The organism is Flavobacterium sp. TN-1 (genome assembly GCF_052828645.1).
On record NZ_CM128253.1, the window covers coordinates 1,211,101 to 1,326,443 of the forward strand.

Consider the following 115,343-nt stretch of genomic DNA (forward strand, 5'->3'; position numbering starts at 1 on the left):
AAGGAATGACCTATAAATACCAAGGTCAAGATTATAAAATGAATATGTTTCAAGCCGCTGCATACACGGTTTTATTTGGAAACGGTTTAGCACCAATAAGTATTTTTCATAACGTTAAAAATAATAGCGCATTAATTAACTACATTAATAATAATGTTAATGAAAAACAAAAAGATAGAATCTGGCTTACTTACAAAAACTATTATACCAGTTTTAAAAATAAAATAAAAACTGTTTTTTCAAATATTTATAGCATAAAAAATAAAGGATACAATGGCTATATAGGAAATATTAATAACACAGAAAAATTTAGATATACTTTAAGAAAGTATGCGAAAACATATAATACTATTGCAAAAGAAATAGATGAAAGAAATCCTTTTACACCTTTCTCCGATGCAATAGACAATTTAAAAAAGGTTTATAAAACATCTTATGTAAGTGTTTATCCACAAAATATTTTAGCAATAGACAATTCAGACGTAAGAATTTTTTATAAAGACAAACAAAAACGTTTCATAGATTCAGACTATTTTTATGATTCAGGGGCCAGTGATGATCAAAATTTAGACAACAGCATTACAGCAGCTAATAATAGCCTATACCTAGAAACTAAAAAATGCCCATTACTTTTAGACATGCAGTCGTTTTTAAATGGATTAATTCAAAAAGATTATAATCCAATAGGGAAGTTGCCTACCTATAATACAGAAGAAATTCCTGCCAATACAATAGCTCAACTAACTAATAAATTATATGAAAGCCTAGGAGCAGGAACCCTTATAAAGGATTTAACGTCAATTCCTAAAATAAAAGGCTATATCGTGTCAAATACAGTCTTAGATTTAAAAATTGAAGACGAAAACGCTAGTAATAAAAAAATTAAACTAGAAATAATCAACCCAACCTCCTATATTACTTCTTGTCCAACGGTACGAGGTGCCAGTGCATCAGCCCCAGACTGGTCTATGTACGGCAACCAGTTTTATATAACTGAATTTAAGGACATATATGCAGTTCCTGGAGGAGAAAAGAAAAATTATAAATTTAAAATTATCGCAAAGGCTGATTTTGATCCTGATCCTTTAAAAACATGTTTTGAAGAAATTCTTATTGAAGGAACCACAGAAGCTCCTCTTGATACCTGTACTGAAGACGGAACCATTAATGTAAATGGTCAAGCAACTATTGATGCAACTGCTGGTTGTACCAATAAAATGTATTTTGAAAGAAACCTTTTACAAATAATTAATAAATTAATTTCTGAAAAAACAGTTAATAGTACAACAGGTATCCGTTTAAACACAGGCTATAATTCAACTCAATCGCCACCCGCTTCAGGCATCTATCCTTATGCAAATAATTTTATTCAACAATTTTTAAATGATACTCAATTTGCAGCACAATACAAAAAAACGATAGATGGTTTTCAATTTATATTACCAACTACAGGACAGGTTTTAATCAACGTTACGGATTTACAAGGTAATTTACCAACAGATAGAATCACAAGTATAAAAATTGATAATAGTTATAATATTCAATTTTTCTCTATCAATAATAATGGTATCATCAGTTCTGTTAAAGGAAAACTTGCAACAAAAGATTTTCAATGTATTTGTACAAAAAAGCTATCTATAAAAGAGATAGCAGAAGCTAATCTTTTAAAATTGATTAACCATTTATGGTCAACTCAAAAAAATAATAAAGGACAATTACCTAATAATAACGCATCATATAATCCAAAAGAATGGCAAGAAGTAGACCCTTATATCATTCCTAATGGTTCAACCATTGATAATTTTAAAACAGAATGGATTACTCCTAAAAACTCTCAATTCAGTAGTAAAGTTCAAGGGATGCAATATAATTTTGCTAATTGTGATTTTTCCTTAATACTAAGTTATTTAAATTCAGGAAATTATGAGACACATAGAAATTATTTTAATGCAATTACTCATTTTTCTAATTTTAAGTTAAATACTGATAATAAAACCTTTACAGTTTGGGCTCATAATAATCCTTATGAATCAGTGCCAACGCATTCTTATCAATACAAAGGGACATTAATGGAAATGGAACCGGCTGGTTATAAAATAATAACAGGATCTATTGATTGTTTAGAGTTTTGCAAAGAAAAAATTGATGTAGAAACTAATTTAACTAAATTGTTAAATATTGCTTTAGACGAAAAATATCTATATGAAGAGGGATATAAAAGTCCTGAAAATATAAGCCCTAACTCGTTATTGGCTCTACCTTTAACGCTACCTGTTGAAAATAGAGTCATATCAAATTGGGTATTAAATAGAAATGAATTATCGTTTGCATTTGGTAAAAATTCATCCTGCGGTGTTAATTTAGAAATTATTGATTTATACCTTGATAGTAATTATAGCAATAGATATCTTTATGATCTAATTTTTGATGATGATACCTATACTACTTTTAAAATAAAAATAGGATATATCTATAATTTTCAAAGAATAAAAAAAGAAGCATATTTAGAAAAAAGGTATCTTAGAGGTAAAATTTCTTGTTTAAAATTACCGCCTTCTTGTACAAAAGAAGAAGAAGTTCCTTGTATAAAATGTGTCCCTCAGGAAGTAGAGCCTTTAGCTTGTGGCTCAAAATGGAAAGAGTATGTTGAAGGAATGAAAGCAAAACTACCCAATTATACTTTGCCAGAATATTTAGCAGCCAATGATGAGTATTTTTGTAATGCTAAATTTGCCTATATAACAACTCCGTATTTATATTATTTAAAGAAATTCTTTATTTCGGATGTTACCAATTATAAATACATTAGTATAGCTGAATTTGGGGCTACCAAACTAAACTACGGATATAAAGATCTTATAAGCGCAATAGATAGTTATGCTCTTTACATATCATCAAACGATTATAGTATGTCATGGAATAACTACATTAATAATATATACGTAGTTGAAAACCAAGTGTGTCCACCAGCTCCAATGGTTCCAGATCTAAAATTTACAGTTAATGAAACAAAAACACCTTGCGAAATCTTTCATGAATCTATTACTAAAACCTATACAACAGTCTTAGCAAGTCAGGAAAAAGCCTTAAAAAAAGAAGAATTTGTAACGAACTATATCAAAGAAGCAATTGATCATCTAAAAGAAACTTTTACAAAAGAAGCAAAAGATCAAGAATATCAATACACCTTGTATTATTATGATCAAGCTGGTAATTTAACCCAAACTATACCTCCTAAAGGGGTAAGTAGGCTAGGAATCACTAAAGATAATGATCCATTAAATATCAATATCAACAACTTTAGAGAAAAAAATGATACACCAGAAAACGCATCACAAACAGCTATAGAAGCTAATCATAGTTTTAATACAGAATACAAATACAATTCCTTAAACCAATTAGTATGGCAAAAAACACCTGATGGAGGTGAAACACGTTTTGCTTACGATGCTTTAGGACGAATTATTGCTTCCCAAAATGCTAATCAAAAGAAAAGTATAACATGTTCAAATGGTATTTGTACCGCTTTTAGTTTTACAAAATATGATGGTCTAGGTAGAATTTACCAAGCAGGAGAAATTATTGCTCCTTCTAGTTTTACCATTGATGAAAATGGAAGATTATTAAAATCAGGCATTGCTATTAATAATTTCGAACAAGACAATGAATCATTATATTTAAAACAACAAGTTACCCATACCCTGTATGACGAACAACATCCAGATGCTCTAAAATATATAGGAAAAAGCCATGAAGATAATAACCAAAAAAGAGTTACAGCAGTTCTATATATTGATAAAGCTTCTACCTTAGTAGATATTAACAAATACGACAATGCTATTTTTTATGATTATGATATACACGGCAATGTAAGACAGTTTGTACAAAGAAATACATCAGCAAATCTTATTAATTTACAACAAGACGCTAAAAAAGTAGTTTATGACTATGATCTAATCAGTGGAAAAGTAAATAAAGTTATTTACCAACCAGGACAAAAAGATCAATTCATACACAAATATGCCTATGATGCAGATAATCGTATTGTGGAAGTACAAACCAGTACAGATGATATAATATGGGAAAAAGATGCTAAATATGAATACTACCAGCATGGTCCCCTTGCTCGTACCATAATAGGCGATAAAACAGTGCAAGGTCTAGATTATATCTATACACTTCAAGGTTGGCTCAAAGCTGTAAATTCTGAGCAAATAGGCCATGATATTGGTCATGATGGATCCTTAAATGGTACAAATGCAGTTGGTCAAGATGCCATAGCATTTGCATTAAACTATTATAGCGGTGATTATCTTTCAAGGCAAAACACAAAATCTGTTTTAGACACCAATACTTTTTCTTTATCACAAGGTATGAATCTTCAAACAAATAAGAATTTATACAACGGTAATATTAAAGAAATGGTAACTTCCTTACTTGATGAAAACCAAGTAAAATTAAATTCGCAGTTTAATAAATACACCTATGATCAGCTCAACCGAATTAAAACAATGAACTCCATAGGAATCAATTCCCTAAATCAAACACACGAATCTTTAAGTAGTCAATATCAATACGATTCTAATGGAAACCTATTTACATTAAAACGAACTGCTCCCGTTAAGAAAACAGATAATAATATCACTCAAAAAGATTATAATTTAATGGATGATTTTTCATACCATTATATTCCAGGTACTAATAAATTAGCATACATAGACGATACAGTACCAAACAAAACATTTACAAATGATCCTAATAATCCAAACGATACAACACTAGATCTAGACGATCAAAACCCCGATAATTATAAATACGACGCTATCGGGCAGTTAATCCGTGATGAAAAAGAAGGCATTACCATTGATTGGCGTGTAGATGGAAAAGTAAAAAAAGTATCCAAAGATAACGGTACCATCATTACTTTTGATTACGATGGTTTAGGCAACAGGATAGCAAAAACGATTAGTAGACCAAATGAAAAAAACAATACCACCTACTATCAAAGAGATGCACAAGGAAATGTAATGGCCGTATACGAAGCCAACGAAAAAAATACAATAGTTACAGAACCTGTGGTTCCTAATTTATACCTAAACGATTATATCGTATCCGGTACGGAAATAAAGAAAGCCAGCAAAGGGATTTATGTTTCAAGTAGTAGCAATAGTATATCAACCGTAAAAAGTACCGGAAACCTAACCCTACAAGCCTCAAATGAAATTGTATTGTCTAATGGATTTAGTACCGAAACAAATGCTAAATTTTTAGCAGAAATAAAACCCATAAACACACCAGTAGATACAAAGTCAGGAACTTTTCGTTTGGTAGAACACGATATCTACGGAAGTAGTCGCTTGGGAGTTCAAAACGCAGATCTAGACCTAAGCAGCACTAATCAAACAATAAAAAACAAATTAGCTAAAAAAGAATGGAGTAATTTAGAAAAAACAGCACCTTTCGGATTGGTAACCTCCAAAATAAAAGGAATTGAATTAAAAACAATAAAAGACAGTAAAACTTGGCAAAGTCCTTCTGAATATGGATTAAACTTCTTTCCAGATGCAGGGGTAATAAATGACTCAATTGTTTTAAAAACCAATATAAAAATCAGTCAAAATACACCAGAAAAAGGCCTTTTACTATCGTTACATAATCATCTATCAAAAAGAGATTGGATCGATGCAGGACCTTATTATAGAAGCTCCGCATTTATGTTTATAGAAAAAATACGTAAGTCAACCAACCCAGATGTATTTGTCTATAAACCAGTTGTGAAATTAGTATTACACAAAAGAGATTACGGTGTATATTCAACGCGCTCTGGAGGTAAAAGAAACAAGTTTGATGCTTATGTACAAACAATAGATTATACCATACCAACAGAAATACCAGAAAACCAATGGAATTTAAAAGTAAACATTAATAAAAATGGTAATAATCAATTTGATGTTAAAATAAATGTAAACGGAAACATATATAAAGCAAATAAAGTTGATTCAGGATTAAATTGGTCATTTGGATATGGTAACATAGAACCACATGAGCAACACCTAATTAATTTTCCAACACTACCTAATAATGCTTTAGGAGCTAATTACTTAGCCTTTTATGATCCTAATAATAACTACCAAGATTGGTCGTTAGGTTCTGCCCATGCTGAAATTTGCGATTTTACCTATTCAATAGATGAAATCAAACACCAGTTTAGTTTTGACGAAACCCCGACATCTGTTTCTACCGATATGTTAGATAAAGATAATATTGTAAAACCTTTAACAATAACCAATTTAACATCCAAAGATTATTCGGACACTTATTGTGGACCTCAAGCATTAGATACAGACCAAGATGGAGTACTTGATTTCAAAGAAGACGGAAAACAACGTTTAGACAACTGTCGTTTTACTTTTAATCCCGACCAGAAAGATAGCGATGGAGACGGATACGGTGATGTATGTGATAATTGTCAGAAAAATAATCCTACTCCTAATCCAATCAATCCAGATTATCAGTTAGATACCGATGGTGATGGTGTAGGAGACGACTGTGACAACTGTAAAAATAAATACAATCCTAGGATTGATTATGTAACTATAGATCCTAAAGATCAACAAGCACTTGCTATACGTGATGCTAATCCAACTTATCTATCGTTAACAAATCAATACCAATCAGATAGAGATGAAGACGGATTTGGAGATGGATGTGATAATTGTATCGATACTAAAAACGGTAAATCAGAAGGTCAAACAGACGCTAATGGAAATCAGTTAGATGCAGACCAAGACGGGATAGGCGATATTTGCGAAGGTATTGATCAAGGAAAATCTATATCAGAAATAGAAAGACCAGCAAATGAAGCATATCGTTTAGTAGGCGATAAAAATTATGAATTATCAAATCATTTAGGAAATGTACTTTCAGTTATTACAGATCGTAAATTATTTATTGGAAATTCAGGAAATAATTTTACCTTTATGCCAGACGTTCTTAGTTATAATGACTATTACCCTTTTGGCAGCTTGATTCCAAACCGCCACGGCTCAAGCCAGGCCTACCGTTATGGATTCCAAGGACAGGAGAAAGACGATGAACTTAAAGGAGGAGGGAACTCCTTAAACTATACTTTTAGAATGCATGACCCGAGGGTGGGAAGATTTTTTGCTGTTGACCCTTTGACTTCTAAATACCCATTTTATTCTCCTTATCAGTTTAGCGGTAACAGGCTTATCGATATGATTGAGTTAGAAGGATTGGAACCTACAAATCCAAAAGTTGATGCCAATTCACAGCCAAAAGGGGATTATTGGGAAAAAACAGATACTAACGGAATATATACAAGAGAAGCTTATCCTACAACGCCTTTGGATGAAATTGTTGTTCAAGGTACATATCAAAGGAAAGGGTTTTATGGAGGTCCTTTTGAAAATAAATTTGATGAGAATACGGCTCAATTTTCTGGTGCAAAAATTGGTTTTAGAGCTGGAAATGATGATGATGCTAACCATTTTAATACTGAGTTAAAGTCATTTAATATGGATTTATCAAATAATTCTTCAGAAGTGGCCTACGATGTAAAAGCAGAGATTTCTGGAATTGAAGGTAAGATAAATGGTTCTTTAGGCTATAAGAACTGGTTTGATGTTCAAGGGGGTTTAGATGGTAGTGCATTTAAGGCTTTTGCTAATGCAAAAAATGGTTTTACTTTTGGTGATGGAGGTATTTATGGATATAAACAAGGAATGGGTATTGGTGCACATGCATTAGAAGGAAATGGTAATGCAGGCTTAAGTTTTCTTGGTTTAAATCTTAATGCAGGTATAGGTGGGAGTGCAGGGAGTGCTCATGCAGGTTATAATGGTCACTTCCTTTTGAATACTAATAAGAAAATTATAGAAATGCATTTGGACGCAAATGCTGGATGGATTTTAGGACTTAAAGGAGGTGTTAATGTGAAATTTGATTATGGTATTTACACTGATTTATTTAAAAATTAATTGAATTAAGATATGAGATTAACATTATTAGTTTTTTTTATTTTATTAAAAAATATTATTTTACTTCACTTGTATACGAGAAACAAAAGATTTGATACGGTTTATTTTATAGTGTCTTTTTTTATTCTTTTATTTTTCTTTTACTTAAATAGTTTTTGGGTAAATAATGAGATAACAGAAGCAATTCCAGTAATTGTTTGTATTGATTTTTTCCTATTAATTTTTATAAAATTTCTAAAATTTTATAATAAAATAATTGACAATTTGTTAAAAAAAACTAATAATAAATTAATCAATCCGTTTGTATTTATTTCAAGTTTTAATTTAAATGTGAATATTTTCTATTTATTTATAACTTTTTTAGAAGTTTTATTTCTTTTTATTTGCCTCTAAATCCGACCGCTCGAATATGCGGTAAAAGTTAGCCCCAGATAACTATGGTTTTATTCCGATCGCTCGGATATAACACAAAGTGAGTCTCAACGCAAAGGTTAGCGCGATTTTGTAAATCGTGCCCACAACAGTGATAAAAACAACAAAAGCAACTTTAGAGGTTGCTTTTGTTGTTTATGGTGGTAAAATTTTTCTTTTATGAAAGTCTAAAAGTTTGTTTGGCTTTAGTGTCTCTAATGAAAGCGTCAATTATAGCGTTTATTTTTTCTTTTTCGGCTTCGGGTAATTTTTGTAATTCTTCCATTCTGTAAATTACATCACTATCAAAAACCGTGTCATCTTGAGGCTTGTCATTCATTAGAAAATCTAAAGTTATGCCTAGTATATCAGCAATCTTTTTAGGCTTACTCCGATCGCTCGGATATGCGGTAAACGTTAGCGCAGAAATGTTTTCTGTGCCCACAACAGAGAGTAAAAAACAAAATACGCTTTAGGGCGTGTTTTTTTGTGGGTTAAAGGTTAGAAAGGTTTTGCAGGTTGTCTTTTAGTTTTTTCTTGGCGACAGCCATATCAATAAGTTTTAGTAAAGCTTGTTTTTTTTCATCTTCTAATAAGTCTATAACGAAATGGTTAACTCTTTTCATCCAATAAAATAAAAGTGATAAAATGCTTTTTTTGGAATGAATTTTGTTATTACTTTGTAATTACAAATAAGTTTTAAATCAAATATAATGGAATTATCAGTAATCAACATCGGAAACTCTAAAGGAATTAGATTTTCGAAAACAATTTTGGAGCAGTATAACATTGGTGATAAAGTGGAGTTAATCTTAGAAAAATCACAAATCGTAATCCGTCCAAAAACTCAGACGAGAAAAAATTGGGATAAAGCATTTATGCAAATGAACCAGAACGGAGACGACAGCCTTTTGATTGACGATGTTTTTGAAGAAGAAACTTTTGAATAATGAATATAAAACAGTATGAAATTATCCTTGTAAATCTTGATCCAAGTATAGGAAGTGAAATAAAAAAAATAAGACCGTGTGTAGTGCTTTCACCTGATGAAATGAACAAGTATCTTCAAAATGTAATAATAGCACCAATTACAAACATATCAAAGCCTTATCCAACTCGTTTAGAATTAAATAATAAAGGAATAACGGGGTGGATTGTATTAGACCAAATAAGAACAATAGATAAGGCGAGAATTATTAAATCATTAAGCAAATTATCTACAAAAGAAATAACAATCACAAAACAGATTTTAAAAGAATTTTTGGTAGATTAAAGTTAGTAGTTAAAATTTTTACAATTTTACGGACAATGCAGAATTGTAATATGTAATAGAAAACACGCAAAGCCTGTTTTGTACCTGCCTTGTGTAACCGATTATAAAAACGATCTGAGTTATAGACTTAATATCTGTTTTATGTTTTTTTGATAAATTGGTTTTGTATTTAACATTCTTTCTATAATTTTATGAAAAATACTTGTTTTAAATTGAGAACGGTTTATTCTAAAACAAAACTCATCAAAATAAGCTTGAATATACCATTTGCTAATATGGGTTGGTATTGTTCTAATCCAAGATTTCAATTGCATTATTATAATATGTAATTCGTTGAAATTTCTTCCCTTATTACTTAATTGCTGTTCAACTATTGTAAAGTTTTTTAGAGGTTCATACCCTCTCCATTTATCCGTTACTATCTTTGCCGTTTGACTTATATGTTCTTCAAAAATTGGAGTTAGTGATTTTGAAGAATAGTCGTCAATAGATTTCACATAGACTCTTTTTATCTGATGTTTTTGGTTTAATTCTACTGCTATTACTGCTTTTTTCTTTTTAGAATCATAACTTCTTCCTTGTTTTGCTTCTTCTTTTCCACCCACAGTAAATTCGTCTACATGAACCAATTCTGACAAAGGATATTTCTGACTACTTTGCATTGCTTTGCGCACTTTTTGCATAAAATACCAAGCAGTACCTTGGCGAATACCAAAACGTTTGCCCATTTGAATACTTGATACACTTTTACTACTAGTTGTCATTTCAAACACAATACAAAAAGCTTTATGTAAACCAAATTTAACCTTGTGAAACAACGTATTGACGGTGGCACTTTCAACATGTTGACAATTATAACATTGGTAATTATATCCCGATTTTTCACATCCTTTTGTATGACCACACTTCATACAAATAAAACCATCTTTCCATTTTATTTGTGCTAAATATGCCTTACAAGATTCATCATTTGGCAATTTTTTATAAAGTTTAGTATACTTTATCCTTCAAATACTTCCATAATACATGATTTTAAAGACTTAAAGATACAGAAATTAAATGATTAACTCGAAAAAGTTTTATGTTGAGCTTGAGTGGTTTAGTAGGTTTTTAGACACTTTGCTACCTGCTATGAGAGATGCTGTAAAACCTAATATCATAATTGTTCCAAAAACAATTATGATATTAGTACTTTCTATTTTAACAGGGTAAGGAAGGGATTCAGTTATTGTTATTAAGCTAAATTGATCTTGAATAAAAATTAAAATAAGACCAATCCCAATACCCAATATTCCTCCTATGAAAGTAATTAAACATCCTTGTAGTAAAAAGATTAGTTGAATGTTTTTTATAGTAACCCCTAGGTTTAAAAGTGTTTTTAAATTGTTTTTCTTTTCAAGAATCATCATGATGATGGCGCCAGCCAAAGTGAAAAGAGTCATGATGATTACTAAGGTGAAAATTAGATAAATAGCTGTATTTTCAGTATTTAGCATCTTGTGTAGGCTGTCATTAAGTTGTGTTCTGTTTTTTATGACTACGGTGTTACTAAATATTTTAGTTAAGTTTTTAATTATGAGATCTTCGTTAGCTAGGCTATCTGTTTTTATTTCTATGGCAGATACTTCATTTGTCTTGTATTCTAGTAGATCTTGTGTTAATCGAAGATCAGTATAAACATACTTTGCGTCTAGATCGTCATTGATAGAGTAAATTCCTACTGGTATTAGATTAGATTTGTTGAAGGCTGTTTCTGGGTTTGTAATAGCTCCTTTGCCAGGTCTAGGAACGTAAATCTCAAGAATATTATTTAAATCAAAAAGTCCTAAAGATAATTTGTTAGCAATAACGTTTCCAATGACAACTTGTGGAGTTTCAGGGATCAGCCATTGTCCTTGATAAATAGCCTTTTGGATTCTGTTTACTTGATTAAATTGATTGTCTATACCTTTAATTTCAGCTACATGTTCCTTTCCTTTATAGATAAAAAGTACCTTTTCTTCAATTACATTACTATAGGATTTTATTCCTTTGGCTTTTTTTAATTCCTTAAGTTGAATGGGGTTGATTGTTATTGTTTTTCCTTTTTTTGGAAAAATCTTTAAATCGGGATCAAAATCGTTACTAAAAGATAAGCTGAATTCTTTTAATCCGCTGAAAACAGATAGCACAACAAATAAGGACATAGAGCCAATTACTATTCCAACTGAAGCGATACGGCTAATGATATTTATTGCATTATTCTTACTTGAAGTGCGTAGATATCGTTTTGCTATGTAAAAAGAGAAGTACAATATAGTTAAGATTTCTTTCTTTTATCTAATAAATTAGGATTCTCTATAGGGTTGTCTTTTCCAGATAATGCGTGATCTATCTTTTCGATGTAATCTAAACTGTCATCAATGTAAAAAAGAAGGTTAGGAACTCTGCGTAGCTGTAATTTTACGCGTTGAGCTAAATCATGTTTAATAAGGGGAGTGTTTGATCTTATAGCTTCTAGTATTTCTTTCGCCTTTTCTTGAGGGAAAATACTAAGAAATACTTTTGCAATTGATAAGTCAGTAGTCACACTCACTTTTGAAACAGATATAACAAGATTTGAAATGCCGTTTTTACGTACCTCACCTTGTAAAATATCTACCAAATCTTTTTGTAAAACGATTCCTATTTTTTTTTGTCTATTAGTCTCCATGTTGCAAACATACAATTTTTTGTAATTAGTGTTGCCATTTTGAGTTTATCAAATGATATATTTGTGAAAACAAAAAAATGATGAGAAAAATTGAACACATAGGAATTGCTGTGAAAAATTTAGAAGAATCTAATGAGATTTTTGGATTGCTTTTTGGAAAACCTGCCTATAAAGAAGAATTTGTAGAAAGCGAAGGCGTTAAAACTTCTTTTTTTATGAATGGGCCTAATAAAATAGAGTTACTTGAAGCTACAAATCCAGAAAGTCCTATTGCAAAATTCATCGAAAAGAGGGGAGAAGGTATTCATCATATAGCTTTTGATGTAGAAAATATAGAAGAAGAAATAAAAAGATTAAAAAAAAATGGCTTTGTCATATTGAACGAAATTCCAAAGAAAGGAGCTGATAATAAGTTAGTTGCTTTCTTGCATCCTAAGAGTACCAATGGAGTGTTAATTGAATTGTGTCAAGAAATTTTAAAATAATTTTGTAGAATTAAAAAAATGTCTTAATATTGCAACCGCAAACAGAGAGCAACTCTGAGCAAATAAAGATTTACTAAGTAAATTGGTCCTATAGCTCAGTTGGTTAGAGCACCTGACTCATAATCAGGTGGTCCCTGGTTCGAGCCCAGGTGGGACCACAACTAAAATCAAGCCTTACAGAAATGTAAGGCTTTTTTATTTAAAACACTTTTTATAAAGAATCGAAAAGTTATAGGTATTATAAATAAGCCTCCTTTTCTTAAATAATTTGATTTCTTCCTTTCTAAAATGTATTTTTGAAAATTCTCTTTTTAGATTAAAACCCTGAAATATTAGAAAATAAAGTTATTAAAATTTTGGAATTTTCACATCTATGTATTTAATTTTTGATACCGAAACTACTGGTTTACCACGTAGTTGGTCTGCTCCCATTACTGATACAGATAACTGGCCTCGTTGTATACAAATAGCTTGGCAGTTGCACGATGAAATGGGACAACTTATAGAACATCAGGATTACCTTGTGAAACCTGAAGGGTTCAATATACCTTATGATGCAGAAAGAATTCATGGTATTTCTACTGAATTGGCTATGGAACAAGGTGTTAGTTTACAAGAAGTGTTAGAAAAATTTAATATAGCTCTTTCAAAAGCCACCTATATTGTCGGTCAAAATGTTGGATTTGATGTAAATATTATGGGGTGTGAGTTTTATAGAGGAGGAATTGCTTCTACTTTATCACAAATGCCTATTCTAGATACCTGTACTGAAACAACAGCGGAACTACTTAAGTTGCCAGGAGGACGTGGAGGTAGATATAAATTGCCAACACTTACAGAATTACATCAATTTCTTTTTGGAGAACCCTTCGCAGAAGCTCATAATGCTACTGCTGACGTAGAAGCTACTACACGTTGTTTTCTTGAACTTGTTAAAAGAGAAATTTTTACACAAGAAGAATTAGATGTGCCTGAAGATTATTATATGCGTTTTCGCCAAAATAATCCTCAAGAAATTAAATTAATTGGTTTAAAACATATTAATTTAAAATCTGCTTCAGATGAAATTCGAAAAAGATTAAGTAAAATACAACAAGAAGGAAATACGGTCTCTGAAGAAGCAATTAAAAATCTAGAAGATGCTGTATATGCTCATCTGCATAATCATACCCAATTTTCAGTACTACAATCTACAATTTCTATTCCTGCCATTGTTAATGCAGCAGCTAAAAACAAAATGTCTGCAGTAGCTATGACAGATGTAGGAAATATGATGGGAGCATTTCAGTTTGTAAGTGCTGTTCTAAATCACAATAAGGCAGCTAAAGCAAAAAATGAAGCCAGTATTGAAAAAGGAGAAATGGTTTCAGAAGTTGAAATAAAACCAATTGTTGGAGGAGAATTTTTTGTATGCAATAACCATAAAGATAAATCAGTAAAAGATAATGGTTATCAAGTAGTTTTTTTAGCAAAAAATAAAAAAGGCTACCATAATTTAGCTAAAATGGCTTCTATTGCTTATACAGAAGGTTTTTATTACGTACCACGTATAGATCGAAACATAATAGAACAATATAAAGAAGATATTATAGTATTATCAGGTAATTTGTATGGAGAAATTCCGAGCAAAATACTAAATATTGGTGAAAACCAAGCAGAAGAATCACTCTTATGGTGGAAAGCACAATTTGGAGATGATTTTTATCTCGAAATAATGCGCCACAACCAAGAAGATGAAAATCGTGTAAATCAGACTCTAATACAGTTTGCCCATAAACATCAAGTAAAATTAATAGCAACTAACAATACCTATTATGTAGCTAAAGAAGATGCTAATGCTCACGATATTTTATTATGTGTAAAAGACGGAGAAAAACAAGCTACACCCATAGGACGAGGAAGAGGTTACCGATACGGACTCCCTAATCAAGAATACTATTTCAAAACGCAAGAAGAAATGAAACGTCTTTTTGCAGATCTGCCCGAAGCAATTATTAATATTCAGGAAGTTATAGATAAAATAGAAATCTATTCTCTATATCGCGACGTATTACTACCTAAGTTTGATATCCCAGAAGAATTCCTAGTAGCAGAAGATAATCAAGACGGAGGTAAAAGAGGAGAAAATAAATATTTACGCCATCTTACCTATGAAGGAGCTCGAAAACGATACCCTGAAATTGCTGACGAATCAATAAACCCAGTCAAAACGACCGAAATTAAAGAACGTTTGGACTTTGAGTTGTTAACAATTGAAAAAACAGGGTATCCAGGTTATTTTTTGATTGTTCAAGATTTTATTGCAGCTGCTAGAAATATGGGGGTTTCAGTAGGACCTGGTCGTGGCTCCGCTGCGGGTTCCGCTGTTGCTTACTGCTTAGGAATTACCAATATAGATCCTGTTAAATATGATTTGCTTTTTGAGCGCTTTCTGAATCCTGATCGTGTGTCAATGCCCGATATAGATATTGACTTTGATGATGAAGGACGAGGAGATGTAATGCAATACGTAATTGATAAATATGGAGCTAATCAAGTAGCCCAAATTATTACGTATGGTAAAATGGCAACTAAATCAGCCATACGAGATACCGCAAGAGTATTAGATTTACCCTTATTTGAAGCTGATAAAATAGCCAAACTAATTCCAGCTATGATGCCTTCCAAATGGAACCTCGCTCGATTTTTAAAAGAAGAAGAAGGAGATGTTAAAAAAGCTCTCAAATCTTCTGAGGAATTTGATCGAATAAAAGAACTTATTACCATAGCAAATGAAGGTGATTTGGCGGCCGAAACCATTCAGCAGGCAAAAGTACTTGAAGGATCTATGCGTAATACAGGTATACACGCCTGTGGTGTTATCATTACACCAGATGATATAACAAATTTCGTTCCTGTAACTACTGCTAAAGATTCTGATTTATATGTTACCCAATTTGATAACTCAGTAGCAGAAAGTGCGGGGTTGTTAAAAATGGACTTTTTGGGTCTGAAGACCCTAACTCTAATAAAAGACACCGTTAAACTAGTAAAATACCGTTTAGGAATAGATTTAGATCCAGATAATTTTCCGATAGACGATGTTAAAACTTACGAACTTTTTCAACGAGGAGAAACAGTAGGGGTATTTCAGTACGAATCCCCAGGTATGCAAAAATACATGAAGGATCTAAAACCAACTGTTTTTGCAGACTTAATTGCCATGAATGCCTTGTATCGTCCAGGACCATTAGAGTATATTCCTTCTTTTGTGAGACGAAAAAATGGAGACGAAGAAATAACCTACGATTTAGATGCTTGTGAAGAATATTTAGCAGAAACCTATGGGATTACCGTGTACCAAGAACAAGTAATGCTCCTTTCTCAAAAATTAGCAAACTTTTCTAAAGGTGATGCTGACGTTCTTCGTAAAGCAATGGGTAAAAAACAAAAAGACGTTCTAGATAAAATGAAATCTAAGTTCATAGATCAAGCTATGGCCAATGGTCATGATGCTCAGAAGTTAGATAAAATATGGACTGATTGGGAAGCCTTTGCAAGTTACGCATTTAATAAATCACACTCTACTTGTTATGCTTGGGTAGCTTATCAAACCGCTTACTTAAAAGCGCATTATCCAGCAGAGTATATGGCAGCTGTCCTTTCTAATAATATGAATGATATCAAACAAGTCTCTTTTTTTATGGAAGAATGTAGAAGAATGGGACTTGAAGTTTTAGGACCTGATGTGAATGAATCTTTTTATAAATTTACAGTAAACGAAAATTATGCTATCCGTTTTGGTATGGGAGCAGTTAAAGGAGTTGGAGAAGGAGCTGTAAATACCATTATAGAAAATAGAAAAGAAGGAAAATATAAATCAATATTTGATTTAGCCAAACGAATAGATTTAAGAGCAGCAAATAAAAAAGCATTTGAAAATCTTGCCCTTTCAGGAGGATTTGATTGTTTTGAAAATACACATAGAGCTCAATATTTTCACCATGAAGGAGATAATATTTGGTTTTTAGAAAAAGCCATGAAATATGGAGCTAAGATGCAAGAGAACGAAAATTCTTCTCAAGTAAGTTTATTTGGCGATACTACCGAAGTTCAAATACCAGAACCTACAGTTCCTCCTTGTGAAGAGTGGCACACAATGGAAAAATTAGCACGAGAAAAAGAAGTAGTAGGAATTTATATTTCAGGACATCCACTAGATGATTATAAATATGAAATGAAATACTTTTGTAATACACGTTTAGAACAGTTATCTTATCTAGAGCAATTAGTAGGTAAAAATATTTCCTTAGGTGGTATGGTTAGTAATGTTCAGCATAGAACCGCTAAAAATGGTAAAGGATGGGCTACGTTTAACCTAGAAGGGTATGATGAAACGTATGAATTTAGAATCTTTGATGAAGAGTATTTAAAATTTCGCCATTATTTAGTTCAAAACCAATTTGTCTATTTTAAGCTAAACGTTAAAGAAGGATGGACAAATCGGGAAACAGGTAAAAAATCAGATCCTAGAATCCAATTTATGGATGGGAAAATGCTTGCCGATGTTCTTCCTACCTATGCTAAAAAAATGACTATTCTGTTCTCTATATACGAAATGAAGGAAGAACTTATAAATAATCTATATAGCTTATTTGTTGAAAATAAAGGAGATCATCAGGTAACTTTTGAAGTAATGGAACTAGAAAAAATTAAAAAACAATTACAAATTGAAAGTGCTCCTGTTGAAGATACCCAAAGTGAGGATGTGGAAGATCCTGAAATAGAAGTAGAAATCCCAGAAGAAAAAGAAGAAATCATTATTAAAAACATGCTATCCATGCCAAGTCGTAAAATAAAAATAAAGATTTCTTCAGAATTATTGAAAGAAATGGAAAATATGCAAATAAATTTTAAAATTGCATAGTTAACATTTAATAAGTTCGTATTTTTATAAACACATTATTAGCCGAATATGAAAATAAACTACATCATAACTTCTCTTTTTGTTTCCCTTATATCATTTATATCTAAAGGACAAGATGTTAAAGAAGAAAAGGTAATCAGGTGTTCTGCTATAGAGTATGAAAAATATCTGCAAAAGAAATATCCTGAAAGAGCTAATTTGACTCAGTTTGAAAAATGGTTAAATCCATTGATACAAAAGCAAAGACAAAGTAGATCTGTTTCAAATGGTGTTATAACAATACCTGTGGTTGTACATGTTGTGCATTCAGGACAAGATGTAGGTCAAGCACCTAACATTAATGATGAACAAGTAATTTCGCAAATAGAAGTTTTAAATAACGATTTTAGAAAAAAGATAAATACATCAGGATATAATACACATCCTAATGGTGTTGATTTAGAAATTCAGTTTGCTTTAGCACAAGTTGATCCTCTGGGAAATCCAACAAATGGTATTGACCGCGTTTATTATAATCATTCTAAATGGATTGAAACAGTAGAGCATATAGAAGGAGATATAGACTTAGTTTTAAAACCAGAAACAATATGGGATTCATCTTTATATTTGAATATCTGGGTTGTCGATTTTAAAAAATCAGGATTATTAGGACAAGCCCAGTTTCCTAATAAAGCAAATGTTCCTGGTTTGGATGAAAAAGGAACAGAAGCCACAGATGGAATTGTTGTAAATTACTTAAATTTTGGTTCTAGAGAAATTTATCCAAATGGAATATATAATGGTTTTAACTATGATAAAGGAAGAACCGCTACACATGAAATTGGACATTGGTTAGGATTGCGACATATATGGGGAGACTCATATTGTGGAGATGATTTTTGTGAAGATACCCCACAAGCTCATAGCTCAAATTCAGGTTGTCCCGTACTTCTAAGTTGTGTAGGGACAGAAAATGAAATGGTTCAAAATTATATGGATTATACAGATGATAGCTGTATGAATATATTTACCCAAAATCAAAAAGATAGAGTTAAGGTTGTATTAGCTAATTCACCTAGAAGAAAAACAATTATAAATTCGGATAAAGAAAACCCAATATTACTATTGGTTAATGATGCAGAAATAAAAATTGAAAAGCAATATACTGGTTTTACAAATTTATGTACCAACGAACCTAGAAAAATATCTATAATAAATAGAGGTATTAATGATATTAATAATGTCTTAATAAAATATAAATTCACGAATCAAACTACAAAAGATATTAATTGGAAAGGATTATTAAAACCTAATCAATATGCCCTAATATCTATTCCAGAAATTGGTGTAGAAAATGATATACTAAATGTAGAAATTGTAGAAGTAAACGGAGTCAACGATACAAGAAGTTCAAATAATTTTGCAAAAGTAAAAATAATTAATACAGCTCAACCAGAAACATTCTTTTATGATGAAGTTAATTTTGATTTGCAACTAGACAACAAAGGAGTAGATATTACTTGGGAATTATTAGATAATACAGGTAAAATAATAGATTCTGGAGGTCCTTATAATGATTATGACCCTATTTTTATTCAAAAAAAATGGAAACTAGAGGATAAAGTATGCTATACTTTCAGTATAAAAGATAAAAAAGGAGATGGATTATGCTGCGATAATGGAGAAGGATATTATCAAATAGGATACAAAGATAATATTATCATTCGAGAAGGTAAATTTCCAGAATCAAGTACAAAAGGATTTAGTATAAAATATTTGAGTGATCAAATTATATTAGAGCAAAATCCAGTAGGAGATGAATTGTATTATTTGTTTGGTAGTAAAATAGGAGAAAGAGGGGTAGGTAAAATTTTTGATCTAACAGGTAAACTAGTAAAAGAATTTAAAGTAGAAAAAAATATTACAAAACCTGAAATAGTTAGTCATTTATCATCTGGATTTTATCTATTTCAAGTCATAACCGAAACTAATTCAGATGCCGTAATTTTTATAAAAAAATAGAGAGAGAATACTTCCTCTCTCTATTATTTCATTAAATTTGCTCACCAAAATTACAAAAGGTGAAAGTAATTAGCGATTTATCAAATGTTCAATTCTGTAAAAAGACAATTGTAACTATAGGAACTTTTGATGGAGTACACTTAGGACATCAAAAAATCATCAAAAAACTTCAATCTAGTGCTAATGAATCCAACGAAACCGTTGTAATTACCTTTTCTAATCACCCCAGAACTTTTCTAAGGACAGATTCCACCGTTCAATTATTGAGTACAAACGAAGAGAAAATAGAATTATTAGAAAAACTACAAGTAGATAATTTACTCTTTTTAGAATTTAATCAAACCTTATCAACTCTATCAGGAGAAGAATTCGTTAAAAATATTTTGGTTGATAAATTAAATATTCAAAAAATTATTATAGGGTATGATCATAAATTTGGGAAAAATCGCTCCTCAGATATTCATGATCTAATCCAATTTGGAGAAAAATATAAATTTGAAGTAGAACAAATATCAGCAGAAGAACTAAATGAAATTACTATCAGCTCTACCAAAATAAGACAATTTATAAAAGAAGGATCTATTTCATTAGCAAATCAATATCTTGGAAATCCATACACACTTAGAGGAGAAGTAATCAAAGGAAATCAAATAGGAAGAACCATAGGTTTTCCAACAGCTAATATTAAAATAGAATCTCCATTAAAATTAGTTCCTAAAAAAGGCGTTTATGCGGTAGACGTGTTTTTGAAAAATCAGACTTACAAAGGAATGATGAATATAGGAAATAGACCAACTATAGAGGGACAACATACTACTATAGAAACACATTTGTTTGATTGTAATTTTGAGTTTTATGGAGAATTTATAACTATTATTATACATCATTATCTTAGAGAAGAACAAAAATTTGATTCTTTAGACTCTCTTAAAAAACAACTAGAAGAAGATAAAAGACAGATTTTTCTTAAATAAAATTAAACAATTTTGCTTTTTCGTTAAAATAATCCTTTTAATTCCTTTAAAAATACAATTCTTCACTAGGCGTGATTTTTTACTTGAATTGTATCTTTTATTATGACTACTTTTGCGCCTGTTTTATTAAAGCTACAATATTTAATGTTACAAAAAATATCTTTTGTTAAAATTGGAGATCAGATACCAAAAAAAACGAGGCGTAACCGAAAAGCCAGATGAGTAGGAATTTATATAGTGTTATGAAAAAAAATATAGCAGAATTTATTGGTACATTTTGGCTTGTACTAGGAGGGTGTGGAACGGCAATGTTAGCCGCAAATTTTGGAAATGTAGGAGTTGGATTAACAGGCGTTTCTTTTGCTTTTGGTTTAACCGTTTTAACTATCGCATATTCTTTTGGTCATATTTCTGGAGCTCATTTAAATCCAGCCGTTACAATTGGTCTTTGGGCTGGAGGAAGAATTAGTTCAAAAGAAATTTTACCTTATGTTATTTCTCAAATTGCAGGAGCCATATTTGCTGCAGGTGTTCTTTATGTAATTGTAACAGGAAATGGAGGGGCAATCGGTGATTTTGCGGCTAATGGTTATGGAGAACATTCTCCAGGAAAATATAACATGGTTGCGGCTATAGTAACAGAGTTTGTTATGACTTTTATGTTCTTATTGATTATTCTAGGTGCTACAGATTCAAGAGCTAATACAAGCTTTGCAGGAATAGCAATTGGTTTAGCGTTAACACTTATCCATTTGATAAGCATACCTGTTACCAATACTTCTGTAAACCCAGCAAGAAGCATCAGTCAAGCTATATTTGTAGGTGATTGGGCTATTTCTCAACTTTGGCTTTTTGTTGTAATTCCTGTAATTGCTGCTCTTCTAGCAGGTTCTGTTTACAAATACTTTAAGGAGGATTAATATAAAAAACACGCTAAAAATTATAAGAAAATATAAAACTTAATTGTTGGGATATTTTTAATTTTTAGTGTTTTTTTATAAAATAAAAATAACGACTAAGTGTTTAATGCTGATTTTTTATTAGTAAAATTGATTTCTTAATTTTGAAATATATAGAGACTAATAAAAAATAATTTTCTAAATATTAATAATATATTTTGATTTATATATGATACAAAAAAATACTAGATCAAAACTAATAAAAATATATAGTTTTCTTTTCCTTTTTTCCCCAATATCAAAGGTTTTTTCTCAAAATGATACTGTAAAAAAAATGACAGTTAGTGCTTATGGAGAATTGTATTACAGTTACGATTTTTCAAAGCCTCAAAACCATGAAAAACATAATTTCGTATACAGTCATAAAAGACATAACGAACTTAATTTTAATCTACTTTTATTAAAACTAAATTATAAAGATCAAAACATAAGAGCTAATTTAGGATTAATGGGAGGTAATTATGCAACCTATAATTTAAGTGCAGAACCTACTTGGGCTCAATTTATTTACGAAGCAAATGTTGGTGCAAGACTATCTAAAAAACAAAATCTATGGCTAGATGTAGGAGTTTTGCCTTCACATATAGGTTTTGGAAGTGCTGTAGGAGGTGATTGTTGGACATTAACAAGAAGTTTAATAACAGAAGGCTCACCTTATTATGAAGCAGGAGTTAGATTGTCCTATCAATCTCCAAATGAAAAAATTTATTTAGCTGCTTTATACCTTAATGGTTGGCAAAGAATAAAAAAACCTGATTTTATTCAAAAACCATCTTTTGGAGGACAAGTCACTTTTAAACCTAATAAAAAAATGTTACTTAATTATAGTAATTTTATAGGAACTGATAAACCTGATAGTATAAATGCGGTTAGAACATTTCATAACGTATATATGTAATACGAACCATCTGACAAAATAGGTATAATAGCAGGTTTTGATATAGGGTCAGATAAATATGATAATACAAATTATGGAACTTGGTACGGTCCAATTTTAATGCTGAAAACACAACTTAATAAAAAAATGATTACGGCCTTTAGAGCCGAGTATTATAATGATAAAAATCAAATTATAGTCCCAACAGGAACGCCAAATGGTTTTCAAGTATTAGGATTTTCTTCTAATCTGGATTATGAACTTAGTGAGAAATTAAAATTCCGATTTGAAGCTAAAGCCTTTAATGCAAAAGATCGTATATTTAATAATGATAATAATAACTATTCTGTAACTACAAGTTTAATATTCAGGACGTAACTCTAAACAGCGCTAAATTAATTTATTCATAATCGAGTAAAAGTTAATTTATTGCCCCTTTATATTAAACGAATTGTGTATTTTTGACCCCTAAATAATCTATTTATGAGTATTACAAGACATAATTGGAGTAAAGAAGAAATTATTGAAATATACAATCAGCCATTGATGGACTTGCTTTATCAAGCAGCTACTATTCATAGAGAAAACCACGATCCTAATACGGTGCAAGTTTCAACACTTTTATCCATAAAAACGGGTGGATGTCCAGAGGATTGCGGATATTGTCCGCAGGCAGCACGTTATCATACAGATATTGAAGGAAATGACTTAATGACTGTTAATCAAGTGAAAGCACAAGCTTTAAGAGCAAAAGAATCAGGTTCTTCTAGAGTGTGTATGGGAGCTGCATGGAGAAATGTGAAAGATGGGCCAGAATTTGATCAAGTATTAGAAATGGTTCGTACAATCAATAAATTAGATATGGAAGTTTGCTGTACCCTAGGTATGCTTACCGAAAATCAAGCGCAACGATTAGCAGAAGCAGGCTTGTATGCTTATAATCATAATTTAGATACCTCTGAAGACTATTATAAAGAAGTGATTTCAACAAGAGGATTTGAAGATCGTATCAAAACAATTGAAAATGTACGCAAAACAAATGTAACCGTTTGTAGTGGTGGAATTATAGGAATGGGGGAAAGTATAGAAGATAGAGCAGGAATGCTAGTTGCTTTATCTACTCTTAATCCACAACCTGAATCAGTTCCAATTAATGCTTTGGTAGCGGTAGAAGGGACTCCTATGGAAAATGAAAAACCTGTTGAAATTTGGGAAATGATTAGAATGGTAGCTACAACCAGAATTGTTATGCCTGAAACACAAGTTCGTCTTTCAGCAGGTAGAACTCAAATGTCAAGAGAAGGTCAAGCAATGTGTTTTTTTGCAGGGGCAAACTCAATTTTTGCAGGAGATAAACTATTGACTACCCCTAATCCTGATGTAAATGAAGATATGAAAATGTTTGAATTACTAGGGTTAAACCCTCAAAAACCTTTTATTAAGCTAATGCAGCCTAAAACAGTAGAGGCATGTGATTCTGAATATCAATCTTTAGGAGAAAAACCAAAATGGTCTAGACCTGGACACCAAATAGAACGAAATTTAGCCGTTACAAATAAGAAATAAAAGAAAAGCTCCTAATTAAACTTTAGGAGCTTTTTTTATACTCTTTCTTAAAAAATAAAATGATAATAATATTGCTGAAAGAATTAAAATTAGTAAATGGTCATCTATTGGAAAAGTGCCAGGGGGAAGTGCTCTCTTTATTGGTGGAGGAGGAGCTGGCGCAATAGCAAAAATTGATTTTGTTGCTAATATTATAATCAATAGATAATTGTTGTATTGATTTTTTCTTCTCATATATCGTAAATATATGTAAAAAAAAAATAGTTGCAAATTTTTTTTTGCAACTAAGATAAATTAATTCTCTAAATTTTTAATTAGCTCCTTGATTTTGATTTCTAGCTCCTCTGCTAATTCAGGATTGTCTTTTATTAAAGATTTAACAGAATCTCGACCTTGACCCAGTTTTGTTTCCCCATAACTAAACCAAGATCCTGATTTTTTGATAACTTCAAATTCAACAGCTAAATCTAATATTTCGCCAGTTTTAGAGACACCTTCGCCATACATAATGTCAAATTCTGCCGTTTTAAAAGGAGGTGCTACTTTATTTTTAACTATTTTAACTTTGGTACGGTTACCCAATACGTTTTCTCCATCTTTGATCTGCGAAGAACGACGAATATCTAAGCGTACAGATGCGTAAAATTTTAGAGCATTTCCACCAGTCGTAGTTTCAGGATTTCCAAACATTACACCTATTTTATCGCGAAGCTGGTTGATGAAAAATACAGTACAATTCGTTTTGCTAATAGTTGCTGTTAATTTACGTAGGGCTTGTGACATCAAGCGGGCGTGTAATCCCATCTTAGAATCTCCCATGTCACCTTCAATTTCGCTTTTTGGAGTAAGTGCAGCAACAGAGTCTATTACTACAATATCTACAGCTCCAGATCGAATTAAGCTTTCCGCAATTTCCAAAGCTTGTTCACCATTGTCAGGTTGAGAAATAATAAGGTTGTCAATGTCAATGCCTAGTTTTTCTGCATAGAAGCGATCAAATGCGTGTTCAGCATCTATAAAAGCAGCAATTCCGCCTGCTTTTTGAGCTTCTGCAATTGCGTGTAATGTAAGGGTGGTTTTTCCCGATGATTCAGGTCCAAATATTTCTATAATACGCCCTTTAGGATAACCGCCAACACCTAATGCTAAATCTACTCCTAGAGATCCCGAAGAAATAACTTCTACTTCTTCTATTGCTTTGTCTCCCATTTTCATTACGGTACCTTTACCGTATGCCTTGTCTAATTTATCTAAAGTAAGTTGTAGAGCTTTTAGTTTTGCCTCTTTTTCTGAACTCATTTTTTTTGAATTTACAGGTGTTAAAATTATAATTGATTAACAATAGCTTCAGCAATTATTTTAAACTCTTCATCTGATAGTTTTACTTTATTTGTGAAGCGAGCATCGTCCATCATGTTTAATGGTATTAAATGTACGTGAGCATGTGGAACTTCTAATCCAATTACGGTCATTCCTACCCGTTTACATGGAATTGCTTTTTCAATTGCAATGGCCACTTTTTTCGAAAAGGACATTAAACCTAAATAAAGCTCATCATCCATTTCAAAAATTTTATTGATTTCTTTTTTAGGAATACAAAGGGTATGTCCTTTTGCATTTGGGTTTACATCTAAAAAAGCTAAATAATTTGCATCCTCTGCTATTTTGTAGCAAGGAATTTCACCGTTTATAATTTTTGTAAAAATTGAAGCCATACGAGTTTCTTTTAAATTAATCTCTACTGATTTCTAAAATCTCAAATTTTAAAACTCCATTAGGAACGTTAATTTCGGCAATTTCACCTACTGATTTTCCTAATAAACCTTTTCCTATAGGAGAAGTAACAGAAATTTTATTTTTCTTTAAATCAGCTTCGCTTTCGGCAACTAACTGGTACATTAATTCCATTCCGTTTGCTTGATTTTTAATTTTTACATTAGATAAAACCAGTACTTTAGATAGATCTAATTGTGACTCATCTATTAATCGCGCATTAGCATATAACTCTTCCATCTTAGCAATCTTCATTTCTAAAAGACCTTGTGCTTCCTTGGCTGCATCGTATTCGGCATTTTCTGATAAATCTCCCTTATCACGAGCTTCTGCAATAGCTTCAGACGCTTTTGGACGTTCTACAGATTTTAAATATTCTAATTCTTCTTTTAATTTTTTTAATCCTTCTGCTGTATAATAAGATACTTTACTCATAACATCATCATATTGTATAAATAGAAAAAATCCCATTGTAGCGGGATTTCTCGCAAAGATACTATTTTTTATTCAGTTAGTAATTTAATTGATTGATTCAACGTTATACAAATGTAAATAATTTAAATTTGTTGCGAAAAAAATCAAATAAAAAGCATGAAAAAATATTTTTTAATTATTATTTGCATTTTCGTTTTTGCTTGTGATAAAAATAATTCAGTTAATAATTCAAATCCTTATTTAACAAATAACAGCTTTTCAATTGATCTAAATCTTTTGCTTCCTTCCTATAATAAACTTAATTATCCAGGTGAACCTTTGATGATTACGATTCCTGGAGCTGGAATTCAAGGTGTTATTGTTATGAGAACTAGTGGGACAGGCGATTTTGTAGCTTGGGAAGCAAGTTGTCCTCTTCAGTATCCTACCAATTGTTCAAAACTAAATCTTAAAGGTATAATAGCACAGTGTGCCTGCGATAATAGCGAGTTTAGTTTGTATACAGGAGATGGAGGGAAACAATATCCTTTAAAAAGATATAATGTGGAAAATTTAAACGAAATAGTTAGAATTTATAATTAATTTTTTTTTACCACTTTTTTTTCGAAATTTGTATAATATGAACTCTATATTTGAAGATTTGTTAATTCATTTGAAATTTCTTATAAAAAGAAACCCTGAATGAGTTTGATGTGAGATTAGTTTTGATTATATAAAAGTCTTAATGTAATTTAAAAAAAGTTAAAAAAAATGGTCTAATTAATACATTTTATGCAATGCCTATATATCACAAATTAGGAAAAATTCCCCACAAACGTCATATTCAATTCCGTAAAGAAAATGGCGATTTATATTATGAACAACTTTTTGGGACTATTGGTTTTGATGGTATGTCAACCAATATGTATCATGAGTACAGACCAACAATGGTAAAAGAAATAAAAGAACCGTATTCTGTGGCACCTAAAATTGCAAAAGCCAACAATATACAGTCTTATCGTTTACGTGGTTTTCAAGTAGCCCCTCAAGATGATTTTTTAGAAAGTAGAAAAATTGTTTTAACAAATTCTGATTGTCATATTGTTCTAGCGGCTCCTAGAAAATCTACTACAGACTATTTTTATAAAAATACTGATTCTGATGAGGTTCTCTTTATACATAAAGGGACTGGTAAGTTAAGGACAATGTTAGGTAATCTAGATTTTAAATATGGAGATTATTTAGTCATTCCTAGAGGTACGATTTATAAAATAGATTTTGAAACAGAGGATAATAGATTATTTATTGTAGAATCCCGAAGACCTGTATATACTCCTAAGAGATATAGAAACTGGTTTGGACAACTTTTAGAGCATTCTCCTTTTTGTGAACGTGATATTCGTAAACCAGAAGAATTAGAAAGTTATAATGAAAAGGGAGACTTTTTGATTAAAATTAAAAAAAAGGACGAAATTTTTGATGTAGTTTATGCCTCACATCCATTCGATGTAGTAGGATATGATGGGTATAATTATCCGTATGCTTTTTCAATTCATGATTTTGAACCTATCACAGGACGTATACATTTACCGCCACCTATACATCAAACATTTGAAACAGATGCCTTTGTAATTTGTTCCTTCGTTCCGAGGTTGTATGATTACCATCCAGAATCAATTCCAGCACCCTATAATCATAGTAATATAGATTCTGATGAAGTATTATATTATGTTGATGGAGATTTTATGAGCCGTAATGATATAGAAGCAGGACATATATCGTTGCATCCAGCAGGTATTCCTCATGGTCCTCATCCAGGAGCGGCAGAAAGAAGTATTGGTAAAAAAGATACCTTAGAATTAGCTGTGATGGTTGATACTTTTAAACCTTTGAAAGTCACCGAAGAAGCTATGCAAATTGCAGATGATAAATATTATCAATCCTGGTTAGAATAAAAAAAAGTAAAAATATTCAATAGAAGCGTTATTATTTTATAAATTGTATGAAATTCAACCCTTCTTTTTTTAATAAAAAAATATGACACAAGAATTAAAATCCGTAGAATACGGTTTAGAAAAAATATTTGATGGAGCACAAGATTTTCTTCCTCTTTTAGGTACAGATTATGTAGAATTATATGTTGGAAACGCAAAACAAGCAGCTCATTTTTATAAAACAGCTTTTGGTTTTCAGTCATTAGCTTATGCAGGTTTAGAAACAGGAGTAAAAGACCGTGCATCTTACGTGTTAAAACAAGATAAAATTCGATTAGTATTAACAACAGCCCTTAATAGTGATTCGTCTATTGGAGAACATGTGAAAAAACATGGAGATGGAGTTAAAGTAATTGCTCTTTGGGTAGAAGATGCCCATTCTGCTTTCGAAGAAACTACAAAAAGAGGAGCAAAGGTTTATTTTGAACCAATTGTTGAAAAAGATGAAAATGGAGAAGTTGTAAGAGCAGGAATTTATGGCGCTTATGGGGAAACAGTTTTTGTTTTTGTAGAAAGAAAAAATTACAACGGAGTATTTATGCCAGGATATAATGAGTGGAAATCAGATTACAACCCAGAATCTGTAGGCTTAAAGTATATTGATCACATGGTTGGAAATACAGGTTGGAATCGCATGAATGAGGCAGTAAAATGGTTTGAGGATGTAATGGGATTTGTGAATTTCCTTTCTTTTGATGATAAACAAATTACGACTGAGTATTCCGCATTAATGTCTAAAGTTATGTCAAATGGAAATGGACGAATAAAATTTCCTATCAACGAGCCAGCTAATGGTAAAAAACGTTCCCAAATTGAGGAATATTTAGATTTTTATGAAGGTGAAGGAGTGCAACATATTGCGGTGGCAACGGATGATATAATTAAAACAGTGGCGGATATGCGTGCAAGAGGAGTAGAGTTTCTAACCACACCGCCACAAGCTTATTATGATGCAATACCAGAACGTTTAAAAGATCACATGACTAAGTTTAAAGAAGATATTAATGAGCTTCAAAAATTAGGAATTATGATTGATGCAGATGAAGAAGGGTATTTATTGCAAATATTTACTAGACCAGTTGAAGATCGTCCAACATTATTTTTTGAAATTATTCAAAGAATGGGGGCAAAAGGGTTTGGTGCAGGTAATTTTAAAGCCTTATTTGAATCTATTGAAAGAGAACAAATGCTGAGAGGAACTTTGTAAAAAAAAATAAAATATAATAGAGGCTGTCTAGTTTTTTTTGGCAGCCTCTATTATTATTAAAAATATTATAGAATACCTATCGGAGATGGTTTTTATATATTCGATTATTAGAAAGTGAGTTCAGATTTTAGGACACCTTCTCTATTTTTTAGATTGTTTAAAATGTTAAATTAATTACATCTTTAAATAAAAATCTTCAGTCAATCGAATATAATCCTCAGTGTAATTATGTCTTGAATTTTCGATTATTAATTCGTCTATTAAAGGATCTTGTTTAATACGTGTGAAAGCTATCAAGCTCCTTTTTACTTCAGATTTTGGAGTTCCCTTTACCCTTGTAATTCGTAAAGGATATAATGAGCGTTCTTGGCATAAACTTTTTATTTTATTTTCTTCTGAAAAAGGAACTATAAGAGCAAATATACCTTGGTCTGAAAGAAAAAAATCAGCAGCTTCAATTAATTCTTCAAATGGTAGAGAATCTTCAAAACGAGCTCGATCGCGTGCGTCTTTATTGCTTTTATAATCAGTAGTGTAAAAAGGAGGATTTGATACGATTAAATCGTATTCCTCATCTATTTCGTCTACAAATTCATCTAGCCCAGCATGGTAACAATATAGACGATCATACCAAGGTGATTGTTCAAAATTATCAACGCATTGTTCATAAGCGTTGTCATCAATTTCTATAGCATCTATCTGTTCCGCTTTTGATCTTTGTGCGAGCATAAGAGCTATTAGTCCTGTGCCAGTTCCTATGTCTAAAATAGAATAGGGATTGTTGAAAAGAGGTGTCCAAGCACCTAATAAAACGCCATCTGTGCCTACTTTCATAGCACAGCGATCCTGTTGAATGCTGAATTTTTTAAACTGAAACATAACTAAATATAGTGTAAAAGTGCTTGCTTGGAAAAATTGCAGTCTTGTTATTTCGATTAGAAACAGATTTTGTAATACAATAACTTAATTTTCTTATTACTAAAGTGTAAATTAAGGAGCAAGTTTTTTTTCTTTTAATAAGGTGTCTTTTGAGTAAAATTACTTTAAATAGAGATCAACCAAACCCTCTGGGGTGTTTAAAGTGATGCTTTTTTCATTTCGGTTTAGTGTTACTATGAATTCATCAATCATAGGTATCAAAATTTCAATCCCTTCTTTTTCTATTTCAAAAAGAGGCTGAGCAGCACTATCATTAATAGCTACTATATTGCCAATGTAGCCAAGACGTTGATCTAGAACTTGATATCCTATTACCTCATGATAGTAAAATTTATTACCTTCTAAAGGAGGGAGCATGGATAAAGGGAGATAAACTTCTTTTCCTATTATTTCGTCAGCTTCCTCTTCTGAATTTACATCTTCAAATTTTACCTTTAAAAAAGTACTTTTGTGGAGTTGTGTTTTTTCTATAAAAAAAGGAACCAAGTCTTTGTTGTTTGCAACAAAGACTGACTCCAATTCTTCATACATTTCGGGTTCATCCGTATCTAAATAGATCAAGACTTCTCCCTTGAAACTAAATTTTTTAGCGATTTTACCCAAATAGAAACAATCATCTTTACGCATATATCGCCAATTATAATTAAGCTTCTGTTTCTTCGTTGTTAGTTTCTTCTACAACTGGTGCTTCTTCAGCTGCCGCTGTTTCTTTAGCTGCCTCAGCTTGTGCTGCTATACGTTTTTCGTTAGCCTCTTTTTCAGCTTTTAAAGCATCAGCTTTAGCATCAGCTTTAGATTTAGCTAAGCCATCTTTTTTAGCATTTACTTTAGCTGCTTTTTCTTCTATCCAAGCTGTGAATTTAGCTTCCGCTTGTTCAGGAGTTAAAGCACCTTTACGAACACCACCTTCTAAATGGTGTTTTAATAAAGCACCTTTGTAAGAAAGAATTGCTCTAGCAGTGTCAGTAGGCTGAGCACCATTGAATAACCACGTTACTGCTTTTTCAACATTTAAGTCAATAGTTGCAGGGTTAGTGTTTGGATTGTAAGTTCCTATTTTATCTAAGAATTTACCATCTCTTTTTGAGCGTGAATCCGCCGCTACAATCCAGTAAAAAGGTTTTCCTTTTTTACCATGTCTTTGTAATCTAATTCTAACTGGCATAATTAATTGGATTAAATTGAGGTTCCCGACCTCGGTTATTTGAGGGTGCAAATATACAGATTATTTTGATTTTTAATGATCTAAATGATATTTTGTTTTCTTTTTCAAATAGGAATAATGTATATTGGGGCAATATCTGTTATTTTTGTGTTTTATAAAATTGAAAATGAGAAATATTACATGTCTTTTTTTGGTCTCATTGTTAGGCGTTTCTTGTCAAAATGATGTTACATTTAATAATGAAGCATTTCAGGTTGTTATTGGCAATAGTTTATGGAAAGCTAATAGTAAAAGTGCTAAAATAAATGCTTCAGGAGGGTTAATTCTAGAAGGGAGTTCATCTACTCATAGTTTAAAGATTCAACTTAATGATAGTCAAGTGGGGACTTACCCACTAGGAATAATTAACGGAAGCGGAGTTCTTACTTATAGAGGAATTAATCAAAATTCAGAAAGTTTTTCAACAGTAACGGCTAGAGGACCCGTTAGTGAAATGGAAATTATAAAACGAGGGACTGGCTATCTTAATGCTAAAATAGTAAGTGTTTCGGGTGGATCAGGTACAGGACTAAAGGTGAATGTTAATGTTGATCCACAAGGAATGATTTCTGAAGTTACTTTGGCTAATTCAGGTAAAGATTATAAGGGAGGTGATTTAGTTGTCGTAAATGGAGGTAATAATGATGCTCAACTTAAAATTACTCGCACGGCTAATACCGGAGGTCAAGTTGTTATTACTGAAAATACAGGTACAACTGTTTCTGGAACTTTTGTGTTTACAGCATTTAATTCTGATTCAGGAATCGTTATAGGTGGGAGAGAAGGTGTTTTTTATAAAATACCTATTTCAAAATAAAAAGCTAAATAAATAGATGGACTGTTGGTTTGATTTGTAATGTATTTGATAGTTAGTGTTTTAAAACAAAAATATATTTTTGTTTAGTGTTTTTTTAATGAATTGTTTTTATAAATCGTTTTTTAGAATATATTTGCTGATAAATAACATTTGTTAGTGATTTTTTTTGTAATATCACAACTGATTGTTTTGGGTTTTCCAAAATATATAATTAACCTAATTATTAAAGAAATGATTAAAAAATTTATGTTACTAGGAGCAGTAGCTCTTTCATTAGCAACTAATGCTCAGGATTCAAAAAGAGGGTTTTATTTAAAAGCGGGAGGTTCTTATTTTCTTCAAACTGTTGGAACTGAATTTCCTGTTGTAAGCGGTTTGGCTGCAACAAATGAAACAACGTTAATAACTGTTGGAGGTACTGGTGTTTCATCAAGTTTAGTTTCTAAAGAATCTATAACAGGTTCTTTTGGTGAGGGTTCAAGAACTAATCTTATTGGAGGATTTCGCTTTTCAGAACGTTTTGGAGTTGAAATGGGAGTACATTACTATATGAGTGCTTCTAAAACTATGGCTGAAAGACATGTGTCGATTAAAACACCTGTTTCATCTATTGGTGATTTTGATGCTGTTGTAAGTGGTAAAATTAGAGCGTTAGATTTATCACCTTCGGTTGTGTTGTACTTAGGAGAAGTAAATAAGTTTGAACCTTATACTAAAGTAGGGGTTATCATTCCTGTATTTGGTGATTTAACAATAAAATCTACTACAAAGTCTACTATATCGCCACTTTATGCTTCAAATCCAGCTTTCTCTAAATATAGAAATTCAGAAAGAACAGATGTGGTAAAGCCTAATCCTACGCTTGGTTTTATGGCTTCTCTTGGAACTTCATATAAAATAGCTCCAAAATTATCTGCTTATGCTGAAATTGAATACAGAAATTTTACTGTACATGGAAAAACAAAAGAAACTACAGAATATAGAGTAGAAGGGGTAAATCAATTGCCTAATTTACCTTATTCGGAATCTCATACAAATTACGTTAATCAGTTAAATACAACTTCTAATAGTTTAGAAACAAATCAAACTGGTTTTGATTCCTCAAAACCTAAAGATGAACTAAGTTCGTATGTAGGTATTAGTGGTATTGGTTTGTCATTAGGAATGCGTTATAATTTCTAGTAATCTTATATGTTAGATGCTTAAAGAGGGATAAAAGTTTGAGAACTTGTTTTGATCAAAAGGAAATTCGAGTGAATTATAACAGTTAAAGTAAAATAGCACATACAATATATCTATCCTTTTGATGAAAGGAAAAGTGCTAAATTAGATGTTAATAGATTGCTTTTTATATACCCACTTTATTCTCTATTTGTTTTAGTTATAGAGCTATTTTAATTATTAATATTGAAGTGTATTTGTAATTGAAATAAAGTAGTAAATTTGTCTAACAATTAAAAAGATATAACATGGCATTAGCAATTACAGATGCTACATTTGATGAGGTAGTATTACAATCAGACAAACCTGTTTTAGTGGATTTTTGGGCGGCTTGGTGTGGACCTTGTCGTATGGTAGGTCCCGTTATTGATGAAATTGCAACAGAATATGAAGGAAAAGCAGTAATAGGTAAGGTAGATGTCGATGCCAATCAAGAATTTGCTGCAAAGTACGGTGTTCGCAATATTCCTACTGTTTTGATTTTTCAAAATGGGGAAGTAGTGGGACGTCAGGTAGGTGTAGCTCCTAAAGATACTTATGCTAAAGCAATTGATGCCTTATTGTAATAAAATATAAGAAAAACTTAAAAGGTCTAACATTTGTTAGGCCTTTTTTTATGTCATATTCTGTATATTTGAGTTATGAATTTAGAATCTCAAATTAAAACTATTTCTAGCTTTCAACATCTAGAACTTTTGGCTAATCAAATTGTAGAAGGCTTTATTTCAGGGATGCATAAGTCACCCTTTCATGGTTTTTCAGCTGAATTTGCTGAACACAAAATATATAATTCGGGAGAAAGTACAAAACATATTGATTGGAAATTATATGCTAAAACAGATCGTTTATATACTAAGCGATATGAAGAAGAAACCAATTTGCGTTGTCATCTGATTGTTGATAATTCTTCTTCCATGTATTATCCATTGCTTAAAAAAGAACAAATGTTTTATGAAAATAAGATCGGTTTTTCTGTTTTGGCATCAGCTGTTTTAATGAATTTGTTAAAAAGACAACGAGATGCCGTGGGTTTAAGTATTTATTCAGATCATTACGAATATTATGCGCCAGAAAAAGGAAGTGAACGTCATCACAGGATGTTGTTGAATCAATTAGATAAGCTTTTGAAGGATAAACCTGCTTATAAAAAAACAGACACTATCACATACTTACATCAGATAGCCGAAAAGTTGCATAAGCGTTCTATGGTAATACTTTTTACAGATATGTTTCAGTTAGAAGATGAAGAGCGTTTGTTTAAAGCATTGCAACATTTAAAATATAATAAACATAAAGTAGTGGTTTTTCATGTAGTAGATTATAAAACAGAATTTAATTTACATTTTGATAATCAACCACGCAAATTTGTGGATTTAGAAACTAATGAAGAAGTAAATTTGTTTGGAGACGGATTAAGTAGTCGATATCAGGAAATGATGACTTCTTATTTTGAAAGGATAGCCAATACTTGTTCATTGTATAAAATTAAATATGTGCCCGTTTCAATTGAAGGAAAATTTGAAAAAATAATGACATCTTATCTCATTGAAAAACAAGGTTTTATTTGATTTTGTTTAAAAAAAATAAAAAAAAATATTTTTTTTCCTTGCAAAACAAAAAAACAGTCGTATATTTGCACCGCAATAACGCACAAGGTTTGGTAGTTCAGTTGGTTAGAATACATGCCTGTCACGCATGGGGTCGCGGGTTCGAGTCCCGTCCAGACCGCGAAAATTGGGAAAATTATTAGAAGCGCTCTTCGGAGCGCTTTTTTGCCCAAAAAAAGATTTTAAAATTAGTTGTGTTGTTTAGTTCCGAGTAAAATCGGAATGGTTTAGTAGTTAGACCAATGAAAAGCTTTCCGTTTAGGGGAGCTTTTTTTATTTTCAATGTCTTTGGTTAAGAAGTTAAGAAAACGTTGTGGCGTTTTGAAAACTTTTTAAATTTCTTCGCAACTTTTCGTCTCAATTCAAAATAATGTTAATTTGTAAGTAAAGTAAAAAACAAATTATCTTTTAAAATAGTATTTTTGTATTCAAATTTTATAGAAATGTTTAGAAGTCATACTTGCGGCGAATTAAATACGTCACATATCAATACAGAAGTTACCCTTGCAGGATGGGTTCAGAAATCACGTGATAAAGGTTTTATGATATGGGTTGATTTGCGTGATCGTTACGGAATTACTCAGTTGATTTTTGACGAAAGTCGTACTGATAAAAAAGTAATGGAATTAGCTAAAACTTTAGGTCGTGAATTTGTAGTTCAAGTAAAAGGAACTGTAATAGAACGCGAGTCAAAAAATTCAAATATAGCTACGGGTGATATAGAGATTTTAGTAAAAGAATTAATTGTTTTAAATCAAGCACAATTGCCGCCTTTTACTATTGAGGACGAGACAGACGGAGGAGAAGAATTACGTATGAAATATCGTTATCTAGATATTCGTCGTAATCCAGTAAAAAATAGTTTATTATTCCGTCATCGTGTGGCTATGGAAGTAAGAAATTATCTTTCCAATCAAGGCTTTTGTGAAGTAGAAACACCTTATCTAATAAAGTCAACTCCAGAAGGAGCTAGAGACTTTGTGGTGCCTTCACGTATGAATCCTGGGCAATTTTATGCGTTGCCACAATCACCACAAACATTCAAACAATTGTTGATGGTAGGAGGTATGGATAAATACTTTCAAATTGTAAAATGTTTCCGTGATGAGGATTTGCGTGCTGATCGTCAACCTGAGTTTACTCAAATTGATTGTGAAATGGCGTTTGTTGAACAAGAAGATATTTTAAATATGTTCGAGGGCTTAACACGTCATTTGTTAAAAGAAGTAAAAGGAATAGAAGTAGATAAATTCCCTAGAATTACTTATGATTATGCGATGAAAACCTATGGTAATGATAAACCAGATATTCGTTTTGGGATGAAGTTTGGAGAGTTAAATACGGTGGCGCAACATAAAGAATTTGGTGTTTTTAATTCAGCTGAGTTAGTAGTAGGTATTGCTGTACCAGGTGGTGCTTCCTTTACACGTAAGGAAATTGATGCTTGGATTGAGTGGATAAAACGCCCACAAGTAGGAGCTTCGGGAATGGTATACTGTAAATGCGAAACAGATGGTTCTTTCAAATCATCAGTAGATAAATTTTACGATCAAGAAGACTTAAATAAATGGGCAGAGATAACTAATGCTAATGCAGGAGATATTATCTTTGTTTTATCTGGACCAGCTAATAAAACACGTACACAATTAAGTGCTTTGCGTATGGAGTTAGCTAACCAAATGGGATTACGTAAACCCAATGAGTTTGCTCCGTTATGGGTAGTTGATTTTCCTTTGTTAGAATGGGATGAAGAAAGTGGTCGTTATCATGCAATGCACCATCCGTTTACATCACCAAAACCAGAGGATGTTCATTTAATAGGAATAGAACCAGGAAAAATTAGAGCGAATGCCTATGATATGGTATTAAACGGAAATGAAATCGGAGGAGGTTCAATACGTATTCATGATAAAGATTTGCAAGCAAAAATGTTTGAACTTCTTGGGTTTTCAAAAGAAGAAGCAGAAAATCAATTTGGATTCTTAATGAATGCCTTTCAATATGGCGCACCACCACACGGAGGGTTGGCTTTTGGATTGGATCGCTTAGTGGCTATTTTAGGAGGTCAAGAAATTATTCGTGACTTTATTGCTTTTCCTAAAAATAATTCAGGTAGAGATGTTATGATTGATGCCCCTTCAGTTTTAGATTTGAAACAATTAAACGAACTGTTTATTGCTTCGATAACTGAATAATCATATAATTTTTATAAATTTGATGCAAGAGGGTGTCTGAAAAGGTTGAGATGATATAATGACCTTTTTGGGCAGCCCTTTTTTAATTTTTAAAAGATGAAAATGAGAATAACCTCCCTAGTGGTAGTTTTATTATGTACTGCAAATTCTTTTGCTCAAGATAAAAAAACAATAACTAAAATCACTGAATTTCTAAAAAAACGAGAAATTGAATTAGTGAAAAAATATGGTTCAAGTTCCGAATATGAAAAAGAGCAAAGAGGAAAAAGAAAATTTATTTTGCGTGAAATTGATTTGAATAATGATAAGAAAAAGGATTATTTTGTATTCTTTAATAACTCCTGTGGAAATGGCGGTTGTGATGCCTTAATCTTAGATTCAAACTTAAAAATAAAAGGAGATTTCTCTTTGGTTGAAACGCCTGTAATAGCAAAAGCCAAAATTGTAAATGGATGGAAGGTACTTAATATAAGTTCAACAGGAATGCGTGAAGTAATTTTTAATAAACAAAAGAAAGCTTATCCTCAAGAAGGTATAGCCAATCTTAAATTTATTCGATACAAAAAAGAAAAAGGAGACGAGATAATTATTGAGCAACCTAAAAGTACTTGGAAAGAAATGAAATCTTATTTGTATTAAGATATGAAAAACCTCTTGTTTACACTTTTAAATCAGCACCAGTTGTTTGAAAAAACTTTACTGTTGAAAAGAAACGAATATTTGGTTGTAAATGGGAGTATTGATACTAATATTTATTTTGTGAAAGACGGAAGCCTGAAAATTTCCGTCTTCAATACAGAAGAACAGATTATTCGTTTTGGTTATAAGGGTGATTTTATTACTTGTTTAGATAGTTTTTTTTCTGATAAACCAACTGTTTTTTCGATTCAAGCTATAAAAAAAACTATAGTTCTAAAAGTAAATAAAAATAAATTCAAGGCATTAATGTATGCTAATATAGAAACTTTAAAGGTTTGGAATGAGGTGTTAGAAGACTTAATTTTACAACAGTTAGAACGAGAAATGGATTTACTTACGGTTTCTGCTAAAGAACGATTAGAGCGTATTCAACTACGTAATCCACTAGTGTTTCAGGAAATTCCTCATAAACTTATCGCAAATTATCTTCGTATGTCACCCGAAACATTATCAAGATTGAAAAGTCTTGATATGTATCAAGAAAATTTAAAATAATAAAAAGGAAATTTGTAGTAATTATCATTGCTATGAAAACAACTACACAAATTTTGCTAAGTGAATTAAAGAAACAAGTGCAAACTCATATTGATTATGTAACTACCCTAAAAGAAGAGAACTTAGGTTTTTTACAATACCGAAGTTCATCTACTTCTTGGAATATTTTAGAATGTATAGAACATTTGAATCTTTATGGTGATTATTATTTGCCAGAAATAGAAAAAGTCATTTCTAAAAGTAAATTTAGACCTAAAATTTATTATACATCAGGTTGGTTAGGAGATTATTTTGCAAAGAGCATGCTGTTGGGTGCTAAAACAAGTAAAATGAAAACATTTAAGGATAAAAATCCTCTAAAAATACCTTTGGACAAAACAACAATTGACAGATTTTTAAATCAACAAAAACAATTGCTAGATCTATTAAAGAAAGCGGAAAGTATAGATCTTGAGAAGGAAAAAATAAAGATAAGTATTGCTCGTTGTTTGAGTATACAATTAGGAGATAGCTTTCGTTTTATAATTAATCATGATGAACGCCATATTGTTCAGTGTCAAAAAATAATCCATAAACTTTTGAATATAAGACTTTGATATCTCGACAAAAAGTCTATCTTTGATAATTATTAATTTTTTATTTTTTTAGAATGCTAACAGGCAAAGTGAAATTTTTTGTAGAGTCTAAAGGTTTTGGATTCATTACAAACGACGAAACTGGATCAGACATCTTCGTTCACATTACTGCAACAGGTGGTAAAGAACTTAAAGAAGGACAAAAAGTTTCGTACAACGAAGAAGACGGACGTAAAGGTAAAGTAGCTACTAACGTAGTTGTTATCGAATAATATATATTATTTTAGATTACCGGAATGTTACACCGCTCCTTTTATGGGGCGGTTTTTTATTCCTTTTATGAATGGTTAAATATTTTATCGTTTTTTAGAATTACCTCTTTTTTTTAAAAAAATCTCTGATTAAACGTGTACACTCATCTTTCATGATTCCTGTAACCACTTCAGTTTTAGGGTGTAATTTAGTTCCCATAACTCTGTAACCTCTTTGTTCATCAGATGCACCATATACAATTTTTGAAATCTGACTCCAATATAATGCTCCTGCACACATTTGACAAGGTTCTAGAGTAACGTACAGAGTGCATCCTTTTAAGTATTTTCCGCCTAAAAAATTGGCAGAAGCAGTTATGGCTTGCATTTCAGCATGTGCAGTTACATCATTGAGCATTTCTGTCAAATTGTGGCTTCGAGCTATTACTCGATTATCTATTACAATTATAGCTCCTACAGGAATTTCGCCTTCTTGAAAAGCCATTTCGGCTTCTTGTAAGGCTTTTTTCATAAAATATTCGTCTGTAAAAATGTTTTCCATAAGAGCAAATTTACAATTTTGTAATGATCTCTGTCCGTAATAACCCTTAATTCTGGTTGTTATGTTTGAAATACTCATACCTATAACTACTTTATCTATTTATAATAAAAATTAAAATCTAATAATGCCCTTAAAAACAAGAATCTTTTATCTGTTCTGTATGAAATTAATAATTGATTTTAGGTATAAAAGATACCAGAGATTTAATGTTGCTTCCTTTTAATCATTATCATAAAATTTATGATTATTTTGTGTTAATTGCATGGTTTTAATGATTTTTTATGATTGTCTTAAAAATAAATTAGGTTAGAATTACTAAGAAAAAGTACTTAAGATATAAGAGATGATACTTTATAAAATCTAGAATAATAAATAGTTTTGATTAATTTTGCTTATTATGGAAAGTACAATTTTAGACTCGATAAATTCTCCAAGCGATTTAAGAAAAATAGAAATTCTGCAATTACCTTTATTAGCAAAAGAATTGCGTGATTTTATTATAACAATCATTTCTCAAAAAGAAGGTCATTTAGGGGCAAGTTTAGGCGTAATTGAGTTGACAATTGCTTTGCATTATGTTTTTAATACCCCTAAAGATTTGTTGGTTTGGGATGTAGGACACCAAGCCTATGGACATAAGATTTTAACAGGTAGAAGAGAGGTGTTTCATACAAATCGAGATTTAGGAGGTATTTCAGGATTTCCCAAACGTTCTGAAAGTGAATTCGATGCTTTTGGAGTAGGTCATTCCTCTACATCTATTTCTGCTGTTTTAGGTATGGCAATAGCTTCAAAGCTTATGGGTAATTTAGATAAACACCATATAGCCGTTATAGGAGATGCTTCTATAGCTTCAGGAATGGCTTTTGAAGCGCTTAATCATGCGGGTGATACAGATGCTAATATTTTAGTTATACTTAATGATAATGCCATAGGAATTGATCCAAGTGTAGGTGCTTTAAAAGACTATTTTACATCATTTAAAAACGGAAAACTACATACTGAAAATAATATTTTTAAAGCTTTAAATTTTGATTATTCAGGACCTATTGATGGCCATAATATAGATTTGTTAATTTCTGAATTTAAAAGATTAAAAGAAGTTAAAGGGCCTAAATTTCTTCATATAATTACAACTAAAGGAAAAGGGTTGAAACTAGCAGAAGAAAATCAAGTTAAATATCATGCTCCTGGTAAATTTGATCCAGAAACGGGCAAAATATACCCAAAAGAAGAAGAAAACTTACCATCAAAATTTCAAGATGTTTTCGGTGAAACTTTAGTAGAATTAGCACGAGATAATCATAAAATTGTAGGTGTAACACCCGCAATGCCATCAGGTAGTTCTATGAAATTTATGATGGAAACTTTTCCAGAACGTGCTTTTGATGTGGGAATTGCAGAGCAACATGCTGTAACCTTTTCTGCGGGTATGGCTACACAAGGAATGATTGTTTTTTGTAATATATATTCTACTTTTTTACAAAGAGCCTACGATCAAGTTATTCATGATGTAGCATTACAAAAATTGCCTGTTATTTTTTGTCTTGATAGAGCTGGTTTTGTTGGAGAAGATGGAGCTACTCATCATGGTTTATATGATATTGCTTATTTGAGTTGTATTCCAGAATTAATTGTTGCAGCACCGCTAAACGAAATTGAACTTCGTAATATGATGTATACTTTTCAAGTAGGTCTTAATACTCCTGTAAGTATTCGTTATCCTAGAGGTAGAGGGTTTATTAAAAAAGAAATATTTCCTTTTGAAAAGATAAAAATAGGAAAAGCAAAACGATTACGTAAAGGTAAAAATATAGCTATTTTATCTACAGGAACTATTGGTAATAATATGATGAAGGCTTTAGATGATTTAAAATCAGAACAATTTTCTCATTATCATTTTCCTTTTGTTAAACCTCTAGATGAGGTTGTTCTACATGAAATAGGTCAAAATTACAAACAAATTATTACTATTGAAGAAGGATGTATTAAAGGGGGTTTTGGTACTTTAATAAGTTCCTTTTTTACAGATCACGATTATTTAATTCCGATAAAAAGATTAGGAGTTCCCGATGAATTTATAGAGCAAGGGACTATTAATGAATTGCAAAAAATGTGTGGAATTGATGTGGTAGGATTAACAGTGTTGTTGAAACTATTTATGCTAGATAAAGAAGAAGTTTAAAAATAGGTAAAACTTCAACAAATAAAAAGAAACTGTCTAAGATTAAAGACAAAATCTTTTGTTTTAACCTTTTAGACAGTTCTTTTAGTTTAATAAAAGAAGAGGGATCTTATGATTTTAAATACATTTTTTATGGTTTTAGATTCAATTTATTCTAAAAGTATTTTTTTGCTAAAGTTTATATTTTGATTTTTTAAGGTTAGAATATAAAATCCTTTTTGTAAAGAGTTTAAATCTATTGTTTCTAACTGATTTATTTTATTCATTTCTTCATAATAAACAATTCGTCCGTTAATATCACTAACTTTTAATATTGAATTATTAATAGTTCTATCGAAAGAAATGTTTATTAATCCTTTTGATGGATTTGGATAAATATTAATTAGGTCATTTGAGATGAAATCTTCGTTATTTAGTAGAATGTCAGGAGGTAAGTCTGTGTGTAAAGAAGTTGGATTATCTTTTATACCTGCAACCCCTGTGTTGCTTACTCCTGAAGAAGCACTATTGCCTACACCTCTTCTAGCAAAAACTCTCCATATCAATTCGTAATTTTGACCACCAGTGGCCGCTTTATCTGCAGTTAAAATAGCATCTCTGCCTGTTATAAAACTAGGTGAACAGCCATCTATTTTGATGGCATCTAATACGATTTTCATTATTTTATTGTTTCCGCCTGTACCGTTGTAAATATTATTATCAAAACCATATTTATTAATATAAGCCCATGTTAGATCCCATAAAATTGAAGCCCAAACAGTTCCAATAGCATGAGAGTTAATTTTTTCTGTTTTATCAATTGGGTCTAAATACCACATTTTATTTAGATCTGCGTATGTATAAGGATTAATATTCATATCTGTTGTATAAGGGTATTTTCTGATGCTTTTGCCGTTAATTGGTTGATTACGAGTAAAAGTTCCGAGGCTTTTTTTGTCGCTACCTTTATCTCCTTCCTTTATTTGCATCATTAGCCAAAACCAGTCAGACCAGCCTTCTCCCATTTGTTCTGAGCTATTTAAACAATTGCCTGAAAGTCTTGAAGAAATTCCATGACCGTATTCATGTGCAATAATTCCGTTATCAAAATCGCCGTCAGCATAGATGTAGTTTTTGTTTTCAAGAATTGTGTGAATATTGCTTTCTGTTGTTAATACTCGAATTAATTCATCTCCATCTGCCTTTGATAAACCTATAACAGGAATTTTAACGGCTGTATCACCTCCCCCAAGATCTAGGGAATCCAGAGAGTTGTTTACTACTATTAATGCTTTTGCTCCAGCATTTTGGGCTGCAATTGCTTTTGAAGAAAAACTACAATTGCCTCGTCTGACCACAGCAATTTTATCAGTTATGGTATTGGTTGTGGCTGAGCATCCATCATTTATATCAGGATTTGTTCCATCAGGATTTGCAGTATCGCTAAATAAGACAAGTTCACCAGACATATCATTGGGATTTATAGGTAATTCAATATGTCCTGATGTAAAATCATTATCCATAGCACTGTATATTTTACCTAATAATGATCCGGTGGTTATTTGTACTTTGATAGGAACGGGATGTTGCCATAAATACATTTGCATTTTAGGGTTTTGTCCATCAGAGGGTGTAGAAAAGTTAGCATTGTTGTAATTAGGAGAACTGCTTTGAGAAGCATCTTGTGATTGTGCTAAAACATAATCTCCTTGTAGTCCTCCACGATTGTAATTTTTATCTTGAAAGTTTTTGTTTGTTTCATCAAAACCATATTGATACCATAAATCATGCATGATATTGTTCATGTAAAAAAGATTTGTATTAGCGGCATCTATTTCATTTATAGGAGAAGTTGATAATCCAGAATAAGGATACTCAAAAGTTAAATTTGGATAGGAACCCGAAGATGAATAGGTGTAACTTTTAATAGAGGTGATAGGAGGATCTAAGTTCTTTGTGTCGGAATAAGCAAATACATTATTACCTTTTGTATAGTTAAATGTAGTAGAGTCTGTTGTATTGCCAATAATAGAATTATTATTGTGCCATCCGTTGGGAGAAGCAGCAAGACTAAGTGGGGCTAATGCGGTAGTTGATTCAGGATTTGTAACAATTGTTCTACCTTCTATATTAGTAGGAAAAGCTTCTCTATAATGATTAGGGCTTTCGTAGTTCCAAGGTGTAACTTTGTAGTTTGTGGTATTAGGTGATAATAAGCCTGATTTTGATAAGTTTTCTTTTTTAAATAAAAAGGATTGATTGTTTGTTGTATAATCATGTTCTTTCTGAAAGGTACATTTTAAAGTTTTATTTCTTTTTTCAATAATGTTGCCTGTTTCGGCATCTATAAAAATATTCCATAAATCTTTTTCACCACTATCAGAGTAATATTCAAAGAAGTAAGTGAGTTTTAACTCATTTTTGTCGGTTAAAAAATAGACTAATTCTCCGTTTATATCCTTTTCTTTTTTAATTTTATTTTCTAACCTAAATTTGTTGTTTTCAAGTTTACTAAATATATGTTCTGATATAATATCATTAGTTGATACTAAAGCTTTTGTTAAGGCAGTGTTTACATCTATTTTTTGAACCCTTTTTTTTTCGTTGTCTGGAAATTCTGGAATAGTTTTTAATTTGCCTGAAACTTTTCCTGTGTTATCAATTATAAAATTAGAGTCAATATTATAAATAGGTATACCATTTTGTGTTTGTTTTACGTGACAAACCGTATTATTATTGGTTGTTATAAACTCATCTGATATGATTAAATTATCAATATCATGTTGATTCATTTTGATTTTAGAGGTGTTTCCTTTTAAGTGGTTTTTTATTAGATCAATGTTGTTTTGACTAAATGTAATTATTGTAAATAAGGATAATAAAAAGGAAATTTTTTTTATCATAATTTAATGTATTTGATTAAGCATGAAGTATTTTTTTTGTAACTAAGTTATTTAGTTTTTTGTAGAAATCATTTTATTGTATAGTAGAGCATTTCCATCAGTGAGCATAGAAATGAAATGACAAATATGTAATAGACGTTCATAGAGGCTTTCTTTTTCTATATTGTGTTTTTCGGGTAGAATTTTTAATAGAAGCTTATCAAAATTAGTTTCGTTGCCTTCAAATTTATTGTTATATGCCGTGATGAACTTGTCTAATAAATTATTGATGATTTGATAACCGTTTATTTCTTTTTCAATGACTTCTTTACTTTGGTAAATATTTTTTATGCTAAGATTAATGATGTCATTCATTTGTGCTTTGTATTTTGATTTTTCTGTCAGAGCATAAGGAAATTTGCCTTGAAGAATTAATTCTTCATTTTCAATAAAAACAGTAACAGCATCATTTATTAGACTGCCTATTGCTAGTGCTCTCAAATAGCTGATTCGGTCTTCTTTTGTGGTTAATGCGTTGTATTTTGAAGTGTCTATGGAATCTTTTACTAGTTTAATTAAATATTCTAGAGCATAGTCTTCAGAGACTAGACCTAGGTTGATCCCGTCTTCAAAATCTATGATGGTATAACAAATATCATCGGCAGCTTCAACAAGATATGCCAGAGGATGACGTTCATATTTTATATCACTTTCTAATTTGTTAGGAATTAATCCTAATTCTTCTGCTATTTCTTTAAAAAAGATTTTATCTTGTTGAAAGAAGCCGTACTTTTTATCCGATATATTGGAAGTTGGTCTTTTTGGAAGGCTTTCTTTAGGATATTTCATAAAGGAACCTAAAGTAGCGTAAGTTAGTCTTAACCCGCCTTCTACTCCTGGACGGGAACTCGTTAAGACAGAGAAACCATTTGCATTTCCTTCAAAATCTATTAGATCTTGCCATTCTTTTGAGGTTAGTTGATTTTTGAATTTTTGTCCATTACCAATAGAAAAATATTCGCCGATGGCTTTTTCCCCTGAATGTCCAAAAGGAGGATTTCCTATATCATGGGCTAAAGCTGCTGCTGCTACAATAGCTCCAAAATCATTAGCTTGATACCCATGTATTTCCTGTAGATAAGGGTATTTTTCAAGTATTTTTTTACCGACTAAACGACCCAAGGAACGTCCTACAACCGAAACTTCAAGACTATGAGTTAATCGTGTGTGTACAAAATCAGTTTTGGATAATGGAATAACTTGAGTTTTATCTTGTAAACTTCTAAAGGCTGCCGAAAATATTACGCGATCATAATCAACTTCAAAACCTAGTCTTGTTTCATCTTGTTCTTTGCGTAATCGTTTGCTAGTATCACCTTGTCGTTTTAAAGATAAAAGTTGTTCCCAGTTCATCATTGGAATTTAGATTTTAGAGTGGTCGAATATAGTAAAATTACTTTTTTTAGTATAGTGTTATTTGTTTTTTAATTTTGTTGAATACACCTAAGATTTTTTCATGCAAATACTGTTTTTTATACCTATGTATTGTCCAAAATTTGGTATTGTATAATAGCCTAATTTTTTATACAATGAAATGGCATTTTTAAGCTTAGGAGAGGTTTCTAAAATGAACTTTTGATAACCGTATTCATTTGCCCATTTTTCAATTTCATTTAAAAGAAGTGTGGCTATTCCTTTTTTACGTTGATCTGGATGAACAAACATTCTTTTTATTTCTGCTGTTTCTTGATTGTATTCTTTAAAACCACCACAACCTACTGCTTGTCCATTTTTGTAAATTACTAAAACATGTGCTAAATATTTATTGTTGTAATGAGCAAAAAAATCTTTCTGATCACCATCAATATCTGTTAAATATTCATCAAATAAATGTGTTAAGTATTTGAAATCAAGATTGTCAGATGTTGTACGGATTAGTTTCATTTATTTTAATTGTTTTGTTGAGTATTTAAAATAAATATAAGGATATTATTTGATATCTTTTCTATCTGTAATTTCTTCTTTTTAAAATATAACAGCCATCATTTGATGGCTGTTAAGAATGTGTGTTGTTTAGGTTGAAATTACTGGTTAAGATCCGCACATCTCGCAGTCTTCTGGTTCTGCATTACGAGAGCGTTCAATCATTGCTCTGAACTCTTCTGTTGTCATTTCGACTTCTGGTATTACTAATTCAGTTTCTTTTGGAGATTCTGAGGATTCTGCTTTTTTTTCATTGTTTAAAGTGAACTTAATAGCATCTACTGCTGCTTTAGTTCTTAAGTAGTACATACCTGTTTTTAAACCTGATTTCCATGCGTAAAAGTGCATAGAGGTTAATTTGGCAAAGGTTGCCCCTTCCATAAATAAATTTAATGATTGAGATTGGTCAATAAAATACCCGCGTTGACGAGACATATCAATAATATCTTTCATAGACATTTCCCAAACCGTTTTGTATAAATCTTTTAAATCTTGAGGAATGCGATCAATGTTTTGAACAGAACCGTTATGGCGCATTATTTCTTGTTTTAGTTCCTCATTCCATAGTCCGCATTTTACAAGATCTTCTAATAAATGTTTATTTACTACAATAAATTCACCAGAAAGAACACGACGCGTATAAATATTTGAAGTATAGGGTTCAAAGGCTTCGTTGTTTCCAAGGATCTGAGAGGTAGAGGCAGTAGGCATTGGTGCCATTAATAAAGAATTTCGAACGCCGTGTTTTACTACTTCTTTTCTTAATGTAGCCCAATCCCAACGACCTGATAATTCTTCGTCTTTTATTCCCCAAAGATTATATTGAAATTGTCCTTCAGATATTGGTGAGCCTTTGAAAGTCGAGTAAGATCCTTCTTCTTTTGCCATTTCCATAGAGGTTTCTACGGCAGCAAAATACATTGTTTCAAATATTTCTTGGTTCAATTTTTTAGCTTCATCGCTTGTAAAGGGCATACGTAATAAAATAAAAGCATCAGCTAGACCTTGTACTCCTAATCCTATTGGGCGATGACGCATGTTAGAGTTTTCAGCTTCTTTTACAGGATAATAATTTCTGTCAATTACTTTGTTTAGATTGCGAGTAACTCGTTTTGTTACTTTATATAGTAATTCATGATTGAATTTACCTTCTTCTATAAACATAGGTAATGATAAAGATGCCAAGTTGCATACTGCTATTTCATCCGCAGAAGTGTATTCCATAATTTCTGTACATAGATTTGAAGAACGAATAGTTCCTAAATTCTTTTGATTGGATTTGCGATTGGCAGCATCTTTGTATAACATATATGGGGTTCCAGTTTCAATTTGTGATTCTAGAATCTTTTCCCACAGTTCACGAGCTTTGATTATTTTACGGCCACGACCTTCATTTTCGTACTGAGTATATAAAGTTTCAAATTCTTCTCCATATACATCATATAAACCAGGACATTCGTTAGGGCACATCAATGTCCATTTATCATCATCTTCTACGCGTTTCATGAATAAATCAGAAGTCCACATGGCGTAAAATAGATCACGAGCGCGCATTTCTTCTTTTCCATGATTTTTCTTTAAATCTAAGAAATCCATAATATCGGCATGCCAAGTTTCGATATATATAGCAAAACTTCCTTTGCGTTTTCCTCCTCCTTGGTCTACATAACGAGCAGTGTCGTTAAAAACTCTTAACATGGGCACAATTCCGTTAGAGGTGCCGTTAGTTCCTCTAATGTAGGATCCTGTAGCTCGTACATTGTGGATTGATAGACCAATACCTCCAGCAGATTGTGAGATTTTAGCAGTTTGTTTTAGTGTGTCATAAATACCATCAATACTATCATCTTGCATAGCTAAAAGAAAACAAGAAGACATTTGAGGTTTTGGAGTTCCTGCGTTGAAAAGTGTTGGAGTAGCGTGTGTGAAAAACTTTTTAGACATCAATTCGTATGTTTCTATTACGGATTCTAAGTCGTTTAGATGAATTCCAATTGCTACACGCATTAACATGTGTTGTGGGCGTTCGGCTATTTTGCCATTTATTTTAAGGAGGTAGGAGCGTTCTAATGTTTTAAATCCGAAATAATCGTAGTTGAAATCACGATTGTAGATTACATGTGAATCAAGAAAAGCAGCGTTTTCCATAATTACTTTATGTACTTCATCTGAAATAAGAGGAGCTTCTTTTCTAGTACGTGGACTTACATAGTGAAACATGTCATTCATCGTTTCTGAAAACGATTTTTTGGTGTTTTTGTGTAAGTTAGAAATGGCAATTCTAGCAGCTAGTTGTGCATAATCAGGATGTGTAACAGTCATAGCTGCTGCTGTTTCGGCAGCTAAATTGTCTAATTCAGAAGTGGTTACGCCATCATATAGACCTTCAATTACTCGCATGGCAACTTTTACTGCATCTACCATGTCGTTTAGACCATAACATAGTTTTTTAATTCTATCTGTAATTTTGTCAAACATTACGGGTTCTTTATGCCCATCTCTTTTTACTACGTACATAGTTTTTTTTCTTTTTGAAAACAAAAAATCCCTTCTTTGTTTTCTTGTTAATAATAAAATTTTTTAAAACATCAGTCTCCCGACTTTTACTATGGATGTTTTTTAGATCTGATAGATTTTAGATTTATCAGATGTATTTTAGAAATCTGCGTCTAATGAAAATTTATTTGATTCTTCCTCATTGTTCATTACGCCTGCTTTTTGATATTCTGCAACTCTTTTTTCGAAAAAATTGGTTTTTCCTTGCAAAGAAATCATGTCCATAAAATCAAAAGGATTAGTAGCATTAAAAACTTTAGCGCAGCTGAGCTCAACTAAGAGTCTATCTGCTACAAATTCTAGGTATTGAGTCATTAAGACAGCATTCATTCCTATTAACGAAACAGGAAGTGACTCTGTTATAAATTCGCGTTCTATATTTAAGGCATCTACTATGATTTCGGTAATTCTTTCTTTGGATACTTTATTGATTAAGTGGTGATTATGTAAATGTACAGCAAAATCACAGTGTACACCTTCGTCTCGAGAGATTAATTCATTAGAAAAGGTTAATCCAGGCATTAATCCGCGTTTTTTTAACCAATAAATAGAGCAAAATGCTCCAGAAAAAAAGATACCTTCTACTGCTGCAAACGCTATTAATCTTTCAGCGAATGAATCAGATTCAATCCATCGTAAAGCCCATTGTGCTTTTTTCTTGATAGCAGGAAAAACTTCAATAGCATGAAACAACTGATCTTTTTCTACATCATCTTTTACATAAGTGTCTATTAATAATGAGTAAGTTTCACTATGAATATTCTCCATCATGATCTGAAATCCATAAAAGAATTTAGCTTCAGGATATTGAACTTCGTTTACAAAATTTTCAGCAAGATTTTCGTTTACAATCCCATCAGATGCAGCAAAAAAAGCTAGAATGTGTTTAATGAAGTATTTTTCATCTTCATTTAGTTTGGTATTCCAATCAGTTAAATCTTGATGCAAATCTATTTCTTCTGCTGTCCAGAAGCTTGCTTCCATTTTTTTGTACCACTCCCAAATGTCGTGATGTTTAATTGGGAAGATCACAAAACGGTCTTTATTTTCTTGTAAAATGGGTTCAATAGTAGCCATATCTATATCTGGAATTATAGTTTTAAAATGATTCGAATAATTACATGTAATTGGGGAGTGCAAAGATTTAAATTTAGACTCAAAAAAGAAAGAATAGTTATTCACATTTCAAGTGAGTTTTTAACAAATGATGTAAATGTAAGTTATTCTTTACTAAAAAGTTAAGTAATTGTAAATCAGTTTTTTGTGATTTTGTATATTCGCTAATCCTTGTAAAATAAGGGGTTTTAGGCTTTGAAAATAAGAGTGTTTTTTGAATGAATATTCAGTCGTATATTAGTTGGTAATTTAACAATAGTAATATGCGGATTTAACTACAAAATAAACGTAAAAAAGCTTATTTTGTAGTGTTTGTAGGTAGTGTTAATCTTGTAAACTTGATGTTTTCTGTTTTTTACTATTTATAATATTCTCTTGCTACCGTTTCTAGCTCTTCATACCATTCAGATCCGAATCTTCTTACCAAAGCGTCTTTTACAAATTTATAAATAGGAACCTTAAGTTCTTTTCCTAAAGAACAAGCGTCTGAGCAAATATCCCAACGATCATAATTTACTGCCTGAAAACTTGTGAATTCTTTTATTCTAATAGGGTAAAGATGACAAGAGATAGGTTTTTTCCAATCAACTAATCCTTGGTTATAAGCTTCTTCTATACCGCATAAAGCATTTCCTTCTTTAAAAATGACATAAGCACAATCTTTGTTATCTATTAGAGGTGTTCCAAGTTCTTGGTCTTTATCTTTAACCCATGTGCCTTGGTTATTGATAGCTTCAATGCCTTCTGGTCTTAGGAGGTGTTTTATTTTTGGATAAATGGTTTCTAAAACTGGTAATTCTTCTTCTAGTAAAGGAGCACCGGCATCTCCATCAATACAGCAAGCTCCTTTACAAGAAGTTAAATTGCATACGAATTCTTTTTCTAAAATGTCTTCTGAGACAATCGTTTTGCCAATTTGAAACATGGGATTTTATTTTTTGTGCTGCAAAATTACAAATAAGAAACAATAATTAGGTTTGTAGTTTTGTTAATTGTTTGAAATTAGTATATTTCCAAAATATTTTACAAAACGATACGTTATGAATTTTGATTGGAGAGAAGTGTTGACTGTGGGAATGGTCTTGTTTGCTGTTATTGATATTGTGGGCTCTATACCTATAATTGTAGATTTACGAAATAAGATAGGGCATATTCATGCTGAGCGAGCCAGTTTCGTTTCAGGATTGATTATGATTATGTTTCTTTTTGTGGGAGAAGGAATGTTGAAATTTATTGGAGTAGATGTTAAGTCTTTTGCCGTTGCAGGGGCTATTGTTTTGTTTTTTTTAGCACTTGAAATGATATTAGGTATTAGTATTTATAAAGATGAGGAGCCTAAAACCGCTAGTATTGTTCCTTTAGCATTTCCTTTGATTGCGGGAGCTGGAACCATGACTACTTTATTGTCTTTGCGTTCTGAATATCAGTCAATTAATATAGTGGTAGCTATTTTGTTTAATATAATTATAGTATATACAGTTCTGAAGCTATCAGGTAAAATTGAAAAACTATTAGGGCCAACAGGTTTAGGGGTGGTGCGAAAAGTTTTTGGTGTTGTATTATTAGCAATAGCTGTTAAATTATTTGCTGCTAATGTTAAAGGATTGTTTGTTTAGAGTGAAAAACTGTAGTTTTGTTTTTTAAAAAGAAAGGTGATGAAGATTTTTACGTATATAGTTTTAGTATTGGGAGTTGTGTTGATTAGTGTTAATGTTACAATGCTTAATCTTGAAGATTTGTTTAGCGGAGATAGTTTGGTAGCTTTGATAGGCATATTGTCTGTTTTGTGTGCCATAGTTATTTTATTGATTTTCAATCTTTCAAAATCAATTGAAAATAAATTAAAGAATCATTTGTAATGTTTGATGTGCTAATTGTTGGAGGAGGTGCTTCAGGTGTGTCTTGTGCCATGGTCTTGGGTTCTGCGAAAAATAAAGATTTTGTTAAGGATAAAAGAATAGGGATTTTTACTCATCAAAAAACATCATCATTGCAAGACGCTATTTTTTATAATGCTTATGGTGTGTCCTTTGGTAAGTTAGGGGCTGATTTGTTGATTGAATCATTAGATCAGTTGCAAAATACGTACAAGCATATTGTGCAGATTGCAGACGAAAAAGTGTTAAAAGTATTGCCCATTGAAAACGGTTTTGAGATAACTACTAATAAAAATGTATTTGTAACTCAAGTAGTGGTAGTGGGAGTTGGGGCTTCAAATATGTTTAATATTGAAGGGCTGAATGAATACGTTGAACCACACCAAAAGTCGTTGCCTGAGAAAAATCGTATTCAATTAAAAAATATTGATTACAAAGTAAAAGAAGGAGTGTATGTTTGCGGAACTCTTTCAGGACACAGAAGTCAGTTAGCAATAGCAGCTGGAAGTGGGGCGGCAGTGGCAACAGAAATATTAGTTTTATGGAATAAAGGTATAGAAACACATAGTCATGATACTGTGCGTCAAAAAATAAAATAATTCAATCGTATTTTTTATTTTATTCTGAATCTAAGTTTTCAATTTGTTGTACTACAACTCCTGCTTTTTCTAAAAAAATTAAGCCAGAGTCATCTTTGTATTTTTCATGATAGACTACTCTTTTTATACCTGCTTGATGAATTAGTTTAGAACATTCTCTGCATGGTGAAAGTGTTATGTAAAGAGTAGCTTGATTGCATGATTGTGTTGAATTAGCGACTTTTAATATGGCATTTGCTTCTGCGTGTAAAACATACCAGTGTGTTAGATTGTTTTCGTCTTCACAGCAATTGTCAAATCCAGAAGGAGTACCATTGTACCCGTCTGATATAATCATCCTATCTCTGACTATAATTGCTCCTACTTGTTTCCTTTTGCAGTAAGAAAGCTTGCTCCATTCTCTTGCCAAACGGAGGTAAGCAGTATCATATTTGTTGATTTTTTCTTTCATTTTATCTATGCCATATAGGGCTTTGTATGATTAGTGGAGTTACAACTCCTATTATAAAAGAAGACATAACCAAGGTCCAATCTCTTTTTGAAAAACGAAAAACAGATTGAATTATAAATGAAATTATTAGAACAACGAAAACAACTATTATTTGTGCGCTCTCAATGCCAAGTGCAAATTCTGCGAGAGGTAATACTTTGTCAGATTTGCTTCCTGGTAATAATGTTTTGAAGTAGTTCGAGAATCCTAAGCCATGTATTATTCCGAACAGTAATGTTACAATTGCGATTAAGGTTATGCTTTCTTTCTTTGAACTTTTTCCAGCAGTAAAAAGATTAAAAAGTGCTACAATTAAAATCGTAATTGGGATTAAAAATTCGACTAGATTTTCTTTTATGTAAATTATTCCAAATACAGAAAGAATGAGAGAAATAGAATGACCTAAAGTAAATAAACTTACTAGTGTTAACCATTTTTTCCAGTCATTAAATGAATAAGGAATTGTCATTCCAATTAGGAATAATATATGGTCATAGGCATTTATGTTCAATACGTGTTTTAGGCCGATTTCAAAGTATAACCAAAATTCTTGCATAAAATAAGATTAAAGAGTTTCAAACTTACAAATTTTTTGGTAATGATTTTACTTTGTTGTATGAGATTGTAATGATGTTGTTTTAGGGAGTTTGTTATGTGATTGATTTTTATAGAAATAAAAGTTGAGAATACAGGTGTAAGTGTTGTTTTATGTAGGGTTAAGAATAGATAAATAGTATTAATATTTAGGATACTATGTGTTTAGGTTGAGGGGTGTGTTTTTAGATGATATATGGGGGATATAGTTGTCTTTTTTGATTGGTGTAGATTATGTGTTGTATTTAAACGAAAATAAATTTTGTATTTGTGTTTTGTTTGTGGGAATTACTGATTTTTGAAATTCGAAACTTTATTTGGTTTGCTGTTGTATATTACGGAGATATTAACGTTGTAAAAAAGAGGGTATCCTAAAGTTTGCAATCATGTCATTTCTGTGACAGACGAAATGTTGAGCTACTGTTTTTAGATCCCTCTTTTTTTAGAATCTTATATTTTAAAAGTAATTACAGGTTTTTTAGCGTGATTTACTAGGCTTTCGCTTATGCTTCCATTGAAAAAATGCGCTAATCCTTTTCTCCCGTGTGTACACATTCCAATTAATTCTGCGTTTAGATCATTGGCTATGTTTAATATACCTGTTTCTACATTGACATCATTATATATGTGAGTTTCGTATTTGTTAATATTAAATTGACTGGCAAAATCGTTCATTAAATTTTGTGCATTTTGGGTAGAACGAAAATTGTTAGGTGTATTTATGTTAACAAGATGTAGTGTGGCTTCTAGTTCGTTCGCAAAAAGAGCTACGCTTTCGAATGGTTTTTTGATTTCGTCTGAAAAATCTGAAGCAAATACAAAATGATCCACTTTGAAATCGGTATTTTCTTCTTTGATGACTAGAACAGGAACATTTGAGTTTCGAGCTACTTTTTCAGTGTTTGAGCCTACAAACATTTCTTTAATCCCGCTGGCACCATGAGATCCCATTATAATAAGGTCGAATGAATTGTTTTGCATCGTTTTCATGATTCCTTCAAATGGATGATCTATTTGGATTATTTTAGAAATTTCTATTCCGTCTAAATATTCTTCTTCTAACAAATCATCCATTCTGTTCGTTATGGCATTTTTAAAAAAGATAATTTCAGGAATATCATGACCATGTGTAACGGTGTCATTGCCTTGACCAGGTAATTCTAATAAATGTAATAAATAGATTTCAGCATTGTGTTTTTTTGCAAATTGAGCAGCAACTTTAAGTGCGTATTCTGCATGTTGAGAGAAATCGGTTGGGACTAAAATTCGTTTCATAATGAGGTTATTGTTTAATGGTTTGTTTTTCTAATCTCATATATAAAGGTAAGAAAGTTTTTAATAAAAATCAATCAGTTAGTAAAATAAAAAAAAAAATGTATATTTGTGCCGTTATTTAGAAGTTAAACATTAAATAATGAGGCACGCATCGCGTGCCTCTTTTTATACCAATGACATTTAAAGAAAAAGTAATACAGTTGTTAAATCAAACTTTGGAAGATTTTCCAGATCTTTTTTTAATTGATTTAACTATAACTGATAGTAATAAAATTATCGTAACTTTAGATGGCGATAATGGAGTCCAATTACAAGATTGTGTAAATATAAGTAGAGCTATTGAGAACAATCTTGATAGAGAAGAGCAAGATTACGCATTAGAAGTTGCTTCTGCAGGTGTGTCTGCTCCCTTGAAAATGATTCGTCAGTTTAAGAAAAATGTAGGACGTACAGTTAAGCTGAAAACAGCAGAAAAAACATACGAAGCCCTTTTGTCGGAAGCAGATGATCAAGGAGTTACATTAGAGTGGACTGCACGTGAACCTAAAAAAGTAGGAAAAGGAAAAGAAACCGTTATCCACAATGTAAAAATACAATATGGCAATATTGTGGAGGCAGTAGTTACAATCATATTTTAAAAAAATCAAAGAGTTGTATGGAGAATTTAGCATTAATCGAATCGTTTTCAGAATTTAAAGATAATAAATCTATCGATCGTGTTACATTAATGGCTATTTTAGAAGATGTGTTTAGAAGTGCATTGAAGAAAAAATACGGATCCGATGAAAATTTTGATATTATTATCAATCCTGATAAGGGAGATATGGAAATTTGGAGACGTCGTGTTATTGTAGCAGATGAAGATTTAGATTTCGAAAATGAGGAAATTACGCTGACAGAGGCTCGTAAGATAGAACCAGACTTTGAAATTGGCGAAGAAGTGTCTGAAGAAGTGAAATTAATAGACCTAGGAAGAAGAGCCATTTTGGCTTTACGTCAGAATTTAATTTCTAAAATTCATGAACATGATAGTACTAATTTGTATAAACATTTCAAAGATTTAATTGGAGATATTTATACTGCAGAGGTACATCACGTACGTCCCAAAGCAGTAATATTAGTTGATGATGAAGGAAATGAAATTGTATTACCAAAAGAAAAACAAATACAATCAGACTTCTTTAGAAAAGGAGATAATGTTCGTGGAGTCATAGAAAATGTTGAATTAAAAGGAAACAAACCGCAAATCATCATGTCTAGAACCTCCGAGAAATTCCTAGAAAAATTATTTGAACAAGAAATCCCAGAAGTATTTGATGGTTTAATTACCATTAAGAAAGTGGTTCGCATACCAGGAGAAAAAGCAAAAGTAGCTGTAGACTCTTATGATGATAGAATTGATCCAGTGGGAGCTTGTGTAGGAATGAAGGGTTCTCGTATTCACGGAATAGTACGTGAATTAGGAAATGAAAACATTGATGTAATTAATTATACTAATAATACACAATTATTTATTACTAGAGCATTAAGTCCAGCCAAAATTTCTTCAATCAAAATAGATGAAGAAAAGAAAACAGCTGAGGTGTACCTAAAGTTAGAAGAAGTTTCGAAAGCAATTGGTAGAGGAGGCCATAATATTAAATTGGCAGGTATGTTAACAGGTTATGAATTAGATGTAATTCGAGAAGGTAGTGTACAAGAAAACGAAGATGATGTTGAATTGACGGAATTTGCAGATGAAATTGATGGATGGATCATAGATGAATTTGCAAAAGTAGGTTTAGATACTGCTCGTAGTATTTTAAGTCAAGATCTAGAAGATTTAGTACGTCGTACCGATTTAGAAGAAGAAACTGTTCTTGAGGTAATCAAGATTTTAAAAGAAGAATTTGAAGATTAATCCCTTTTTAATCCACAAAAAAATAAAAAAAACCATAAATAAAATTTATGTCTGAAGGAACAATAAGAATAAACAAAGTATTAAGAGAATTTAATATATCTCTTGAGCGAGCTGTTGATTTTTTAAAGGATAAAGGTTTTACAATAGAATCTAATCCAAATACCAAAATCACAGAGGAGATATATGGTATTCTGTCTAATCAATTTGCTGGAGATAAAGGTAACAAAGATGCTTCTAAGGAAGTAGGCGAAGAAAAACGTAAAGAAAAAGAAGCATTACGTTTAGAACGTGAACACGAATTAGAACAAAAACGCATTGAAGAAGAACGTGCGCGTCAGGAAGTTATCAAAGCAAAAGCAGCGGCTTTATCAGGCCCTAAAAAAGTAGGGAAAATAGATCTAAATCCTAAGCCTGTTTTAAAACCTGAAGCAGAAGCTCCAAAAGTAGAGATAGAACCTGTCAAAGAAGAGATCTCAAAGCCTATAGTAGAAGAAAAGGTGGAAGAAAAGATTGAACCTAAAAAAGAAAAACCAGTAGAGGTTAAGGTTAAACCTGTAGTGCTTCCTCCAGTTGAAAAAAAGGTTGAAAAAGTGGTGGAAAAAATAGTAGAAAAACCACAAGTAAAAGAGGTAAAATCCGTAGTTGAACCAAAAGTAGAAACTAAAGCTAACAAACCTGCAACAAGTCCTTCAGTTGAAGCGGGTCAAGTAGTGGAAGAACGATACGAAACTCAATACCAAAAACTATCAGGAGCCACTTTTACAGGTCAAAAAATTGATTTATCTCAGTTTGAAAAACCTAAAAAGAAAAAAGAAGAATCAAAACCTAACCAAGGTGGAAACAACAACCATCAAGGAGGTGGAGATGCTAACAAGAAAAAACGTAATAGAATTCCTTCTAAGCCTAATAATCAGTCTAATAAACAAGACGGAAATAATAATAATAATAATAATAATAATGGTCAAGGAAATAGAGGGAACCAGGGAGGTAATAACCACCATGGAAATAAAGGAGGAAATAAATTCAATAAAAAAGCTCCTGTTGTAAAGGTTGAACCTACAGAAGAAGAGGTAAAAAATCAAATCAAAGAAACCCTTGAAAGATTACAAGGAAAAGGAAATAAATCAAAAGCAGCTAAATATCGTCGTGATAAACGCGACTCTCATAGAGAACGTAACGAGGCTGAATTAGCAGCACAAGAAGAAGGAAGCAAAATACTTAAAGTTACAGAATTCGTAACAGTAGGTGAAATTGCGACGATGATGGACGTTCCTATTACTAAGGTTATTGGAACCTGTATGTCTTTAGGTATCATGGTAACAATGAATCAGCGTTTAGATGCTGAAACTCTTACAATTGTAGCAGACGAATTTGGTTATGAAATACAATTTACAACTGCAGATATTGAAGAAACCATTGAAATCGTTGAAGATAAACCAGAAGATCTTAAGCAACGCGCACCAATTGTTACCGTAATGGGACACGTAGACCATGGTAAGACATCTTTACTAGATCATATTCGCAAAACTAATGTAATAGCGGGTGAGTCAGGAGGTATTACTCAACATATAGGAGCTTACGGAGTTGAATTAGAAAATGGTCAAGAAATTACATTCCTAGATACACCTGGTCACGAAGCGTTTACAGCGATGCGTGCTCGTGGTGCTCAAGTAACGGATATTGCCATTATTGTAGTAGCAGCTGATGATGATATTATGCCACAAACTAAAGAAGCAATTAGTCACGCACAAGCAGCAGGTGTACCAATTATTTTTGCAATCAACAAAATAGATAAACCAACAGCTAATCCGGATAAAATTAAAGAAAAATTAGCTGCAATGAACTTCCTAGTAGAAGAATGGGGAGGTAAATATCAGTCACATGACATTTCTGCTAAAATGGGTATCGGTGTAAAAGAATTACTCGAAAAAGTATTGCTCGAAGCTGAAATCTTAGAATTAAAAGCAAATCCAGATAAACCAGCAGTAGGTACTGTGGTAGAAGCCTTCTTAGATAAAGGACGTGGTTATGTATCCACAATTTTAGTACAAGCTGGAACCTTGAAAATTGGTGATTACGTATTAGCAGGTAAACATCATGGTAAAATTCGTGCAATGCAAGATGAGCGTGGACATAGTGTAAAAGAAGCAGGACCTTCTACGCCCGTATCTATCTTAGGACTAGATGGAGCTCCTACAGCAGGAGATAAGTTTAATGTATTTGAAGACGAAAGAGAAGCAAAACAAATTGCAGCTAAGCGTACTCAGTTATTACGTGAACAATCTGTACGTACACAACGTCATATTACATTAGATGAAATTGGACGTCGTATTGCATTAGGTCAATTTAAAGAACTTAATATTATCTTAAAAGGAGATGTAGACGGTTCAGTAGAAGCCTTATCAGATTCATTCTCTAAATTATCAACAGAAGAAATTCAAATCAATATCATTCATAAAGGAGTGGGTGCTATTACCGAATCAGATGTAATGTTAGCTTCTGCTTCTGATGCAATTATTATAGGATTTAATGTGCGTCCTCAAGGAAATGCCAAATCATTAGCAGAAAAAGAAGAAATTGATATTCGTCATTACTCTATTATCTACGCTGCAATTGATGATTTACGTGATGCAATGGAAGGTATGTTATCTCCTGAGTTTAAAGAAGAAATTACAGGTACCGCCGAAATACGTGAATTGTTTAAAATTTCAAAAGTAGGTACCATTGCAGGATGTATGGTTACGGATGGTAAAATCATTAGATCTAATAAAATCCGTTTAATTCGTGAAGGCGTTGTAATTTATACAGGCGAATTATTAGCCTTAAAACGTTTTAAAGATGATGTAAAAGAAGTTTCTAAAGGATACGATTGTGGTATGCAAATCAAAGGTTATAACGATATTCAAGAATACGATGTAATTGAAGGATTTACTACCGTAGAAGTTAAAAAGAAATTAAAATAATATAAAATATATATACAACAAAAAACCTCGATTTATCGAGGTTTTTTGTTGTTGTATACCAATAGTTTAATTTCTTGTAGAGATCTTTGTTTTATAGCTAATAATATTATTTCCCTTCTCCTTTTGTTATATAATAAATAGGAATTCCTACTAACATAATTAATACTCCCCATCCACAAGTACTTGTTTTATCTATTAAAAGCATGGTACAAATAGCCAAAGAAACAGTAATATAAAGTGCAGGTAAAATAGGGTAACCAAAAGCTTTATAAGGTCTTTTTAATTCAGGCTTTTTCTTTCTTAAGATAAAAATTCCTAGAATCGTTAAGATATAAAAAATAATAACTATAATCATTACAAAATCTAATAAATCACCGTATTTACCTGTTAAACATAAGAGAGATGCCCAAATACATTGAATCCACAGTCCCCAGCCAGGAACAGCTGCGCTATTTAATTCAGCTGCCTTTTTTAAAAATAAACCATCTTTTGCCATAGTATAATACACTCTTGATCCTGCCATGATTAATCCGTTATTACAACCAAAAGTAGAAATCATGATCATAATTGCAATAATAAAAGTCCCTGTTGTGCCAAAAATATGCTCTGATGCAACCACAGCCACTCGATCTGAAGGAGCAAAAGCAATAGCGTTTAATGGTACAACAGCTAAATACATTACATTTGCCAATATGTAAATTATACTTACAATTAAAGTTCCTAAGAAAAGGCTTAATCCTACATTTCGTTCAGGATTTTTTATCTCACCAGAAATAAAAGTTACACCATTCCAAGCATCACTTGAAAATAAAGAACCTACCATAGAAGCCGCAATAGCAGATAGTAAAGTATATCCGCTCACAATTGTCCAGGTGTTAGTTTCTTTATTAAACGATTGAGCTGTCCAACTAGTATTCCAATTATTATTCCAAATATCACTTTTAGAAGCCAATATGAATCCAAATATGATGAGCCCAAATAACGATGCAATTTTTGTAATAGTAAATATTTTTTGAATTATTTTTCCATTTTTAACCCCTTTGCTATTGATATAAGTAAGAATTATAATGGTAATGATAGAAACAATTTGTGCAGCGCTTAGCGTGAAATTAGGGTGTTTAATAATAAAATTATTTTCGCTAAATGCTGGTACAAGATAAGCTGTGAATTTAGAAAAGGCAACACCTACAGCTGCTATAGTTCCTGTTTGTATAACCGCAAAAAAACTCCATCCATATAAAAAAGCAATCAACTTGTTGTAAGCCTCTTTTAAATAAATATATTGTCCTCCTGCTTGTGGAAACATGGCACTAAGTTCACCATAACTTACCGCAGCTGTCATAGTTATAAGAGCTGAAATAACCCATATAGTTATTAACCATCCAGCACTGCCAATATTACGAGTAATATCAGCACTAACAATAAATATGCCCGAACCAATCATAGAACCTACTACTAGTAGTGTTCCGTCTAGTAAGCCTAATTCTTTTTTAAATTCTTGTGTTTGTTTTTCCATAGTTTTTGGTTTGATTTGCTAATATATGTTTTTTTATTTATTGAGAAGCTAGTGCGTAATTCATGAAACAAACTTTTATCTTTGCAAGATGAATGAAAATTTGAATCCTAATAAAGAACGTTTTACATCACAAGAGATGGATGTTGAACGTGCCTTACGTCCGTTAAGTTTTGATGATTTTACTGGGCAGGATCAGGTATTAGAAAATTTAAAAATATTTGTTAAAGCAGCCAATCTAAGAGGAGATGCGCTAGATCATACTCTTTTTCATGGGCCACCTGGTTTAGGAAAAACAACTTTGGCGAATATACTAGCTAGTGAACTAGGTGTTGGAATTAAGATTACCTCTGGACCTGTTTTAGATAAACCAGGCGATCTGGCAGGCTTGTTGACTAATTTAGAAGAACGTGATATTCTATTTATAGATGAAATACATCGGTTAAGTCCCGTGGTAGAAGAATATTTATATTCTGCTATGGAAGATTATAAAATAGATATTATGATCGAAAGTGGTCCTAATGCACGATCTGTACAAATAGGATTAAATCCTTTTACCTTAGTGGGAGCTACCACTCGTTCAGGATTGCTAACGTCTCCTATGCGAGCCCGTTTTGGTATTCAATCAAGATTACAATATTATAATACAGAATTATTAACTACTATAGTCCAACGTAGTGCTTCCATTCTGGGAACTCCTATTTCTATGGAAGCAGCTATTGAAGTAGCTGGACGTAGTAGAGGAACACCTCGTATTGCAAATGCTTTATTAAGAAGGGTTCGCGATTTTGCTCAAATTAAAGGAAATGGTACCATAGATATAGAAATAGCTAAATATGCTCTGCAAGCTTTAAATGTAGATGCACATGGTTTAGATGAAATGGATAATAAAATTTTAACTACTATTATTGATAAGTTTAAAGGTGGACCAGTAGGAATAAGCACACTGGCAACTGCTGTGTCAGATAGTGGTGAAACAATAGAAGAAGTATATGAACCATTTTTAATTCAAGAGGGATTTATAGTTAGAACACCTAGAGGGCGTGAAGTAACGGAAAAGGCTTACAAACATCTTGGTCGTACTCGTACAGGATCTCAAGGAGAGTTGTTTTAAATAATTCCTTTAAAAATATTAATTTGATTAACAATAAAGAAAAATATACCCAATTGATAAAATCCGAGTCTTTACGACTCGGATTTCTTTCCTGTGGTATTTCTAAAGCTGATTTTCTAGAAACAGAAGCACCTCGTTTAGAAAATTGGTTAAAAAAAGAAATGAATGGTCAGATGGGATATATGAATAATCATTTTGATAAACGATTAGATCCTAGATTATTAGTAGAAGGAGCAAAAAGTGTCATTTCTTTAATACTTAATTATTATCCATCTCAAACTCAAAATCAAGATTCATATAAAATCTCTAAGTATGCTTATGGTCAAGATTATCATTTTATAATAAAAGATAAATTAAAAGATTTACTTCACTTTATTCAAACAGAAATAGGAGAGGTAGATGGACGCGTCTTTGTAGATTCAGCTCCTGTTTTAGACAAAGCATGGGCTGCTAAAAGTGGTTTAGGATGGATAGGGAAAAATAGTAACTTAATTACAAAACAAGTAGGCTCTTTTTATTTTATTGCCGAGATTATTCTGGATTTAGATTTAGAATACGACTTGCCTACAACAGATCATTGTGGGAAATGTACAGCTTGTATAGATGCCTGTCCTACACAAGCTATAATACAACCTTATGTAGTAGATGGTAGCAAATGTATCTCCTATTTTACAATTGAATTAAAAGATCAAATACCACAAGAAATGAAAGGTAAATTTAACGATTGGATGTTTGGTTGTGATGTGTGTCAGGACGTGTGTCCATGGAATCGTTTTGCAAAACCTAATACGATAGATTCTTTTAGCCCTCATCCTGATCTAATAAAATTTACAAAAGAAGATTGGAAAGAAATTACAGAAGATGTGTTTAAAAAAATCTTTAAAAATTCAGCTGTTAAACGAACTAAATTAGAAGGGTTAAAAAGGAATATTCTATTTTTAGAAGATTAATTTCCTTAAAAAATTTCATTCTTTTGCTTCAACACTTATCTTTGCCAGTTCATTAAAAGACAAAAGAATATGTCAGACGATAAAAAAAGAAGAGAAGCTCTATTGTATCATGCAAAACCACAGCCTGGTAAAATTAAAGTTGTTCCTACTAAAAAATATGCTACCCAACGCGATTTGTCTTTAGCGTACTCCCCAGGTGTAGCGGAACCTTGTATTGAAATTTCTAAAGATATAGATAAAGTATATAAATATACAGCAAAAGGCAATTTAGTAGCTGTAATTTCCAATGGTACTGCCGTTTTAGGACTTGGAGATATAGGACCAGAAGCGTCTAAACCAGTTATGGAAGGAAAAGCCTTGTTGTTTAAAATCTTTTCTGATATAGATGTTTTTGATATTGAAGTAGATGCTACTGATATTGATAAATTTGTAGATACAGTAAAAGCCATAGCCCCGACATTTGGAGGGATTAATCTAGAAGATATAAAAGCCCCTGAATCATTTGAAATAGAAAGACGTTTAGTAGAAGAACTCAATATTCCAGTAATGCACGATGATCAACACGGAACCGCCATCATCTCATCAGCAGCATTATTAAACGCCTTAGAACTAGCAGAAAAAGACATTGATAAAATTAAATTAGTAGTGTCAGGTGCTGGGTCAGCAGCATTAGCTTGTGCTAACTTATATGTAGCGTTAGGAGTAAAGGTTGAAAATATCTTTATGTTTGATGTAAATGGTTTGTTAGTATCAAGCAGAAAAGATATTTCTGATCTTCAAAGAAAATACGCTAAAGATATTCCTACTCAAACATTAGGAGAAATCATTGTAGGTGCAGATATGTTTTTAGGACTATCAGCAGGAAATGTGTTAAAACCCGAAATGTTATTAACCATGGCTAAAAATCCAATCGTTTTTGCTATGGCTAATCCAGTACCTGAAATAGATTATAATTTGGCTGTCAGTACACGCGAAGATATCATTATGGCAACAGGACGCTCGGATTATCCCAATCAAGTAAATAACGTTCTAGGATTTCCCTATATTTTTAGAGGAGCACTTGACGTTAGAGCGACCAAAATAAATGAAACTATGAAAATGGCTGCCGTAAAAGCATTGGCATGCTTAGCTAAACAACCTGTTCCTGAACAAGTAAATGTTGCTTACGGAGAAACGAAATTAGTTTTTGGTCGCGACTATATTATTCCAAAACCATTTGATCCTCGATTAATAGCAGAAGTAGCTCCAGCTGTAGCAAAAGCAGCAATAGAAAGTGGGGTAGCTCAACAACCCATAACGGATTGGGACAAATACCGTAATGAATTATTAGATAGACTAGGATCTGATAATAAAATGGTACGTATGTTGGCTAACCGTGCTAAAACAAACCCTAAAAAAGTAGTTTTTGCAGAAGCAGACCATCTAGATGTATTAAAGGCTGCACAAATTGTATTTGAAGAAGGAATAGGGATGCCTATTTTATTAGGAAACAAAGAAATTATCCTAGAGTTAAAAGAAGAATTAGGTTTTGATGCAGAAGTTGAAATTATTGATCCTAAAACCAAAGAAGAAGAAGAGCGTAAAAACAGATTTGCTCAAAAATATTGGGAAACCCGTCGAAGAAGAGGAATTACACTTTTAGATGCTCAAAAATGGATGCGTGAACGTAACTATTTTGCTGCTATGATGATTAACGAAGGAGAAGCAGATGCGCTAGTTACAGGATATTCAAGAAGTTACCCTTCTGTAGTAAAACCCATAATGGAGCTAATAGGAAAAGGAGTAGGGGTAAGTAGAATTGCTACTACGAATTTAATGATGACAGCTAGAGGCCCCATGTTTTTAGCGGACACTGCTATTAATCCCAACCCAACCGCTGAAGACTTAGCTAAAATTGCACTCATGACAGCTCGAACAATCAAATTATTCGGAATGGAACCTGTAATGGCTATGGTGTCATTCTCTAATTTTGGATCTTCAAAAGACGAAAGTGCTTCAAAAGTACGAGAAGCAGTAGCTTATTTACATACTCATCACCCTGATTTAATCGTAGATGGAGAAATTCAAACAGACTTTGCATTAAATCCTGAAATGTTAAAAAGTAAATTCCCTTTTTCTAAATTAGCAGGACAAAAAGTGAATACTCTTGTTTTTCCCAATCTAGAATCAGCTAATATTACCTATAAAATGTTGAAAGAATTATACAAAGTAGAGTCAATTGGGCCTATCATGTTAGGCTTAGACAAACCTGTACATATTTTTCAATTAGGAGCTAGTGTTGAAGAAATGGTAAATATGGCAACGATAGCTGTTATAGATGCTCAAGAAAAAGAAAAAAGACATAGAACTCAAAAATAACCTTTTAGATTTATTGATACACTTAATAGAAATGCTTTCACTCAATAAAATTAGTATATTTGAAAGAATAATAAAAAGAGCATGATTGCACACATACAAGGAAAATTAGTAGAAAAAAACCCTACCGACGTTGTAATTGATTGCAACGGGGTAGGGTACTTAGTTCATATATCTTTACATACATTCGGGTTGTTACCATCAAATGATTTCGTTAAATTATATACTTATTTACAAGTAAAAGAAGATAGTCATTCTCTGTATGGATTTATGGAAAAATCAGAAAGAGAAATTTTTAAATTACTCATTTCTGTATCTGGTATCGGAGCTAATACGGCACGTACTATGCTTTCTTCATTAGAACCCAAACAAATTATTAATGCTTTGGCCTCTGAAAATGTAGCTACTATCCAATCTATTAAAGGAATAGGTGTTAAAACTGCTCAAAGGGCAATAATCGAACTTAAAGATAAAGTGTTAAAAATCTATGAAATAGATGAAGTTTCATTAATTCCAAACAATACAAATAAAGATGAAGCGTTATCTGCTTTAGAAGTGCTTGGTTTTGTTAGAAAATCTGCTGAAAAAGTAGTAGAGAAAATAATTGCTATTACACCGGAAGCTACTGTAGAAAATATTATAAAACAAGCTTTAAAAAATTTATAAACATTGAAAAATAATTTTTTATCCCTATTCAATCTATTATTTAAAAACAGTTTTTATATACTGTTTTTCTTTGTTTTAAATACCGCCTATTCTCAGGAAGTAAAAGATACTTTAAAAGGATATCAAAAAGGAAAAATGGAATTGCCAGATCCTCAAACTATTTTAGAAGCTTATACATACGATCCTGTAACGGATCAGTATATTTATACTAAATCTTTTGAAGGATTTACAATAGATTATCCAATTGTATTAACTCCTGATGAATATCAAAAACTAATAAAAAAAGAAGCCATACGCAAGTACTTCAAAGAAAAAGGAGATGCAATAGCAGGACAAAAGAAAAATTCTGAAGAAAAGAAAAAAGACCTGTTGCCTCGATATTATATTCGCTCAGGACTTTTTGAATCTATTTTTGGAAGTAATACAATAGACATAAAACCAACAGGAAGTGTAGAGATTGACTTAGGGATGCGTTATTCTAAACAAGATAATCCAGCCTTTTCTCCTAGAAATAGAAGTAATTTTAATTTTGATTTTGATCAGCGTATTAGCATGAGTTTAATGGGGCAAGTAGGGACTCGTCTTCGTGTAAATGTCAATTATGATACAGAATCAACCTTTGCTTTTCAAAATTTAATAAAATTAGAATATACCCCTACAGAAGACGATATTCTTCAAAAAATAGAGGTAGGAAATGTTAGTATGCCATTAAGCAATAGCTTAATTAGAGGTGCTCAAAACCTATTTGGATTTAAGACAGAATTAAAGTTTGGAAGAACTACTTTTACAGGAGTGTTTTCCGAACAAAAATCACAAACACGAACGGTAACCGCTCAAGGAGGAGGGTTAATCCAAGATTTTGATATGTTTGCTCTAGACTATGATGCTGATCGACACTTTTTTTTATCACAATTTTTTAGAAATAATTACGATCGAGCACTAGAAACCTATCCAGTAATTAATTCAAGAATACAAATTACCCGTTTAGAAGTTTGGGTTACTAATAGGCAAAATAGAATTAATACTGGAACAGAAGGGAACAATCTTCGAAATATAGTAGCTCTTTCTGACTTAGGAGAAGCTGAAAGTACTAAACTCTTAGAAAATGAAATAGTAGGTTTAAATCCAATTCCTGCTAATTTTTTTAAAGTTTCAGCCGATACACCAGTAGATAATGCAAATAATGCCTTCAATCCAAAAACAATAGGAACTACAGGAAGCTTTTTAAATGAATCTATACGAGACGTTTCAAACGTATCAACAGGTTTTAATGGGGTAAATACCAGAGAAGGAGTAGATTATTCTAAATTAGAAAATGCACGCAAATTAAACTCAAGTGAATATACATACCATCCACAACTTGGATATATTTCATTAAATCAACGCTTAACAAATGATGAAGTGTTGGCCGTTGCCTATCAGTATACAGAAGGAGATAAAGTATATCAAGTTGGAGAATTTGGTAATGATGGCGTTACCTCTTCCACAATAAATACAAATGATATACCTGTTACGAAAGCTTTGATTTTAAAATTGTTAAAACCCAACTTAAATAATGTAGATAAACCTATTTGGAATTTAATGATGAAAAATATTTATCAAATTCCGGGGGCTTATCAACTAGAAAAAACAGACTTTAAATTCAATATACTATATACAGATCCTTCACCTATAAATTACATAACATTAGGAGCCCCTTTACCTTTAAGAGGAGATGTGTCTAATTTACCCCTGTTAAAAGTATTTGATCTAGATAAATTAGATTTTTATAATGATCCTAATGGAGGCGATGGATTTTTTGATTTTTTACCAGGTTTAACAATAGATACCCAAAATGCCCGTATTATATTTACAAAAATAGAACCTTTCGGAAAATCTTTATTTGAAAAACTTAGCTCAAATAGTACTGAAAAATACAACGATGAAAATTCTTACAACTTAAACCAAAAAAAATACGTCTACACAAGTTTATATAAAAAGACACAAGCAGCAGCTTTACAAAATAGTGAGAAAAACAAATTTCAATTAAAGGGTAAGTTTAAGTCTACAGGAGGCGATGGAATTTCATTAGGTGCTGTGAACGTATCAAGAGGATCCGTTGTAGTGAGAGCAGGAGGAAGAGTCTTACAAGAAGGAGTAGATTATACTGTTAATTATCAAGCAGGGCGTGTGCAAATCTTAGACCCCTCATTACAAGCATCGGGTACGCCTATTCAAGTTTCGGTTGAAAATAATTCTATGTTTGGTCAGCAAACTAGACGGTATATGGGTTTTAATATTGAACATAAAATTTCCGATAAATTTCAAATTAACGGAACTTTAATAAATATGTCTGAACGCCCTTTTACACAAAAAACGAATTACGGACAAGAATCTGTTAATAATACAATGTTTGGTCTAAATGGTAACTTTTCAACAGAAGTGCCTTTTTTTACAAGGCTAGTTAATAAATTACCTAATATTGATACAGATGCGCCTTCTAATCTTTCTTTTAGAGGAGAATTTGCATATCTAATGCCAGGAGCTTCTAAAATAGACCGTTTTAATGGAGAGTCTACAGTTTATGTAGATGATTTTGAAGGATCTCAATCAACGATTGATATGCGCTCACCTCAGTCATGGAGTTTAGCCAGTGTTCCAGATGAATTTCAAGATAAATTAAATCCTAGTAATTTGAGTTATGGATTTAATAGAGCTAAATTATCTTGGTACACTATTGATCCTATATTTTATACCAACCAAAGACCTTTAGGAATTAGTGATAACGATGTTTTAGCATACAATACAAGACGAGTTTATATTGATGAGCTATACCCCCAAACCAGTATTGCAGTGGGAGATTCTAGAGTTGTAAATACACTAGATTTAACATATTATCCTAAAGAAAGAGGACCTTATAACTTTAACCCAGCAGCACTAAATAATGAAATGCCTGATCCTGCAAAATCTTTTGCAGGCATTATGCGACCTATTACTACTACTAATTTCGAACAAGCTAATGTTGAATATATACAATTTTGGTTGTTAGATCCTTATTACAAAGATATAAATGGAGTATCTCCTAGTAATACAGGGAAAATTACAATCCATCTAGGAGAAGTATCTGAAGATGTTTTAAAAGATGGTAAAAAAATGTATGAAAATGGATTGCCAGGATTAGGCTCTGAGCAAAAAACATTGTCCTCACAATGGGGTAAAACACCTGCTAACCAGTCTCTTATATATACTTTTGATTCAAATAATAATAATAGGATTCTACAAGATGTTGGTCTTAACGGTTTAAGTGATGCAGAAGAACGAATAAAATTCCCAGATTTTGCTAATCAAGATGATCCCGCAGCAGATAACTATCAATATTATTTAAATACCTCAGGAGGAATTGTTAATAGATATAAAAAATATAATGGAACAGAAATGAATTCACCCGTTGATGTTACAGATAGTAATAGAGGTAATTCTACCATTCCAGATGTGGAGGATATCAATAGAGATAATACAATGAATACAGTAGAAGGGTATTATAAATTTGAAATAGATGTAAAGCCAAATGTAAAACCTGGAGATAGATATGTAGTGAGCGAACGCGTAGATAACGATCGTGATCTGGGTGGAGGACAAAAAACAAGTGTACGTTGGATACAATATAAAATACCAATTACAGAAGGGATAGCTATGGGAGGTATTTCAGATACTCGTTCAATCCGTTTTATGCGTATGTTAGTTAATGGATTCAATAATCAAATCACTTTACGTTTTGGAGCATTAGATCTTGTTAGAGGAGAATGGAGACGCTATGTAGGACAGTTAACCAATGCTACAGATCCTAATACTAATTTTGAAGTTCAAAGTGTCAATATAGAAGAAAATGCGCAAAGAAGTCCAATCCCTTATGTTTTGCCTCCTAATGTAAGAAGAGAGCAAGTTAATAACAATAATACGGTAGTGAATCAAAATGAGCAATCATTGGTTTTAAGAGTAGGTTCTGCAAATGATGATTCAAAAGGTTTAGTAGATGGTGAAGCAAAAGCTGTATTTAAAAATGTGAGTGTAGACATGCGACAATATAAACGTTTGAAAATGTTTTTACATTCAGAATCGTTACTCAAATCAGATGATTTAAAAGATAAAGAATTAAGCGCTTTTATACGTTTTGGAAATGATTTTACTAATAATTTTTATGAAATTGAAGTTCCATTAAAAGTAACTCCTTTTGGACAAGCAATATCAGAAAACGTTTGGCCTCTTGAAAATGAAATTAACCTAGGGCTTTCTGCATTAGGAAAATTAAAGTTAGAAAGTTTTAAAGCAGATCCTCAGTTTATAGATGCTGATGATAAATCTTATGTTAGAGAAGCTACAGTATATGATAGTGGTGCAACTGCTGGTATGAAAATTAGAGTAAAAGGAAATCCAAACATTGGTTATGTACGTACTCTAATGGTAGGACTTAAAAATCCTAAAGGAGGAATAACAACTTCAAAAGTCAGAGGGGAGGTTTGGTTTAATGAATTACGTTTAGCTGAAATGGATGAATCGGGAGGTATGGCTGCAGTTGCAAGCTTAGATACAAATATGGCCGATTTTTTAACACTTTCCGCTACTGGACGCATGGGAACCATTGGTTTTGGCTCTATTGAACAAAAACCCAATGAAAGAAGCCGTGAAGATATGTGGCAGTACGACTTAGTAACAAATGTTAGCCTAGGAAAATTATTACCTAAAAAATGGGGTGTTAATTTACCTTTTAATTATGCCATAGGAGAACAAACAATTACACCAGAATACGATCCTCTTTATCAAGATTTAAAATTAAAAGATGTATTAGCAGTAGCTCAAACTGAGGAAGAAAAAGATGCTATAAGAAAAAGATCTGAAAATTTTACCAAAAGAAGAAGTATTAACTTTATCGGAGTTAAAAAAGAACGATCACCAGAACAAAAACCACATATTTACGATGTTGAAAATCTCACACTTTCTTACTCATACAATGAAATGAAACATCGTGATTTTGAAGTTCAAAATGTTTTAGACCAACAAGTACGTACAACAGCTGATTACGCCTACGCATTTAAAGCTAAAACTGTTGAACCTTTCAAAAAAACTTCTTTTATGAAAAAAAGTACCTATTGGAAACTGTTGAGTGATTTGAATTTTAACTTATTACCATCTAATATTAATTTTAGTTCATCCATTCTTCGTCAATTCAATAGACAACAATTCCGTCAAGTAGATCAAAGTATAGTAGCTGGAGTTGAACCATTATATCGAAGAAATTATCTATTTAACTATAATTATGGTTTTAATTTCAATTTAACACGTTCATTTAAAGTTAACTATACAGCCACTACAGGTAACATTGTGAGAACTAATTTACTTAATAAAAATGACGATTCTCAAAAAACAGAATATACCGTTTGGGACGATTTTTGGAATGTAGGAGAACCCAATCAACACAATCAACAAATTACGGCTAACTATACTTTGCCTATAGAAAAAATCCCCGTTCTCTCTTTTATAAAATCAGACTATACCTATACAGGAAATTATTCTTGGAATAGAGGTTCTGATGCTATGAGGAATTTTTATCCAGACAAATTAGCTAACCCAAATTTAGTTTACGATTTAGGTAATACAATACAAAATGCTAATACACACAAATTGAATACTAGTTTTTCAATGACTAATTTTTATAAGTACATTGGATTAGTTAAATTCTCAGAAAGAAGTAAAAAAGCGGTTAAACCTGTTGCTCCCGTAATGGCTCCTAAACCTGGAGAAAAAATTGTTGCAAAACCAAAAGAAAAAGTAGAAAAACAAAATGTATTTCTAGATGGTCTAATAGGTGTTGCTACCGCACTGAAAAATATACAGGTAAATTATTCAGAAACTAATGGTACCCTATTGCCTGGATATTTGCCATCTATAGGGTTTTTAGGTTCATCAAGACCTTCGCTAGGTTTTGTTTTTGGGATGCAAGATGAGGTTCGTTTTGAAGCCGCTAAGAATGGCTGGCTGACAAATTATGATAAGTTTAATCAAAATTTTACGAAAGCAAATACTAAACAGTTACAAGCCAATGCAAAACTAGAACCATTTACTGATCTAACCATAGATTTAGTAGCAGATCGTACCATATCTAATAATTATAGTGAACAATTTACAGTAACTGACGGAAACTATAATTCGTTATCTCCTTATCAAACAGGTAATTTTTCGATAAGTACACTAATGATAGGGACAGCTTTTGCAACAAGTGATGAAAATGGCTCTAATGCTTTTGAGGCATTCAGAAATGGTAGAAAAGAAATTGCTCAACGTTTAGCCCAAGAGCGTGCCTCTTATGATCCTTTATATGATCCATCCCAAGTAGATTCAGATGGCTTTCCTAAAGGATATAGCAAAAATAGTCAACAAGTATTATTGCCTGCTTTCTTAGCAGCATATACCTCAGATTTTAGAAGTTCATCAAATGTCCCTTTAAAATTTAATAGATTACTACCTTTGCCCAATTGGAATGTAAAATATACAGGACTGATGCGTTATAAATTTTTTAAAGAACGTTTTAGAAGTTTTAGTATACAACATGCTTATAAATCAGCCTACACCTTAAATTCCTATCGTTCGAATTTTGAGTACGATAAAAATCCAAACGGAGTTGATGTATCAGGTAATTATTATAGTTCAACTCTTATTGGAAATGTAAACTTAACAGAACAATTTAGTCCTTTATTACGATTAGATATTCAAATGAAAAACTCACTGAAGTTTATAGCAGAAATGAAAAAAGATCGTACACTCTCTCTAAGCTTTGATAATAATTTACTTACAGAGTTAAAAGGACAAGAATATATATTAGGTATAGGATACCGTATTAAAGATGTAACAATTCGTTCACGATTAGCAGATAACAATACAGGCGTTGTTAAGAGTGATATTAATCTGCGAGGAGATATTTCTTTTAGAAATAATAAAACAATAGTCAGAAATATAGATTATAACAATAATCAATTAGGAGGAGGACAAAATATTGTAACAGCAAAGTTTTCTGGAGATTATAAATTTTCATCTAACTTAACCACATTGTTCTATTTTGATTATAACTTTAATAGAGCAGTTATTTCTACTTCATTTCCTATTACAAACATTAGGGCAGGTTTTACTTTGCGTTATACACTTGGGAATTAATTTTTAGAAATATGATTTTGATATTATTTTAATAATTATACTTTTGTATCATAAATAATAAAAAACAATGAACATACCAACTAATTTAAAGTACACTAAAGATCACGAATGGGTGAGTGTTGATGGTGATATTGCCACAGTAGGAATCACAGATTTTGCTCAAAAAGAGCTTGGTGATATTGTATATGTAGAGGTTGACACTTTAGATCAAACACTAACTAAAGACGAAGTTTTTGGAACAGTAGAAGCAGTAAAAACAGTTTCAGATTTATTTTTACCATTATCTGGTGAAATTATCGAATTCAATGAAGAATTAGAGTCTAATCCTGAATTAGTAAACTCGGATCCTTATGGAGCTGCTTGGATGATTAAAGTAAAAATTTCAGATACATCTGAAATAGAAGGATTATTATCAAGTGAAGATTATAAAAATCTTATTGGAGCCTAAAAAAAAATCTATTTGGTTGGCTTTATGTTGGACTTTCTTAATTCTTTTTTTAAGCTTTAAGGCACCAACACTAAATCCTAAATATACTTTTCCAAATGAAGACAAAGTAGTGCATTTTGTATTCTACTTTGTCTTTGTTTTTTTATGGATTAGATATATAATTGTAAGCGAAGACTTGAATTTAAAAAAGGTAATTGTTTTAACAATTATTGCCATATTAATTAGCATTTTGGTTGAAATAGGTCAAGCTTTTTTAACAATTAATCGTTCGGCTGAAATTCAAGATATCATTGCAAATAGTTTGGGTGCCATAAGCTCGGCTATTCTTTCTTATCGTTTTTTTAAAAAATAAAATGATTAAAAGCAGTTCGTGCTTAATTAAGATTTTTTATTTTTATCAAAAAAATAAAAAATATGAACGTTAGAGAATATCTAGATTCTACCTATTTAAAAAAGGCAGAACAAGCAGGACTTACTAATGAAGAAAACACAAAAAAAGTAATTGAAACTATTGAAGAAGCTATAAAAGAACGCTTTAAATTAGCAATGATTCGTCCTGAATATGTAAGTATAGCTAGAAAAATGATTGATCAACAAAATTCAGAAGTTCTTGTTGGTACCGTTATTGATTTTCCTTTTGGAACAGATTCAGTAGAATCAAAAATTAAAGAAGCCATACAAGCAATTCAAAACGGAGTAGACGAGTTAGATTATGTAATAAATTATGAAGCCTTTAAAAAAGGAGAAATAGAATTAATAAAAGAAGAAATTATCCAGTGTACCCAATTAGGACTTTCAAATAATAAAGTTGTGAAATTTATTATTGAAGTAGCTGCTTTAACAGATGATCATATTATTCAAATTTCTAGTCTAATTCGTAATACCATTGTTGCAAATTTTAATGAATCAGAATATTCTAAAGTTTTTGTAAAATCTTCAACTGGCTTTTATCCAACAACTGATGGAAAACCAAATGGAGCAACAATTCACACCATAAAACTGATGTTAGAAAATTCATCTCCACTTCCTGTAAAAGCCGCTGGAGGAGTTCGTAATATAGAAGAGGCAAATAACATGATCAAATTAGGTGTTAAAAGAATAGGTACTTCCGCCGCTAAAACAATAGTTGAAGGATTATCTACAACAGGTGTTTATTAATCATATTTACGAATGAGAATTTTATTTACTCTTTTGTTAGTAATAACTTCTAGTTTAGCTCAAGAAACTAAACATGAAAAGTTTCCCGTTTTTCCTCAATGTATTCAAAAATCTGAATCAGAATTAGAAAAATGTTTTCATTTTCAATTAGAAGATTTTATATACAATAATTTTAAAATGCCTTTACAATTAACATCTAATAATTCTTCAGGAAAAGTAATTACACTCTTTGAAGTAGATGAAGAAGGACATTTTAAAATAATTTATGTTGATGCTTTATATCCCGAATTAATTGCAGAAACCAAAAGAGTTTTTAATTCTTTGCCTGTTATAACTCCAGCCACCTATAATGGAATCCCAACTTATGCTAGATACACATTTACAATGGTTTACCCTTTTTTAAAAGGGAAACCATTTGAAAAAGCAGAAAACAAAAATATTATTTCTGATGTAGCTAAAGAAAATTTAACAGAACTTGATAATGTAGAAAAAGAATATCAAAAGTTTAATAATCCACAGTTTAAAAGTAATTTAAATATCCCATTTTCACATAGTTATTACGCTAATTTTGATAACTATATGAATCAAGTGGGAACGAATAGTCATACCGCATCCAAGCCGCTAACCTATAAAGAAGTTGATCGTTATTATGATTTTGAAAAAAAGAATCAAAGTATCCTAATCAATAAAAAAAACTGGTGGGGACGTAAAATTTTTAATGAAAATTTAGTAGCTATTCAAGGAAAAGGCTATTGGTTTACCTTAAATCCTATATGGGATTTGCGCATAGGCAAAACATCACCAGAGAAAGCTGGTTACACCTATAATAACACAAGAGCTATACAAATACAAGGAGCTTTAGGAGAAAATTTAACTTTTACTTCTTCTATTTTCGAAAGTCAAGGCTTCTTTGCAGACTATTATAATCGCTTAGCTATTTCCCAAAAACCATCAGGCGGTAATCCAGCCATAATTCCAGGTATAGGAATAGCTAAAGATTTTAGAGGAAATCAGTTTGACTTTCCATCTGCTGATGCTATTATATCCTACACCTCTTCCGATCATTTGAATATTCAATTAGGATACAGTCGTAATTTTATTGGAGATGGATATCGCTCCTTGTTAGAAGGCGATGCCGCTAGTCCGTATCCATTTGTTAAAATAAATACTAGTTTTTGGAAAATTAAGTATACCAATACTTATATGTGGTTAAAAGATGTGCGTCCAGAAGTAACAGCAGAAAAAACTTATGCCACTAAATATATGGCTAACCATTATTTAAGTTGGAATGCTTCTAAACGTTTGAATATTGGATTTTTTGAATCAGTTGTTTGGTCTAATACAAATAATAGAGGTTTTGATTTAAATTTTGTCAATCCAATTATTTTTTATCGTTCAGTAGAATTTACCTCTTCCTCTAAAAGTGGTAATGCAGCAATAGGCTTAACAGCCAAATATAAATGGACTAACCGTTTTAATACTTATGGACAATTATTCATTGATGAATTTGCCGTGAGCGATATTTTTGGAGGAAAAAACAGTTGGCGTAATAAAATAGCCTATCAATTGGGAGGAAAATATTATAATGCTTTTGGCGTTAAAAATTTATATTTACAAGCAGAACTAAATATTGTACGCCCTTATGTGTATTCTCATAGTGAAGTAATTACGAATTATGGACATAATAATCAAAGTATGGGACATAATTGGGGATCAAATCTAAACGAAATAGTAGCCATTGCTCGTTATACAAAAGGGCGATTATTTGCTGAAGCTAAATTTAATTTCGGTTTACGAGGTTTTGATCTTGATTTAGTAACAGATAAAAAAAATTATGGCTCCAATATATATAAGGATTATGATTTAGATCGCTCGGCAGATAATGGAGTAGTTATAGGACAAGGTAATAAAACTAAAATAATAATTGCGGATCTAAATGCTGGGTATTTATTAAATCCAAATACCAATTTAAAGTTGTTTGCTAATTTAGTGTACCGCTCGTTTAAACCAACACTAAATACGAATCAAGCTTTTAATGAAAACACAACTTGGTTTTCTTTAGGTCTACGCTCCGATATATTTAATTGGTATTTTGATTATTAATCTTATAATAAATTTTTAAAATAATAGAACGTCAAAGAAAAAAAGTGGTGTCCTAAAAATATAATTTATCACTTCAGGTAGGAGATAATCTAGGTGATTCTTCTAATTTTTTGTTTTAGACTCCTCTTGATTGAAAATATTTTTTTAAGACACCTTTTTTTATTACATTTTTACAATGATAAATTCGCTTCTTCTATTTTCTTGATGTTGTTCTTCTGTACAAGAAGATTGATTAGTTGGTTCACAACCGCAATTATTTATTAATTGTGATTCTCCATAACCACGACCTGTTAAACGATCTTTTGCAATACCTTTTTTAATGAGCCAAGCCACTGTTTCTTTTGCTCTACGATCTGAAAGTTTTGCATTATAAGCTGCGGTTTGACGACAGTCAGTATGTGATCGAACGTCTACTTTCATGGTGGGGTATTGTTTCATCACTTCTAAAATTTTAGCTAATTCTACTGCTGCATCAGGACGAATAAATGATTTATCTAGATCAAAATAAATAATTTTAATTTCAAATATTTTGGCTAAATCGGATCCTTCTTTTATTTCTTTTACTTTTTTGGCAGTATCTATAGGTAAATTTGTTTTTCCTGTTTTATTTGGAATTTCTACTGGTTTTTCTTTGGTTTCATAATCTTCTTTTTCTGCTCGTACATAATATTTTTTACCCGCAGGAATTTTCTTAAAATCATAAAATCCTTTGTTGTCTGCTAGAACTTTTTCTATTTCTTTAAATTTTTCATCATATAATGTTACGGTTGCTTCTGGAATTGCTTCTCCTGTTTCGGAGTTTGTAACAATGCCTGTTAGTTGGTGTTGGATTTCTAAATTTAATGGGGATTTTTCTATAAAACTATAGATGTCATCTAAACCTTTGCCTTCTGAACGGTTTGAGGAAAAGAAGCCTTTTCCTTTTTCGTCTATGATAAAAGCAAAATCGTCCATGGGACCATTTATTGGGGATCCAACATTGGTTACTAAATTAGTAACCATTCCTTTATCATCTAATTGTGTTGCGTAAATATCTAATCCTCCTAGTCCTTGTTGTCCATCGGTTGCATAATATAATACTCCTTTATCGCTTATAAAAGGAAAGGTTTCTCTGGCTTCTGTATTGATTGTATTTCCTAGGTTAATAGGGGTTCCATAACTGTTTTCTCCTAAAATAGCTACCTTGAATAAGTCGGATTGCCCGTATGTTCCGGGCATATTAGAGGCAAAATATAAGGTTTTTTCGTCAGGGGATAAGGCGGGATGTGCTACACTGTATTGATCACTATTAAATGGTAGTTCTGTTATATTAATCCATTCTCCTTTTGTATTTAAATTAGCTCGATAGATCTTTAAATTGATGACTTTTTTATCGTCTTTTCCTACTTTTCCTTCATTGAAATTATTACGGGTAAAGTAAACTGTTTTTAGATCTTTGGTGAAAACGGGAGAGTCTTCGTGATATTTGGAATTGATTTCTTTTGCAAAACGAGCTGTATTAATAAGATCGTCTCCTGTTTCATTTTTATCAGCAGCATACAGGTTGGTAAATGATTTTCCTGTCCATTTTGCTTTTGTTTTGAAAACTCCAATGGTATCTCTAGTGGATGCAAAAAGTACTTTGTTTCCATAGAATGCTGTACCATAATCGGAAGAACTGCCATTAATGCTTACTGGTTTTATTTCAAAACGTCCAGAATTTTTTGCGATAATATTTTTATAATCTTTTTGATTATTATAAATACTGGCTCTTGTATCTTTGGATGTTAATTGATAAAATTTATCCATATATTCATCGGCTTTTTTGTAATTTTCTACCGATTTGAGGGTTTGTGCATAACGATAGTAATATTCAGGTTCTACTGTTTCACCTAAAGCAAATAATTCAGTATACCATTTATGGGCTTCTGTAAATTTAGCATTGTAGTAATAGGAATCTCCTAAGCGTTGAAATAACTCTTTTGATTTATATCCTTTTTGAGCTACTTTTAAATAGGTGCCAATTGCATCGACGTATGCTAAACCATTATAGTGATTACTTGCTTTTATGATTTTTTTCTCTTGTGCATATATTCCATTCAAAGACAATCCTAATACAGTAAATAAAATTATTCTTTTCATAATAATAGTTTTAGAAGAAACGTGGGGCTACCACTTTTTCTACACGTTTAAACAATTCATAACGTAAAAATATTTCGTGTGAACCAGAGTTAAAATTTCCTAATCTGGTAACATCTCGATCGTAGGCATATCCTACTAACCAAGAATCGTTAATTTGAAATCCTGCCATAGCGCTCCATGCTGCACTCCAACGATAGGCGGCTCCCAATGAAAATTTTTCATTAAACCAAAAATTCCCTGATAAATCGACTTGTAATGGGGCTCCATTTACATATTTAATCATCGTTGTGGGTTTAAATTGTACTTCACTACTTAGGCGAAATACGTGTCCTGCTATTAAATGAGGGTGCATACGTTCACTGGCTACGTATTGAACATCGTTATCATAGTATTTTTGTTCTAATATAAAAGGGATGGATAGTCCTACATAGGTCTTATCTGAATACCAAAATGCTCCTGCTCCTATATTGGGGAAAAAACGATTGTCTACATTTTGTCTTATCAAACCATCTGATACATTATGAATCTTTGTCTTATTAAAATCAACACTAAAAAAATTAGCTGTTCCTTTTATTCCAAAAGACAATTTAGAGTTTTCTGTAGTGTTAATATTATAACTTAGGTCTACTGATATTGCATTTTCATCTGAAGGACCTATTTTATCGTTTATAACGCTTACTCCTAATCCCATCCTATTGTTAAGACCTAAGGGGGTACTCATTGCAACTGTATTTGTCTTTGGGGCTCCTTCTAATCCTACCCATTGGGAGCGGTGCATTACTAAAGCACTAAAACAACCGCGGGTACCTGTGTAACCGGGATTTACATTGGCAGTGTTATACATATATTGTGTATACTGTGCTTCTTGTTGAGCAAAACTAATTCCACTCATTAAAAGTAGTAAATATATAATTTTGTTTTTCATATCATATTCTTTTTTAAATATCCTCCGCCCTAAAGACGGAGGTATATTAATTCTTTATCTATTGATATATAAATAACCTGCTTTTTCTTGGGGCATACCTTTAGTATCTTCGTACTTAAACATATAATAGTATGTTCCTTCTGGCAATTCTTCTAATTGTTTGATCGTAACTCGTCCTGATGATATGCCTCGGAATGATCGATCATTATTATTATATCCTTTTGCCTCATATACTAATACTCCCCATCGGTTGTAAACTTCTACTGAGTTATTAGGAAATTTATCTATTCCGTCTATAAAGAATACATCGTTATTCCCATCTCCATTAGGAGTCATGTGGTTGTAAATAACAAATTCCTCTTTGTTTGATGGTTCTACTCTTACAGTTACTGTAGCGGTATCACAAATACCTGGTTTAATTAGTAAACATGCTTTGTAATCAAAAGTATAGGTTCCAGCTGGTGTACCTGCTGGTACAATTACTCTTCCTGTAGCAGCATCTAAATATGGCACTGGAGATTTTGATGGCACGGTAATTACTGGCTGTGCTAAAGTAATTTGACTTAGCACTACATTATTAATTGTTGCAGAACCTTGACTTAAGTTGTTTATGCTGTCATTAATTAAAACATTTCCTGCTACTAAACCTGATCCTCCATTAGTTGTTACAAATTCATCATTATTTGCGTCAACTTTAGCTGAAACATCTATAACAACTGTTTGTGTAACACAATTTGGAATTAAAGCACCATTTTCACAAACAGTATAAGTAAAGGTATATGTATTATTGTCAACCGTATTATCTACTGTAATTGTTCCATTAGAATTAAGTGTTATTCCTTGTGGTAATCCTGTTATTGTGACTGTTACTTGACCTACTCCTGTTCCTATGGTAGATGATAATGGTTTTCCATTAAATGTGTCATTATTATAAATTGAAATTGTTCCTGTAGTTCCTGACACTATTAATTCTTTATCTGGTCCTCCCAATACTATCGGGTTTTTAACTTCTACTATAGCATTTGCGATGTCACAGTTTGCTGGGTTAGCTCCGTTCTCACATATTTGATACTCTACTTGGTATATACCACTTGGTGTGGTAGCGCCTATTGTAATGGTACCATCGGCATTTAATGTTAAGCCTGCTGGAACGTTTACTCCTGTTAGGCTTACTTGACCTGCTGCTGTACCTATGGTAACGTTTGATCCGTTTAACTTATCGTTTAACGTTACATTGGGTGTATTACTTCCTGAGGTAACGGTTACTTTGGCATCGTCTATAGCGTCAATAGTATTTTTAACTTCTACTATAGCAATTGCTTTATCACAGTTTATTGGATTAGCTCCGTTTTCACAGATTTGATACTCTACTTGGTATGTGCCACTTGGTGTGGTAGCGCCTATTGTAATGGTACCATCGGCATTTAATGTTAAGCCTGCTGGAACGTTTACTCCTGTTAGGCTTACTTGACCTGCTGCTGTACCTATGGTAACGTTTGATCCGTTTAACTTATCGTTTAGCGTTATATTGGGTGTATTACTTCCTGAGGTAACGGTTACTTTGGCATCGTCTATAGCGTCAATAGTATTTTTAACTTCTACTATAGCAATTGCTTTATCACAGTTTACTGGAGTTGCTCCGTTTTCACAGATTTGATACTCTACTTGGTATGTGCCACTTGGTGTGGTAGCGCCTATTGTAATGGTACCATCGGCATTTAATGTTAAGCCTGCTGGAACGTTTACTCCTGTTAGGCTTACTTGACCTGCTGCTGTACCTATGGTAACGTTTGATCCGTTTAACTTATCGTTTAACGTTACATTGGGTGTATTACTTCCTGAGGTAACGGTTACTTTGGCATCGTCTATAGCGTCAATAGTATTTTTAACTTCTACTATAGCAATTGCTTTATCACAGTTTACTGGAGTTGCTCCGTTTTCACAGATTTGATACTCTACTTGGTATGTGCCACTTGGTGTGGTAGCGCCTATTGTAATGGTACCATCGGCATTTAATGTTAAGCCTGCTGGAACGTTTACTCCTGTTAGGCTTACTTGACCTGCTGCTGTACCTATGGTAACGTTTGATCCGTTTAACTTATCGTTTAGCGTTATATTGGGTGTATTACTTCCTGAGGTAACGGTTACTTTGGCATCGTCTATAGCGTCAATAGTATTTTTAACTTCTACTATAGCAATTGCTTTATCACAGTTTATTGGATTAGCTCCGTTTTCACAGATTTGATACTCTACTTGGTATGTGCCACTTGGTGTGGTAGCGCCTATTGTAATGGTACCATCGGCATTTAATGTTAAGCCTGCTGGAACGTTTACTCCTGTTAGGCTTACTTGACCTGCTGCTGTACCTATGGTAACGTTTGATCCGTTTAACTTATCGTTTAACGTTACATTGGGTGTATTACTTCCTGAGGTAACGGTTACTTTGGCATCGTCTATAGCGTCAATAGTATTTTTAACTTCTACTATAGCAATTGCTTTATCACAGTTTACTGGAGTTGCTCCGTTTTCACAGATTTGATACTCTACTTGGTATGTGCCACTTGGTGTGGTAGCGCCTATTGTAATGGTACCATCGGCATTTAATGTTAAGCCTGCTGGAACGTTTACTCCTGTTAGGCTTACTTGACCTGCTGCTGTACCTATGGTAACGTTTGATCCGTTTAACTTATCGTTTAGCGTTATATTGGGTGTATTACTTCCTGAGGTAACGGTTACTTTGGCATCGTCTATAGCGTCAATAGTATTTTTAACTTCTACTATAGCAATTGCTTTATCACAGTTTACTGGAGTTGCTCCGTTTTCACAGATTTGATACTCTACTTGGTATGTGCCACTTGGTGTGGTAGCGCCTATTGTAATGGTACCATCGGCATTTAATGTTAAGCCTGCTGGAACGTTTACTCCTGTTAGGCTTACTTGACCTGCTGCTGTACCTATGGTAACGTTTGATCCGTTTAACTTATCGTTTAGCGTTATATTGGGTGTATTACTTCCTGAGGTAACGGTTACTTTGGCATCGTCTATAGCGTCAATAGTATTTTTAACTTCTACTATAGCAATTGCTTTATCACAGTTTACTGGAGTTGCTCCGTTTTCACAGATTTGATACTCTACTTGGTATGTGCCACTTGGTGTGGTAGCGCCTATTGTAATGGTACCATCGGCATTTAATGTTAAGCCTGCTGGAACGTTTACTCCTGTTAGGCTTACTTGACCTGCTGCTGTACCTATGGTAACGTTTGATCCGTTTAACTTATCGTTTAACGTTACATTGGGTGTATTACTTCCTGAGGTAACGGTTACTTTGGCATCGTCTATAGCGTCAATAGTATTTTTAACTTCTACTATAGCAATTGCTTTATCACAGTTTACTGGAGTTGCTCCGTTTTCACAGATTTGATACTCTACTTGGTATGTGCCACTTGGTGTGGTAGCGCCTATTGTAATGGTACCATCGGCATTTAATGTTAAGCCTGCTGGAACGTTTACTCCTGTTAGGCTTACTTGACCTGCTGCTGTACCTATGGTAACGTTTGATCCGTTTAACTTATCGTTTAACGTTACATTGGGTGTATTACTTCCTGAGGTAACGGTTACTTTGGCATCGTCTATAGCGTCAATAGTATTTTTAACTTCTACAGTTATATTGGCTGTTTTACAGTTTACTGGAGTTGCTCCTGTTTCACAAATTGTATAAGGAATTGTGTATGTACCACTTGCTGTACCTGGCTGGATCGTTACATTACCATCTGCATCAATACGGATAGGACCTGTTGTAACAGGGGTTACATCTGTGTTGGCTGTGGTTACTGCAACGCCATTTAACGTATCGGCTCCGTTTCCATTATTGGCTAAAACGCTTCCTGCTACTGTAGTTGCTGTGGCAGAAGTGGCTACGGTTCCTAAATTATCATCCTTAGCTATTAATTCGTTTTTAACTTCTACAGTTATATTGGCTGTTTTACAGTTTACTGGGGTTGCTCCTGTTTCACAAATTGTATAAGGAATTGTGTATGTACCACTTGCTGTACCTGGCTGGATCGTTACATTACCATCTGCATCAATACGGATAGGACCTGTTGTAACAGGGGTTACATCTGTGTTGGCTGTGGTTACTGCAACGCCATTTAACGTATCGGCTCCGTTTCCATTATTGGCTAAAACGCTTCCTGCTACTGTAGTTGCTGTGGCAGAAGTGGCTACGGTTCCTAAATTATCATCCTTAGCTATTAATTCGTTTTTAACTTCTACAGTTATATTGGCTGTTTTACAGTTTACTGGGGTTGCTCCTGTTTCACAAATTGTATAAGGAATTGTGTATGTCCCACTTGCTGTACCTGGCTGGATCGTTACATTACCATCTGCATCAATACGGATAGGACCTGTTGTAACAGGGGTTACATCTGTGTTGGCTGTGGTTACTGCAACGCCATTTAACGTATCGGCTCCGTTTCCATTATTGGCTAAAACGCTTCCTGCTACTGTAGTTGCTGTGGCAGAAGTGGCTACGGTTCCTAAATTATCATCCTTAGCTATTAATTCGTTTTTAACTTCTACAGTTATATTGGCTGTTTTACAGTTTACTGGGGTTGCTCCTGTTTCACAAATTGTATAAGGAATTGTGTATGTACCACTTGCTGTACCTGGCTGGATCGTTACATTACCATCTGCATCAATACGGATAGGACCTGTTGTAACAGGGGTTACATCTGTGTTGGCTGTGGTTACTGCAACGCCATTTAATGTATCGGCTCCGTTTCCATTATTGGCTAAAACGCTTCCTGCTACTGTAGTTGCTGTGGCAGAAGTGGCTACGGTTCCTAAATTATCATCCTTAGCTATTAATTCGTTTTTAACTTCTACAGTTATATTGGCTGTTTTACAGTTTACTGGAGTTGCTCCTGTTTCACAAATTGTATAAGGAATTGTGTATGTACCACTTGCTGTACCTGGCTGGATCGTTACATTACCATCTGCATCAATACGGATAGGACCTGTTGTAACAGGGGTTACATCTGTGTTGGCTGTGGTTACTGCAACGCCATTTAATGTATCGGCTCCGTTTCCATTATTGGCTAAAACGCTTCCTGCTACTGTAGTTGCTGTGGCAGAAGTGGCTACGGTTCCTAAATTATCATCCTTAGCTATTAATTCGTTTTTAACTTCTACAGTTATATTGGCTGTTTTACAGTTTACTGGGGTTGCTCCTGTTTCACAAATTGTATAAGGAATTGTGTATGTACCACTTGCTGTACCTGGCTGGATCGTTACATTACCATCTGCATCAATACGGATAGGACCTGTTGTAACAGGGGTTACATCTGTGTTGGCTGTGGTTACTGCAACGCCATTTAATGTATCGGCTCCGTTTCCATTATTGGCTAAAACGCTTCCTGCTACTGTAGTTGCTGTGGCAGAAGTGGCTACGGTTCCTAAATTATCATCCTTAGCTATTAATTCGTTTTTAACTTCTACAGTTATATTGGCTGTTTTACAGTTTACTGGGGTTGCTCCTGTTTCACAAATTGTATAAGGAATTGTGTATGTCCCACTTGCTGTACCTGGCTGGATCGTTACATTACCATCTGCATCAATACGGATAGGACCTGTTGTAACAGGGGTTACATCTGTGTTGGCTGTGGTTACTGCAACGCCATTTAATGTATCGGCTCCGTTTCCATTATTGGCTAAAACGCTTCCTGCTACTGTAGTTGCTGTGGCTGAGGTAGCAATCGTACCTAAATTATCATTCTTAGCTATTAAGTCGTTTTTAACTTCTACTATGGCAGTTGCAGTATCGCAGTTTGCTGGAGTTATATTTAAGCCCGTAACTAAATCTGCTTCACATAATTGATATGTAACATTATAAACTCCTGATGGAGTGTTTGCCGCTACTGTTATGTTTCCATTTGCATCTACACTTAATGAACCATTTGTAACAGGAGTTACATTGGTATTAACTGGGGTTACTGCTACTCCATTTATCTTATCATTAGCTGTTACGTTTACTGGAACAACAACCGGTGTATTTAGACTTACAACTGTAACCAATGGATCATTTACTGCATCTATTACATTTTTAGGAATAGGTATACTCGTTGAGGTGTTATCACCTAATGAAGGGTCTACTTCAGTTCCTGTCACAGTAGCTGTATTTGCATAACTCCCCGTAGCTTTAACCGTTGCTACAATATTTAATGTTTCTATAGCTCCATTTGCTAATGTACCAATAGTCCAAACTCCCGTACCTGAATTATACGTTCCTACAGAAGGTAAACTACCAACAAAAGTATATCCCGATGGAAGTAAATCATTTACGGTAACTCCCGTTGCAGTACTTGGTCCTGCATTAGTCACTGTTAGTGTAAAAGTTACATTACTACCTACATTTGGTGTAGCATTACTTACTGTTTTTGTTATCCCTAAATTTGAATTAGGGGTAAAATATCCAAAATCATGTGTTAAATTTGATTCTGATATGGATAATTCTTCTGATTGTGTACTACCCCCTGTAGTTGAAATAGCACTTCCTCCGATAATATTTCCTGTATCAGCTATCCTTATATTATAATCACCTGGTAATAAATTGTTTACAGTATAAAAACCTCCTACTCCAGTAGTAACAGTTGTTAGTAAAAGATCTGTTCCATCAACAACTCCATTCTTATTTATATCATCATAAATATCAATTGTTACTCCAGCTATTCCTAAGTCTACACCATCAAAAATACCATTATTATTATTATCTCTGTAAACCCTACCTCCTATAACAGCATCTGCAGCAACACATCCACCTGCATCAAATGGAGATTCTATATCAGAAATCCCATCAGATGTAGTATTTACTTCTGTTCCTGAGATAGTATGAGTAGCTGGATCATATTGTCTAACTCTATCTCCAACTAGCCATAAATTATTCAGATGATCCTGCGCTATTTGAGATATATAAGTATTACTTCCTGATACTGTAGTAGAAGCTGCTGTATTGGTACCAAAGTTGTAAGTTGCTGGTATTGTATACTCAAAAATTTGACCACCAGAAGTTCTAACTATTAGATTTCCTATAACAGCAAAATCTCCCATAGAATCCGCTTCGTCAATCTGGATTACAGGTATAGCATTAACTAATGTCAAACCATCAGCTGACATCGTACATCTATAAATTACTGTATCAGGATTAGTCGTCCCTGTAAGGGATTGTTCTATCGCCAAATATAAAAACCCTCCATCAAAAGCGGCTCCTCCAGAACCTACACCTGCTGTTCCTAATGTTATCCCTTGGGCTGTGACATTTGGAGATACTACAACATGCGTATTAGTAGCTATATTGTAAGCATACAAAGCAGCATTAGATACATTATTATTAGTATCGGTATAATACATTACTCTATTTGCCGCATCAGTAGCAAAAGAATTCAGACCTGCCAATCCTACTCCACTTACAAAAGGACTAGTAGTTATAAAAGTAGACTTACCTGTTCTAATATTAACAGAATAAATCTTATTGCTTACATTCATCAAAAAGCCTCCTTGCTGAAAACCAGTTCCACATTGCGAATATGACTTTTGAACAGGTAAAAAGAATAATGTGGTAAGACAAATTAGAAAAATTAAGCTTCTAAATTTATGTCTAAATGTTTTTGGTATTTTTTCGACCATATATTAAATTTTAAATTTTAGAATAAGGTTTTAAAAATATGTTTTTCACATATTATATTACTTAAAATATTATCTCTTTAATGTTCTAAAATAAACTTATTATTATTAAGACTAAAAAGATATAACCAAAAGCTATATTGATTTCAATAAGACTTTTACCTTCTTGATAAGGTTAAATACAACCTACAATACCCGTAATAAACTAAAAAATTAATGTAATCGAAACGTTCTATCTTTTAAAGATCGTAAGACTATAATCTCAAAATTATGACCCATTTTTTAGTAAAACAATTCACTTAGAAAAATAAATTGTGAAGTAATTATTTAAATTTTATTTTTTACGTCATATTATATTTTTTTGTTATTATACACTAATTTATTCTTTTTTAACCCACACAATGTATATTGCTATATTTCGTATCTGAAAATATTTAAATTATTACACACTATCTTGTTGATATTTTATCAGAACACTAAAAACCTAATTTAATAGGCACATAGAAGTGGCAAAGCGGTAAGATTAATTTATTTTTCAACATCTAAAATAGACTCATAAAGCAACATCTTATATACATTGTTTTATAGGATATGGTTTTTATTTTTTAGTATTTTTATTGCGTAAAATTAATAGTTTTTTCTGGTTATTTAGTGAAAATTTAATGACAATTTAATGACAATTGTGTTTTTGTAAAATCCGAAATTTAAAAACACCGTAAACTTATATAAAAATCACAGTCTGTTATCCACTTAATAGATTCTTCCAATTTTGTCTTTAAGTCGGCTAGAGTATCATAAATTTTCATTGAAATTTTATCTTTCATTCATTGTCAGATTCTTTCAGTAGGCTTGGGTTCTGGAGAATATGAAGGAATTGGTAACAGAAATATGTTCTCAGGAATTATTACATCTTTTGTGGAACGAAATGCTGCATTATCAATTATCATAATCTTTAATTCTGTTGCTTTATGATTACTAATACCATTTAAACTTAAAATATACTGGATTAAAAAGTAAAATTCTCGATCTGTTTTTTTATTTTTAAAACAACTAGAACAAAGGGTTAAGTATATAATTGAAATCATCGCTAGTTAGAGCGCGAAGCGCATTGAGAACCAACATTAATTTTATTGCTTTTATAGGATAGTAACTAAATCAACATCCAGTTTGTAACTCCTACGTAAGAAGGAGTCTCATAATAAATATTATGTGATTTCTCGCTTTGGTCGAAAAGATTGTGAACTTTTTGGACAATCTTAAGGTTAAAAAATAGTATTATGGGTAAATTTCAAAGTTTAAATGGTATTAGGTTCAACGAAGACTCTTTTCTTCTGGGCTATCTTTCATTAAATAGCTTATTTGTTGTTTACTATAATCTTTAGCATAAAGTTCTTCATAAATATCGCTAATCTGTTCTGTGGTCAACCCTACCTCTTAAGATACTTAATAGAGCTGGATAAAATGTACTACTTCTTGTTCTAGGTACTTTTAAAACAAGTTTTTTATCATTACCCTTTGCTTTTCTAAATGGATAGCCATTGACTAAATCATCTGGTTTTTCTTCTTTATGAAGACTTCTTTCTGACTTCATAAAGACTTCTAAAGTCATTTGTAATAAAATATTGGAACCGTTATGACTATTTGCTATTTCCAATAATAATTCTGAAATTTGGTTGTGTGTAAAGTTTATTTGTGTATTTTTTCTGTAATACTAAGATCACATTTTTTTCTTTACATACTTTTTTAGTACAATATCGTTGAATCTATTGATTATGAGGGAATTCATAATCAAGATTCTTTAAATATTGTAACAAATGAAAATGATGGTTCTCTTGATGCTATGAAAGTTTCATCTTGTAATCTGCCCAATGGAAATATAATAACAAAATACAATAAGAAATGATATTACAATAAGTCTCTGGAAAAATATAACATAAATATAATAATTTCACAAAAACTTTGCATCCTTTTTTACAAAACATATAGAATATATGGATTTTATAAGGAAAGATTGCTCGAATTATAGTGATGGTAAATTGTATGAAAAGCTATATAGCGAGAAAATTAGTTTAAGCAAACTTACAAATGCTCAGAGACCAGGAATTCATACGGAGGTGTTAGTTTTGAACGAATTAATAAAAGATAAACAAAACATTGCCAGTGTTGCAGATATTAGAGCACTTGATATTAAAATTGTTATAAGATGGAAGATTAATAAAAAAAGTAATGAGAGTGAGCAAATGGTTACTTGTCTGCATTGTTTTTATATAACGGAAGGGGGGGCTAATAGTAAATAAAATGATAAAATATTTTGAGCTGCAAAACTGGGAAAAATTAAAAGTGAATGGTTCTATAAAACATAATAGTAAATCATTTACAGGAATAAAAGAAAATATAAATTTAGACGATAATTCATGTCACAGGAAGTTATATGTTAGTTGTATGATTTACTAAATAAAATATGTATTAATGTGTTTTGTTTAGAGGCGTAAGAAATATAGAATTCTTTCTTTTTAGACTTGCAAATTTATATGCCTAATTTATTAAATCCACAGGTTTTGGACTTCATCCTTTTACAATACAAAAATCGTACAAGTTAAGAAACAAAAATCCTTAACTTTCTATTTCATAGATTGCTAAGGATTTTAAAAGTACCCGGAGTGGGAATCGAACCCACACTCCGAAGAACACGAGTTTGAGTCGTGCGCGTCTACCAATTCCGCCATCCGGGCATTGCTGAATTGTGAGTGCAAATGTAAACAAAAAAATGAATAATCATAAAAAAATATCAAAAAATATGTTTTCAAGTTAATTTTAATTTTTAAATTTGCAGCGCATTGAATGCAATACAACACATAACTAACTACAATCAACTAAATTAATTTTTAGATTTTATAAAACTCAGAAATTGGTTTGATTGATATAAAAAAACAACCTAATGCCACATTTAGAGCCAGAAGCAAAAATATTTGCTTGTTCGAAAAGTGTATACCTAGCCGAAAAAATTGCCGATAAATACGGTGTGAAGCTAGGAAAAGTAACGTTCTCACATTATAGTGATGGTGAATTTCAACCTTCTTTTGAGGAATCAATAAGAGGATTACGAGTGTTCATTGTGTGTTCAACATTTCCGAGTTCTGACAATTTAATGGAACTCCTACTTATGATTGACGCTGCGAAAAGAGCTTCAGCAAGACACATAACAGCCGTAATTCCTTACTTTGGTTGGGCTCGACAAGATAGAAAAGACAAACCAAGAGTTCCTATAGGCGCAAAATTAGTAGCAAAATTACTTGAAAGCGCAGGAGCTACTCGAATCATGACAATGGATTTACATGCTGATCAAATTCAAGGTTTCTTTGAAAAACCAGTAGATCATTTATTTGCTTCTACCATTTTTCTACCTTATGTCCAATCATTAGGATTGAAAAACTTAACAATAGCATCTCCTGACATGGGGGGGTCAAAAAGGGCTTATGCTTATTCTAAATTCCTAAGTTCGGATGTGGTAATATGCTATAAACAAAGGAAAGCAGCAAATGTCATTGAATCAATGGAATTAATTGGAGAAGTAAAAGGACGAAATGTTATTCTTGTTGATGATATGATAGACACAGGGGGCACATTAGCTAAAGCCGCTGATCTTATGCTAGAAAAAGGTGCTTTAAGTGTACGTGCAATTTGTACTCATGCTATTTTATCTGGAGATGCAACTGAGAGAATAGAAAATTCAAGTCTAACGGAGTTGATTGTTACCGATTCAATACCACTAAAAAGAACATCAGCTAAAATAAAAGTTGTAAGCTGTACCGAATTATTTGCAGATGTAATGCGTATGGTACATTCTAACAATTCTATAAGTAGCAAATTTATTATGTAAATTATATTATTAATTTTTATATATTTTTAAATGAAATCAATTACAATTAAAGGATCTGAAAGAGAAAGCGTGGGTAAAGTATCTACTAAAGCCTTACGTAATGCTGGAATGATTCCTTGCGTATTATACGGAGGAGATCAACCAGTACACTTCGCTGCTGAAGAAAAAGCGTTCAAAAACTTGGTTTACACTCCTAATGCACACACTGTTGTGATTGAATTAGAGAATGGTAAAACTTTCAACGCTGTATTACAAGACATACAGGTTCACCCAGTAACAGACAAAATTTTACATATTGACTTCTACCAATTATTTGAAAACAAAGAAGTTACTATGGAAATCCCTGTAAAAGTTGTTGGTAATTCTAAAGGAGTTATGGCTGGTGGTGTATTACGTCTTAACCAACGTAAACTAAAAGTTAAAGCTTTACCAGCTAACTTACCAGATTTTATCGAAACAGATATTTCTGAATTAGAAATGGGTAATAAATTATATATTACTAAATTACACACAGCTACTTACAAATTCTTACATCCAGATAACACTGTAGTATGTCAAGTAAGAATTTCACGTGCTGCAATGAAAGCTGCTCAAGAAGCTGCAAAAGCAGAAAAAGGAGCAAAAGGAAAGAAAAAATAATTTCCTCAAAATATTTTCAAAAGTGCTCACCATTGTGGGCACTTTTTTATTCTCAATACTCTTTTGTATATATTTAGTATTATCAAATGAAAAAGTTTTTAATAGTAGGTTTAGGCAATATAGGTGCTGAATATATTAATACACGCCACAATATAGGTTTTAAAGTAGTTGATTTCTTAGCTAAAAAGCATAATGTAGAATTTACTATCGCTAAACTAGGAACAGTAGCTGAAATAAAACTAAAAGGAAGAACTTTATTTCTGCTAAAACCTAACACATATATGAATTTAAGTGGCAAGGCCGTTCAATACTGGATGGATAAGGAGAAAATTGAAAAAGAAAATATTCTTGTCATTACCGATGACTTAAACTTACCTTTTGGAACTTTACGCATAAAACCTAAAGGAAGTGACGGAGGTCATAATGGATTAAAAAACATACAATTATTACTTAATTCAACTGAGTATGCTAGATTTCGATTTGGTATAAGTGATGATTTTAAAAAAGGCAAACAAGTAGATTATGTATTAGGCGAATGGGATGAAATAGAAAAAGAAAAATTAACTGAACGTTTAGAACAATCTTCCGCAGCAATTGAGTCTTTTGCTTTAGCTGGTTTAGGCAACACAATGACTGCTTTTAATGGAAAATAATTGAATATATATTATATTTTCTCAGTCTATTAGATAATGAGTTTTTTGAAATAACAAACTATCTCCACAATAAATTAACGAATCATTTAAACTAAAATTCAACATAAAAACAAAGAATTATTATTAGACTTTTTATACCCATTGATTTCTATAAGTCCAAAAAACATACATATACCAACCTAAATAAGCTATACAAACGGTTAATTTGATCAGAGTAGAGGCAATAAAACCAATAAAAGCTCCTAATGCCGCTTTAAATGCTCTTGAAAAATTTTGAGAATCAAAATATAACTCACCTAAACAAGCTCCAATAAAAGGACCAATTACAAAGCCAAAAGGAAGAATAAAAAGACCTACAATTAATCCAATATTAGCTCCCCACACACCATATTTAGATCCTCCTAAACGTTTTGTTCCTAATGAAGGAATCAGATAATCAAGAATTATGATAAAAAGAGTAATTAGAAAAGTACTCCCTAAAACCCAATAATTAGTAGGCACAGTCTTTGTAAAATACAAAAAAAGCAACCCAATCCAACTCAAACCAGGACCTGGTAAAGCAGGCAAAACACTACCTATAACTCCTATTAAAACACAAAGAAAACCAATAATTAGCAATACTAAATCCATCAAATATTTTGTTATTTTTGCCTGTAAATGTAAAACTAAAAAAAAATTGACACAATGAACCATATAAAAAATAATCTATTATTACTTATTACCTCATTATCTATAATAAGTTGTCAATATTTTGAAAAAAAAGAACTCAACAAAGAAGATCTTTTAAAGAAAGAATTGAGCAAAATAAATTGGAACACAGTAGATGAATACCCTTCTACAACAGAATGTGAATCCATAACCGATAAAGAATTGAAAAAAGAATGTTTTTTTCAAGTATTAACCAAGAATATTTATGAAAAAATAGCAACTGATACAGTTAAAAGATTACTACCTAGATTAGATTCTTTAAAGATAAAAGTTGTAATCCATCCCAATTCAACAGTAGATTTTTCAACAATACTCCCTTCTAGTGCAATAGATCCTGAATATACCGATAGTATTTTGCGTTCCAAATTAGTTCATTTTCCTGTAATTGAACCAGCTATTAAAAGAGGGATGAAAGTAAAAACTGAATTTTTTATTCCAATTAAATTAAAATAATTTTATTTCATAAACTTTCTTCCTTTCCAATGGTATTGCCCAAATAATGAATAAATAGCAACAAAAGAACTAAAAAAAGCATAAAGAAAAACAGAAAGGGTTAGATATTTTAATGGTTTCTCAAAATATTGCGCGGATATTCTAAATAAAATATAATCAATTAAAAATTTAATTGAGAATACCATAATCATGAGTTTTACGCTGAAATCTAGAAAAAAATAACCAAAAAGAAGTAATATCAAAGACAAATTCATCAAAAAAACAAAAAGCCCTAGTTGTTTACTATAAATAGATTCGTAATTTCCTGTCTTACTTGCCCATCTCACACGTTGGTTAAACACTTTCCTCAATGTAGGTTCAGGCTTTGTATAAACTGTTGCTAATTTATTTTTAAGAAAATAGATATTTTTAGAATCTCTCTTAACACCCTTTTGAAGTAGAAAAACATCGTCTCCACTTGCTATCTCCTCATTTCCATTAAACCCTTTTAGTTCATTAAAAAAAGATTTTTGATAACAAAAATTAGCACCATTACACATAAAAGCTTGATCATTACCAAAGCTACCTATAGTAACACCCTGTAAACTTAATAAATCTAAATATTGGAAATTTTGCAAAAAACTTTCAACAGGATTAAACAACACTCCAGAAACTACCATTTTAGGGCTGTTTTTTTGAATAAAGGCATCATAAGTAGTTAACCAATTTTTATTTACTGTACAATCTGCATCCGTTGTTATGATCCAATTATTTTTTGCTATTGTAATAGCCGCATTAATAGCATCTTTTTTAGGAGAATTAGATTTTCTAATTGTTTCAATCAAAGAAATTGAGTATCTACTCTTTATTAGCTCAAATTTAACATCTGATTGATCATCTACTAGAATAACTTCAAACAAATGACTCGGGTAATTCAATTTTTCAAAAGAAGCTAATAAATTAGGTAAATTTTTATTTTCATTACGAAACGGAACTATTATAGAAAATTTAGTTTTAGGAGGTATTTTTTTATATGAAAAAGTTTTAACTTTAGTAAAACCAATACATATCCAAAGAATATTGATATTATATCCGAGTAAAACTAAATAAACTATCAATATTAGAGTTTCCATTATTATACCTTTATTTATGATTCTCTCAATTTAAAATTTAACACAAAATAACTACCAATAACTACAGGTAAAACAGTATTTAAAATCCACATCAAAGTACTAATAAAAAGAACAACCCACTCATTAACCTTTAATAAACCAAAGAAAAAAACAGCCACACTCCCCTTTACTGCAAAATCTAAAAACTGGAAAGAAGGTAGAGAAGATGCTAAAAAATATACAGATGTAATTACACTCATCAAAAGTAAATAAGGTAGATCAACACCAAACATTAGAAACAAAAAATAATATTGATGAGAAAAAGTTAAATAACGCAATACGCCTAAAAATAGATTCTTTCGATGTATTTTTTTAGGTATTGCATTAATCTTATGAATAATTTTTTCTATTGAATACTTTCCTATTTTAGCTTTTCTAAAGAATATGATAATTAAAATCAAAAATACAGTAATCCCCAAAACAATAAAAACAACTTTGCTTCTTACAACTGAAAAATAAGTATTGAAATACATCAATCCTAGTATACCAAAAAATACGGTTAAAACAAGTTGAACTCCATTGCAAATCAAGTTTAAAAAAATAACTTTTGAAGTTTGGTTTTTTTCAAAAAACAATGCTTTTCCTGCATATTCTCCTATACCATTAGGTGTAAACAAAGCCAAAGTTAAAGCACCTAAAACTTGTTTAGTAGATTCAACCAGAGAAATAGTTTTTATCTCTTGTATCAAATTTTGCCATTTTAAAATTTCTATAAACCGATTAAGAACTGATAAAAACAAAATAAAAACAATAGTATACCAAGTTTGTTTGAATAAAATTTGATTTTTAAAACGATCAAAATCCATATTAGATTGATTTGATAATCTTTCATATATAAAATAAAAAGCACCTACTACTATAATTAGTTTAAGCAGAAGTGTAAAGAATTGTTTAGATTTGTTGGATATTTTTTGCATTGGAACAAAGTAACAAAACTTTGGACTTGAAACTCGAAACTTTAAATAAAAAATTTGGCAAACGAAAGAATAATTTTAGGTATTGACCCAGGAACTACCATTATGGGATTTGGTCTGATAAAAGTATTGAATAAAAAAATGGAATTTATCCAACTTAACGAATTGTTATTAAGTAAATACGATAATCATTATTTAAAACTTCAAAAAATATTTGAACGAACTATTGAATTAATTGACACTTATCATCCTGATGAAATTGCCATTGAAGCCCCATTTTTTGGCAAAAATGTACAATCAATGCTAAAATTAGGGAGAGCACAAGGAGTTGCTATGGCAGCTGGCTTATCACGTCAAATACCTATAACCGAATATGAACCTAAAAAAATAAAAATGGCCATTACAGGAAACGGTAATGCTAGTAAAGAACAAGTAGCTAAAATGCTCCAACAACTTTTAAAACTAAAAGAGCTTCCTAAAAATTTAGATTCTACTGATGGTTTAGCAGCAGCTGTATGCCATTTTTTTAATTCAGGAAAAGTTGAACTAGGCAAAAGCTATTCTGGTTGGGAAGCTTTTATAAAACAAAATGAAGAACGAATAAAAAAATAAAGTATTTTAAAGATACATCTTCCATTTTATAAATTACTACTAAACCTATGACGATAATTTAAAAATATGTCAGGAATCTATATCCATATCCCATTCTGCAAACAGGCTTGCCATTATTGTGATTTTTATTTTTCGACTTCATTGAAGAAAAAAAATGAAATGATCAAAGCATTAATAAAAGAAATAGCAATACGAAAAAACGAATTTGAAAATGAAGTAGTAGAAACTATTTACTTCGGTGGCGGAACACCTTCTATATTGCCAATTGAAGATATACAACTTTTAATTAATGAAGTTTACAATAATTACAAAGTTACCAATACCCCTGAAATCACTATTGAAGCAAATCCTGATGATTTAGAAACGAATAATTTATTTCAGGATTTTAAATCCATCGGAATTAATCGTATTTCTATTGGTGTACAGTCTTTTCATAAGGCGGATTTACAACTAATGAATCGTGCTCATAATACTCATCAGGCAAAAAAAAGTCTAAAAATAGCAACCCAATATTTTGACAATATTTCAGTAGATCTCATTTATGGAACTCCTGGTTTAACTAATAAAATGTGGCTAGAAAATATTCAAGTTTTATTAGATTTAGGCATCCCTCATATTTCTAGTTATGCCCTAACCGTAGAACCTAAAACTGCCTTGCAAAAATTTATTCAAACAGGTAAAGTTCCTACTCCAGATGAAGAAATTGCTCATGAACAATTTTTACTATTAGTTGATACACTAGAAAAAAACAATTTCATTCATTATGAATTATCTAATTTTGGAAAAGAAAACTATTTTTCTAAAAATAATTCAGCCTATTGGTTAGGAAAAAAATATATAGGGATAGGTCCATCAGCACATAGTTATAACGGAATAAATAGAAGCTGGAATGTGACTAATAACTCATTGTATATAAAATCTATAGAAGAAGAAAAGCTACCTATTGAAACAGAAATTCTTTCATTAACAGATCGTTACAATGAATATATAATGACTGGGTTAAGAACTATTTGGGGTATTTCTTTGGAAAAAATTAAAAAAGATTTTGGAAACAACTATCATGACTATTTAATAAAAAATGCGCAACCATATATAAATAACACACAATTAGAATTAGATAATCATATTCTAAAAACCACTCGTAAAGGGAAATTTTTTTGTGATGGAATTGCATCAGATTTATTTTTTCTAAATTTGAATAGCCCCAAGAAAATCTAAGGCATTTTTTTATTAATCCTCTCTTTTGTGTAATTTATTTTTATAGTCTTTATCATAAAATGATTTTAAAAACAGATAATATTACGTTCGATTTATCTAATCCTCTTGATATTTCCATTCCATTAAATAATACTGAGTCAAATCCAATTGCTTGGTATCTAGAAAAGCCAATAATAGAACCCGTTCGTTTTGACAATTGGGTCGGAAAAGTATCAAACGGAAGCTCTGTAAATTTTAACAATATTTTTTTTAACCCCCATGGGCATGGTACACATACTGAATGTTTAGGACATATTACAAAAGATTTCTACAGTATTAATGACTGTTTAAAAGAATTCTTTTTTCTTGCCAAAGTAATTACTATAGAGCCTCAAAAAAGCAACCAAGATTTGATCATTACAAAAAAAATGATAGAAGATAAACTCTTGTCTATGAGTAAAAATAAAGAAACACAAAATTCGTTCCAAGCATTAGTAATTCGTACTTTACCAAATAATAGCGAAAAAAAAACAAAAAAATACTCAAATACCAACCCACCCTATCTGACAGAAGAAACAGGATTTTATTTACGTGAAATAGGTGTTAAACACTTATTAATTGATTTGCCGAGTATTGATAGAGAAAGAGATGAAGGCAAACTCTTAGCTCACAAAGCTTTTTGGAATGTAACAGATGTAAATCATTTAAATTCAGATGCACGCTTAGATTGTACCATTACCGAAATGATTTTTGTTGATAATACAATTACAGATGACACTTACTTGTTAAATTTACAAATAGCCTCTTTTGAGAATGATGCTAGCCCTAGTAAGCCTATATTATATCCTAAAAAAAATTAAGTTGTAAATACGATAACAACAACCCACAAAAAAACACGCCCGTAAGCGTATTCATTTTTTATTTATCACTCCTCAAAGTCGGAAAACTTTGCGCAACTGGGCAAGACTTCTTTGTCTTTTTCTCTTGTGGATTTTAGACTTGTGGAGATTGGACATCGCTTTTTTTTGAGATTTTCATAAATAAAAAAAGTTTATTGAAACGAATTTCAATAAACTTTTGGGAACATCATATTTTATAATACTTTACAGCTGTTTTACCAACTATTTTTTACTATTAAACTTTTTTAAGACACCTTTTTTTATTACATTTTTACAATGATAAATTCGCTTCTTCTATTTTCTTGATGTTGTTCTTCTGTACAAGAAGATTGATTAGTTGGTTCACAACCGCAATTATTTATTAATTGTGATTCTCCATAACCACGACCTGTTAAACGATCTTTTGCAATACCTTTTTTAATGAGCCAAGCCACTGTTTCTTTTGCTCTACGATCTGAAAGTTTTGCATTATAAGCTGCGGTTTGACGACAGTCAGTATGTGATCGAACGTCTACTTTCATGGTGGGGTATTGTTTCATCACTTCTAAAATTTTAGCTAATTCTACTGCTGCATCAGGACGAATAAATGATTTATCTAGATCAAAATAAATAATTTTAATTTCAAATATTTTGGCTAAATCGGATCCTTCTTTTATTTCTTTTACTTTTTTGGCAGTATCTATAGGTAAATTTGTTTTTCCTGTTTTATTTGGAATTTCTACTGGTTTTTCTTTGGTTTCATAATCTTCTTTTTCTGCTCGTACATAATATTTTTTACCCGCAGGAATTTTCTTAAAATCATAAAATCCTTTGTTGTCTGCTAGAACTTTTTCTATTTCTTTAAATTTTTCATCATATAATGTTACGGTTGCTTCTGGAATTGCTTCTCCTGTTTCGGAGTTTGTAACAATGCCTGTTAGTTGGTGTTGGATTTCTAAATTTAATGGGGATTTTTCTATAAAACTATAGATGTCATCTAAACCTTTGCCTTCTGAACGGTTTGAGGAAAAGAAGCCTTTTCCTTTTTCGTCTATGATAAAAGCAAAATCGTCCATGGGACCATTTATTGGGGATCCAACATTGGTTACTAAATTAGTAACCATTCCTTTATCATCTAATTGTGTTGCGTAAATATCTAATCCTCCTAGTCCTTGTTGTCCATCGGTTGCATAATATAATACTCCTTTATCGCTTATAAAAGGAAAGGTTTCTCTGGCTTCTGTATTGATTGTATTTCCTAGGTTAATAGGGGTTCCATAACTGTTTTCTCCTAAAATAGCTACCTTGAATAAGTCGGATTGCCCGTATGTTCCGGGCATATTAGAGGCAAAATATAAGGTTTTTTCGTCAGGGGATAAGGCGGGATGTGCTACACTGTATTGATCACTATTAAATGGTAGTTCTGTTATATTAATCCATTCTCCTTTTGTATTTAAATTAGCTCGATAGATCTTTAAATTGATGACTTTTTTATCGTCTTTTCCTACTTTTCCTTCATTGAAATTATTACGGGTAAAGTAAACTGTTTTTAGATCTTTGGTGAAAACGGGAGAGTCTTCGTGATATTTGGAATTGATTTCTTTTGCAAAACGAGCTGTATTAATAAGATCGTCTCCTGTTTCATTTTTATCAGCAGCATACAGGTTGGTAAATGATTTTCCTGTCCATTTTGCTTTTGTTTTGAAAACTCCAATGGTATCTCTAGTGGATGCAAAAAGTACTTTGTTTCCATAGAATGCTGTACCATAATCGGAAGAACTGCCATTAATGCTTACTGGTTTTATTTCAAAACGTCCAGAATTTTTTGCGATAATATTTTTATAATCTTTTTGATTATTATAAATACTGGCTCTTGTATCTTTGGATGTTAATTGATAAAATTTATCCATATATTCATCGGCTTTTTTGTAATTTTCTACCGATTTGAGGGTTTGTGCATAACGATAGTAATATTCAGGTTCTACTGTTTCACCTAAAGCAAATAATTCAGTATACCATTTATGGGCTTCTGTAAATTTAGCATTGTAGTAATAGGAATCTCCTAAGCGTTGAAATAACTCTTTTGATTTATATCCTTTTTGAGCTACTTTTAAATAGGTGCCAATTGCATCGACGTATGCTAAACCATTATAGTGATTACTTGCTTTTATGATTTTTTTCTCTTGTGCATATATTCCATTCAAAGACAATCCTAATACAGTAAATAAAATTATTCTTTTCATAATAATAGTTTTAGAAGAAACGTGGGGCTACCACTTTTTCTACACGTTTAAACAATTCATAACGTAAAAATATTTCGTGTGAACCAGAGTTAAAATTTCCTAATCTGGTAACATCTCGATCGTAGGCATATCCTACTAACCAAGAATCGTTAATTTGAAATCCTGCCATAGCGCTCCATGCTGCACTCCAACGATAGGCGGCTCCCAATGAAAATTTTTCATTAAACCAAAAATTCCCTGATAAATCGACTTGTAATGGGGCTCCATTTACATATTTAATCATCGTTGTGGGTTTAAATTGTACTTCACTACTTAGGCGAAATACGTGTCCTGCTATTAAATGAGGGTGCATACGTTCACTGGCTACGTATTGAACATCGTTATCATAGTATTTTTGTTCTAATATAAAAGGGATGGATAGTCCTACATAGGTCTTATCTGAATACCAAAATGCTCCTGCTCCTATATTGGGGAAAAAACGATTGTCTACATTTTGTCTTATCAAACCATCTGATACATTATGAATCTTTGTCTTATTAAAATCAACACTAAAAAAATTAGCTGTTCCTTTTATTCCAAAAGACAATTTAGAGTTTTCTGTAGTGTTAATATTATAACTTAGGTCTACTGATATTGCATTTTCATCTGAAGGACCTATTTTATCGTTTATAACGCTTACTCCTAATCCCATCCTATTGTTAAGACCTAAGGGGGTACTCATTGCAACTGTATTTGTCTTTGGGGCTCCTTCTAATCCTACCCATTGGGAGCGGTGCATTACTAAAGCACTAAAACAACCGCGGGTACCTGTGTAACCGGGATTTACATTGGCAGTGTTATACATATATTGTGTATACTGTGCTTCTTGTTGAGCAAAACTAATTCCACTCATTAAAAGTAGTAAATATATAATTTTGTTTTTCATATCATATTCTTTTTTAAATATCCTCCGCCCTAAAGACGGAGGTATATTAATTCTTTATCTATTGATATATAAATAACCTGCTTTTTCTTGGGGCATACCTTTAGTATCTTCGTACTTAAACATATAATAGTATGTTCCTTCTGGCAATTCTTCTAATTGTTTGATCGTAACTCGTCCTGATGATATGCCTCGGAATGATCGATCATTATTATTATATCCTTTTGCCTCATATACTAATACTCCCCATCGGTTGTAAACTTCTACTGAGTTATTAGGAAATTTATCTATTCCGTCTATAAAGAATACATCGTTATTCCCATCTCCATTAGGAGTCATGTGGTTGTAAATAACAAATTCCTCTTTGTTTGATGGTTCTACTCTTACAGTTACTGTAGCGGTATCACAAATAGTGTTAAATGGTGTTAGCAAGCAAATTTTGTAAGGTATAGTATAAGTTCCAGAAGGTGTTCCAGAAGGTACTATTACGTTACCATTTAAATCAATGTATGGATTTTTTTGACCTGTCCAAGCAGTTGTTGTTAATGTTATGTTATTTAAATTTGCTTGATTTCCGTCAGCTAAATCGAATCCATTTCCATTATCTGTAAATATATTTCCTAATGTCTCTCCTTGGCTACCGTTTTGAGAAGAAAAGATATCGTTCTGAGCATTAACACTAGGCTCACCCACTGTTATATTAGAACTAACATTGCTGCAGTTTTTAGGATTGTTGACTTCACAAATGGTGTAGTTAACGGTGTATGTTCCCGCAGGGGTGTTAGCTGGTATTGATACTGTTCCGTTTGGATTTAGTATTAGTCCAGACCCCATAGGAACTGTACTTGCTGTAATTTGAACATTACCAGGAGCCGTTCCTACTGTTACTAATGCTCCGTTAAGTGTATCATTGGCCGTAAGTGGAGCGGTTGTTCCTCCCGATAGACCGTTTATAGGCGTTGTTGTTTCTGTTATGGCTATAATCTGAGGAGTATCTACCACTACATTAGAACTAACATTGCTGCAGTTTTTAGGATTGTTGACTTCACAAATGGTGTAGTTAACGGTGTATGTTCCCGCAGGGGTGTTAGCTGGTATTGATACTGTTCCGTTTGGATTTAGTATTAGTCCAGACCCCATAGGAACTGTACTTGCTGTAATTTGAACATTACCAGGAGCCGTTCCTACTGTTACTAATGCTCCGTTAAGTGTATCATTGGCCGTAAGTGGAGCGGTTGTTCCTCCCGATAGACCGTTTATAGGCGTTGTTGTTTCTGTTATGGCTATAATCTGAGGAGTATCTACCACTACATTAGAACTAACATTGCTGCAGTTTTTAGGATTGTTGACTTCACAAATGGTGTAGTTAACGGTGTATGTTCCCGCAGGGGTGTTAGCTGGTATTGATACTGTTCCGTTTGGATTTAGTATTAGTCCAGACCCCATAGGAACTGTACTTGCTGTAATTTGAACATTACCAGGAGCCGTTCCTACTGTTACTAATGCTCCGTTAAGTGTATCATTGGCCGTAAGTGGAGCGGTTGTTCCTCCCGATAGACCGTTTATAGGCGTTGTTGTTTCTGTTATGGCTATAATCTGAGGAGTATCTACCACTACATTAGAACTAACATTGCTGCAGTTTTTAGGATTGTTGACTTCACAAATGGTGTAGTTAACGGTGTATGTTCCCGCAGGGGTGTTAGCTGGTATTGATACTGTTCCGTTTGGATTTAGTATTAGTCCAGACCCCATAGGAACTGTACTTGCTGTAATTTGAACATTACCAGGAGCCGTTCCTACTGTTACTAATGCTCCGTTAAGTGTATCATTGGCCGTAAGTGGAGCGGTTGTTCCTCCCGATAGACCGTTTATAGGCGTTGTTGTTTCTGTTATGGCTATAATCTGAGGAGTATCTACCACTACATTAGAACTAACATTGCTGCAGTTTTTAGGATTGTTGACTTCACAAATGGTGTAGTTAACGGTGTATGTTCCCGCAGGGGTGTTAGCTGGTATTGATACTGTTCCGTTTGGATTTAGTATTAGTCCAGACCCCATAGGAACTGTACTTGCTGTAATTTGAACATTACCAGGAGCCGTTCCTACTGTTACTAATGCTCCGTTAAGTGTATCATTGGCCGTAAGTGGAGCGGTTGTTCCTCCCGATAGACCGTTTATAGGCATTGTTGTTTCATCTACTGCACATATTTGATTATATACTGTTATAGCAGATGATGCAGGTGAAATACAACCATTAGAATTAGTAACTGTGAAGGTATATGTATTGCCTGGATTTAGTCCTGTAAAATTTACACTAGTTCCAGTGCCATTTAATGTAAGACCACTTGGCGATGTTATAATAGTCCATGGATCTGATGTTGGTAAACCATTTAAAGTAACACTTCCTGTTGAAGTGATACAGTTTGGTTGTGTAATAGCTCCTGTTATAGGGGCTGATGGTGTTACTGGTTGTGTATTAATAGTAATAGTTGTAGCAGCTTGTGCAGTACAGGTGTTATCAGCAGTACTTCGTACTCGTAAGGTATAGGTAGCAGGATTTAATCCGCTAAATACGTTGCTGGCTTGATAACTTGTTCCGTTATTAATACTGTATTCTACATCCGTTTGTGTAGTAAAGGTAATGGTACCTGTTGATAGTGTACAAGTAGGTTGTAATGTTGTAGCTGTAGGGGGTGTAGGCGTTGCAGGTTGCGCATTGATAAGAACCTGTGCACTTACAGAAGAGGTACATCCCGCCGCATTTGTTTCCGTAAAAGTATAAGTACCCGCATTAGCCGTAACAACCCCCGTTGCCGAGATATTCAAAACCGCAGGACTAAAATTATAGACACTATTAGAATTATAGCCCATAATTTGAAAACTACCCGTAGCAGTAGCACAAGTAGGTTGTGTAACAGCCCCCGCTAATGGCGCATTAGGCGTTGCAGGTTGTGCATTGATAAGAACCTGTGCACTTACAGCAGAGGTACATCCCGCCGCATTTGTTTCCGTAAAAGTATAAGTACCCGCATTAGCCGTAACAACCCCCGTTGCTGAGATATTCAAAACCGCAGGACTAAAATTATAGACACTATTAGAATTATAGCCCATAATTTGAAAACTACCCGTAGCAGTAGCACAAGTAGGTTGTGTAACAGCCCCCGCTAATGGCGCATTAGGCGTTGCAGGTTGTGCATTGATAAGAACCTGTGCACTTACAGCAGAGGTACATCCCGCCGCATTTGTTTCCGTAAAAGTATAAGTACCCGCATTAGCCGTAACAACCCCCGTTGCTGAGATATTCAAAACCGCAGGATTAAAATTATAGACACTATTAGAATTATAGCCCATAATTTGAAAACTACCCGTAGCAGTAGCACAAGTAGGTTGTGTAACAGCCCCCGCTAATGGCGCATTAGGCGTTGCAGGTTGTGCATTGATAAGAACCTGTGCACTTACAGCAGAGGTACATCCCGCCGCATTTGTTTCCGTAAAAGTATAAGTACCCGCATTAGCCGTAACAACCCCCGTTGCTGAGATATTCAAAACCGCAGGACTAAAATTATAGACACTATTAGAATTATAGCCCATAATTTGAAAACTACCCGTAGCAGTAGCACAAGTAGGTTGTGTAACAGCCCCCGCTAATGGCGCATTAGGCGTTGCAGGTTGTGCATTGATAAGAACCTGTGCACTTACAGCAGAGGTACATCCCGCCGCATTTGTTTCCGTAAAAGTATAAGTACCCGCATTAGCCGTAACAACCCCCGTTGCTGAGATATTCAAAACCGCAGGACTAAAATTATAGACACTATTAGAATTATAGCCCATAATTTGAAAACTACCCGTAGCAGTAGCACAAGTAGGTTGTGTAACAGCCCCCGCTAATGGCGCATTAGGCGTTGCAGGTTGCGCATTGATAAGAACCTGTGCACTTACAGCAGAGGTACATCCCGCCGCATTTGTTTCCGTAAAAGTATAAGTACCCGCATTAGCCGTAACAACCCCCGTTGCTGAGATATTCAAAACCGCAGGATTAAAATTATAGACACTATTAGAATTATAGCCCATAATTTGAAAACTACCCGTAGCAGTAGCACAAGTAGGTTGTGTAACAGCCCCCGCTAATGGCGCATTAGGCGTTGCAGGTTGTGCATTGATAAGAACCTGTGCACTTACAGCAGAGGTACATCCCGCCGCATTTGTTTCCGTAAAAGTATAAGTACCCGCATTAGCCGTAACAACCCCCGTTGCTGAGATATTCAAAACCGCAGGATTAAAATTATAGACACTATTAGAATTATAGCCCATAATTTGAAAACTACCCGTAGCAGTAGCACAAGTAGGTTGTGTAACAGCCCCCGCTAATGGCGCATTAGGCGTTGCAGGTTGTGCATTGATAAGAACCTGTGCACTTACAGCAGAGGTACATCCCGCCGCATTTGTTTCCGTAAAAGTATAAGTACCCGCATTAGCCGTAACAACCCCCGTTGCTGAGATATTCAAAACCGCAGGATTAAAATTATAGACACTATTAGAATTATAGCCCATAATTTGAAAACTACCCGTAGCATTAGCACAAGTAGGTTGTGTAACAGCCCCCGCTAATGGCGCATTAGGCGTTGCAGGTTGCGCATTGATAAGAACCTGTGCACTTACAGCAGAGGTACATCCCGCCGCATTTGTTTCTGTAAAAGTATAAGTACCCGCATTAGCCGTAACAACCCCCGTTGCTGAGATATTCAAAACCGCAGGATTAAAATTATAGACACTATTAGAATTATAGCCCATAATTTGAAAACTACCCGTAGCATTAGCACAAGTAGGTTGTGTAACAGCCCCCGCTAATGGCGCATTAGGCGTTGCAGGTTGCGCATTGATAAGAACCTGTGCACTTACAGCAGAGGTACATCCCGCCGCATTTGTTTCTGTAAAAGTATAAGTACCCGCATTAGCCGTAACAACCCCCGTTGCTGAGATATTCAAAACCGCAGGATTAAAATTATAGACACTATTAGAATTATAGCCCATAATTTGAAAACTACCCGTAGCAGTAGCACAAGTAGGTTGTGTAACAGCCCCCGCTAATGGCGCATTAGGCGTTGCAGGTTGCGCATTGATAAGAACCTGTGCACTTACAGCAGAGGTACATCCCGCCGCATTTGTTTCCGTAAAAGTATAAGTACCCGCATTAGCCGTAACAACCCCCGTTGCCGAGATATTCAAAACCGCAGGACTAAAATTATAGACACTATTAGAATTATAGCCCATAATTTGAAAACTACCCGTAGCAGTAGCACAAGTAGGTTGTGTAACAGCCCCCGCTAATGGCGCATTAGGCGTTGCAGGTTGTGCATTGATAAGAACCTGTGCACTTACAGCAGAGGTACATCCCGCCGCATTTGTTTCCGTAAAAGTATAAGTACCCGCATTAGCCGTAACAACCCCCGTTGCTGAGATATTCAAAACCGCAGGATTAAAATTATAGACACTATTAGAATTATAGCCCATAATTTGAAAACTACCCGTAGCATTAGCACAAGTAGGTTGTGTAACAGCCCCCGCTAATGGCGCATTAGGCGTTGCAGGTTGCGCATTGATAAGAACCTGTGCACTTACAGCAGAGGTACATCCCGCCGCATTTGTTTCTGTAAAAGTATAAGTACCCGCATTAGCCGTAACAACCCCCGTTGCTGAGATATTCAAAACCGCAGGATTAAAATTATAGACACTATTAGAATTATAGCCCATAATTTGAAAACTACCCGTAGCAGTAGCACAAGTAGGTTGTGTAACAGCCCCCGCTAATGGCGCATTAGGCGTTGCAGGTTGTGCATTGATAAGAACCTGTGCACTTACAGCAGAGGTACATCCCGCCGCATTTGTTTCCGTAAAAGTATAAGTACCTGCATTAGCCATAACAACCCCCGTTGCCGAGATATTCAAAACCGCAGGACTAAAATTATAGACACTATTAGAATTATAGCCCATAATTTGAAAACTACCCGTAGCAGTAGCACAAGTAGGTTGTGTAACAGCCCCCGCTAATGGCGCATTAGGCGTTGCAGGTTGTGCATTGATAAGAACCTGTGCACTTACAGCAGAGGTACATCCCGCCGCATTTGTTTCCGTAAAAGTATAAGTACCTGCATTAGCCATAACAACCCCCGTTGCCGAGATATTCAAAACCGCAGGACTAAAATTATAGACACTATTAGAATTATAGCCCATAATTTGAAAACTACCCGTAGCAGTAGCACAAGTAGGTTGTGTAACAGCCCCCGCTAATGGCGCATTAGGCGTTGCAGGTTGTGCATTGATAAGAACCTGTGCACTTACAGCAGAGGTACATCCCGCCGCATTTGTTTCCGTAAAAGTATAAGTACCTGCATTAGCCATAACAACCCCCGTTGCCGAGATATTCAAAACCGCAGGACTAAAATTATAGACACTATTAGAATTATAGCCCATAATTTGAAAACTACCCGTAGCAGTAGCACAAGTAGGTTGTGTAACAGCCCCCGCTAATGGCGCATTAGGCGTTGCAGGTTGCGCATTGATAAGAACCTGTGCACTTGCAGTAGAGGTACATCCCGCCGCATTGGTTTCCGTAAAAGTATAAGTACCCGCATTAGCCATAACAACCCCCGTTGCCGAGATATTCAAAACCGCAGGACTAAAATTATAGACACTATTAGAATTATAGCCCATAATTTGAAAACTACCCGTAGCAGTAGCACAAGTAGGTTGTGTAACAGCCCCCGCTAATGGCGCATTAGGCGTTGCAGGTTGTGCATTGATAAGAACCTGTGCACTTACAGCAGAGGTACATCCATTAGAATTAGTGACAGTAAAAGTATAGGTGTTATTTCTTGTTAGACCACTAAAAATTGCATTACTTCCAGAACCTGTTATGCTAGTGCCACCAGGTGAAGCTGTTACAGTCCATGTGCCAGATGCAGGTAAATTATTGAAACTAACACTTCCTGTAGAAACATTGCAGCTAGGTTGTGTTATACTTGATATAATAGGAGCTGCTGGCAATGGGTTGACTATTACATTCGTTGAATCTGATATAGTACAGCCTCCAGGTGTTGTAACGACAAGTGTATAGATACCATTATGGCTAGTATTACTATTTGCGATTATTGGGTTTTGTTGATTTGATGTAAAACCATTTGGTCCAGTCCAGTTATAACTAAGCATTCCTGAAATAGAAGAGAAGATTATAGGTGAACCAACGCAGGAAGTAAGAGGATTAGTGGTTAATGTTGTTTTTGTAATATTTACCCAATGATCTTCAGCTTCTCCATCAGCAGCAAAGCCAGAAGGAGAAAGATTTTGAGTAGTGGATAATCTTAATCGGGCATAGTAACTATTACCAGAAGTAAGTCCACTAATTGGATTTAAAGGGACATTTATATTTCCGTTTGTGCCTGAAGGAATTATAGCATTTGTGTTTTCGTTGTTATCAAAAATACCATTTGAATTAGCATCTATCCATAAATTTAAATAAGCTAAACTGGCAGTGGTGTTTTTTACAAATACGGTTCCTGTACATGTAGACCAGTTAATATCTTGTATACCATCTTCATCATCAATTCCAGTGATGTCATCTGTATTAGGTATAGTACCATTAGTTACGGGGTTATAGTTGCTTTCAACATCTATATTAGTACCAAGAATTAAATTTGGGCTTACAAAAGAACCTTTTTGTGCGTCTAATACGTTGGTTGTTGTGCTTAAGGTATTTAGACTAGGTGAGGTAAAAGTTCCTCCTTGGATAGAATTGTTTACTATATGAGTAGCTTTTCCGTACGAGTTAGGAGCATCTGAGTAATCCAGATCCTCTATAAATCCAATGCCAAAATGTTGCCCACCACCTCCTTTTACTTGAGCGTCTATATAGGGAACATCTTCAGCAATTAATAAAGCGTCACCTCTACTATCTCCAGTTCCAGGATTGGTAACTTTAATAGTTCGACCTGAATTTGAAACGTCTAGTCGGATGGATGAGTTAGTCCAATTGTCATTTTTTATATACTTATCTAAGTATCTTACGGTTCCTGAAGGGACTGTAATTTGATAGAATTCGCTAGTACTAGCTAGTGTTTCTGTTCCTCCTATGACAAATGCGGCCACATTACCCGATATGCCATTTGGATAATTGGCTGTTATGGTAATTCTGAAAGTAGAAGTACAAGCATTACACCCGTTGTTTATACCTACAATGTTACCAGCTCCAGTATTTCCTCCAATATTTCCATAACCACTAGGGAAGTTATTTCCTGAATAATCATAAGAATTGCTGGATTTTGGGGTGCCTGTAACGTTTGATATTGTGGCTTGATAAAGAACACCTGCGGGAGAAGTGAAAGTTCTTGAGGATCCGTTAGTAATCAAATCACCTCCAGCGCCGTCCTTATTAAGATCTCAATTTAACCAAAATATACGATCTTTATAAAGTCCACTACCTGTTGTAGCCTTGCCTGCATCTGGAACTTGTGCAGATGTTAGGTTAGGAAAAAAAGAACTTAAAAATAAGTATGTAAAAATGATTAATGTCTTAAGATTAGGGGCTTTCATTTTTTTTATATTTTTATTTTGTAAAATTAATAGTTTTTTTGTGGTTATTTTGTAGAAAACTTTCTAATAAGTGTATTTTTATTAAGAATGACGGGTTGTTTTTTGAAAATAAATAAAGATAAAGTTAATTAGATTTCTTTGTAATTAAACTTGATTAGATTTTTATACTTCTAAACTAAAATGTATCTTTGTCGCGATTTTTAAAATTTTTATTTTGAGTACTACTCATAAGATGTCTTTATCATTAAAAACTTTTTTACTTGATTTTAAAGAAATAACAAAAGCAGGTTTGGCTGTGAGTGTTGTTTTTTCTTCTTTAGCTGGTTTTATGCTTGGGGTAGAAGAAATTAATCAAAGTACAATGATTACTCTTGTTATGTTGGCAATAGGAGGCTACTGTATGGTGGGAGCTTCTAATGCTTACAATCAAATTATAGAGAAAGATTTAGATGTTTTGATGGATCGTACTAAAAATAGACCTATTCCTTCAGGAAGGATGTCTGTAAAAAAAGCTTTTTTTATAGCAACTATCTTGGCAGTTTTAGGAGTTGTTGTTTTGTATAATATTAATGAGAAATCAGCTATGTTTGGTGCTGTTTCTATTTTTTTATATACAAGCATGTACACGCCTATGAAAACAAAGACTCCTTTGTCTGTTTTTGTGGGAGCGTTTCCAGGAGCAATTCCTTTTATGTTAGGTTGGGTTGCAGCTACTAATGAGTTTGGTATCGAGGCAGGAACATTGTTTTTAATTCAGTTTTTTTGGCAATTTCCTCATTTTTGGTCTATAGGATGGTTTTTGTTTGATGATTATGAAAAAGGTGGTTTCTTTATGTTGCCAACAGGTAGTCGTGATAAGTCAACCGCCATGCAAATTATTTTGTATACAATTTGGTTGGTAGTTGCTTCTGTTTTGCCAAGTTTTGGTTATACAGGACAATTATACTTGTCTGATTTGTCAGCTTTGTTAGTATTGGCTATGGGGGGGTGGATGCTTTTATACGCAGTCAAATTGTATCAACAACAAACGCCAAAAGCTGCTAAGAGTTTAATGTTGGTGAGTGTAACCTATATCTCACTATTGCAAATAGTATATGTTTTAGATAAATTTTTAAGATAATGGAAATTACCATACAAGAAGAAAAACAAAAAAAAGTTCGCTCTTATAAATTAATCCTGTTGTTTGGGATGCTAAGTATGTTTATGATGTTTGCGGGTCTTACTAGTGCTTATTTAGTTAGTGCTTCTCGTAAGGATTGGGTACATGATATGGTATTGCCTCCTGCTTTTATGATTAGTACTGTTGTAATTATTTTAAGTAGTGTAACAATTCATTTGGCGAAATTAGCTATACGAAAAGATAATCGTGCTAAGGTGTCTTTATACTTGGGTTTAACTTTGGTTTTAGGACTAGTGTTTGTGTTTTTGCAGTTTACAGGGTTTAGCCAAATTGTAGCAATGGGATATTATTTTACAGGTAGCGAAAGTACGGTAACTACTTCTTTCCTTTATATGTTAACGTTGTTGCATTTAGTTCACCTTTTTGCAGGTGTAATTTCACTATTAATTATAATTTATAATCATTATAAACAAAAATATAATTCTACTCAAACCTCTGGAATAGAGCTTGGTGCGATGTTTTGGCACTTTTTAGATTTTCTTTGGGTATATTTGTTTCTGTTTTTATATTTCGTATAAAAAATAAAAAATGTAAATTTGACAACTTTTTAAAATGAATTCTATGGCAACGACAGTTACTACAAGTACTGAAGGTAAAGTTTGGGGCGGCGGAAACGAGCCTATGAAAGCAAGCTATGGTAAAATGATGATGTGGTTCTTCATCGTTTCGGATGCTTTAACTTTCTCTGGATTCCTTGCTTCTTACGGTTTTTCAAGATTTAAATTTATCGAAACTTGGCCTTTGGCCGATGAAGTGTTTACTCACTTCCCATTTATGCATGGAGTGCCTGCTCCAATGTATTATGTAGCATTGATGACTTTTATCTTAATTTTTTCATCTGTAACTATGGTATTAGCTGTTGATGCAGGTCACCAAATGAAAAAAGATAAAGTAGCAATCTATATGTTTCTTACCATTGTTGGAGGTTTTATATTCGTTGGCTCTCAAGCTTGGGAATGGAAAAATTTTATCAAAGGAGAATATGGTGCAATAGAAACTAAAGGCGGGTCTATTTTGCAATTTGTTGATAAAGATGGCAAACGTGTAGCTTTGCATGAGTTTGCATTGCAGTTACCAGAAGAAAGAACACAACACACAAGTAATAAAGGTTTGTGGTTTGTGAGCGAATCAGCTCTGACTTCTGTGTCGGTTGCAGAAGTAGTAGAAGGATTTAAAGCAAATCAAAATTTATTAATTCGTTCTGAAAAAGTAAATCCAGAAACTAAACAAAAAATTGTTTTAACTCGTGAAGAGTCTTTAAAAAGGTTAGAAGGGGCTAAGTCAGTAGTTGAAGGTGCTAATTTAAAGCAAAACGAGTACGGAAATAAATTGTTTGCTGATTTCTTCTTCTTCATTACTGGATTCCACGGTTTCCACGTATTTTCAGGTGTTATTATCAACATCATTATATTCTTTAATGTACTTTTAGGTACTTATGAAAGAAGAGGAAGTTATGAAATGGTTGAAAAAGTAGGTTTATACTGGCACTTCGTAGATTTAGTTTGGGTGTTTGTATTTACATTCTTCTACTTAGTATAATAAAAAAAGTAAGATTATGGGACACGCACACGAATCGAACGCGGGAAAAATTTGGAAAGTTTTTGGAATACTTTCTGTTATAACAATTATAGAAGTTGTTTTGGGTATTTATAAACCTCATTCACTTTATTTTACAAATGTTTTAGGTACGAATTTACTTAATTGGATTTTCATTATCTTAACAGTAGCTAAAGCATACGGAATTATGTGGTCATTCATGCACCTTGAAGGAGAAGTTTCTTCTTTACGTTGGTCTATAGTAGCACCATTAGTATTCTTAATCATATATTTAGTTTTTATCTTATTAGTTGAGGCTGATTATGTATTTGGGGTGTTCAAAAATTCGACCATAAAGTGGAATTTTTAACAACATATTAATTCATAAAGAATCCCGATTTGCGTCGGGATTTTTTTATTTTTGTATACTCACAAAATTCCTTTTATGAAGAAAAAAATAATACTTATAATATTATTGGTCTTACCAATTATTATTTACTTGATTTTTGCCTCGGCTACACATAATCAACTGTTTTTGCCTACTATTTCAAAAAATAATCTTGATTTACCTAATTGGAAAAGTTTAGAAAAAAAGAACGTAACATTAAAGGGCAAAATAACAGTTATAGGGTTTTTAGGAAGTGATATTAAGAGTGTGCAAGGGAATATTTTTAATTTTAATCAAAAAATTTATGATAAATATGTTGGGTTTAAAGATTTTCAAGTAGTCTTTTTAGCTGTTGATGGAAGTCAAAATCAAGTTAAAGAACTGTTTGATAAATTAAAAGGATTTACAGAAAATATGTCAGGTTATCATATTGTTTTTGCATCTAAATCGGAGATTCAAACTTACTATGATTCATTTAAACTTAGAGGTAAGCTAAATAATGATTGTGCAACTTCAGAAGTATTTATTTTAGATAAAGATATTAATCACAGAGGACGTATAGGGAAAAATAAAGAAGGAATAGAAGAATATCGTGAAAGTTATAATACTACTTCTGCTGCTGATTTACATAATGAAATGATGGACGATATTAAAATTCTTTTAAGAGAGTATCGTTTAGCTCTAAAAAGAAA

General features: G+C 32.5%; 85 protein-coding genes, 3 tRNA genes and 2 pseudogenes (2 of these 90 only partly in view). 53 read left to right on the forward strand and 37 right to left on the reverse strand.

What is annotated here, in order from left to right; genetic code table 11:
• Positions 1–8,000, forward strand: the 3' portion of a protein-coding gene (locus tag ACUXZJ_RS05195; RefSeq protein ID WP_446195936.1) for a DUF6443 domain-containing protein. Its footprint begins 3,577 nt before the window's first position; the window shows 8,000 of its 11,577 coding nt (coding positions 3,578–11,577); the start codon falls outside the window, past its left edge; it ends in the stop codon at positions 7,998–8,000.
• A 589-nt stretch (positions 8,001–8,589) separates the two neighbouring features.
• Here ACUXZJ_RS05195 and ACUXZJ_RS05200 read toward each other — a convergent pair.
• Together ACUXZJ_RS05200 and ACUXZJ_RS05205 are read right to left on the reverse strand one after the other, a co-directional pair.
• Positions 8,590–8,751: a hypothetical protein gene (locus ACUXZJ_RS05200; protein ID WP_158447618.1), complete on the reverse strand. Its 162-nt coding sequence runs from the start codon at positions 8,749–8,751 to the stop codon at positions 8,590–8,592.
• Between the two features lie 154 nt (positions 8,752–8,905).
• Complete coding sequence (locus ACUXZJ_RS05205; RefSeq protein ID WP_256366358.1) at positions 8,906–9,037, reverse strand: hypothetical protein; 132 nt, start codon at positions 9,035–9,037, stop codon at positions 8,906–8,908.
• Positions 9,038–9,124: 87 nt separating this feature from the next.
• Between ACUXZJ_RS05205 and ACUXZJ_RS05210 the strand changes: the two genes are divergently transcribed.
• Both ACUXZJ_RS05210 and ACUXZJ_RS05215 read left to right on the forward strand, forming a co-directional pair.
• Positions 9,125–9,361: an AbrB/MazE/SpoVT family DNA-binding domain-containing protein gene (locus ACUXZJ_RS05210; RefSeq protein WP_060383508.1), complete on the forward strand. Its 237-nt coding sequence runs from the start codon at positions 9,125–9,127 to the stop codon at positions 9,359–9,361.
• Positions 9,361–9,684, forward strand: a complete 324-nt coding sequence (locus tag ACUXZJ_RS05215; RefSeq protein ID WP_060383507.1) for a type II toxin-antitoxin system PemK/MazF family toxin — start codon at positions 9,361–9,363, stop codon at positions 9,682–9,684. Before ACUXZJ_RS05210 ends, ACUXZJ_RS05215 begins: the two co-directional genes overlap by 1 nt.
• Before the next feature lie 119 nt (positions 9,685–9,803).
• Here ACUXZJ_RS05215 and ACUXZJ_RS05220 read toward each other — a convergent pair.
• The 3 genes and pseudogenes from ACUXZJ_RS05220 to rbfA form a co-directional block, all read right to left on the reverse strand.
• A pseudogene (locus ACUXZJ_RS05220) lies at positions 9,804–10,681 on the reverse strand (IS1595 family transposase).
• An 82-nt stretch (positions 10,682–10,763) separates the two neighbouring features.
• The gene (locus ACUXZJ_RS05225) at positions 10,764–11,978 is read right to left on the reverse strand and encodes an ABC transporter permease (RefSeq protein ID WP_060383506.1); all 1,215 of its coding nucleotides are present in this window, start codon (positions 11,976–11,978) and stop codon (positions 10,764–10,766) included.
• Between the two features lie 5 nt (positions 11,979–11,983).
• Positions 11,984–12,376: a 30S ribosome-binding factor RbfA gene (rbfA, locus tag ACUXZJ_RS05230; protein WP_088419238.1), complete on the reverse strand. Its 393-nt coding sequence runs from the start codon at positions 12,374–12,376 to the stop codon at positions 11,984–11,986.
• Between the two features lie 80 nt (positions 12,377–12,456).
• Here rbfA and mce point away from each other — a divergent pair, with 80 nt between their 5' ends.
• The 8 genes and pseudogenes from mce (at position 12,457) to bioB (ending at position 24,144) form a co-directional block, all read left to right on the forward strand.
• Positions 12,457–12,861 (forward strand): methylmalonyl-CoA epimerase, encoded by a 405-nt coding sequence (gene mce / locus ACUXZJ_RS05235; protein ID WP_060383504.1) that lies wholly within the window; start codon positions 12,457–12,459, stop codon positions 12,859–12,861.
• An 84-nt stretch (positions 12,862–12,945) separates the two neighbouring features.
• Positions 12,946–13,019: transfer RNA gene (locus tag ACUXZJ_RS05240), tRNA-Ile, on the forward strand.
• A gap of 215 nt (positions 13,020–13,234) precedes the next feature.
• Complete coding sequence (gene dnaE, locus ACUXZJ_RS05245; protein ID WP_060383503.1) at positions 13,235–17,767, forward strand: DNA polymerase III subunit alpha; 4,533 nt, start codon at positions 13,235–13,237, stop codon at positions 17,765–17,767.
• A gap of 48 nt (positions 17,768–17,815) precedes the next feature.
• Positions 17,816–19,768, forward strand: a complete 1,953-nt coding sequence (locus tag ACUXZJ_RS05250; RefSeq protein ID WP_060383502.1) for a M43 family zinc metalloprotease — start codon at positions 17,816–17,818, stop codon at positions 19,766–19,768.
• A 59-nt stretch (positions 19,769–19,827) separates the two neighbouring features.
• Complete coding sequence (locus ACUXZJ_RS05255; RefSeq protein WP_060383501.1) at positions 19,828–20,742, forward strand: bifunctional riboflavin kinase/FAD synthetase; 915 nt, start codon at positions 19,828–19,830, stop codon at positions 20,740–20,742.
• A gap of 242 nt (positions 20,743–20,984) precedes the next feature.
• Entirely contained in the window at positions 20,985–21,662 is a 678-nt protein-coding gene (aqpZ, locus tag ACUXZJ_RS05260; protein ID WP_060383500.1) for an aquaporin Z, read from the forward strand.
• A 313-nt stretch (positions 21,663–21,975) separates the two neighbouring features.
• Positions 21,976–22,956: pseudogene (locus ACUXZJ_RS05265) on the forward strand (outer membrane beta-barrel protein).
• 105 nt (positions 22,957–23,061) lie between these two features.
• Complete coding sequence (gene bioB / locus ACUXZJ_RS05270) at positions 23,062–24,144, forward strand: biotin synthase BioB (protein ID WP_060383498.1); 1,083 nt, start codon at positions 23,062–23,064, stop codon at positions 24,142–24,144.
• A 15-nt stretch (positions 24,145–24,159) separates the two neighbouring features.
• Here the strand turns inward: bioB and ACUXZJ_RS05275 are convergent, their stop codons facing one another.
• Genes ACUXZJ_RS05275 through greA form a run of 4 tightly spaced genes read right to left on the reverse strand, consistent with a single transcriptional unit; the run spans position 24,160 to position 26,352 of the window.
• Complete coding sequence (locus ACUXZJ_RS05275) at positions 24,160–24,378, reverse strand: hypothetical protein (RefSeq protein ID WP_060383497.1); 219 nt, start codon at positions 24,376–24,378, stop codon at positions 24,160–24,162.
• Between the two features lie 60 nt (positions 24,379–24,438).
• Positions 24,439–25,443, reverse strand: coding sequence for a recombinase RecA (gene recA, locus ACUXZJ_RS05280; protein ID WP_014166107.1), 1,005 nt, complete (start codon positions 25,441–25,443; stop codon positions 24,439–24,441).
• A 26-nt stretch (positions 25,444–25,469) separates the two neighbouring features.
• Positions 25,470–25,859, reverse strand: coding sequence for an HIT family protein (locus tag ACUXZJ_RS05285; protein ID WP_060383496.1), 390 nt, complete (start codon positions 25,857–25,859; stop codon positions 25,470–25,472).
• Positions 25,860–25,875: 16 nt separating this feature from the next.
• Complete coding sequence (gene greA / locus ACUXZJ_RS05290; RefSeq protein ID WP_060383901.1) at positions 25,876–26,352, reverse strand: transcription elongation factor GreA; 477 nt, start codon at positions 26,350–26,352, stop codon at positions 25,876–25,878.
• A 156-nt stretch (positions 26,353–26,508) separates the two neighbouring features.
• On the opposite strand from greA, the gene ACUXZJ_RS05295 reads away from it, so the two are divergent.
• The 3 genes from ACUXZJ_RS05295 (at position 26,509) to hppD (ending at position 29,532) form a co-directional block, all read left to right on the forward strand.
• Positions 26,509–26,934, forward strand: a complete 426-nt coding sequence (locus ACUXZJ_RS05295) for a hypothetical protein (protein ID WP_060383495.1) — start codon at positions 26,509–26,511, stop codon at positions 26,932–26,934.
• Positions 26,935–27,128: 194 nt separating this feature from the next.
• A complete protein-coding gene (locus ACUXZJ_RS05300; RefSeq protein ID WP_060383494.1) occupies positions 27,129–28,286 on the forward strand; it encodes a homogentisate 1,2-dioxygenase in 1,158 nt (385 codons plus the stop codon).
• An 82-nt stretch (positions 28,287–28,368) separates the two neighbouring features.
• Positions 28,369–29,532, forward strand: a complete 1,164-nt coding sequence (hppD, locus tag ACUXZJ_RS05305) for a 4-hydroxyphenylpyruvate dioxygenase (RefSeq protein WP_060383493.1) — start codon at positions 28,369–28,371, stop codon at positions 29,530–29,532.
• Positions 29,533–29,706: 174 nt separating this feature from the next.
• Here the strand turns inward: hppD and ACUXZJ_RS05310 are convergent, their stop codons facing one another.
• The 3 genes from ACUXZJ_RS05310 to ACUXZJ_RS05320 all read right to left on the reverse strand — a co-directional run bounded on the left by ACUXZJ_RS05310 (position 29,707) and on the right by ACUXZJ_RS05320 (position 31,636).
• Positions 29,707–30,411, reverse strand: a complete 705-nt coding sequence (locus ACUXZJ_RS05310) for a tRNA1(Val) (adenine(37)-N6)-methyltransferase (RefSeq protein WP_060383492.1) — start codon at positions 30,409–30,411, stop codon at positions 29,707–29,709.
• 159 nt (positions 30,412–30,570) lie between these two features.
• Positions 30,571–31,098: a ribosome maturation factor RimM gene (rimM, locus tag ACUXZJ_RS05315; protein ID WP_060383491.1), complete on the reverse strand. Its 528-nt coding sequence runs from the start codon at positions 31,096–31,098 to the stop codon at positions 30,571–30,573.
• A gap of 16 nt (positions 31,099–31,114) precedes the next feature.
• Positions 31,115–31,636, reverse strand: a complete 522-nt coding sequence (locus ACUXZJ_RS05320) for a 30S ribosomal protein S16 (protein WP_060383490.1) — start codon at positions 31,634–31,636, stop codon at positions 31,115–31,117.
• 166 nt (positions 31,637–31,802) lie between these two features.
• On the opposite strand from ACUXZJ_RS05320, the gene ACUXZJ_RS05325 reads away from it, so the two are divergent.
• The 10 genes from ACUXZJ_RS05325 (at position 31,803) to ACUXZJ_RS05370 (ending at position 39,556) form a co-directional block, all read left to right on the forward strand.
• On the forward strand, positions 31,803–32,492 hold the full coding sequence (locus ACUXZJ_RS05325) for a DUF6252 family protein (protein ID WP_060383489.1): 690 nt from the start codon (positions 31,803–31,805) through the stop codon (positions 32,490–32,492).
• Between the two features lie 231 nt (positions 32,493–32,723).
• On the forward strand, positions 32,724–33,674 hold the full coding sequence (locus tag ACUXZJ_RS05330) for an outer membrane beta-barrel protein (protein ID WP_063744174.1): 951 nt from the start codon (positions 32,724–32,726) through the stop codon (positions 33,672–33,674).
• 287 nt (positions 33,675–33,961) lie between these two features.
• The gene (gene trxA, locus ACUXZJ_RS05335) at positions 33,962–34,279 is read left to right on the forward strand and encodes a thioredoxin (protein WP_014166118.1); all 318 of its coding nucleotides are present in this window, start codon (positions 33,962–33,964) and stop codon (positions 34,277–34,279) included.
• Positions 34,280–34,354: 75 nt separating this feature from the next.
• Positions 34,355–35,281: a DUF58 domain-containing protein gene (locus ACUXZJ_RS05340; protein WP_063743607.1), complete on the forward strand. Its 927-nt coding sequence runs from the start codon at positions 34,355–34,357 to the stop codon at positions 35,279–35,281.
• Positions 35,282–35,367: 86 nt separating this feature from the next.
• Positions 35,368–35,441: transfer RNA gene (locus ACUXZJ_RS05345), tRNA-Asp, on the forward strand.
• 322 nt (positions 35,442–35,763) lie between these two features.
• Positions 35,764–37,515: an aspartate--tRNA ligase gene (aspS, locus tag ACUXZJ_RS05350; RefSeq protein ID WP_063743608.1), complete on the forward strand. Its 1,752-nt coding sequence runs from the start codon at positions 35,764–35,766 to the stop codon at positions 37,513–37,515.
• A 96-nt stretch (positions 37,516–37,611) separates the two neighbouring features.
• Complete coding sequence (locus ACUXZJ_RS05355; RefSeq protein WP_060383486.1) at positions 37,612–38,154, forward strand: hypothetical protein; 543 nt, start codon at positions 37,612–37,614, stop codon at positions 38,152–38,154.
• Between the two features lie 63 nt (positions 38,155–38,217).
• On the forward strand, positions 38,218–38,709 hold the full coding sequence (locus ACUXZJ_RS05360; RefSeq protein ID WP_317043966.1) for a Crp/Fnr family transcriptional regulator: 492 nt from the start codon (positions 38,218–38,220) through the stop codon (positions 38,707–38,709).
• Between the two features lie 32 nt (positions 38,710–38,741).
• Entirely contained in the window at positions 38,742–39,305 is a 564-nt protein-coding gene (locus ACUXZJ_RS05365) for a DinB family protein (protein ID WP_063743609.1), read from the forward strand.
• A gap of 53 nt (positions 39,306–39,358) precedes the next feature.
• Positions 39,359–39,556 carry a cold-shock protein gene (locus ACUXZJ_RS05370; protein WP_014166123.1) on the forward strand — a complete coding sequence of 66 codons (198 nt, stop codon included), beginning with the start codon at positions 39,359–39,361 and terminating at the stop codon, positions 39,554–39,556.
• Between the two features lie 100 nt (positions 39,557–39,656).
• On the opposite strand, the gene ACUXZJ_RS05375 is transcribed toward ACUXZJ_RS05370, so the two are convergent.
• Complete coding sequence (locus ACUXZJ_RS05375) at positions 39,657–40,097, reverse strand: nucleoside deaminase (protein ID WP_060383899.1); 441 nt, start codon at positions 40,095–40,097, stop codon at positions 39,657–39,659.
• Positions 40,098–40,494: 397 nt separating this feature from the next.
• Between ACUXZJ_RS05375 and ACUXZJ_RS05380 the strand changes: the two genes are divergently transcribed.
• On the forward strand, positions 40,495–42,282 hold the full coding sequence (locus ACUXZJ_RS05380; protein ID WP_060383483.1) for a 1-deoxy-D-xylulose-5-phosphate synthase: 1,788 nt from the start codon (positions 40,495–40,497) through the stop codon (positions 42,280–42,282).
• Between the two features lie 149 nt (positions 42,283–42,431).
• Here ACUXZJ_RS05380 and ACUXZJ_RS05385 read toward each other — a convergent pair whose 3' ends face one another.
• The 6 genes from ACUXZJ_RS05385 to ACUXZJ_RS05410 all read right to left on the reverse strand — a co-directional run bounded on the left by ACUXZJ_RS05385 (position 42,432) and on the right by ACUXZJ_RS05410 (position 51,723).
• A complete protein-coding gene (locus ACUXZJ_RS05385) occupies positions 42,432–45,164 on the reverse strand; it encodes a M36 family metallopeptidase (RefSeq protein WP_063743610.1) in 2,733 nt (910 codons plus the stop codon).
• Positions 45,165–45,215: 51 nt separating this feature from the next.
• Positions 45,216–46,556, reverse strand: coding sequence for a deoxyguanosinetriphosphate triphosphohydrolase (locus tag ACUXZJ_RS05390; protein ID WP_060383481.1), 1,341 nt, complete (start codon positions 46,554–46,556; stop codon positions 45,216–45,218).
• A 90-nt stretch (positions 46,557–46,646) separates the two neighbouring features.
• Positions 46,647–47,087 carry a GNAT family N-acetyltransferase gene (locus ACUXZJ_RS05395; RefSeq protein ID WP_060383480.1) on the reverse strand — a complete coding sequence of 147 codons (441 nt, stop codon included), beginning with the start codon at positions 47,085–47,087 and terminating at the stop codon, positions 46,647–46,649.
• A 147-nt stretch (positions 47,088–47,234) separates the two neighbouring features.
• Entirely contained in the window at positions 47,235–49,643 is a 2,409-nt protein-coding gene (locus tag ACUXZJ_RS05400) for a ribonucleoside-diphosphate reductase subunit alpha (RefSeq protein WP_060383479.1), read from the reverse strand.
• Positions 49,644–49,781: 138 nt separating this feature from the next.
• The gene (locus ACUXZJ_RS05405; protein WP_060383478.1) at positions 49,782–50,759 is read right to left on the reverse strand and encodes a ribonucleotide-diphosphate reductase subunit beta; all 978 of its coding nucleotides are present in this window, start codon (positions 50,757–50,759) and stop codon (positions 49,782–49,784) included.
• 397 nt (positions 50,760–51,156) lie between these two features.
• A complete protein-coding gene (locus ACUXZJ_RS05410; RefSeq protein WP_060383477.1) occupies positions 51,157–51,723 on the reverse strand; it encodes a DUF3109 family protein in 567 nt (188 codons plus the stop codon).
• A gap of 115 nt (positions 51,724–51,838) precedes the next feature.
• Here ACUXZJ_RS05410 and ACUXZJ_RS05415 point away from each other — a divergent pair, with 115 nt between their 5' ends.
• The 3 genes from ACUXZJ_RS05415 to ACUXZJ_RS05425 are packed head-to-tail and all read left to right on the forward strand — an operon-like array spanning position 51,839 to position 53,274.
• Complete coding sequence (locus ACUXZJ_RS05415) at positions 51,839–52,414, forward strand: MarC family protein (RefSeq protein WP_060383476.1); 576 nt, start codon at positions 51,839–51,841, stop codon at positions 52,412–52,414.
• A 39-nt stretch (positions 52,415–52,453) separates the two neighbouring features.
• Positions 52,454–52,657 (forward strand): hypothetical protein, encoded by a 204-nt coding sequence (locus ACUXZJ_RS05420; RefSeq protein WP_060383475.1) that lies wholly within the window; start codon positions 52,454–52,456, stop codon positions 52,655–52,657.
• Positions 52,657–53,274, forward strand: coding sequence for an FAD-dependent oxidoreductase (locus tag ACUXZJ_RS05425; RefSeq protein WP_060383474.1), 618 nt, complete (start codon positions 52,657–52,659; stop codon positions 53,272–53,274). Before ACUXZJ_RS05420 ends, ACUXZJ_RS05425 begins: the two co-directional genes overlap by 1 nt.
• Positions 53,275–53,293: 19 nt before the next feature.
• Here the strand turns inward: ACUXZJ_RS05425 and ACUXZJ_RS05430 are convergent, their stop codons facing one another.
• From ACUXZJ_RS05430 to ACUXZJ_RS05440, 3 genes are all read right to left on the reverse strand, one after another.
• Positions 53,294–53,725: a deoxycytidylate deaminase gene (locus ACUXZJ_RS05430; protein ID WP_060383473.1), complete on the reverse strand. Its 432-nt coding sequence runs from the start codon at positions 53,723–53,725 to the stop codon at positions 53,294–53,296.
• A 1-nt stretch (position 53,726) separates the two neighbouring features.
• Positions 53,727–54,320, reverse strand: a complete 594-nt coding sequence (locus tag ACUXZJ_RS05435; protein WP_060383472.1) for a HupE/UreJ family protein — start codon at positions 54,318–54,320, stop codon at positions 53,727–53,729.
• Positions 54,321–54,808: 488 nt separating this feature from the next.
• Complete coding sequence (locus ACUXZJ_RS05440; protein WP_060383471.1) at positions 54,809–55,633, reverse strand: universal stress protein; 825 nt, start codon at positions 55,631–55,633, stop codon at positions 54,809–54,811.
• 173 nt (positions 55,634–55,806) lie between these two features.
• Here ACUXZJ_RS05440 and rimP point away from each other — a divergent pair, with 173 nt between their 5' ends.
• The 3 genes from rimP to infB are packed head-to-tail and all read left to right on the forward strand — an operon-like array spanning position 55,807 to position 60,496.
• On the forward strand, positions 55,807–56,271 hold the full coding sequence (gene rimP, locus ACUXZJ_RS05445; protein WP_060383470.1) for a ribosome assembly cofactor RimP: 465 nt from the start codon (positions 55,807–55,809) through the stop codon (positions 56,269–56,271).
• 17 nt (positions 56,272–56,288) lie between these two features.
• Positions 56,289–57,533: a transcription termination factor NusA gene (nusA, locus tag ACUXZJ_RS05450; RefSeq protein ID WP_060383469.1), complete on the forward strand. Its 1,245-nt coding sequence runs from the start codon at positions 56,289–56,291 to the stop codon at positions 57,531–57,533.
• Positions 57,534–57,580: 47 nt separating this feature from the next.
• A complete protein-coding gene (gene infB, locus ACUXZJ_RS05455) occupies positions 57,581–60,496 on the forward strand; it encodes a translation initiation factor IF-2 (protein WP_446195955.1) in 2,916 nt (971 codons plus the stop codon).
• Between the two features lie 106 nt (positions 60,497–60,602).
• Here the strand turns inward: infB and ACUXZJ_RS05460 are convergent, their stop codons facing one another.
• Positions 60,603–62,012, reverse strand: a complete 1,410-nt coding sequence (locus ACUXZJ_RS05460; protein WP_446195957.1) for an APC family permease — start codon at positions 62,010–62,012, stop codon at positions 60,603–60,605.
• An 88-nt stretch (positions 62,013–62,100) separates the two neighbouring features.
• Between ACUXZJ_RS05460 and ruvB the strand changes: the two genes are divergently transcribed.
• From ruvB to ACUXZJ_RS05505, 9 genes are all read left to right on the forward strand, one after another.
• Positions 62,101–63,123: a Holliday junction branch migration DNA helicase RuvB gene (gene ruvB, locus ACUXZJ_RS05465; RefSeq protein WP_060383466.1), complete on the forward strand. Its 1,023-nt coding sequence runs from the start codon at positions 62,101–62,103 to the stop codon at positions 63,121–63,123.
• A 23-nt stretch (positions 63,124–63,146) separates the two neighbouring features.
• Complete coding sequence (gene queG, locus ACUXZJ_RS05470) at positions 63,147–64,073, forward strand: tRNA epoxyqueuosine(34) reductase QueG (RefSeq protein WP_060383465.1); 927 nt, start codon at positions 63,147–63,149, stop codon at positions 64,071–64,073.
• 69 nt (positions 64,074–64,142) lie between these two features.
• Positions 64,143–66,431: an NADP-dependent malic enzyme gene (locus tag ACUXZJ_RS05475; protein WP_060383464.1), complete on the forward strand. Its 2,289-nt coding sequence runs from the start codon at positions 64,143–64,145 to the stop codon at positions 66,429–66,431.
• 81 nt (positions 66,432–66,512) lie between these two features.
• Positions 66,513–67,094: a Holliday junction branch migration protein RuvA gene (gene ruvA / locus ACUXZJ_RS05480; RefSeq protein WP_060383463.1), complete on the forward strand. Its 582-nt coding sequence runs from the start codon at positions 66,513–66,515 to the stop codon at positions 67,092–67,094.
• 3 nt (positions 67,095–67,097) lie between these two features.
• Positions 67,098–74,279 (forward strand): T9SS outer membrane translocon Sov/SprA, encoded by a 7,182-nt coding sequence (sov, locus tag ACUXZJ_RS05485; RefSeq protein WP_088466453.1) that lies wholly within the window; start codon positions 67,098–67,100, stop codon positions 74,277–74,279.
• A gap of 67 nt (positions 74,280–74,346) precedes the next feature.
• Entirely contained in the window at positions 74,347–74,727 is a 381-nt protein-coding gene (gene gcvH / locus ACUXZJ_RS05490) for a glycine cleavage system protein GcvH (RefSeq protein WP_060383461.1), read from the forward strand.
• A gap of 16 nt (positions 74,728–74,743) precedes the next feature.
• Positions 74,744–75,079: a VanZ family protein gene (locus ACUXZJ_RS05495; RefSeq protein ID WP_158447616.1), complete on the forward strand. Its 336-nt coding sequence runs from the start codon at positions 74,744–74,746 to the stop codon at positions 75,077–75,079.
• Positions 75,080–75,141: 62 nt separating this feature from the next.
• On the forward strand, positions 75,142–75,885 hold the full coding sequence (gene deoC, locus ACUXZJ_RS05500) for a deoxyribose-phosphate aldolase (RefSeq protein WP_060383459.1): 744 nt from the start codon (positions 75,142–75,144) through the stop codon (positions 75,883–75,885).
• Positions 75,886–75,897: 12 nt separating this feature from the next.
• Positions 75,898–77,988 (forward strand): hypothetical protein, encoded by a 2,091-nt coding sequence (locus ACUXZJ_RS05505; RefSeq protein WP_060383458.1) that lies wholly within the window; start codon positions 75,898–75,900, stop codon positions 77,986–77,988.
• Positions 77,989–78,150: 162 nt separating this feature from the next.
• On the opposite strand, the gene ACUXZJ_RS05510 is transcribed toward ACUXZJ_RS05505, so the two are convergent.
• The 6 genes from ACUXZJ_RS05510 to ACUXZJ_RS05535 all read right to left on the reverse strand — a co-directional run bounded on the left by ACUXZJ_RS05510 (position 78,151) and on the right by ACUXZJ_RS05535 (position 90,365).
• Entirely contained in the window at positions 78,151–80,109 is a 1,959-nt protein-coding gene (locus tag ACUXZJ_RS05510; protein WP_060382882.1) for an OmpA family protein, read from the reverse strand.
• A gap of 10 nt (positions 80,110–80,119) precedes the next feature.
• Positions 80,120–81,034: a PorP/SprF family type IX secretion system membrane protein gene (locus tag ACUXZJ_RS05515; protein WP_060382883.1), complete on the reverse strand. Its 915-nt coding sequence runs from the start codon at positions 81,032–81,034 to the stop codon at positions 80,120–80,122.
• A gap of 54 nt (positions 81,035–81,088) precedes the next feature.
• Positions 81,089–88,714: a T9SS type B sorting domain-containing protein gene (locus ACUXZJ_RS05520; protein ID WP_446195963.1), complete on the reverse strand. Its 7,626-nt coding sequence runs from the start codon at positions 88,712–88,714 to the stop codon at positions 81,089–81,091.
• Between the two features lie 827 nt (positions 88,715–89,541).
• Positions 89,542–89,796 carry a hypothetical protein gene (locus ACUXZJ_RS05525; RefSeq protein WP_060383455.1) on the reverse strand — a complete coding sequence of 85 codons (255 nt, stop codon included), beginning with the start codon at positions 89,794–89,796 and terminating at the stop codon, positions 89,542–89,544.
• A gap of 226 nt (positions 89,797–90,022) precedes the next feature.
• On the reverse strand, positions 90,023–90,136 hold the full coding sequence (locus ACUXZJ_RS05530) for a hypothetical protein (RefSeq protein WP_123862004.1): 114 nt from the start codon (positions 90,134–90,136) through the stop codon (positions 90,023–90,025).
• Positions 90,117–90,365 (reverse strand): hypothetical protein, encoded by a 249-nt coding sequence (locus ACUXZJ_RS05535; RefSeq protein ID WP_060383454.1) that lies wholly within the window; start codon positions 90,363–90,365, stop codon positions 90,117–90,119. Before ACUXZJ_RS05535 ends, ACUXZJ_RS05530 begins: the two co-directional genes overlap by 20 nt.
• Positions 90,366–90,702: 337 nt before the next feature.
• On the opposite strand from ACUXZJ_RS05535, the gene ACUXZJ_RS05540 reads away from it, so the two are divergent.
• A complete protein-coding gene (locus ACUXZJ_RS05540) occupies positions 90,703–91,008 on the forward strand; it encodes a hypothetical protein (RefSeq protein ID WP_060383453.1) in 306 nt (101 codons plus the stop codon).
• A gap of 355 nt (positions 91,009–91,363) precedes the next feature.
• Here ACUXZJ_RS05540 and ACUXZJ_RS05545 read toward each other — a convergent pair.
• Positions 91,364–91,443, reverse strand: a tRNA-Leu gene (locus tag ACUXZJ_RS05545).
• Positions 91,444–91,649: 206 nt separating this feature from the next.
• On the opposite strand from ACUXZJ_RS05545, the gene ACUXZJ_RS05550 reads away from it, so the two are divergent.
• The 3 genes from ACUXZJ_RS05550 (at position 91,650) to pth (ending at position 93,883) form a co-directional block, all read left to right on the forward strand.
• A complete protein-coding gene (locus tag ACUXZJ_RS05550) occupies positions 91,650–92,591 on the forward strand; it encodes a ribose-phosphate pyrophosphokinase (protein WP_060383452.1) in 942 nt (313 codons plus the stop codon).
• A 30-nt stretch (positions 92,592–92,621) separates the two neighbouring features.
• On the forward strand, positions 92,622–93,230 hold the full coding sequence (locus ACUXZJ_RS05555; protein WP_060383451.1) for a 50S ribosomal protein L25/general stress protein Ctc: 609 nt from the start codon (positions 92,622–92,624) through the stop codon (positions 93,228–93,230).
• A gap of 86 nt (positions 93,231–93,316) precedes the next feature.
• Positions 93,317–93,883 carry an aminoacyl-tRNA hydrolase gene (pth, locus tag ACUXZJ_RS05560; RefSeq protein ID WP_063743614.1) on the forward strand — a complete coding sequence of 189 codons (567 nt, stop codon included), beginning with the start codon at positions 93,317–93,319 and terminating at the stop codon, positions 93,881–93,883.
• 132 nt (positions 93,884–94,015) lie between these two features.
• Here pth and ACUXZJ_RS05565 read toward each other — a convergent pair whose 3' ends face one another.
• Positions 94,016–94,513, reverse strand: a complete 498-nt coding sequence (locus ACUXZJ_RS05565) for a DUF456 domain-containing protein (protein WP_063744175.1) — start codon at positions 94,511–94,513, stop codon at positions 94,016–94,018.
• Between the two features lie 54 nt (positions 94,514–94,567).
• Here ACUXZJ_RS05565 and ACUXZJ_RS05570 point away from each other — a divergent pair, with 54 nt between their 5' ends.
• Positions 94,568–95,044: a hypothetical protein gene (locus tag ACUXZJ_RS05570; RefSeq protein ID WP_060383897.1), complete on the forward strand. Its 477-nt coding sequence runs from the start codon at positions 94,568–94,570 to the stop codon at positions 95,042–95,044.
• 2 nt (positions 95,045–95,046) lie between these two features.
• Here ACUXZJ_RS05570 and ACUXZJ_RS05575 read toward each other — a convergent pair whose 3' ends face one another.
• Both ACUXZJ_RS05575 and ACUXZJ_RS05580 read right to left on the reverse strand, forming a co-directional pair.
• Positions 95,047–96,156, reverse strand: a complete 1,110-nt coding sequence (locus ACUXZJ_RS05575) for a glycosyltransferase (RefSeq protein WP_063743615.1) — start codon at positions 96,154–96,156, stop codon at positions 95,047–95,049.
• 14 nt (positions 96,157–96,170) lie between these two features.
• Complete coding sequence (locus ACUXZJ_RS05580; protein ID WP_063743616.1) at positions 96,171–97,112, reverse strand: lysylphosphatidylglycerol synthase domain-containing protein; 942 nt, start codon at positions 97,110–97,112, stop codon at positions 96,171–96,173.
• Between the two features lie 54 nt (positions 97,113–97,166).
• Between ACUXZJ_RS05580 and ruvC the strand changes: the two genes are divergently transcribed.
• The 3 genes from ruvC (at position 97,167) to ACUXZJ_RS05595 (ending at position 99,778) form a co-directional block, all read left to right on the forward strand.
• On the forward strand, positions 97,167–97,721 hold the full coding sequence (gene ruvC / locus ACUXZJ_RS05585) for a crossover junction endodeoxyribonuclease RuvC (protein WP_060383447.1): 555 nt from the start codon (positions 97,167–97,169) through the stop codon (positions 97,719–97,721).
• A gap of 66 nt (positions 97,722–97,787) precedes the next feature.
• Positions 97,788–98,939, forward strand: a complete 1,152-nt coding sequence (gene hemW / locus ACUXZJ_RS05590) for a radical SAM family heme chaperone HemW (RefSeq protein WP_060383446.1) — start codon at positions 97,788–97,790, stop codon at positions 98,937–98,939.
• Between the two features lie 59 nt (positions 98,940–98,998).
• Positions 98,999–99,778: a cyclase family protein gene (locus ACUXZJ_RS05595; RefSeq protein ID WP_060383445.1), complete on the forward strand. Its 780-nt coding sequence runs from the start codon at positions 98,999–99,001 to the stop codon at positions 99,776–99,778.
• Between the two features lie 302 nt (positions 99,779–100,080).
• Here ACUXZJ_RS05595 and ACUXZJ_RS05600 read toward each other — a convergent pair whose 3' ends face one another.
• Genes ACUXZJ_RS05600 through ACUXZJ_RS05615 form a run of 4 tightly spaced genes read right to left on the reverse strand, consistent with a single transcriptional unit; the run spans position 100,081 to position 111,547 of the window.
• Positions 100,081–102,039, reverse strand: a complete 1,959-nt coding sequence (locus ACUXZJ_RS05600) for an OmpA family protein (RefSeq protein WP_060382882.1) — start codon at positions 102,037–102,039, stop codon at positions 100,081–100,083.
• Positions 102,040–102,049: 10 nt separating this feature from the next.
• Positions 102,050–102,964 (reverse strand): PorP/SprF family type IX secretion system membrane protein, encoded by a 915-nt coding sequence (locus tag ACUXZJ_RS05605; RefSeq protein ID WP_060382883.1) that lies wholly within the window; start codon positions 102,962–102,964, stop codon positions 102,050–102,052.
• 54 nt (positions 102,965–103,018) lie between these two features.
• A complete protein-coding gene (locus ACUXZJ_RS05610; RefSeq protein ID WP_446195970.1) occupies positions 103,019–111,364 on the reverse strand; it encodes a T9SS type B sorting domain-containing protein in 8,346 nt (2,781 codons plus the stop codon).
• 30 nt (positions 111,365–111,394) lie between these two features.
• Positions 111,395–111,547, reverse strand: coding sequence for a hypothetical protein (locus ACUXZJ_RS05615; protein ID WP_446195972.1), 153 nt, complete (start codon positions 111,545–111,547; stop codon positions 111,395–111,397).
• A 232-nt stretch (positions 111,548–111,779) separates the two neighbouring features.
• Here ACUXZJ_RS05615 and cyoE point away from each other — a divergent pair, with 232 nt between their 5' ends.
• The 5 genes from cyoE to ACUXZJ_RS05640 all read left to right on the forward strand — a co-directional run.
• Complete coding sequence (gene cyoE, locus ACUXZJ_RS05620; protein WP_088418183.1) at positions 111,780–112,667, forward strand: heme o synthase; 888 nt, start codon at positions 111,780–111,782, stop codon at positions 112,665–112,667.
• Positions 112,667–113,245 carry a cytochrome c oxidase subunit 3 gene (locus ACUXZJ_RS05625; RefSeq protein WP_060383441.1) on the forward strand — a complete coding sequence of 193 codons (579 nt, stop codon included), beginning with the start codon at positions 112,667–112,669 and terminating at the stop codon, positions 113,243–113,245. The genes cyoE and ACUXZJ_RS05625 overlap by 1 nt, the downstream gene beginning before the upstream one ends.
• 43 nt (positions 113,246–113,288) lie before the next feature.
• Complete coding sequence (locus ACUXZJ_RS05630; RefSeq protein WP_060383896.1) at positions 113,289–114,266, forward strand: cytochrome c oxidase subunit 3; 978 nt, start codon at positions 113,289–113,291, stop codon at positions 114,264–114,266.
• Between the two features lie 16 nt (positions 114,267–114,282).
• Positions 114,283–114,633 (forward strand): cytochrome C oxidase subunit IV family protein, encoded by a 351-nt coding sequence (locus tag ACUXZJ_RS05635; RefSeq protein WP_060383440.1) that lies wholly within the window; start codon positions 114,283–114,285, stop codon positions 114,631–114,633.
• Positions 114,634–114,708: 75 nt separating this feature from the next.
• A protein-coding gene (locus tag ACUXZJ_RS05640; protein ID WP_060383439.1) for a hypothetical protein crosses the window boundary here: on the forward strand, positions 114,709–115,343 show its 5' portion. 40 nt of this gene lie beyond the right edge of the window; only the first 635 of its 675 coding nucleotides appear in the window; the start codon lies at positions 114,709–114,711; its stop codon lies beyond the right edge, outside the window.

Excerpts from the sequence above, each read along its gene's own strand:
- ACUXZJ_RS05200 (WP_158447618.1), bottom strand. The coding sequence starts at position 8,751 with ATGAATGACAAGCCTCAAGATGACACGGTTTTTGATAGTGATGTAATT.
- ACUXZJ_RS05205 (WP_256366358.1), bottom strand. The coding sequence starts at position 9,037 with ATGAAAAGAGTTAACCATTTCGTTATAGACTTATTAGAAGATGAAAAA.
- ACUXZJ_RS05210 (WP_060383508.1), top strand. The coding sequence starts at position 9,125 with ATGGAATTATCAGTAATCAACATCGGAAACTCTAAAGGAATTAGATTT.
- ACUXZJ_RS05215 (WP_060383507.1), top strand. The coding sequence starts at position 9,361 with ATGAATATAAAACAGTATGAAATTATCCTTGTAAATCTTGATCCAAGT.
- rbfA (WP_088419238.1), bottom strand. The coding sequence starts at position 12,376 with ATGGAGACTAATAGACAAAAAAAAATAGGAATCGTTTTACAAAAAGAT.
- mce (WP_060383504.1), top strand. The coding sequence starts at position 12,457 with ATGAGAAAAATTGAACACATAGGAATTGCTGTGAAAAATTTAGAAGAA.
- dnaE (WP_060383503.1), top strand. The coding sequence starts at position 13,235 with ATGTATTTAATTTTTGATACCGAAACTACTGGTTTACCACGTAGTTGG.
- ACUXZJ_RS05250 (WP_060383502.1), top strand. The coding sequence starts at position 17,816 with ATGAAAATAAACTACATCATAACTTCTCTTTTTGTTTCCCTTATATCA.
- aqpZ (WP_060383500.1), top strand. The coding sequence starts at position 20,985 with ATGAAAAAAAATATAGCAGAATTTATTGGTACATTTTGGCTTGTACTA.
- bioB (WP_060383498.1), top strand. The coding sequence starts at position 23,062 with ATGAGTATTACAAGACATAATTGGAGTAAAGAAGAAATTATTGAAATA.
- ACUXZJ_RS05275 (WP_060383497.1), bottom strand. The coding sequence starts at position 24,378 with ATGAGAAGAAAAAATCAATACAACAATTATCTATTGATTATAATATTA.
- recA (WP_014166107.1), bottom strand. The coding sequence starts at position 25,443 with ATGAGTTCAGAAAAAGAGGCAAAACTAAAAGCTCTACAACTTACTTTA.
- ACUXZJ_RS05285 (WP_060383496.1), bottom strand. The coding sequence starts at position 25,859 with ATGGCTTCAATTTTTACAAAAATTATAAACGGTGAAATTCCTTGCTAC.
- greA (WP_060383901.1), bottom strand. The coding sequence starts at position 26,352 with ATGAGTAAAGTATCTTATTATACAGCAGAAGGATTAAAAAAATTAAAA.
- ACUXZJ_RS05295 (WP_060383495.1), top strand. The coding sequence starts at position 26,509 with ATGAAAAAATATTTTTTAATTATTATTTGCATTTTCGTTTTTGCTTGT.
- ACUXZJ_RS05300 (WP_060383494.1), top strand. The coding sequence starts at position 27,129 with ATGCCTATATATCACAAATTAGGAAAAATTCCCCACAAACGTCATATT.
- hppD (WP_060383493.1), top strand. The coding sequence starts at position 28,369 with ATGACACAAGAATTAAAATCCGTAGAATACGGTTTAGAAAAAATATTT.
- ACUXZJ_RS05310 (WP_060383492.1), bottom strand. The coding sequence starts at position 30,411 with ATGTTTCAGTTTAAAAAATTCAGCATTCAACAGGATCGCTGTGCTATG.
- rimM (WP_060383491.1), bottom strand. The coding sequence starts at position 31,098 with ATGCGTAAAGATGATTGTTTCTATTTGGGTAAAATCGCTAAAAAATTT.
- ACUXZJ_RS05320 (WP_060383490.1), bottom strand. The coding sequence starts at position 31,636 with ATGCCAGTTAGAATTAGATTACAAAGACATGGTAAAAAAGGAAAACCT.
- ACUXZJ_RS05325 (WP_060383489.1), top strand. The coding sequence starts at position 31,803 with ATGAGAAATATTACATGTCTTTTTTTGGTCTCATTGTTAGGCGTTTCT.
- ACUXZJ_RS05330 (WP_063744174.1), top strand. The coding sequence starts at position 32,724 with ATGATTAAAAAATTTATGTTACTAGGAGCAGTAGCTCTTTCATTAGCA.
- trxA (WP_014166118.1), top strand. The coding sequence starts at position 33,962 with ATGGCATTAGCAATTACAGATGCTACATTTGATGAGGTAGTATTACAA.
- ACUXZJ_RS05340 (WP_063743607.1), top strand. The coding sequence starts at position 34,355 with ATGAATTTAGAATCTCAAATTAAAACTATTTCTAGCTTTCAACATCTA.
- aspS (WP_063743608.1), top strand. The coding sequence starts at position 35,764 with ATGTTTAGAAGTCATACTTGCGGCGAATTAAATACGTCACATATCAAT.
- ACUXZJ_RS05355 (WP_060383486.1), top strand. The coding sequence starts at position 37,612 with ATGAAAATGAGAATAACCTCCCTAGTGGTAGTTTTATTATGTACTGCA.
- ACUXZJ_RS05365 (WP_063743609.1), top strand. The coding sequence starts at position 38,742 with ATGAAAACAACTACACAAATTTTGCTAAGTGAATTAAAGAAACAAGTG.
- ACUXZJ_RS05370 (WP_014166123.1), top strand. The coding sequence starts at position 39,359 with ATGCTAACAGGCAAAGTGAAATTTTTTGTAGAGTCTAAAGGTTTTGGA.
- ACUXZJ_RS05375 (WP_060383899.1), bottom strand. The coding sequence starts at position 40,097 with ATGGAAAACATTTTTACAGACGAATATTTTATGAAAAAAGCCTTACAA.
- ACUXZJ_RS05380 (WP_060383483.1), top strand. The coding sequence starts at position 40,495 with ATGGAAAGTACAATTTTAGACTCGATAAATTCTCCAAGCGATTTAAGA.
- ACUXZJ_RS05385 (WP_063743610.1), bottom strand. The coding sequence starts at position 45,164 with ATGATAAAAAAAATTTCCTTTTTATTATCCTTATTTACAATAATTACA.
- ACUXZJ_RS05390 (WP_060383481.1), bottom strand. The coding sequence starts at position 46,556 with ATGAACTGGGAACAACTTTTATCTTTAAAACGACAAGGTGATACTAGC.
- ACUXZJ_RS05395 (WP_060383480.1), bottom strand. The coding sequence starts at position 47,087 with ATGAAACTAATCCGTACAACATCTGACAATCTTGATTTCAAATACTTA.
- ACUXZJ_RS05400 (WP_060383479.1), bottom strand. The coding sequence starts at position 49,643 with ATGTACGTAGTAAAAAGAGATGGGCATAAAGAACCCGTAATGTTTGAC.
- ACUXZJ_RS05405 (WP_060383478.1), bottom strand. The coding sequence starts at position 50,759 with ATGGCTACTATTGAACCCATTTTACAAGAAAATAAAGACCGTTTTGTG.
- ACUXZJ_RS05410 (WP_060383477.1), bottom strand. The coding sequence starts at position 51,723 with ATGTTTCAAATTGGCAAAACGATTGTCTCAGAAGACATTTTAGAAAAA.
- ACUXZJ_RS05415 (WP_060383476.1), top strand. The coding sequence starts at position 51,839 with ATGAATTTTGATTGGAGAGAAGTGTTGACTGTGGGAATGGTCTTGTTT.
- ACUXZJ_RS05420 (WP_060383475.1), top strand. The coding sequence starts at position 52,454 with ATGAAGATTTTTACGTATATAGTTTTAGTATTGGGAGTTGTGTTGATT.
- ACUXZJ_RS05425 (WP_060383474.1), top strand. The coding sequence starts at position 52,657 with ATGTTTGATGTGCTAATTGTTGGAGGAGGTGCTTCAGGTGTGTCTTGT.
- ACUXZJ_RS05430 (WP_060383473.1), bottom strand. The coding sequence starts at position 53,725 with ATGAAAGAAAAAATCAACAAATATGATACTGCTTACCTCCGTTTGGCA.
- ACUXZJ_RS05435 (WP_060383472.1), bottom strand. The coding sequence starts at position 54,320 with ATGCAAGAATTTTGGTTATACTTTGAAATCGGCCTAAAACACGTATTG.
- ACUXZJ_RS05440 (WP_060383471.1), bottom strand. The coding sequence starts at position 55,633 with ATGAAACGAATTTTAGTCCCAACCGATTTCTCTCAACATGCAGAATAC.
- rimP (WP_060383470.1), top strand. The coding sequence starts at position 55,807 with ATGACATTTAAAGAAAAAGTAATACAGTTGTTAAATCAAACTTTGGAA.
- nusA (WP_060383469.1), top strand. The coding sequence starts at position 56,289 with ATGGAGAATTTAGCATTAATCGAATCGTTTTCAGAATTTAAAGATAAT.
- infB (WP_446195955.1), top strand. The coding sequence starts at position 57,581 with ATGTCTGAAGGAACAATAAGAATAAACAAAGTATTAAGAGAATTTAAT.
- ACUXZJ_RS05460 (WP_446195957.1), bottom strand. The coding sequence starts at position 62,012 with ATGGAAAAACAAACACAAGAATTTAAAAAAGAATTAGGCTTACTAGAC.
- ruvB (WP_060383466.1), top strand. The coding sequence starts at position 62,101 with ATGAATGAAAATTTGAATCCTAATAAAGAACGTTTTACATCACAAGAG.
- ACUXZJ_RS05475 (WP_060383464.1), top strand. The coding sequence starts at position 64,143 with ATGTCAGACGATAAAAAAAGAAGAGAAGCTCTATTGTATCATGCAAAA.
- ruvA (WP_060383463.1), top strand. The coding sequence starts at position 66,513 with ATGATTGCACACATACAAGGAAAATTAGTAGAAAAAAACCCTACCGAC.
- gcvH (WP_060383461.1), top strand. The coding sequence starts at position 74,347 with ATGAACATACCAACTAATTTAAAGTACACTAAAGATCACGAATGGGTG.
- deoC (WP_060383459.1), top strand. The coding sequence starts at position 75,142 with ATGAACGTTAGAGAATATCTAGATTCTACCTATTTAAAAAAGGCAGAA.
- ACUXZJ_RS05505 (WP_060383458.1), top strand. The coding sequence starts at position 75,898 with ATGAGAATTTTATTTACTCTTTTGTTAGTAATAACTTCTAGTTTAGCT.
- ACUXZJ_RS05510 (WP_060382882.1), bottom strand. The coding sequence starts at position 80,109 with ATGAAAAGAATAATTTTATTTACTGTATTAGGATTGTCTTTGAATGGA.
- ACUXZJ_RS05515 (WP_060382883.1), bottom strand. The coding sequence starts at position 81,034 with ATGAAAAACAAAATTATATATTTACTACTTTTAATGAGTGGAATTAGT.
- ACUXZJ_RS05520 (WP_446195963.1), bottom strand. The coding sequence starts at position 88,714 with ATGGTCGAAAAAATACCAAAAACATTTAGACATAAATTTAGAAGCTTA.
- ACUXZJ_RS05525 (WP_060383455.1), bottom strand. The coding sequence starts at position 89,796 with ATGATTTCAATTATATACTTAACCCTTTGTTCTAGTTGTTTTAAAAAT.
- ACUXZJ_RS05540 (WP_060383453.1), top strand. The coding sequence starts at position 90,703 with ATGGATTTTATAAGGAAAGATTGCTCGAATTATAGTGATGGTAAATTG.
- ACUXZJ_RS05550 (WP_060383452.1), top strand. The coding sequence starts at position 91,650 with ATGCCACATTTAGAGCCAGAAGCAAAAATATTTGCTTGTTCGAAAAGT.
- ACUXZJ_RS05555 (WP_060383451.1), top strand. The coding sequence starts at position 92,622 with ATGAAATCAATTACAATTAAAGGATCTGAAAGAGAAAGCGTGGGTAAA.
- pth (WP_063743614.1), top strand. The coding sequence starts at position 93,317 with ATGAAAAAGTTTTTAATAGTAGGTTTAGGCAATATAGGTGCTGAATAT.
- ACUXZJ_RS05565 (WP_063744175.1), bottom strand. The coding sequence starts at position 94,513 with ATGGATTTAGTATTGCTAATTATTGGTTTTCTTTGTGTTTTAATAGGA.
- ACUXZJ_RS05570 (WP_060383897.1), top strand. The coding sequence starts at position 94,568 with ATGAACCATATAAAAAATAATCTATTATTACTTATTACCTCATTATCT.
- ACUXZJ_RS05575 (WP_063743615.1), bottom strand. The coding sequence starts at position 96,156 with ATGGAAACTCTAATATTGATAGTTTATTTAGTTTTACTCGGATATAAT.
- ACUXZJ_RS05580 (WP_063743616.1), bottom strand. The coding sequence starts at position 97,112 with ATGCAAAAAATATCCAACAAATCTAAACAATTCTTTACACTTCTGCTT.
- hemW (WP_060383446.1), top strand. The coding sequence starts at position 97,788 with ATGTCAGGAATCTATATCCATATCCCATTCTGCAAACAGGCTTGCCAT.
- ACUXZJ_RS05595 (WP_060383445.1), top strand. The coding sequence starts at position 98,999 with ATGATTTTAAAAACAGATAATATTACGTTCGATTTATCTAATCCTCTT.
- ACUXZJ_RS05600 (WP_060382882.1), bottom strand. The coding sequence starts at position 102,039 with ATGAAAAGAATAATTTTATTTACTGTATTAGGATTGTCTTTGAATGGA.
- ACUXZJ_RS05605 (WP_060382883.1), bottom strand. The coding sequence starts at position 102,964 with ATGAAAAACAAAATTATATATTTACTACTTTTAATGAGTGGAATTAGT.
- ACUXZJ_RS05615 (WP_446195972.1), bottom strand. The coding sequence starts at position 111,547 with ATGAAAGCCCCTAATCTTAAGACATTAATCATTTTTACATACTTATTT.
- cyoE (WP_088418183.1), top strand. The coding sequence starts at position 111,780 with ATGTCTTTATCATTAAAAACTTTTTTACTTGATTTTAAAGAAATAACA.
- ACUXZJ_RS05625 (WP_060383441.1), top strand. The coding sequence starts at position 112,667 with ATGGAAATTACCATACAAGAAGAAAAACAAAAAAAAGTTCGCTCTTAT.
- ACUXZJ_RS05630 (WP_060383896.1), top strand. The coding sequence starts at position 113,289 with ATGGCAACGACAGTTACTACAAGTACTGAAGGTAAAGTTTGGGGCGGC.
- ACUXZJ_RS05635 (WP_060383440.1), top strand. The coding sequence starts at position 114,283 with ATGGGACACGCACACGAATCGAACGCGGGAAAAATTTGGAAAGTTTTT.